Origin of the sequence: Paenibacillus sp. RC84 (assembly GCF_041260495.1) — a bacterium.
Taxonomy (GTDB): domain Bacteria; phylum Bacillota; class Bacilli; order Paenibacillales; family NBRC-103111; genus Paenibacillus_F.
In genome coordinates this window covers 173,015-288,357 of sequence record NZ_JBGBYL010000006.1, presented here as the reverse complement: position 1 = coordinate 288,357, position 115,343 = coordinate 173,015, and the positions used below count along the sequence as shown (strand labels likewise).

At 54.8% G+C, this 115,343-nt stretch carries 100 protein-coding genes and 2 pseudogenes (1 of these 102 cut by a window edge); 29 read left to right on the top strand and 73 right to left on the bottom strand.

All coding sequences use genetic code 11. The features are described from left to right. The 10 genes from ABH899_RS15975 to ABH899_RS15930 form a co-directional block, all read right to left on the bottom strand. Window positions 1–149: the beginning of a threonine/serine exporter family protein gene (locus ABH899_RS15975; RefSeq protein WP_369997994.1), read on the bottom strand. 613 nt of this gene lie to the left of the window's left edge; only the first 149 of its 762 coding nucleotides appear in the window; the start codon lies at window positions 147–149; its stop codon lies beyond the left edge, outside the window. A 55-nt stretch (window positions 150–204) separates the two neighbouring features. Then, complete coding sequence (rluF, locus tag ABH899_RS15970) at window positions 205–894, bottom strand: 23S rRNA pseudouridine(2604) synthase RluF (protein WP_369997991.1); 690 nt, start codon at window positions 892–894, stop codon at window positions 205–207. A 233-nt stretch (window positions 895–1,127) separates the two neighbouring features. Further along, window positions 1,128–1,430, bottom strand: a complete 303-nt coding sequence (locus tag ABH899_RS15965; protein ID WP_016423692.1) for a hypothetical protein — start codon at window positions 1,428–1,430, stop codon at window positions 1,128–1,130. 346 nt (window positions 1,431–1,776) lie between these two features. Next, window positions 1,777–2,673 (bottom strand): diacylglycerol/lipid kinase family protein, encoded by an 897-nt coding sequence (locus ABH899_RS15960; RefSeq protein WP_369997987.1) that lies wholly within the window; start codon window positions 2,671–2,673, stop codon window positions 1,777–1,779. Between the two features lie 125 nt (window positions 2,674–2,798). Beyond that, window positions 2,799–3,668 (bottom strand): DMT family transporter, encoded by an 870-nt coding sequence (locus ABH899_RS15955; protein WP_369997984.1) that lies wholly within the window; start codon window positions 3,666–3,668, stop codon window positions 2,799–2,801. A gap of 169 nt (window positions 3,669–3,837) precedes the next feature. After that, on the bottom strand, window positions 3,838–4,578 hold the full coding sequence (locus ABH899_RS15950) for an ABC transporter permease (RefSeq protein ID WP_009676005.1): 741 nt from the start codon (window positions 4,576–4,578) through the stop codon (window positions 3,838–3,840). Window position 4,579: 1 nt separating this feature from the next. Beyond that, window positions 4,580–5,293, bottom strand: coding sequence for an ABC transporter permease (locus ABH899_RS15945; protein WP_369997980.1), 714 nt, complete (start codon window positions 5,291–5,293; stop codon window positions 4,580–4,582). Next, entirely contained in the window at window positions 5,290–6,204 is a 915-nt protein-coding gene (locus tag ABH899_RS15940; RefSeq protein ID WP_009675873.1) for an ABC transporter ATP-binding protein, read from the bottom strand. Before ABH899_RS15940 ends, ABH899_RS15945 begins: the two co-directional genes overlap by 4 nt. A 76-nt stretch (window positions 6,205–6,280) precedes the next feature. Further along, the gene (locus tag ABH899_RS15935) at window positions 6,281–7,642 is read right to left on the bottom strand and encodes a HAMP domain-containing sensor histidine kinase (RefSeq protein ID WP_369997976.1); all 1,362 of its coding nucleotides are present in this window, start codon (window positions 7,640–7,642) and stop codon (window positions 6,281–6,283) included. Next, complete coding sequence (locus ABH899_RS15930; protein WP_009675837.1) at window positions 7,639–8,316, bottom strand: response regulator transcription factor; 678 nt, start codon at window positions 8,314–8,316, stop codon at window positions 7,639–7,641. The genes ABH899_RS15935 and ABH899_RS15930 overlap by 4 nt, the downstream gene beginning before the upstream one ends. A gap of 226 nt (window positions 8,317–8,542) precedes the next feature. On the opposite strand from ABH899_RS15930, the gene ABH899_RS15925 reads away from it, so the two are divergent. After that, complete coding sequence (locus ABH899_RS15925) at window positions 8,543–9,454, top strand: serine/threonine protein kinase (protein WP_369997973.1); 912 nt, start codon at window positions 8,543–8,545, stop codon at window positions 9,452–9,454. A 3-nt stretch (window positions 9,455–9,457) separates the two neighbouring features. Here ABH899_RS15925 and ABH899_RS15920 read toward each other — a convergent pair whose 3' ends face one another. From ABH899_RS15920 to ABH899_RS15910, 3 genes are all read right to left on the bottom strand, one after another. After that, window positions 9,458–9,637 carry a hypothetical protein gene (locus ABH899_RS15920; protein ID WP_369997970.1) on the bottom strand — a complete coding sequence of 60 codons (180 nt, stop codon included), beginning with the start codon at window positions 9,635–9,637 and terminating at the stop codon, window positions 9,458–9,460. A gap of 214 nt (window positions 9,638–9,851) precedes the next feature. Then, window positions 9,852–12,245, bottom strand: coding sequence for a TPM domain-containing protein (locus ABH899_RS15915; RefSeq protein ID WP_369997967.1), 2,394 nt, complete (start codon window positions 12,243–12,245; stop codon window positions 9,852–9,854). A 102-nt stretch (window positions 12,246–12,347) separates the two neighbouring features. Further along, window positions 12,348–13,220, bottom strand: coding sequence for a LysR family transcriptional regulator (locus tag ABH899_RS15910; RefSeq protein ID WP_369997964.1), 873 nt, complete (start codon window positions 13,218–13,220; stop codon window positions 12,348–12,350). Window positions 13,221–13,317: 97 nt separating this feature from the next. Between ABH899_RS15910 and ABH899_RS15905 the strand changes: the two genes are divergently transcribed. Then, complete coding sequence (locus ABH899_RS15905; protein ID WP_369997961.1) at window positions 13,318–14,268, top strand: DMT family transporter; 951 nt, start codon at window positions 13,318–13,320, stop codon at window positions 14,266–14,268. A 101-nt stretch (window positions 14,269–14,369) separates the two neighbouring features. On the opposite strand, the gene ABH899_RS15900 is transcribed toward ABH899_RS15905, so the two are convergent. Continuing rightward, window positions 14,370–19,382: a glycosyl hydrolase family 18 protein gene (locus ABH899_RS15900; protein WP_369997958.1), complete on the bottom strand. Its 5,013-nt coding sequence runs from the start codon at window positions 19,380–19,382 to the stop codon at window positions 14,370–14,372. Between the two features lie 541 nt (window positions 19,383–19,923). Beyond that, window positions 19,924–23,997, bottom strand: coding sequence for a bifunctional 2',3'-cyclic-nucleotide 2'-phosphodiesterase/3'-nucleotidase (locus ABH899_RS15895; protein ID WP_369997955.1), 4,074 nt, complete (start codon window positions 23,995–23,997; stop codon window positions 19,924–19,926). Between the two features lie 292 nt (window positions 23,998–24,289). Here ABH899_RS15895 and ABH899_RS15890 point away from each other — a divergent pair, with 292 nt between their 5' ends. Next, entirely contained in the window at window positions 24,290–25,750 is a 1,461-nt protein-coding gene (locus ABH899_RS15890; protein WP_218230562.1) for an alpha-amylase, read from the top strand. Window positions 25,751–25,908: 158 nt separating this feature from the next. Here the strand turns inward: ABH899_RS15890 and ABH899_RS15885 are convergent, their stop codons facing one another. From ABH899_RS15885 to ABH899_RS15840, 10 genes are all read right to left on the bottom strand, one after another. Beyond that, the gene (locus ABH899_RS15885; protein ID WP_369998250.1) at window positions 25,909–26,238 is read right to left on the bottom strand and encodes a histidine phosphatase family protein; all 330 of its coding nucleotides are present in this window, start codon (window positions 26,236–26,238) and stop codon (window positions 25,909–25,911) included. 35 nt (window positions 26,239–26,273) lie between these two features. Then, window positions 26,274–26,360, bottom strand: a complete 87-nt coding sequence (locus tag ABH899_RS15880; RefSeq protein WP_369998248.1) for a histidine phosphatase family protein — start codon at window positions 26,358–26,360, stop codon at window positions 26,274–26,276. Window positions 26,361–26,625: 265 nt separating this feature from the next. After that, complete coding sequence (locus tag ABH899_RS15875) at window positions 26,626–27,009, bottom strand: ArsR/SmtB family transcription factor (RefSeq protein ID WP_369997951.1); 384 nt, start codon at window positions 27,007–27,009, stop codon at window positions 26,626–26,628. Between the two features lies 1 nt (window position 27,010). Next, window positions 27,011–27,433 (bottom strand): SRPBCC family protein, encoded by a 423-nt coding sequence (locus ABH899_RS15870; protein ID WP_369997948.1) that lies wholly within the window; start codon window positions 27,431–27,433, stop codon window positions 27,011–27,013. Window positions 27,434–27,459: 26 nt separating this feature from the next. Beyond that, entirely contained in the window at window positions 27,460–27,846 is a 387-nt protein-coding gene (locus ABH899_RS15865; protein WP_369997945.1) for a hypothetical protein, read from the bottom strand. 118 nt (window positions 27,847–27,964) lie between these two features. Further along, window positions 27,965–28,456, bottom strand: coding sequence for a GyrI-like domain-containing protein (locus tag ABH899_RS15860; protein WP_369997942.1), 492 nt, complete (start codon window positions 28,454–28,456; stop codon window positions 27,965–27,967). A gap of 66 nt (window positions 28,457–28,522) precedes the next feature. Beyond that, window positions 28,523–29,461 (bottom strand): helix-turn-helix transcriptional regulator, encoded by a 939-nt coding sequence (locus ABH899_RS15855; protein WP_369997939.1) that lies wholly within the window; start codon window positions 29,459–29,461, stop codon window positions 28,523–28,525. A gap of 296 nt (window positions 29,462–29,757) precedes the next feature. Beyond that, window positions 29,758–30,315, bottom strand: coding sequence for a 6-phospho-3-hexuloisomerase (hxlB, locus tag ABH899_RS15850; protein WP_369997936.1), 558 nt, complete (start codon window positions 30,313–30,315; stop codon window positions 29,758–29,760). A gap of 6 nt (window positions 30,316–30,321) precedes the next feature. Continuing rightward, window positions 30,322–30,954 carry a 3-hexulose-6-phosphate synthase gene (gene hxlA, locus ABH899_RS15845; protein ID WP_009675963.1) on the bottom strand — a complete coding sequence of 211 codons (633 nt, stop codon included), beginning with the start codon at window positions 30,952–30,954 and terminating at the stop codon, window positions 30,322–30,324. Window positions 30,955–31,250: 296 nt separating this feature from the next. Further along, a complete protein-coding gene (locus ABH899_RS15840) occupies window positions 31,251–31,613 on the bottom strand; it encodes a winged helix-turn-helix transcriptional regulator (protein ID WP_369997932.1) in 363 nt (120 codons plus the stop codon). 299 nt (window positions 31,614–31,912) lie between these two features. Between ABH899_RS15840 and ABH899_RS15835 the strand changes: the two genes are divergently transcribed. From ABH899_RS15835 to ABH899_RS15825, 3 genes are all read left to right on the top strand, one after another. Continuing rightward, window positions 31,913–32,944: an LLM class flavin-dependent oxidoreductase gene (locus ABH899_RS15835; RefSeq protein ID WP_369997930.1), complete on the top strand. Its 1,032-nt coding sequence runs from the start codon at window positions 31,913–31,915 to the stop codon at window positions 32,942–32,944. A 287-nt stretch (window positions 32,945–33,231) separates the two neighbouring features. Further along, window positions 33,232–34,437 (top strand): cytochrome P450, encoded by a 1,206-nt coding sequence (locus ABH899_RS15830; RefSeq protein WP_369997927.1) that lies wholly within the window; start codon window positions 33,232–33,234, stop codon window positions 34,435–34,437. A 665-nt stretch (window positions 34,438–35,102) separates the two neighbouring features. Then, a complete protein-coding gene (locus ABH899_RS15825) occupies window positions 35,103–35,948 on the top strand; it encodes an alpha/beta fold hydrolase (RefSeq protein WP_369997924.1) in 846 nt (281 codons plus the stop codon). A 159-nt stretch (window positions 35,949–36,107) separates the two neighbouring features. On the opposite strand, the gene ABH899_RS15820 is transcribed toward ABH899_RS15825, so the two are convergent. The 4 genes from ABH899_RS15820 to ABH899_RS15805 all read right to left on the bottom strand — a co-directional run bounded on the left by ABH899_RS15820 (window position 36,108) and on the right by ABH899_RS15805 (window position 39,616). Further along, window positions 36,108–37,607: a DUF4179 domain-containing protein gene (locus ABH899_RS15820; RefSeq protein ID WP_369997922.1), complete on the bottom strand. Its 1,500-nt coding sequence runs from the start codon at window positions 37,605–37,607 to the stop codon at window positions 36,108–36,110. Continuing rightward, the gene (locus ABH899_RS15815; RefSeq protein WP_009675827.1) at window positions 37,604–38,173 is read right to left on the bottom strand and encodes an RNA polymerase sigma factor; all 570 of its coding nucleotides are present in this window, start codon (window positions 38,171–38,173) and stop codon (window positions 37,604–37,606) included. Before ABH899_RS15815 ends, ABH899_RS15820 begins: the two co-directional genes overlap by 4 nt. A 67-nt stretch (window positions 38,174–38,240) precedes the next feature. Then, window positions 38,241–39,119, bottom strand: coding sequence for a polysaccharide deacetylase family protein (locus tag ABH899_RS15810; protein ID WP_218230571.1), 879 nt, complete (start codon window positions 39,117–39,119; stop codon window positions 38,241–38,243). 257 nt (window positions 39,120–39,376) lie between these two features. Then, window positions 39,377–39,616: a MarR family winged helix-turn-helix transcriptional regulator gene (locus tag ABH899_RS15805; protein WP_369997920.1), complete on the bottom strand. Its 240-nt coding sequence runs from the start codon at window positions 39,614–39,616 to the stop codon at window positions 39,377–39,379. A gap of 388 nt (window positions 39,617–40,004) precedes the next feature. Here ABH899_RS15805 and gdhA point away from each other — a divergent pair, with 388 nt between their 5' ends. Beyond that, entirely contained in the window at window positions 40,005–41,387 is a 1,383-nt protein-coding gene (gene gdhA, locus ABH899_RS15800) for an NADP-specific glutamate dehydrogenase (RefSeq protein ID WP_369997917.1), read from the top strand. Window positions 41,388–41,527: 140 nt separating this feature from the next. Here gdhA and ABH899_RS15795 read toward each other — a convergent pair whose 3' ends face one another. Beyond that, window positions 41,528–41,821, bottom strand: a complete 294-nt coding sequence (locus ABH899_RS15795) for a hypothetical protein (RefSeq protein WP_369997914.1) — start codon at window positions 41,819–41,821, stop codon at window positions 41,528–41,530. Between the two features lie 216 nt (window positions 41,822–42,037). Continuing rightward, entirely contained in the window at window positions 42,038–43,402 is a 1,365-nt protein-coding gene (locus tag ABH899_RS15790) for an extracellular solute-binding protein (RefSeq protein ID WP_369997911.1), read from the bottom strand. Window positions 43,403–44,108: 706 nt separating this feature from the next. On the opposite strand from ABH899_RS15790, the gene ABH899_RS15785 reads away from it, so the two are divergent. Beyond that, window positions 44,109–45,920 (top strand): methyl-accepting chemotaxis protein, encoded by a 1,812-nt coding sequence (locus tag ABH899_RS15785; protein ID WP_369997908.1) that lies wholly within the window; start codon window positions 44,109–44,111, stop codon window positions 45,918–45,920. A gap of 157 nt (window positions 45,921–46,077) precedes the next feature. Here the strand turns inward: ABH899_RS15785 and ABH899_RS15780 are convergent, their stop codons facing one another. The 4 genes from ABH899_RS15780 to ABH899_RS15765 all read right to left on the bottom strand — a co-directional run bounded on the left by ABH899_RS15780 (window position 46,078) and on the right by ABH899_RS15765 (window position 49,283). After that, window positions 46,078–46,578, bottom strand: a complete 501-nt coding sequence (locus ABH899_RS15780) for a hypothetical protein (RefSeq protein WP_009675870.1) — start codon at window positions 46,576–46,578, stop codon at window positions 46,078–46,080. Between the two features lie 161 nt (window positions 46,579–46,739). Then, a complete protein-coding gene (locus ABH899_RS15775; RefSeq protein ID WP_009675958.1) occupies window positions 46,740–47,408 on the bottom strand; it encodes an MgtC/SapB family protein in 669 nt (222 codons plus the stop codon). A gap of 103 nt (window positions 47,409–47,511) precedes the next feature. Further along, window positions 47,512–48,819 (bottom strand): uracil/xanthine transporter, encoded by a 1,308-nt coding sequence (locus ABH899_RS15770; protein WP_218230578.1) that lies wholly within the window; start codon window positions 48,817–48,819, stop codon window positions 47,512–47,514. A gap of 2 nt (window positions 48,820–48,821) precedes the next feature. Continuing rightward, window positions 48,822–49,283 carry a nucleoside deaminase gene (locus ABH899_RS15765; protein WP_218230579.1) on the bottom strand — a complete coding sequence of 154 codons (462 nt, stop codon included), beginning with the start codon at window positions 49,281–49,283 and terminating at the stop codon, window positions 48,822–48,824. A gap of 132 nt (window positions 49,284–49,415) precedes the next feature. Between ABH899_RS15765 and ABH899_RS15760 the strand changes: the two genes are divergently transcribed. Then, on the top strand, window positions 49,416–50,294 hold the full coding sequence (locus ABH899_RS15760) for a LysR family transcriptional regulator (protein ID WP_369997902.1): 879 nt from the start codon (window positions 49,416–49,418) through the stop codon (window positions 50,292–50,294). 1 nt (window position 50,295) lies between these two features. Here the strand turns inward: ABH899_RS15760 and ABH899_RS15755 are convergent, their stop codons facing one another. The 9 genes from ABH899_RS15755 to ABH899_RS15715 all read right to left on the bottom strand — a co-directional run bounded on the left by ABH899_RS15755 (window position 50,296) and on the right by ABH899_RS15715 (window position 59,015). Further along, entirely contained in the window at window positions 50,296–51,045 is a 750-nt protein-coding gene (locus tag ABH899_RS15755; RefSeq protein ID WP_369997899.1) for a uracil-DNA glycosylase family protein, read from the bottom strand. 330 nt (window positions 51,046–51,375) lie between these two features. Further along, window positions 51,376–51,891, bottom strand: a complete 516-nt coding sequence (locus ABH899_RS15750) for a hypothetical protein (RefSeq protein WP_009675954.1) — start codon at window positions 51,889–51,891, stop codon at window positions 51,376–51,378. Between the two features lie 84 nt (window positions 51,892–51,975). Continuing rightward, on the bottom strand, window positions 51,976–52,968 hold the full coding sequence (locus ABH899_RS15745) for an ABC transporter ATP-binding protein (RefSeq protein WP_369998245.1): 993 nt from the start codon (window positions 52,966–52,968) through the stop codon (window positions 51,976–51,978). 92 nt (window positions 52,969–53,060) lie between these two features. Further along, window positions 53,061–54,092 (bottom strand): ABC transporter ATP-binding protein, encoded by a 1,032-nt coding sequence (locus tag ABH899_RS15740; RefSeq protein WP_369997895.1) that lies wholly within the window; start codon window positions 54,090–54,092, stop codon window positions 53,061–53,063. A 25-nt stretch (window positions 54,093–54,117) separates the two neighbouring features. Beyond that, window positions 54,118–54,963, bottom strand: a complete 846-nt coding sequence (locus ABH899_RS15735) for an ABC transporter permease (RefSeq protein WP_369997892.1) — start codon at window positions 54,961–54,963, stop codon at window positions 54,118–54,120. Window positions 54,964–54,969: 6 nt separating this feature from the next. Further along, the gene (locus tag ABH899_RS15730) at window positions 54,970–55,920 is read right to left on the bottom strand and encodes an ABC transporter permease (RefSeq protein WP_369997889.1); all 951 of its coding nucleotides are present in this window, start codon (window positions 55,918–55,920) and stop codon (window positions 54,970–54,972) included. 58 nt (window positions 55,921–55,978) lie between these two features. Next, window positions 55,979–57,556 (bottom strand): ABC transporter substrate-binding protein, encoded by a 1,578-nt coding sequence (locus tag ABH899_RS15725; protein WP_369997886.1) that lies wholly within the window; start codon window positions 57,554–57,556, stop codon window positions 55,979–55,981. Between the two features lie 242 nt (window positions 57,557–57,798). After that, the gene (locus ABH899_RS15720; protein WP_218230582.1) at window positions 57,799–58,251 is read right to left on the bottom strand and encodes a MarR family winged helix-turn-helix transcriptional regulator; all 453 of its coding nucleotides are present in this window, start codon (window positions 58,249–58,251) and stop codon (window positions 57,799–57,801) included. A gap of 110 nt (window positions 58,252–58,361) precedes the next feature. Beyond that, on the bottom strand, window positions 58,362–59,015 hold the full coding sequence (locus tag ABH899_RS15715) for an RNA polymerase sigma factor (protein WP_369997883.1): 654 nt from the start codon (window positions 59,013–59,015) through the stop codon (window positions 58,362–58,364). 384 nt (window positions 59,016–59,399) lie between these two features. Between ABH899_RS15715 and ABH899_RS15710 the strand changes: the two genes are divergently transcribed. Both ABH899_RS15710 and ABH899_RS15705 read left to right on the top strand, forming a co-directional pair. Further along, window positions 59,400–60,968: a PucR family transcriptional regulator gene (locus ABH899_RS15710; protein WP_369997880.1), complete on the top strand. Its 1,569-nt coding sequence runs from the start codon at window positions 59,400–59,402 to the stop codon at window positions 60,966–60,968. A 15-nt stretch (window positions 60,969–60,983) separates the two neighbouring features. Next, on the top strand, window positions 60,984–61,757 hold the full coding sequence (locus tag ABH899_RS15705) for an SDR family oxidoreductase (RefSeq protein ID WP_369997878.1): 774 nt from the start codon (window positions 60,984–60,986) through the stop codon (window positions 61,755–61,757). 120 nt (window positions 61,758–61,877) lie between these two features. Here the strand turns inward: ABH899_RS15705 and ABH899_RS15700 are convergent, their stop codons facing one another. After that, entirely contained in the window at window positions 61,878–63,641 is a 1,764-nt protein-coding gene (locus ABH899_RS15700) for a methyl-accepting chemotaxis protein (protein ID WP_369997875.1), read from the bottom strand. Between the two features lie 258 nt (window positions 63,642–63,899). Here ABH899_RS15700 and ABH899_RS15695 point away from each other — a divergent pair, with 258 nt between their 5' ends. The 6 genes from ABH899_RS15695 (at window position 63,900) to ABH899_RS15670 (ending at window position 69,456) form a co-directional block, all read left to right on the top strand. Next, window positions 63,900–65,054, top strand: a complete 1,155-nt coding sequence (locus ABH899_RS15695; protein ID WP_369997872.1) for a YhgE/Pip domain-containing protein — start codon at window positions 63,900–63,902, stop codon at window positions 65,052–65,054. Window positions 65,055–65,139: 85 nt separating this feature from the next. Beyond that, window positions 65,140–65,670, top strand: coding sequence for a PadR family transcriptional regulator (locus ABH899_RS15690; protein WP_256124118.1), 531 nt, complete (start codon window positions 65,140–65,142; stop codon window positions 65,668–65,670). Between the two features lie 196 nt (window positions 65,671–65,866). After that, on the top strand, window positions 65,867–67,081 hold the full coding sequence (yedE, locus tag ABH899_RS15685; RefSeq protein ID WP_369997868.1) for a selenium metabolism membrane protein YedE/FdhT: 1,215 nt from the start codon (window positions 65,867–65,869) through the stop codon (window positions 67,079–67,081). Further along, window positions 67,071–67,298: a sulfurtransferase-like selenium metabolism protein YedF gene (gene yedF, locus ABH899_RS15680; protein ID WP_009675875.1), complete on the top strand. Its 228-nt coding sequence runs from the start codon at window positions 67,071–67,073 to the stop codon at window positions 67,296–67,298. Before yedE ends, yedF begins: the two co-directional genes overlap by 11 nt. A gap of 162 nt (window positions 67,299–67,460) precedes the next feature. Beyond that, a complete protein-coding gene (locus ABH899_RS15675) occupies window positions 67,461–68,861 on the top strand; it encodes a DUF5050 domain-containing protein (RefSeq protein WP_369997863.1) in 1,401 nt (466 codons plus the stop codon). A 136-nt stretch (window positions 68,862–68,997) separates the two neighbouring features. Continuing rightward, a complete protein-coding gene (locus ABH899_RS15670) occupies window positions 68,998–69,456 on the top strand; it encodes a hypothetical protein (protein WP_369997860.1) in 459 nt (152 codons plus the stop codon). A gap of 137 nt (window positions 69,457–69,593) precedes the next feature. On the opposite strand, the gene ABH899_RS15665 is transcribed toward ABH899_RS15670, so the two are convergent. From ABH899_RS15665 to ABH899_RS15655, 3 genes are all read right to left on the bottom strand, one after another. After that, a complete protein-coding gene (locus tag ABH899_RS15665; RefSeq protein ID WP_369997858.1) occupies window positions 69,594–70,613 on the bottom strand; it encodes an NADP-dependent oxidoreductase in 1,020 nt (339 codons plus the stop codon). Between the two features lie 167 nt (window positions 70,614–70,780). Next, on the bottom strand, window positions 70,781–71,074 hold the full coding sequence (locus tag ABH899_RS15660; RefSeq protein WP_369997855.1) for an ArsR/SmtB family transcription factor: 294 nt from the start codon (window positions 71,072–71,074) through the stop codon (window positions 70,781–70,783). Between the two features lie 31 nt (window positions 71,075–71,105). Beyond that, the gene (locus ABH899_RS15655; RefSeq protein ID WP_369997852.1) at window positions 71,106–71,507 is read right to left on the bottom strand and encodes a winged helix-turn-helix transcriptional regulator; all 402 of its coding nucleotides are present in this window, start codon (window positions 71,505–71,507) and stop codon (window positions 71,106–71,108) included. A gap of 198 nt (window positions 71,508–71,705) precedes the next feature. On the opposite strand from ABH899_RS15655, the gene ABH899_RS15650 reads away from it, so the two are divergent. Continuing rightward, the gene (locus ABH899_RS15650; RefSeq protein WP_369997850.1) at window positions 71,706–72,908 is read left to right on the top strand and encodes an MFS transporter; all 1,203 of its coding nucleotides are present in this window, start codon (window positions 71,706–71,708) and stop codon (window positions 72,906–72,908) included. A gap of 118 nt (window positions 72,909–73,026) precedes the next feature. Here ABH899_RS15650 and ABH899_RS15645 read toward each other — a convergent pair whose 3' ends face one another. The 9 genes from ABH899_RS15645 to ABH899_RS15605 all read right to left on the bottom strand — a co-directional run bounded on the left by ABH899_RS15645 (window position 73,027) and on the right by ABH899_RS15605 (window position 85,571). After that, on the bottom strand, window positions 73,027–73,881 hold the full coding sequence (locus ABH899_RS15645; RefSeq protein ID WP_369997847.1) for a diguanylate cyclase domain-containing protein: 855 nt from the start codon (window positions 73,879–73,881) through the stop codon (window positions 73,027–73,029). Next, window positions 73,871–75,961 (bottom strand): cellulose biosynthesis cyclic di-GMP-binding regulatory protein BcsB, encoded by a 2,091-nt coding sequence (locus ABH899_RS15640; protein WP_369997844.1) that lies wholly within the window; start codon window positions 75,959–75,961, stop codon window positions 73,871–73,873. The genes ABH899_RS15645 and ABH899_RS15640 overlap by 11 nt, the downstream gene beginning before the upstream one ends. Window positions 75,962–76,007: 46 nt before the next feature. Beyond that, entirely contained in the window at window positions 76,008–77,261 is a 1,254-nt protein-coding gene (locus ABH899_RS15635) for a glycosyltransferase family 2 protein (RefSeq protein ID WP_218230594.1), read from the bottom strand. A 10-nt stretch (window positions 77,262–77,271) separates the two neighbouring features. After that, window positions 77,272–78,822 (bottom strand): hypothetical protein, encoded by a 1,551-nt coding sequence (locus ABH899_RS15630; RefSeq protein WP_369997841.1) that lies wholly within the window; start codon window positions 78,820–78,822, stop codon window positions 77,272–77,274. Then, window positions 78,800–80,362, bottom strand: coding sequence for a glycan biosynthesis hexose transferase WsfD (wsfD, locus tag ABH899_RS15625; protein ID WP_369997838.1), 1,563 nt, complete (start codon window positions 80,360–80,362; stop codon window positions 78,800–78,802). The genes ABH899_RS15630 and wsfD overlap by 23 nt, the downstream gene beginning before the upstream one ends. A gap of 24 nt (window positions 80,363–80,386) precedes the next feature. Then, window positions 80,387–81,517, bottom strand: coding sequence for a hypothetical protein (locus ABH899_RS15620; RefSeq protein ID WP_369997835.1), 1,131 nt, complete (start codon window positions 81,515–81,517; stop codon window positions 80,387–80,389). Between the two features lie 270 nt (window positions 81,518–81,787). Continuing rightward, window positions 81,788–83,698, bottom strand: coding sequence for a family 20 glycosylhydrolase (locus ABH899_RS15615; RefSeq protein ID WP_369997832.1), 1,911 nt, complete (start codon window positions 83,696–83,698; stop codon window positions 81,788–81,790). Between the two features lie 318 nt (window positions 83,699–84,016). Beyond that, a complete protein-coding gene (locus ABH899_RS15610; RefSeq protein WP_369997829.1) occupies window positions 84,017–85,081 on the bottom strand; it encodes an anti sigma factor C-terminal domain-containing protein in 1,065 nt (354 codons plus the stop codon). Then, on the bottom strand, window positions 85,059–85,571 hold the full coding sequence (locus ABH899_RS15605) for an RNA polymerase sigma factor (RefSeq protein WP_369997826.1): 513 nt from the start codon (window positions 85,569–85,571) through the stop codon (window positions 85,059–85,061). The genes ABH899_RS15610 and ABH899_RS15605 overlap by 23 nt, the downstream gene beginning before the upstream one ends. Before the next feature lie 231 nt (window positions 85,572–85,802). Here ABH899_RS15605 and ABH899_RS15600 point away from each other — a divergent pair, with 231 nt between their 5' ends. The 3 genes from ABH899_RS15600 (at window position 85,803) to ABH899_RS15590 (ending at window position 89,024) form a co-directional block, all read left to right on the top strand. Next, the gene (locus ABH899_RS15600; RefSeq protein ID WP_369997823.1) at window positions 85,803–86,480 is read left to right on the top strand and encodes a response regulator transcription factor; all 678 of its coding nucleotides are present in this window, start codon (window positions 85,803–85,805) and stop codon (window positions 86,478–86,480) included. Beyond that, complete coding sequence (locus ABH899_RS15595; RefSeq protein WP_369997820.1) at window positions 86,470–87,969, top strand: sensor histidine kinase; 1,500 nt, start codon at window positions 86,470–86,472, stop codon at window positions 87,967–87,969. The genes ABH899_RS15600 and ABH899_RS15595 overlap by 11 nt, the downstream gene beginning before the upstream one ends. 296 nt (window positions 87,970–88,265) lie before the next feature. After that, window positions 88,266–89,024 carry a hypothetical protein gene (locus ABH899_RS15590; RefSeq protein ID WP_369997817.1) on the top strand — a complete coding sequence of 253 codons (759 nt, stop codon included), beginning with the start codon at window positions 88,266–88,268 and terminating at the stop codon, window positions 89,022–89,024. 191 nt (window positions 89,025–89,215) lie between these two features. Here the strand turns inward: ABH899_RS15590 and ABH899_RS15585 are convergent, their stop codons facing one another. After that, window positions 89,216–92,818, bottom strand: coding sequence for a polysaccharide lyase family 8 super-sandwich domain-containing protein (locus ABH899_RS15585; RefSeq protein ID WP_369997815.1), 3,603 nt, complete (start codon window positions 92,816–92,818; stop codon window positions 89,216–89,218). 312 nt (window positions 92,819–93,130) lie between these two features. On the opposite strand from ABH899_RS15585, the gene ABH899_RS15580 reads away from it, so the two are divergent. The 3 genes from ABH899_RS15580 (at window position 93,131) to ABH899_RS15570 (ending at window position 96,316) form a co-directional block, all read left to right on the top strand. Beyond that, window positions 93,131–94,618, top strand: coding sequence for a peptide MFS transporter (locus tag ABH899_RS15580; RefSeq protein WP_009675956.1), 1,488 nt, complete (start codon window positions 93,131–93,133; stop codon window positions 94,616–94,618). A 245-nt stretch (window positions 94,619–94,863) separates the two neighbouring features. Next, the gene (locus ABH899_RS15575) at window positions 94,864–95,133 is read left to right on the top strand and encodes an ArsR/SmtB family transcription factor (RefSeq protein ID WP_369997811.1); all 270 of its coding nucleotides are present in this window, start codon (window positions 94,864–94,866) and stop codon (window positions 95,131–95,133) included. 67 nt (window positions 95,134–95,200) lie between these two features. Further along, the gene (locus tag ABH899_RS15570) at window positions 95,201–96,316 is read left to right on the top strand and encodes an alkene reductase (protein WP_369997808.1); all 1,116 of its coding nucleotides are present in this window, start codon (window positions 95,201–95,203) and stop codon (window positions 96,314–96,316) included. Between the two features lie 211 nt (window positions 96,317–96,527). Here ABH899_RS15570 and ABH899_RS15565 read toward each other — a convergent pair whose 3' ends face one another. From ABH899_RS15565 to ABH899_RS15535, 7 genes and pseudogenes are all read right to left on the bottom strand, one after another. Continuing rightward, window positions 96,528–97,346: an SDR family NAD(P)-dependent oxidoreductase gene (locus ABH899_RS15565; protein WP_369997806.1), complete on the bottom strand. Its 819-nt coding sequence runs from the start codon at window positions 97,344–97,346 to the stop codon at window positions 96,528–96,530. A gap of 22 nt (window positions 97,347–97,368) precedes the next feature. Further along, window positions 97,369–97,800: a MarR family winged helix-turn-helix transcriptional regulator gene (locus ABH899_RS15560; protein ID WP_009675904.1), complete on the bottom strand. Its 432-nt coding sequence runs from the start codon at window positions 97,798–97,800 to the stop codon at window positions 97,369–97,371. 74 nt (window positions 97,801–97,874) lie between these two features. After that, window positions 97,875–98,016 (bottom strand): annotated as a pseudogene (locus ABH899_RS15555) (SDR family oxidoreductase); the annotation flags it as partial. Further along, entirely contained in the window at window positions 97,998–98,270 is a 273-nt protein-coding gene (locus ABH899_RS15550; protein WP_369997802.1) for a hypothetical protein, read from the bottom strand. The gene ABH899_RS15550 and the pseudogene ABH899_RS15555, both read right to left, overlap by 19 nt. Window positions 98,271–98,330: 60 nt before the next feature. Then, window positions 98,331–99,761 carry an alanine/glycine:cation symporter family protein gene (locus ABH899_RS15545; protein WP_009675983.1) on the bottom strand — a complete coding sequence of 477 codons (1,431 nt, stop codon included), beginning with the start codon at window positions 99,759–99,761 and terminating at the stop codon, window positions 98,331–98,333. A gap of 152 nt (window positions 99,762–99,913) precedes the next feature. Then, window positions 99,914–100,042 (bottom strand): hypothetical protein, encoded by a 129-nt coding sequence (locus ABH899_RS15540; protein ID WP_369997799.1) that lies wholly within the window; start codon window positions 100,040–100,042, stop codon window positions 99,914–99,916. A gap of 125 nt (window positions 100,043–100,167) precedes the next feature. Next, window positions 100,168–101,061, bottom strand: a complete 894-nt coding sequence (locus tag ABH899_RS15535) for a putative RNA methyltransferase (RefSeq protein ID WP_369997796.1) — start codon at window positions 101,059–101,061, stop codon at window positions 100,168–100,170. A gap of 244 nt (window positions 101,062–101,305) precedes the next feature. Here ABH899_RS15535 and ABH899_RS15530 point away from each other — a divergent pair, with 244 nt between their 5' ends. Both ABH899_RS15530 and ABH899_RS15525 read left to right on the top strand, forming a co-directional pair. Further along, the gene (locus ABH899_RS15530; protein WP_369997792.1) at window positions 101,306–101,770 is read left to right on the top strand and encodes a MarR family winged helix-turn-helix transcriptional regulator; all 465 of its coding nucleotides are present in this window, start codon (window positions 101,306–101,308) and stop codon (window positions 101,768–101,770) included. Window positions 101,771–101,854: 84 nt separating this feature from the next. Next, window positions 101,855–103,309, top strand: a complete 1,455-nt coding sequence (locus ABH899_RS15525) for an MFS transporter (RefSeq protein WP_369997789.1) — start codon at window positions 101,855–101,857, stop codon at window positions 103,307–103,309. Between the two features lie 10 nt (window positions 103,310–103,319). Here ABH899_RS15525 and ABH899_RS15520 read toward each other — a convergent pair whose 3' ends face one another. After that, on the bottom strand, window positions 103,320–104,855 hold the full coding sequence (locus ABH899_RS15520; protein WP_369997786.1) for an alpha/beta fold hydrolase: 1,536 nt from the start codon (window positions 104,853–104,855) through the stop codon (window positions 103,320–103,322). A 260-nt stretch (window positions 104,856–105,115) separates the two neighbouring features. Between ABH899_RS15520 and ABH899_RS15515 the strand changes: the two genes are divergently transcribed. After that, entirely contained in the window at window positions 105,116–106,570 is a 1,455-nt protein-coding gene (locus ABH899_RS15515; protein ID WP_369997783.1) for a C39 family peptidase, read from the top strand. Between the two features lie 47 nt (window positions 106,571–106,617). Continuing rightward, window positions 106,618–108,018, top strand: a complete 1,401-nt coding sequence (locus tag ABH899_RS15510; protein ID WP_369997780.1) for a M14 family metallopeptidase — start codon at window positions 106,618–106,620, stop codon at window positions 108,016–108,018. A 64-nt stretch (window positions 108,019–108,082) separates the two neighbouring features. On the opposite strand, the gene ABH899_RS15505 is transcribed toward ABH899_RS15510, so the two are convergent. From ABH899_RS15505 to ABH899_RS15485, 5 genes are all read right to left on the bottom strand, one after another. Next, window positions 108,083–108,646, bottom strand: a complete 564-nt coding sequence (locus tag ABH899_RS15505; protein ID WP_369997777.1) for a DUF1003 domain-containing protein — start codon at window positions 108,644–108,646, stop codon at window positions 108,083–108,085. A gap of 494 nt (window positions 108,647–109,140) precedes the next feature. Further along, the gene (locus ABH899_RS15500; protein WP_009675831.1) at window positions 109,141–110,202 is read right to left on the bottom strand and encodes an LLM class flavin-dependent oxidoreductase; all 1,062 of its coding nucleotides are present in this window, start codon (window positions 110,200–110,202) and stop codon (window positions 109,141–109,143) included. Between the two features lie 54 nt (window positions 110,203–110,256). Further along, a complete protein-coding gene (locus ABH899_RS15495; protein WP_369997774.1) occupies window positions 110,257–110,763 on the bottom strand; it encodes a GNAT family N-acetyltransferase in 507 nt (168 codons plus the stop codon). Between the two features lie 168 nt (window positions 110,764–110,931). After that, window positions 110,932–111,273: a zinc ribbon domain-containing protein YjdM gene (locus tag ABH899_RS15490; RefSeq protein WP_042231519.1), complete on the bottom strand. Its 342-nt coding sequence runs from the start codon at window positions 111,271–111,273 to the stop codon at window positions 110,932–110,934. A gap of 411 nt (window positions 111,274–111,684) precedes the next feature. Beyond that, window positions 111,685–113,085 (bottom strand): metallophosphoesterase, encoded by a 1,401-nt coding sequence (locus tag ABH899_RS15485; protein WP_369997769.1) that lies wholly within the window; start codon window positions 113,083–113,085, stop codon window positions 111,685–111,687. 198 nt (window positions 113,086–113,283) lie between these two features. Here ABH899_RS15485 and ABH899_RS15480 point away from each other — a divergent pair, with 198 nt between their 5' ends. Beyond that, window positions 113,284–114,420: a GIY-YIG nuclease family protein gene (locus ABH899_RS15480; RefSeq protein ID WP_369997767.1), complete on the top strand. Its 1,137-nt coding sequence runs from the start codon at window positions 113,284–113,286 to the stop codon at window positions 114,418–114,420. Window positions 114,421–114,532: 112 nt separating this feature from the next. On the opposite strand, the gene ABH899_RS15475 is transcribed toward ABH899_RS15480, so the two are convergent. Together ABH899_RS15475 and ABH899_RS15470 are read right to left on the bottom strand one after the other, a co-directional pair. Then, the gene (locus ABH899_RS15475; RefSeq protein WP_036739680.1) at window positions 114,533–114,937 is read right to left on the bottom strand and encodes a hypothetical protein; all 405 of its coding nucleotides are present in this window, start codon (window positions 114,935–114,937) and stop codon (window positions 114,533–114,535) included. 93 nt (window positions 114,938–115,030) lie between these two features. Next, window positions 115,031–115,297, bottom strand: a pseudogene (locus ABH899_RS15470) (IS1595 family transposase); the annotation flags it as partial. Window positions 115,298–115,343: the final 46 nt, after the last annotated feature.

Here is a 115,343-nt window from a genome sequence, read left to right as displayed (position 1 = left end):
GTATGATGAAGGCCGTAAGAGGCCGCGATGCGGGTCATCGTATCTTCCACCCGATACGTTTCCGCTCCGTTCTGGAGCATGATTTTTCCCGCCAGCAGGCACACATCTACGATTTTATAAGTCTGACCGGGACTGGACGCCTGTTCCATCGCGCACCTCTTCCTGTGGATGTAGATAAGATGCTTGCCTGCACTGCCGCCATTCTCAATCCAACAGCTCCGTCAGCCGGGTAAACTCGCTTTCGCTCAGGTCTCTCCATTTTCCTTTGGGGAGTCCGTCCAGCTTGATATTCATGATGCGCACCCGCTGCAGCCGGTGCACCTGATACCCGAATGCCTGGCACATACGCCGGATTTGCCGGTTCAGCCCCTGCGTCAGGATGATGCGGAAGGTATGGTCGTTGATGCGGGTCACCTTGCACGGTTTCGTCTTCGTCCCCAGAATGCGGACGCCCGTGGACATGCCTTGCACAAAGGAGTTCGTGATCGGCTGATTCACGGTGACGATATATTCTTTCTCGTGGTTATTTTCCGCGCGCAAAATTTTATTGACGATATCCCCGTCATTGGTCATGAGGATAAGGCCCTCCGAGTCTTTATCGAGCCGGCCGATCGGGAAGATTCTCTCCGGATGCCGCACGAAATCGACGATATTGCCCGGAATGTGGCGCTCCGTCGTGCACGTGATGCCAACCGGTTTATTCAACGCTATATAGACGGACTTCTTCTTGGTCCCCAGCGGCTTGCCGTCGATTCTCACATCATCCCCCGGCTCGGCCGTACTGCCCAGCTCTGCCGGAGCCCCGTTAATGGTCACACGTCCGGCTTGTACAAGCTCGTCCGCTTTTCGTCGGGAGCAAATGCCCGTTTCGCTAATGAATTTATTGATCCGCATGAAGCTGCTATCCCCTTCTTTTGCCTGTTAGGTTGTGAGTCCCCACCGATTTATATGCCTGTATTGTACCATAATCGGATGCAATTCGCGCCGCCGCTCTGTCACAAAAACGGCCCCTTCCCCAACTTGAAGGCATCACAACCAAACGGAGGATGAGAAAGAGGCGCGTTTTGGGCCGGGGAGAAGCTCGCGGCAACGGAAAAGCACGGAACTTCAAGGAATAGCGAGCTAAACTAAGGCTCCCGGAACCCGGCTAAAACCATCATCAGCAGGGCCGCAATCAAAGCCGCGGCAATCAGAAAGACGCTCCCCATTCCGGCAAATTTCAGAAAGCCTCGCTCCTCTTTCAGCATGCCTGCATAACCCAGCACAAGGCTTGCGCCGAGCGAACCGATGGCGGTATAAAAAAGCAGCCGAATGCCCGCCGACTCGCCTCCGGCAGGATTTTCCGAGATCAGGTAGCTCCCGACAAGCATCAGAACGCCCAGACTGCTTAACAGCGTAGAACCGGTTCCGAACTTTTTTTTCGATTCCATGGCAGCCTCCGTAATCATGAGATTTCTTCCTTATACTCCATTCATACGAAGCGGGTCAAAGAAGTTTCCGGATTCGGGTTGAAAAATGGAGAAACGCCCGTCTCTTTTGAGGAGATCCGGGCGTTTTTATCTGCCAAATAAGAGCTTGCGTACAATTCAATAACGCGGGAACCGAGAGAGAATGCCTGGTAAGCAGCGGTTCGATCTCAGCGGCATTCACTCTACAATTTCATGCACCGATTATTCATACTGCGCTGCAGGGCTCCCGGTGCGTGGTACGGCGTTGCGCAGCGGTGGTCGCACACAGTAAGACGGCAGTCTGTTTACTGGCAGCTGCCGCTTGTTTTCACGGCTGTTCTTCCCCCACGAGAAAAGTCAGTTTTTTCCCCTGAACCGAGATACTCGCCGGAGTCTGCATATAAATTTCCCCGTCCATGTCCGCCTGCATAGGCTGATCCGTGGTCAGCTTTAAGGAAGTGGTGCGGATGAACTCGAAGCTGCTCTTCTCGGAATCCCATTCATCAAAATTTTTGATCTTGAACAGTTCCTTCAGCAGCGGCAGCCCGGCCTCGCGGATAATTGCCACATCCAGGACGCCGTCATACAGAGCATCGGGCGCCAGGGGCAGCGGCCTCGTACCGAGAAACCGGCCGTTGGCGACGAATAACATCACCGCTTCGCCGTCTGTACGCCCGCTGTCGTGCTCCATGGTAAAGCGGAACGGATCTGCGGACGTTACCGTCTGGAGCGTGCTGATAAAATAACTCAGCTTGCCGATCGTCCCTTTCAGCTGCGGATTGATATTGACCGAGGCGTCGGTAATGAGGCCGATACCGAAGAAGTTCGAGAAGTACCGGTCGTTCGCCCGTCCGATATCTACCGGCTGTGTCTTCCCCCGCATAAGAGCCTCCGCGGCCCGATCCAGCTCCTGGGGAATATAGAGCGCCCGGGAGAAATCGTTGCATGTCCCGCCGGGAAGAATACCGACAACGGGCGGATCGGCCAGCGGTGCCAGCCCGTTCACGCATTCATGGACGGTCCCGTCCCCGCCCAACACGAGGAGGAGATCCGTCTCTTCCCCACGTTCCCGGCAGATCCGCTCCGCATCTCCGGGCTCCTTCGTCTGCACCAGCGTGAGCTCTCCAATTCCCGCCGCAAGGGGGCCGATGACCGCTCCCAGCCTGCTGCCCGTTTCCGCCTGACCGGCGCTGCCGTTATGAATCAGAATCGCTTTTCCGAACATGCTCCCCGCCTCCTTCGCTTACGCCAATTTCCATCTCTAGCCTGTACTTACCCCGATCCAGAAATCCGGACCACCTTTTCTAAAAAAAGGAATCCAGGTTCGCGATCCCGTTTGCTCCTACCCCGCTATCCGGCCGCACGCTCTTCCTTACGGGCCGGCCTTTTAGAATTGACGAACCAGATGCCGATCAGCACGAAGACGATGCCCGTCACAGTGCCCGCCCTCAAAGTCTCACCCAGGAAAAGAACGCCCGACAGAACGCCGATGACCGGTACCAGCAGCAGAGAAACGGAAGCTTTGCCCGCCTCGGCGCGCGATAAAATATGGAACCACAGGACGAACGCGAACGCGGAAGCGACAATCCCGGCAAAGCCGACATAAACCGCGGGCATAAGTCCCCAATGGCTCTCTCCGTGTTCAAAAACAGCCGAATACAGAAACAGCCCCGCCGCTCCCGCTACCATCTGCCAGGTCGTAAACTGGAGATTGTCGCAGTGGGCCAGCTTGCGCTTGATGATCACGTTGGAGACGGCCCAGGCAAGCCCTGACGACAAAGCCAGCAGCATGGCCCAGAAGCTTCCTCCGAGACGCACATCCAAAGCGAAGAACATCCCGATGATTCCCGCGATCAGCCCGATCGTTTTGCGGGTCGTAAGCTTTTCGCCCGGAATGAGAAAGTGCGCCATCAGCGTCAGCCAGAGCGGCATACTGTACGTCAGCACGGAGGTAAGCCCGGCGCTTATATCCTCCAGCGAAATCTGGATCGCCAGATTGAAATAGGCCGTCTGGAGAATTCCGCACAGGATAAACCATTTCAAATCTTTCCGTGACGGAAGCGGAACCTTCTTGAACAGACAGAACAGCAGCAGAGCGGCCGCCCCCACCCCGAAGCGGTACCCGGCGAACAACACCGGAGGAAATACGCCGTTAGCGAGCTTCATGATAACCCAGTTGTAACCCCAAATGAGGCATAAAAGTCCGATTAACCCGTTCAACTGCCAACACCTCTTTAATCGAATCACACCTTGCGGAGCTTTTCCGAAAAATTTCGCCCCGTGCACCTCCGCCTTTCCTTAACGAAAAAAAAGAGAAGATGCACCTTTCAGGCACCTTCTCTCATTCTATCATTTATCCAGAAAATTGGGAGAAATCCGTAAAATCTCATCAAATTTCTTTTCTTTGAAAATAACCCAGACCGGAGAGGAAGAAAACGACGAAGCCTCCCAGAATGACATAGATCAGCGTTTCGAAAGAAACATGAAGCCCTCCCAAGCTGGTTTCGCTTGCCGGAAGCATGGCCAGGAACGGCTGCGCCCACGGATAAAACGGACCGTACGTCTCGGAATTGGCTACCAGAATGTTCGGCAGCGTGAAGATAACGTTGAGCGCGAGCGGAGCCGCAAAGCTCACCCAGGCGATGGATACCCAGAGCTGCAGAGCCGCCAGCGGCAAGGTAGCGAGCCAGCCTCCGAAGACGGGCCACAGCAGCTGACTCCAAGGGATGCTTGCTCCGAGCCCCTTGATGAAGCCCGCTCCGATCAAGCCGCCGAGGAACAGCAGCTGAGTGACGGCGAGCAGCCCGGTGACGAGCAGGAACTTGGCGATGAACAGGTGGGAGCGCGACACCGGCAGGGCAAGCACCTGCTTCCAGCCCCCGCCCGTATGCTCGTAGCGGCACACGTACGCCGCGAACACGCCGGTCAGCAGCGGGAGGAACAACATCGCATGAATGAGGGCCATCGTGCTCAGCAGAAGCGTCCATGCGATCAAGGGTTCATTCGCCGGCACCGGCAGGGCCAGACCGGTCGCAAAAGCGAGCAGCGGGGAGATGAAAATCAGCAGCCAGATGTTCGTTTTGCGCAGCTTCAGCCATTCGGCACCCAGTATGTTAAAGAAAGCGGCCATCTCAGTTCACATCCTGTCTGGTAAAGTGAGTCAGCCCGATCAGGAACACGACGATACCCGTGCCGATTCCAAGCCATACGTTAAGCTCGGGCCGTCCGGCCTCGTTCACGAGCAGCGGCCATTTCCACAGGAACCAGTCCGGCAGCCGGATGGAAAAGAGGCTCAGCACGGTTCCCAAAATTCCGGCCGTCAGCGGAATGGCCTGATTTCGGACCGCTACGGACAACCACAGCTGAACGGACAGGATCGGGATTCCGGCGAGAAGCGGGAACAGGCTGATGCGAATGACGTGCATAACGGGAACGTTCATTCCGAAGCCGAGCAGGAGGCCGAGAATTACGGATCCGGCCGCCAGCAAGAGGCACGACACGAGCAGCAGGATGAATACGAGCAGCAGCTTCGACGTGAAGACGCTGAAGCGGGAAACCGGCAGGGCCAGCAGCTGCTTCCAGGAATTCTTCTGATGCTCGTAGCCCGCGATCATCGACGTCAGCAGCGTCATGCCGAGCAGCAGGGCCGGGGCCGCGAGAAACTGGATGTTTGAGAGCAGCGCGTACCAGAGATCATTCGCGTACTGCTTGGTCAGATAGTCGTAACGCAGGCCGAAGTTGACGGCCTGGAGGCCGACGACGCCTACGGGACCCAGCAGCACGAGGAACCAGGCAAGCGTCCGGCGGATTTTCAAGAAATCCGCCGCCAGTACTCTGCCGATCATAAGCTGTCTCCCTCCCCTACCAGGTCCAGGAAGAAATCTTCCAGCGATTTCTTCTTCTCTTCCACCCGGTAGACGGAGTGCCCCGCCTGGACCAGGCCGGTTACAACCTGCGCGATCTTCTCATCGGGAGCTTCCTCCAGAAGAAGCGAAGACTCGTCGGCCACCGCGAAGCAGCCGGCCGAGGCGGCGGTACGCAGCGCCTGCTGCGGCGCGTCCACCGCAATGCGGATCTGGCCGCCCGCCTTTCTGCGCAGACTCTCGATCGTGTCTTCGAAGATCATCGAGCCGCCGCGGATAATGCCGACGCGGCTGGCCATCTGATCCACCTCGCTCAGCAGGTGGCTCGATACCAGAACCGTCACGCCGTACTGCTGCGGCATGCTTTTGATCAGCTCCCGGATCTCCAGGATGCCGGACGGGTCGAGCCCGTTGGTAGGCTCGTCGAGCACGAGCAGCTCCGGGCTGCCCAGCAACGCGGCGGCGATGCCCAGACGCTGCTTCATGCCGAGCGAGTAGCCCTTCACCGGGCGCTTCGCTTCCTTCGTCAGGCGGACAATCGCCAGCACTTCGTCGATCCGCTGTTTCGGCACGTCGAGAATGCGGCGGATAGCCTCCAGATTTTCGTAAGCGGTCAGATGACCGTAGTAGGAAGGGTACTCCACCAAAGAGCCGACCTTGCGCAGAATCGCCAGCTTTTCCTTGCGCAGATCTTTGCCGAACAGCTGCACCGTCCCTTTCGTCGGGCGGATCAAGCCTAGCAGCATCCGTATGGTTGTCGTTTTCCCGGCGCCGTTGGGCCCCAGAAAGCCGTAAATATCTCCTTTGCGAATTTGGAGATTCACGTTGTCCACGGCAGATCTCAGTTTGTATTGTTTGGACAACCCGAAGGTTTGAATAATCATTTCGTTCATGGAAAATCACCTCGCCCCTTATGTTAAAGAGCGAAGGTTAATCCCAGGGTGCGGCTTGTTTAAGATTCGTTTAAAATCACCGGTCGCGCGGGAACAAATAGATGGCCGTTCCTTCCGGCGAGCTGACGACATCCCAGCCCAGATGCATTTCTTTCACCATCAGCGCGACGATCGTGAGACCGATCCCCGCCCCCTTCTCCGCCGACGGAGCCTTCATGCCAGGGCCTTTGTCCTCGATCACGAGAGCGGTCCCGTCTTCCCTTTCCTCGGTGCGGAGGCCGATATATCCGCCGGACTTGGCGTGGCGAAGCACATTCTGGAACAGGTTGTCCAGAATCCGGTTCATCCACTGGGGATCGGCTTTCCAGTAGACGGGATGCTCCGGCACACCGACGTCCATAACCATGCCCTCCTCCTCGAATACGGGGTACCAGGCGGCGGCGGACGCCCGGACGAGCCGGGCCACGTCGATCTCGGTCCGCTGGAGCGGGTACTTTCCGGCGGAAAGCAGCGTATACGACAGCAGGTTGTCGATGAGCCGGTTAAGATCGTCGGACTTCGTCTCGATCAGAGCCAGCGAAGACTTGCCTGACGCGGAGATCGGCTCCTTCTGCAGCGAGTAGGCGTGGCTGCGGATAATCGTCAGCGGCGTGCGCAGATCGTGAGACAGGTTCGCGATCAGCTGCTTTCGGAGCCCTTCCTCTTTGCGTTCCCGCTGGCGGCTCGTCGTCAACTCCTCGATCATCCGGTTGAAGGCCAGCTCCAGTTGTCCGATTTCGTCCTTCTTGCTGACGGCTATCGGATGGGGGATGTCCCGGCCATCCGGCAGTCCCATCGCCTCCTCCAGATGAACGAGACGCTTGCGGATGCGGTAGAAAAACAGCCACGACGTGAACAGGAACAAGCCGAAGGCCAGCAGAACAATGCCGATGACATACCGGTCGCTGTAGATAGGCCGTTCCTCCTTCATCAGCACCCGCGGAATCTGCATCACCATAAACCCCTGAGACGCGTCTTCTCCCACGAAAGCGACCGTTGTATAAGGATCGCCGTCATAGCTTTTTTTCATAAAAGCGATCGTATCGGCCGCTTCCCATACGGTAGGAAGGTCCGGCCGTTCAGGCAGGGTTAAGCGCGTTTTCCCGCTGCCGTCGACCCAGAACAGATCCGCCTTCGGATATTTCTCCTTCAGTTCCCGTATCCGCTTGTCGATTCCCTCATCTCCGGCGCCCTGCAGCTTCTTAGCCTCCCCGTGCCAGAACTTCTCGATGTCATTTCCCCTCGCATAGGGATTGGTCTTCCGGTTCTCTTCCTGGGTCTTGAACGAATGCGGCAAATAATACAGAACAGCGGCCATCGGAAAAATAACCGGCCAAATCAGCATCGCGAACACCACGATGCACAAATATTTTACGAGCAGCGAGTGACGCCACTTCATGCTCTCACCCGGTAACCGATGCCGCGGATCGTCTCCACGATTTCGGGCTGGCTGGGGTCGCGCTCGATCTTTTCGCGGAGATAGCGGATATGAACCATCAGCGTTTTGTCCCCGTCGATGTAAGGGTCTCCCCAGACCCCTTCGTACAGCTGCTCTTTTGTAAGAATCTGATTCGGATGACGTAGGAAATACATGAAAATCTGAAATTGTTTCCCTGTCAAAATAATTTCTTCTCCGGTCCGCGTGTCCACGATCCGGTTCTCCTCCATATTCACCTGCAAATGATGCAGCGTGAGCTCCGCCTGCGCCAGTTTACCCGTACGCCGCAGCAGCACTTCGACACGGGCCGCCAGCTCATCCGGATGAAACGGCTTCGTCACGTAATCGTCCGCGAATTGCAGACCCTGCAATTTATCGTCGATGGAGGTCCGCGCGGAGAGCATCAGAACGGGCGTATCCGGGTAATTCTTTTTCATCCGCTGCCCGATCGAAAAGCCGTCCAGACCCGGGAGCATCACGTCCAGGATGACCAGGTCGCTTTTCTCCCAGAATTCCGCCGCCTTCTCTCCGGATTTCAGCCAATTCACTTCGTAGCCCCGTTCGATCAAGTGGCTGTTGACCCATTTGCCGATTTCGGGATCGTCCTCAATGTACAAAATTTGTTTAACGGCCATGATACTAACTCCTTCCAGTCTCGCTACCGTTACTTTACAAAGACATTCGCCGGATTGTCAAAAGGGGACCGTTACTTCAAACCGCTTTTTAACGTATAACATGCTTATGAATATGCGGAGGGGACCGGTAGATAGGAAAATGCCGCACCCTGCCTGGTGATCGTTACTCTGCCTGTCTTGATTCTGATCTGCGGCCATTAAACCGGCCGGAAAAGGAGGCCTTGCCATGAGGATGCCCAAGCGTTTCAAACACCTGTACACCTATCTGCATAAATGCTTTGGCAAAAGCCTCCGGTCTATACGCGGCTTGCCTTTTCGAAAGGGTGCGGTGATAGCGGGTACTTATAAAATCGTGGAAAAACTCGGAGCCGGCAGCTTCGGCGTCGCCTATCTGGCGCTGAAAACGGATAACGGACAGCAGGTGGTGCTGAAAAGGGTATCGCCCGTAAGAGGCGGCAAAAAGCGGGCGGAATACATCTTCGGGCAGGAAACCGCCATGCTCCGGCAGCTGCGGCATCCGGATATTCCGGCATTCTACGAGGCTTTCCGATGGAGGGGCGAGTTCTGCTTTGCGATGGAGTATGTACGTGGAAGCTCGCTCGATGTGCTGCTTTTCCGTGAAGAGAGAGCCTTCTCCGAGAAGGAATCCCTGCTTGTGGTCCGTCGGCTGTTGGAGCTTGTCGGGATGCTTCACGGACAGGGAGTCGTCCACCGGGACATTTCGATTGCCAACGTGCTTTTGGATGGGGACACGGTGAAGCTGATCGACTTCGGGCTCGCCCGGGCCCTAAGTACCGGCGGCAACGCTTCGGACAGCCCTGCCGAAGAGCATCTCCCCCGCCGGGACGCGGATGTGGACGACGACGATTCGTCGGAGAAAAAAATCCGGCGGGCCGTTCATGTGATCAGCGATTTTTACGCGGCCGGTCATCTGCTCTTATTTTTGCTGTACAGCACCTATTCTACGGAAGACGAAAGCGCGGCCAAAGGCGCCGGACTGAGCTGGGAAAAGGAGCTGCTTCTGCATCCCGGAACGAAAAAACTGCTCCGCCGGTTGCTTTTGACGGAACAGCCTTATGAACGAGCGAGCGAGATACAAAACGATATCGATGGAATTCTGGCGGAACTTGAAGGTTGAGGGTCAACTGCTGTAGGAGCTGGAAGAGCGTTTTTTCTTGTAGTGATTGTGACCGTAGTGATTGTGGCCGTTGTAGTTCTTGTGGGAATGTCTGCGGAAATCGTCACTGCTGCTGTGGGGGCGGTAGTGGGAACCTTTGTGCTTGTCGGCACCAAGAAGTTTAGTCAGCAATTTTTTTAGCATGGCCATACCTCCTTTTGGGTGTACTATACGGCGAAGGCAAGAATAACGTTTCAGATTGGGCAGAAAATCTCCCCGGATCAGTTCTTACCCGAAAAGTCAGGGATAGCAACTTCCCCCCCTTCGTTAGCATGCAAAAAAAGAAGGAGGAATCTGGTCCCTCCTTCTTTTCGTTCATTTCCGCAACCGGTCCGCGCTTACCGTGCCGAGCGGCACCTTACCACTTGGACGATCCCGAGGATCGTCCTCCGGAAGAGCCGCCGCCCCAGCTGGAGCTGCCGGAGGAACGCCCTCCGCTTCCGCCCCAGCTCGAGCCCCCCGAGGAGTTGCCGCCGCCCCCGGGCCCGCCGGGGCCTCTGCGGCGAAGCTGCTCCTCATGCATCCGGCGCTGATAGTCCCGGTCCATCTGCTCCAGCAGCTGCTGGCCGGACGAGATGCGCTGCATCGCTTCCGCGAAAAGCCCCCGGGCGATAAGCCGCCGGCTTTCCTCCATCAGCGTCTCGTAGCCGGAGGAATAGGGCGACAGGCTTATGCTGCCGCCGTACCGGGCATGCCGGCTCCGGTACTCTCCTTCGAGCTGCCTGATCGTGCGCAGCGTCTCTTCTTTCTCCCGCAGCAGCTGCTGCACACGCTCCGCGGCCTGCCCGGCCTGGACGGCCAGCCCCCGCCGGCGCTCTTCCAGCAGGTCCACGTCGAGCACCGGTGCCTGCGCCAGCTGCTCCAGCTGGGCCAGCCTGCTTTCGCCGTCGCCGATCATCGCGGACAGCTCCGGTGATTCCACCTGCAGCTCCCCGAAAGCGGAAGCCGCCTGCCGCAGCCGGCTTCGTTCTTCGTCCAGCGCATTCCGGACGGTCCGGACCCGCGCGTCCAAGCTGTCGTGATACCCGAGAATCCGCGTGCGGAGCTCGCGGATTTCGGTCATCAGCGCTTGGGCCTCCGTACCGGCCTCCCGGGCCGAACGGTACTCCTGGACGTCCGGAGCGAGTCCCGACCGGATCTCCGTCAGCCGCCGGCCAAGCTCTTCGCGCGCCCGCGTCATGCGGGTGTAGTCGGCCTGCTGCTCCCGCCGGTGCGCTTCCGCGTAATCGCGGGCGATTTTAAGAGATTCCTCCGGGTAGGCACGGTCGAATGAGCCAAGGTCACCCGTCAGCTCCTCGACCTCATGAGCCGTCTTCCGCGCAGACTCCCGGTCGGCGATCATCGCCTCCACCAGGCTGCGGGCGGCTCCCATGCCTTCCTCTATGGCGGCCGCGCTCCGGCCGCCCTCTTCGGTATCGCCCGCTTTCAGCAGCGTACCCAGCCGAGCGGATTCATCCCTTGCCTGCTCAAGCAAAGCGTATGGATCGCCATCGGTAAGCAGCAGGCTTTCCCGCCGCGCTTTTTCCCTGAGTTCTTGTTCCAATGCTTGGATCTCCGGTAAAAATCCGGGCTGCCGCGCCTCCAGCGCTTCGAAGTCCTTAACCGACTTCTTGATGAAATCCAGCTCCTTCAGAGCGGCTTCGACCGACGTTTCGGCCTGTATAAAATCGAATTCATCCAGCTCGTCGGCCTTGGCATAAGCTGTCTTGGCCTGTTCCGCATGCTTCCTCAGGGCAGTCAGCGGGTAACCTGTCCGGCGGGCAAGCGCTTCGACAACTTCCTCCGCTTCGGCGATGCCGGTCTTGGCCCGGTTCACGGATTTTCTGACTTCCGTGGATTGCTTTTCGATCTCCGCGAGCTGCGTCCTGTACGGCTCCAGCTTTTTGACAAATTCCTGCACGGATTGGAGAAGGCTTCTCGTCTCGGCCTCTCCCTTGGCGTTAAGGAGGAAAGGAATTTTCTGAGCCGCCAGGCGTCCCCTCAGCTCTTCGGCTTCTCCCTGCAGCCGCACTACCGCATTCTCCAGCTCGGCGGCTTTTTGTTTTGTTTCCCCTTGCAAAAATTGTTTCTCCAGGTCCTGAAAAACTTCCGAAAACAGCATTCCGTTCAACACCGGCTGCGTCCCGTCGAGCAGCTGTTTCGCTTCCGCCAGCCGTTTCCGGGCCGCGGCCCTTCTTTTGTACTGCCAGAAAGCCCAAATTCCCGCTCCAATCACGGCGAGCCCCAGCACAACCGGAATAATCGAGGCCATGCTGCCCGAGGAGTCGCCGGCTCCCGATGCTCCCGCTCCGGCAAGCGAGTTCACGTAACCGCTGACCGCCAGAATACCTTCTCCAATCTTGCCTTCTCCGGCAGCAGGCACAAACTTAAGATCGACAATCCCCTTCGCATCCTTCGCCTTGCTTCGCGAAACGGCCGCGGACAGCTGCTCGTTCTCATAAACCAGATGGACAAAATTCGGCTGAGTCGTGATGACCAGCATCAGCTGATTCCGGTTCAGCCCCCATTGATCGTAAGCTTCATTCGCGAGGCGCTCTCCCTCGCTTTCGGTTAAGCCTTTGGCGGTAAGCACAAACAATTCGTAATCTTTGTTCTTCAGTCCGCTTTCCACCTGACGGGCCTGGGTTTGCGTAAGCAAACCGACGGGATCGGTAACGATTCCGTTATTCCGGGGCACCGCCGCGGCAAACACAGCCGTACAGGTAAGAAATGTCAGGAGTAGGGCGAGCCCTATCACACGGATTCTCTTCATTTTGTTCCCCTTTCGCTCCAATGACCTTTTACATGCTCTTTACCCGAAAATACCGGTTTCGCTTCTTTTCCGTTTTAAACGCCTCTGACGTCAATCTTCCCTTCATTCCCGGGGAAAAAGCTCTCTGGCCGTTTGAATAAATAAATGTACCGCCAGCGATGCTTCTTTCAAAGAAGGCACGGCTACGGATATATCCCGGCAGACGCGAGGCTCCAGGTCGAGCGTAACGAGCCCCGGAGGCAGGGCGGATAAGGACAAGCGGGACAAGATAGCGAGTCCCAGCCCTTCTCGGATCATATTCAGCACCGTCGCGACGTTAGACGCCGCAAAAGCCAACCGGAGATCCGCGCCCGACTTCTGAAACAAATCGATAATCGGGGCTTCGTACCCTCCTCTGCACAAAATCATCGGCTCTCCGCTCAAATCGGAGATTGTAAGAGAACTTCGGCCCCCCAGCGCGTGGTTCTCCGGAAGAACAGCCACCATCTTGTCTCTAAAAAGAGGAACGATCTCCATATCCGCATCGGGAAAAATAACGAGGCCCACGTCGATAAACCGCGTCGACAGCCACTCCTTCACTTCGGCAATCGTGCCTTCATGAAGCACCAGCTGGAGATTCGGATATTTCTGCTTGAACGTGCTCATGATCTTCGGCAAAAAATGAGCCGCGGCCGTAGGAAACGCGCCGATGCGGACGGTTCCGACCTCCAGCCCTTTCTCCGCCGCGATTTCCTGCTCAATGTTCTCGACGCGCTGCAAAATCTCGCGCATTTGGATGAGTACCCTTTTCCCGATATGCGTCAGGGTAATGCCGTTCTTCCGGTCCCGGATCATCAAATGGATGCCGAGATCAGCCTCAAGACTGGAGATGGCGTGGCTCACGGCAGGCTGCGTCATGTTGAGCTCCAAGCCCGCTTTGGTGAAGCTTCCCGTCTCCGCTATCTTCACAAAAACCTGAAATTGAGTAATGGTCATAACCTTTCACTTATGCTCCTCATAAAAATTATTCATTTTATTTATCTTATAGCCCATCGTATCATAAGAAAGCAGTTCTAACCAAGGAGTGATTTATATGGAACGTTCTTCCCGTAAACGAACGGCTTTCCTGCTCGCGTTTCTGGTCTTGATGTGGGGAATCAACTGGCCCCTGACCAAGCACGCGCTCATTTATACACCGCCCCTGCTATTCGCGGGTATTCGTACATTGATCGGCGGCTTCCTGCTGCTGTTCGTCGCCATTCCGAGATACAAGAAGCTCAACTTCAAGCAAACGTGGCACATTTATTTGATTTCCGCCGTGCTGAACATCATTTTGTTCTACGGATTGCAGACTGTCGGGCTCGGTTACCTGCCTTCGGGGCTGTTCTCCGCTATCGTTTTCTTCCAGCCGGTGCTGCTTGGGATCCTCTCCTGGCTGTGGTTGGGCGAATCCATGTACGGGCTAAAAATGTTCGGCCTGCTCCTCGGTTTCGCCGGGGTAGCGACCATTACTTCGGCCGGACTGAGCGGGCATATCTCCTTTACCGGCATTCTGCTGGCGCTCGGATCTGCGGTAAGCTGGGCTTTCGGTACCGTTTTTATGAAAAAAACAGGCGACCGCGTCGACTCCATCTGGATGGTCACGCTGCAGCTGCTGATGGGCGGAGTCGTCCTGACGGGCACAGGCCTCTCCACAGAAAGCGTCTCAGACATCGCATGGACCGGCCCTTTCATCTTCAGCCTGCTCTTCATTTCGGTATTCGTCATTGCGATGGGGTGGCTGGCTTTCTTCACGCTGGTCGGTTCGGGCGAAGCGAGTAAAGTCGCCTCGTTCACCTTCCTGATTCCGCTGATCTCCATTACCGTCAGCGCTATTTTCATGAATGAAGCGATTACGATCAACCTGCTGGCAGGACTGATCCTCATCGTGGTCAGCATCGTACTCGTGAACGTGCCGCCCCGGTCTTTCCTTGCCGCCAAAGCAAAAAAGTCCAAAGATATCCCCCCTTGCGCAAGTCTGGGTCAGGCAAGGGATTTTAAATAACGGTTCGGAAACAAGAAAAACCGGCGGAGGGCTGAGCCTCCGCCGGTTTCTTTTTTTGATATACGCCTATCCGTTAATCCTGCATGCCTTGCGAGCCGCGATTATTTAACGGGAATTACGTTGATCAGCGCGTCGAGAAGTGCGCCCGATTTATCCATGCTGTATTCCCAGAACATCGCTCCGCCCAATCCCTGATCCTGTACAAACTGGGCTTTCGCCTTTATGGATTCAGGATCGTCGTAGGAAAGCCATGTGCTGCCGTTAAAGAGGTACGGTGCCTTGGCAGCATCGTCCCAGTAACGCACGTAGCCGTTAGCCGCGTTATATTTCTCCAAAATTTCGTTATACGTCGGAGTATTGCCGCTGCCTGTTGCAGCCTGTCCCAGACCGTTGTTGGCAGTCGACTGCACATCGGTCCAGATATGGCTGTAGAAAGCGATACCGACGACGATTTTGTTAGCCGGCACTTTCGCGTCTATGAACCGTTTAACCACGGTTTCCATGCTGAGTCCCGGTCCGTAAACGTTCGTGTGATGCTCCGTCTTCTGAACCCATCCACCAGAGTAATCATAGGTCATGATGTTGAAATTATCCAGGTACTTGGAAATTTCAGCGGCTTCGAGAGCTTTCAGATGACTTGGTCCGGCGCCTGCCGCCATGGACAATTCATAATACTTGTTGTCGGCAAGCCCCAGCTGATTCAGTTTGTCCCGGAGCATTTGCAGGAACAGGGTATAGTTATGCTTATCTTCCGGTCTTGCTTTCATTACGCCGTCCGCGCTGATCGTCGGATATTCCCAGTCGATATCCACGCCGTCCAGCTTGTACTTCTTGATGTAGTCGATAATGCTGTTCGAGAAAGTATCTCGGGCTTCATTGGTCAGAACCGCATCCGAGAAGCCGTCCGCTCCCCAGCCGCCTACGGCAAACAGCACTTTAAGGTTCGGATTCTGTGCTTTCAGGCTGTGAATGTATTGGTAGTTCTGGTCGTCCTTTTGCTCCGGACGCGTGATGATTTTGTTGTCTTTCACAAGCGTAAAGGAGTAGTTCAGGTGCGTCAGTTTGTTGGCGTAAACCGAATTCGTGACGGACCAGTCTTCCCAGCCGGCGATATAAGCGATGACTTTCTTTCTAGGGTCTACTTTGAACTTCACGGTCGTAGAAGCCGTTTTGCCGCTTTTGCCGTGAACAGCCGTGACAACCAGGGTATAGTCGCCTGCTTCCGTAATCCCTGTTCCTTTGATGTATTCCTCTCCGTTCAGCGTAGCGACACCCACCGTACCCGGGGCATCCGTCCAGTTCGGCAGTACGCCTGTCGTGTAGGTCTGTCCGTCCGTTACGTTGGCAATCTGCGGTGCGGCAGGCACGGAAGTCGTGTCCGGCGTGTAAGGGTTGCCTTTCAGACCGTTAACGAGCGCATCCAGCAGGGCGCCCGTTTCGTCCTGGCTGTACTCCCAGAACATAGCGCCGCCGAGCTTCTCTTTCAGCGTATAAGCCGCTTTCTCAGCCATGGACTCAGGATCGTCGAACGAGATGAAGATTCCTGTCTGAGCGTTATACAGGTATGGAGCTTTAGAATCCTGATCCCAATAACGGGTATATCCGTTGGCTTCGCTGTAAGTCGCGAGAGTTACGCTGTAGGTCGGGGTTGCGCCTGTGCCTACGGCCTTTTGTCCGAGTCCGTTGTTGGCGGAGGATTCCACGTTCGTCCACAAGTGGCTGTAGAACGCGGCGCCGATGACGATTTTGTTTGCAGGTACACCGTTCTTCTTATAAAGCTGCACGGATTGATCGACACTGTTGTTGCCGGATCCGTAAAGATTGGTGTGGTGCTCCGTTTTCGGAACCCATCCGCCTGACAAATCATAGGTCATCAGGTTCATATTATCCAGCAGCGGAGTAATTTTATTGATTTCAACGCCCTTCAGATAACCGCTTCCCGCACCGACCGCGATGGTCAGCTCGTAATAGCGGTTGGTCTCAAGACCCAGCGCGTTCAGCTTATCGCGCATTAATTGCAGCAGGGAAGTAAAGTTCTGTTTATCCTCCGGCCGTGCCTTCATTACGCCGTCGGCGCTTTGCGTCGGATATTCCCAGTCCAGATCGACGCCGTCCAGGTTGTATTTCTTTACATAGTCGATGATGCTGTCGGTAAATGTTTGACGGGAAGCTTCTGTTAATGCCGCGTCCGAGAAACCGTCCGCCCCCCATCCCCCTACGGAGATAAGAGTTTTAAGATCGGCGTTCTGAGCTTTCAGACTATGCAGATACGCGTAATTCGCATCATCGTTCTGCACTTCGATCGGCACGATCTTGTTGTCTTTGACATGCGTAAACGCATAGTTGATGTGCGTCAGTTTGGATGCGTCCACCGGTTTCGCTTCGGACCAGTTTTTCCAGCCGCCCACGTAAGCGATCACCTTCGTTTGCGGTTCAACTTTGAACTTCACGGTCGTGGAAGCCGTTTTGCCGCTTTTGCCGTGAGCTGCGGTAACGACGAGCGTGTACTCGCCCGCTTCCGTAATTCCGGTTCCCTTGGTGTAGGCGGCTCCGTTCAGCGTAGCGCCGCTTGCGGTACCCGCCGCATCCTTCCAATTAGGCAGTACGCCTGTCTTGTAAGTTTGTCCTTCACTTACGCCTGTAACTGCAGGTGCCGCCGGAACCGTTGTCGTATCAGGGTTCAGTGTCTTTCCTTGAACACCTTTCACCAGTGCGTCCAGCAAAGCTCCCGTCTGATCTTGGCTGTATTCCCAGAACATCGCACCGCCGAGTTTCTGGTTCAGCACATAGCCCCCTTTTTCGTGGAGGGATTGCGGGTCGTCATAAGAAAGAAATACTTTCGTTTGTTCGTTATACAAGTAAGGTGCGTTGGCCTCACTATCCCAATAGCGCTTGTAGCCGCTAGCTTCGTTATAATTCGAGATGATTTCATTATAGGTCGGTGTTGCGCCGTTACCAACCGCCTTTTGACCCACGATCTTACCGCCTGCCGCTTCCACATCTGTCCACAGGTGACTGTAGAAGGCTCCGCCGATGACGATTTTGCTTGCAGGAACTTTATTGGCCAGATACAGCTTAACGGATGAATCTACGCTCAAATCACCGGCATACAAGTTCGTATGGTGAGCGGTTTTGGTGTCCCATCCGCCGTGGAAATCATAGGTCATCAAATTAATATTGTCGAGCAGCGGGGTAATCTTCTCGATTTCAACCCCGTCGAGGTATTTTTGCGTAGCGCCGACAGCAATCGTCAGCTCATAATATTTACCGTCCTGGCTTCCCAGAGCATTCAGCTTCTCACGAATCGTTTGCAGCATCAGCGTGAAATTCTGTTTATCCTCCGGCCGCGCCTTCATAACACCGTCAGCGCTTTGTGTTGGATACTCCCAATCCAGGTCGACCCCGTCCAGCTTGTACTTCTTGACGTACTCGATGATGCTGTCCGCAAATGTGTTGCGCGCGCTTTCCGTTAATGCCGCATCCGAGAAACCGTCCGCTCCCCAGCCGCCGACGGAAGGAAGAATTTTCAGCTTCGGATTGTCTTTCTTCAAGCTTTGCAGATAGGCATAGTTGGCATCGTCGTTCTGTGCCGGCAGGGAGACGATTTTATTGTCTTTCACATGCGTGAACGCATAGTTGATGTGCGTCAGCTTGGCCGCGTCGATCGGGTTGGAGGCCGACCAGTTTTTCCAGCCGGGCACATACGCGATGACTTTCTTGGCCGTTTCCGTGGAACCGCCGCCGGAGCTGCCGCCAGAACCGCCCCAGCCGCCGCCGATCGGCAATCCGATTATGATGGAGCCTTTCTGCGGGCCATCCACTTTGACGGGAGCTTTCTCGAAGGAGGAGCCTTTTCCGCCTTCGTTTACCGTCACGCTTTCGACCGAGCCGTAGCCAGTAATTTTGGCCAGGGCATTCAGCACGAGAGACACAATGCTGGCGTCATTGCTAACGGCCAGTGTCGTGTCGCTTCCGTCCACGATTACTTTGCCGATGGAGCCTTTGGAAATCTCGATTTTGATGCCGGAAGCCAGCACGTGAAGGGAATTAAATGACCCGATCAGCTGTACCGAAGAACCGGCAGGCAGTACTTTCACGAGAATCACATCGATAAAGCCGGCTCCGGTAAGGGAACTTTCCTCCAATTTAGTGGAAGATTGGACATACGTTTCTTGGACGGAAGTGTTTCCTTGGGCCACGAGACGGACCACACCGGTTTCCTTATGGACAATAACCTTGAACAGAACCGTATCTACGAGGTGGATGGAATTTTCTCCGCCGCCGTTGACCGTAACGGTTCCCGCTACTTTCACGTTCTTCAAGGTGACATCCCCGTTTCCGATGCCTTTGCCCAGAAGGAGATTGCCTTGAATGAAAGTGTTTTGCAGGGTAACGCCCGAAACATTTACGGCAACGTCCCCGTTAATCGTTTCGATTCCCGATGCAGGTCCGAACGTGCCGGCCTTGTCATAGGAAACGGTTTGCAGCGATGGTGCGCGGCCCAGCAGAACGACCGTCTCTGCGCGGGTCAGCTTGCCTGCGGGGCGGAAGGAGTCATCTTCGTAGCCTTCGATCACTCCCTTGGCCACCATAGCGCTTACCGCGCCTCTGCTCCAATCGGCAATCGACGCCGCGTCTTTAATTTTGTAAAGCGCGTCTTCGGAAGAAGTGTCCAGTTTGAGCAGCTTGGCGAGCATGACCGCCGATTCCTGTCTGCTCACCGGCTGGTCCGGACGGATGCTTCCGTCGCTGTAGCCGTCCACATACCCGGCTGCCACCGCTTTGCTGATTTGTTCATACTGCCACTGCTCCGCCGTAACATCCGTGAATTGGATCGGAGCGGAAGCCGTTAATTTATAGTACCGGTTAATAAGCGCCATAAGCTCTGCGCGCGTAATGGCGTTGTCCGGCTGAAGAGAACCGTCCGAGTAGCCCTGAATCAGGCCTTTATCGTGCCATTCGCCAAGCTCTTTCTCTGCCCAATGCCCCTTGATATCGGCCGGTTGGGCGCTTGCTTGTCCCGAAACAACAGTCAGATAAGTTGAAAAGACCATGCTTGTACATAAAAGTAAAACAAGCCATCTCCAAACAAAAGATTGCTTAAGCGCTTTCATACTACACCCCGATTTCATCAAATTTATACAATGCCATTCCAAAGAGGAATCCTTCTCACCTCCAGTGCGTTCTCTTCGCAGGCACTGCTTCTAAATTCAGCCGCTTGGCTTGAACTTAAAACAAACGCGTGAAGCCTTATAAAGCTCATCAGAAAACTTGGTAAACGGTTACATAAAGCCGATGAAAGACAAATATGTGCTACTGCACGGAGACAGGAATGGACCTAACGACGTGAAATGAGTGCTTCATGAATCGTGAATTATGAATGACGACAAGCCGAAAGTGGGGGAAAACTGAGGGTAAAATTGTGGAAGTTATTATGTAAGTTACTAATAATTATAATGGTTTTACAAAAGGTTAACAGGGATGTTTTTATCCACTGGAAGGGGATAATTCTCTATCTAGCTATTAAATTCACTGATTTTTTATACATATTAACGATAATAAAAATGCCTAATTAGTAAACAAAAACCGCCGAGGGAAAAAATCCCCCGGCGGCTCTTCCGGATAGCTTAACGCAAGGATGCGAACGCCGTCCGATTACTTCGTAATTCCGTTGTAGATCACTTGCGCCGCTTCCGCGCGTGTCGCTTTCGCACGCGGTGCGAATACGCCATCGGCACGGCCGGTCATCAGGCCCTTCTCGGCCGCTGTTTCCACAGCCGTTTTGGCCCAAGCGCTGATTTCCCCGCCATCCGTAAAGATAGCTTTAGGCGTACCTGTAGTGCCTTGAAGCTGCGCGTACATGCGGGTAATCATAACCGCCATCTCTTCACGCGTAATCTTCTGATCCGGCGCGAAGGTATCTGCGGAGTTGCCTTCCACGATGCCCTTCTCGGATGCGGCGGCAACGGCTTCCGCATACCAGCTTCCGGCCGAAACGTCCTTGAACGCGGACGGCTTGGAAGAAACGAGCTTCATTTGCTTCACGATCATGTTCACGAACTGGGCGCGGGTTACATCCTGCTCCGGCTCGAAACGGTTGTCGGCTATGCCGTCAATGATTTGCTTGCCGGAAAGCTCCTGGATGACTTTATAAGCCCAGTGCGCCTGCGGAACATCCGCGAACGACTTCAGGTTCACGATACGGCCGTCGAGAGACGCCGTGATTTTGCCGCCTTTGAACGTTTTCGTGATGTAGTTGTAGAACACATCGAGATCGATCAGGCCGGCTTGAGAGTTTTTGCCTTCAACCAGCACTTTATAGTTGTCTCCGCCCGCAGCCATGAAGTTATTCACGGTTACGGTGTACTCGGCGGCATCCTCAATCGGAGTGCCGTCCGCCTTCGTCAGCTTCACGATGCGCTCGGCTGCCGGCTTGCTAAAGTCGGCCGTGTACTTCAGACCGGAAATTTGCAGCGTTTTGGTATCTGCGGAACCGTCCGATTTCTTGCCCCACTGCTGCTGCAGAAGCGTTTTGACCTGTGCGCCTGTCAGCGTCATTTTAACCAGCGTATTGCCGAACGGCTGAATTTTAGCGAGATCGGAGAATTTGATATCTCCTTTAGGCAGGTCGGCACGGATACCGCCCGGATTCATGAAAGCGAAGTCCGTGTTCATGCCGTCACGCATAGCGTCCGCAATCAGGTTGCCCAGCGGAGCTTCTTCGTTGTAGGCGTTGTTTCGGGAAATCACGGAGTCCGTCGTTCCGACAGGCTGCTTCAGAACCGGATATTTGTCCAGATATTTGTTGATCAGAGCGATCGTATCCGCGTCAGGTGTTACGCCTTCCTGTTTCACGTCTACGATTTCCGCCGTTTTCTTCACGATATCGCCGGTAGCCGGATCGATTTCGAGGTCAACGTCGGCAAAAGCGGTACCGTAGGAATACGCTTGAACGATCAGCTTGTTGTCTACGACCGTATTGACTTTGGCATGGTTGTCACCGGCGAAAATAACGTCGACTTCATCGTCGATCGCGTTAGCCAGATCAATCGCCTCGCCGGAAGCCACGTTGTCTTTCACGCTTGCCGGATCGTGCGCCAGAACGACGATAGCTTTTACGCCTTTGGCTTTCAGCTCTTGTACGGCTTTGTTGACGACAGGAGCCTGCTCAACGAATTTAACGCCTTTCAGGCCGTCCGGAGATACTTTGGACGGAGTGGAGTTGGTCGCCACGCCGATAAATCCGATTTTCTGGCCGCCTACTTCTTTGATGACATAAGAAGGCAGAATGTTCTCGCCCGTTTTCTCGTCCACCACGTTGGCGTTCACGTACGGGAAGTTCAATTTATCGAAGGTCACGTCTTTGTTCTTCGTATCGGTACCGCCGTTGATTTGAGCGAGCATAGCGCCTACGCCCTGGTCAAACTCGTGGTTGCCCAGCGTACCTACGTCGAACTTCATCATGTTCATGAATTCCAGGGTTGGTTTGTCGCGCTCCATCGAGGAAACCGGTGCGGTCGCGCCTACGGAATCACCTGCATGAACAAGCAGCGTGTTCGGGTTCGTTTTCTTTCTTTCTTTCAAGTAAGTCGCCAGGTAAGGGGCGCTGCCCACTTTGCCGGACGCGGTTTCAGTCGTCGTATCGAGCTGACCGTGGAAATCGTTGATGCCCAGCAGCTGGACTTTTACGTTCTTGTTGTCCGGTTGAGGCTGGCCTTTTCCGCTCAGGTCGATGGAGTAGACGCTGAAGCCTTTGTCCGTCGTTGCGCCCGTGCTCTTGATATGCGGGTTCTCCGGCAGATACGTAACCGCGCTCGGGGAGCTGGTGAACGTGACTTTCACATTGCCGGCAACCGGTGCGATGGACCAGTTTTTGTCCGCAGCCGGGTTGATCGTTTTCTGTTCGGAAATGTAATCCATCAGAGCCTGACGGTTCTCGTCGGCGGAATCTACGATCAGCTCCGCGTTCTTGAGGCCAGGGAAGTTGCCGCCGCCGCTTGCGCGGTAGTTGTTCGTGACCACGATGAACTCCTGGTTCGGGTCGATCGGCTTGCCGTTGAACTGGAGATTCACGATCCGGCTGGAGGAAGCGTCGTTAACGGCTCCGTCCACTTTATATTTCGCCGGTTTGGTTACGTCCACCTGGTAAGTCACTCCGTCGATCACGTCGAAGTTAAACACCTGGAAGGAGGAGTTCAGCAACTGCTGCTCGTCCGTTTTGGCCGGGTCGATCTGGTTGAACATGCCCGCGGACATTTCCAGCCATTCTTTCACGCCGGAGCCTTTGATTTTGACGGCTTTCAGCGTGTTGTCGTACAGATAGAGATCGCTCGCGCTCTTGATCGCGATAGGACCTTTGGCGATATCCGTGTACTCCGACGGGCCGTTGCGTCCCGCTTTGAACGGAGCGCCTACGGAGAGAATCGGAAGATTTTTATACTGCGGCAGAGTCGTCGAAATATACTTGCTCACATATTCTTTCTGAGCGTTCGTTACGATTTGAACCGAAGGGTCGTCCTGCACAAGCGCGAAATAGCTGTGAATCGGAGCGGTCGTTTCGCCGATCGGCTGGTTCGCGTATTTTTTCGTGCCTTCGTGCTCGGCCGCAACCGCTTGTACGATAGCCGGATCGGTATCCACAAGCGCTTTTTTCGTCGTGCTGTCATAGATATAACGAGTCGAGGACTGGGAGTTGGAAACTTTCCACTTGCCGCCCTCCTGCACGAGCTTCAGGTCGATCAGACCCAGGTTCGAACCGCCGTAGCCGGATTGCACGGCCGCAACGCCGTTGATCGTGCCTTTCGCGTTATCTACGCCGGCAACCGGGTTTCCGTTCGCGTCTTTAAACAGCGCGTCAAGCTTCTTCACGTCAGGTGTAGGGAACACCTTATGAGAGTGCGAGAACGTAATCGCGTCGATTCCGGGCACCTTGCTTAGAGGCAGAACCGCGTTCTCGGCGAGCTGATCATTCGCCGCGGCCGTGCCGTCAAAACCGGAGTGCGCCATCGCGATCACGATGTCCGCGCCTTTGGCTCTCATTTCAGGCACGAATTTCTTGGCGGTCGCGACGATATCTTTGGCCACGACTTTGCCGGTAAGGTTCACTTTGTCCCACTCCATGATTTGCGGAGTTACAAGTCCGATGACGCCGACTTTGATTTTCTGGTCGTTGCCGTTCTCGTCTTTGAACGTCTTGTCCATAATCAGATAAGGCGTGAATTTGTTGACATCGTTGTCCGGGTTGTTGTCTTTGTCGTCTATGTAGACGTTGGCATTAATATAAGGGAATTTGGCCCCTTTGATCGATTTGTCTAGAAAATCAAGGCCGTAATTGAATTCATGATTGCCGAAGGTAGCCACGTCGTAATCCAGAAGATTCATAGCTTTGTAGACAGGATGGATGGCACCGGGGTCTTTGAGCTGGTTAATCTGGGCTATGTATGTTCCAAGCGGAGTCCCTTGGATCAAGTCTCCGTTGTCGACCAGGAAAGTGTTAGGGTTTTCTTTACGCGCTTCTTTGATCAGCGTAGCGGTTTTGGCCAAACCTACGCTTGCCGCGGCAGCGTCTTTGTAATAATCGTAGTCTACAAGATTTGTATGCAAATCCGTCGTTTCCATGATACGAAGATTAACGGTTGGGGAAGCGGATGTTTGCGCTTGCACAATGCCTCCTAAAGACTGGGATGAAATGATGCCGAATGCTAGGGAAGCGGTCGCGAGCTGCTTCATTCTTTTGAACTTCCTGGATCCCATTACGAGAATTCCACCTTCCTGTAAATAGTTACTTACCGATTTTAGCAGGTTCGGAATTAACCGTGTGTAAAATATTTAATAATTTTATTGAAAACGCTTAAAATGATTCTTAAGTCCTGTATTTAACCGACGGTCAATCCCGACAACAGCCTATTTAAACCATGCAGGTTTAGACAGGACGTCCACTTGGGTAACCATTCCTTAGACCAAAAGAGATGAGAGCGACCGTTTACTACAAAAGGCCCATAGTCGATTAGGAGGAAAAGGAATGACAAGGAATCATACGATGATGCAGTTTTTCGAGTGGCACGTCCCCGCGGACGGCTCCCACTGGAAACGGCTTAAGGAGCTGGCTCCCGAGCTGAAAAAGAAAGGGTTCGACTCCGTCTGGATTCCCCCGGTTACCAAAGGACAGTCCGACCAGGATACGGGCTACGGCGTGTACGACCTGTACGATCTGGGCGAATTCGACCAGAAAGGAACGGTCCGGACCAAGTACGGAACGAAGGAAGAACTGCTGGAAGCCATCAAAGCGTGTCAGGACAACGAGATTTGCGTATACGTGGATCTCGTGATGAATCATAAAGCGGGTGCGGACGAGAAAGAACTGTTCAAGGTGGTCCAAGTGAACGACCAGAACCGCAACGAGGTGATTTCCGAGCCTTTCGATATCGAAGGCTGGACGAAATTCACTTTTCCGGGACGGGGCGACAAATACTCCGCTTTCAAATGGGATTTCGGGCATTTTAACGGCACCGATTACGATGCCAAGGAAGATAAAACCGGCATTTTCCGCATCCTTGGGGAGAATAAGAGCTGGAACGACAACGTGGACGACGAATTCGGCAACTACGACTATCTCATGTTCGCCAACATCGACTACAGCCATCCCGGCGTGAGAAAAGAGATGATCACCTGGGGCAAATGGCTCGTCGACACTTTGCAGTGTGACGGATACCGGCTGGATGCCATCAAGCATATCAACCACGATTTCATCCGGGAATTCGCAAGCGAAATGATCAAGGAACGCGGGGAAAACTTCTACATCGTGGGAGAGTTCTGGAACCCCGAGGTGGCGGCCTGCCGTGAATTTCTCGATAAAGTCGATTACAAAATCGACCTGTTCGACGTCGCCCTCCATTACAAGCTCCATGCCGCCTCGCAGGCCGGCAAAGATTTTGACCTTACGACCGTGTTCGAGGACACGCTCGTTCAGACCCATCCGCTGCACGCCGTCACCTTCGTGGATAATCACGACTCCCAGCCGAACGAATCGCTGGAATCGTGGATCGAAGACTGGTTCAAGCAGAGCGCGTACGCCCTTGTCCTGCTCCGCAAGGACGGGTACCCGTGTGTCTTCTACGGGGATTACTTCGGCATAGGCGGAGAGGAGCCGGCGGAGGGCAAGGCGGCGGCCATCGATCCGCTGCTCTATGCCCGCCAGCGCAAAGCCTACGGCGAGCAGGAGGACTACTTCGATCATCCGAACACGATCGGCTGGGTCCGCCGCGGCGATGCCGAGATCGAGCGCTCCGGCTGTGCGGTCGTCATCTCCAACGGCGAGGACGGCGAGAAGCGCATGTTCGTCGGCGAAGAACGGGCCGGCCAGGTGTGGCTCGATATGACGGGCACGCGGGAAGATGAAATCACCATCGGTGAGGACGGCTTTGCCGACTTCCCGGTGAACGGGGGAAGCGTATCGGTCTGGGCGCAGCCGGACGAGGGCTGATGCGATGCGCGGGCACCGGACGAAAAAAGATTTATAAATTAAAGGACATACCGGATTAGTCTTCTAATCCGGTATGTCCTTTGTTGTTCAACTCACGCATCCGATTCAAAATTCATCGTATTCGCAACAAAATCTTTTAATATGAATTATTGGCCAATTTAAAGAAAGTGTTTTAAATTTTGATAGGTTCCTCTTATGATTCTTCCTGTTAGTCCGTGTGATACAGCGATTACTTTCTTTTTGTCCCGTATACTGTCTAACCATTCTGAACCTCTATTCACAACTGAATCATAACTTTCCCCATCCGGAGAATGGAAATACCAATTGTAATTATTAGCGTTTTCAATAAGTTCCGGCCACGACGATTTAATTTCTTGTGTGGTTAAACCCGCCCAAGAACCTACCGATACCTCTTTTAATCGGCTGTCAGTAGTGACTTTACTCAGATCATATCCTACTATTCGGCATATAATTTCTGTACTTTGCAAAGTTTTGCCCAATGGACTCGAAATAATTTCCCCTTCTATGGTGAATCAAGCTCTCCCTGGTATCTCCCTTGTGAATTTAAAACGGTTTCCCCATGTCTAATTAAATAAATGGTTTGCTCCAAATTGCTGATCCCCCAAACAAAAAAATTAATAGTTCTGTAGGATTTAAGCTCTTCCTCCTGCTAATTCGACATGTTTCCCGTGGAACATTTTGCCGTCGTTCCTTCAGAGCTGCCTTTAACCGGTCAGGGTCATGGCGCTGAACGGCCCTGGCGATGCCGTCGCTTCGGGCCATCCGGCTGCCGGGCCAAAAAAATCCCGTGCCCCTCGGTACAAAGAGGGACACGGGATTCACCGTCCGCCGCGTGGGCGGGCAAGCATGGACGGCTAAGGCCGGCTTCCCGGCTCCGCCGCCTTGAGCCCGGAAGGCTCTCCACCGCTTTCGCCGGGTTCGTCCGCTTCCACGAGGTGCTTGAGCACGGAGAGCCGGTTCTCCCAGAACCGCTCGTAGTACGCCAGCCACCGCTTCAGCTCCAGCAAAGGCTCCGGCTGAAGCCGGTACCGCTTCTCGCGGCCGACTTTCCGCTCCTGTACAAGGCCCGCATCGGCCAGAATGCGCAGATGCTTCGAAACGGCCGTCCGGCTCATCGGAAAGTGGCCGCTGATCGCGTTGACGGGCATCTCCTGCCCGGCAAGCAGACTCAGGACCTTGCGGCGGGTCGGGTCCGCAATGGCCTGAAATACGTCCTGATTCGGTTCGGCCGCGCCCATATCAGGCCTCGACTTGCTTGCGGAGCGCCTCGACCAGACCTACCCAGCCGCCGGACATCCGCTCGCGGACTTCCGCATGAGACTGTCCGAATTCGGTCACCTTGTCCGGGTCCCATCCCGCGTGAATCAGGGTGAATTCGGTTTTGCCGTCCAGGTCGGCCAGCTCGAACGTCAGCGTCCAGTCTTTGCCCCACCGGAAGGAAAGCCGGTTCGGCGGGTCCAGCTCGGTCACCTTGCAGGGAGACTTCCCGAAAGGCCCCGCTTCAAGGTGGAATTCGTATCCGAGTTCAGGCTGAAAATCATTGGGCATAAACCATGCGGCAATTCCTTTGGACGTCGCCACGGCGTTCCATACCTTCTGAATCGGGGCGTTGAAAAGCTGAGTCTGGCGGATATCCGGCAGAGTATTCGGCGTGTTAGTCATCTATAGTTCCTCCTGTATGCAGGTGCTTATTTTTTGGATTTTACCAAATCCGAACGGCGAAAACGCAAAGCCGACCACTTGTCGTCGACGGCCACATTGCTGACGGGCCGGTATTCCGTGTTATTTTGTACCTTCGCGGCTAAAGTATCCCGGTTAATGTCCGTCTTGACCTTGGAGCTCTGCTTGGGGTAAGTGATCCAGAAAACGGCGTCCTCCCGGAGCATGGGGATCACCTTCGGTACCCATTCGTCCACCTCCTGCCCGTGATTCACAAACAGCTGGAGAAATGCAGCCTTATCCTCCTCCCGGTCGGCAGCCTCCGTTTCGATGCCGAGACGGTACCCTTCAGGCGCATTCAGGACGAGGGCCGGTCCTTCTTTATAACGAAGTTTTTTGAGCAATTCTTCTGACATGGATGGATTCCCTCCGTTAATTTAGGAAACGTTTTGGTTACCTATTAGATTATAGGAAACCTTACGGTTGCATGTCAAGGTAAAGAAAAACGCCGGCTGGTGCGCCGGCGTCTCCGTTTTATCGGATGGCGATATAAACCTGGACGACACAGTTCTCGGGGTCAAACCCGCGTCCGTCGTACACCTCGAAGTCTCCCGTGTAAGTCCGCTGTTCCGCAGCGTTTTGGAAATACGCCCAGATTTCGTGCCAAAGCTGCGGCACCACGTCTTTCACCGGGCCTTTGCGCGTTTCGAAAATCATGTATCGGGCTGCGGGAACATCCGCAAACTGAAGACCGGAAAATGCGCTGCCGGTCGTTTCTTCACTGATTTCATGTCCAAGCAGCGCCGTATATTCTCCCGACGCGTCGCTTTCGTAATCCGTGTACAATCCGTAAATCAGATGAGGGTTCTCAATGCCCGGCCTGGACGCAATATCGCTGCCGAAAAACTGCTGCCAGAGCTGCGGCAGCTTTCCTTCCGGTCCCGCCTCCGCGGCGTTCGTGGTTCGGACACTCACGCCCGCCAGTCGGAAGGATGGTTTGTTTGCAAAAACGGATTTCATATTCATAGGTTCATTCTCCTCTTTTCCCTGTTTAAGAGCAGTGTAGCCGGGAAAAGTGGACAGCTGTATGTCCTAGTTCTCGTAGCGGAGCAAAATTTTGCGGGCCCGCTCCCGAATTTCGCCGGCCAGGCTGGACGGATGCTCGATCTTGAGGCTATCACCGAAGCTCAGCAGCATCCCGTAAAACCACTCGTCCAGCGCAAAAACCCCTTGGACGCACAGGCTTCCGTCCGGCAGCAGGCTCACCAGACCGGGTGGAAAAGCGTCTCCCACGCGGTGCCGCACCTCCGGACGAAAGTGCAGCGTCATCTCCACTTCCTTGTGAGCCAGCCACTGCCGGTTCCAGCCGTATCCCTCCAAAGGAGGAACTTCACGAGGCTCCGAAGCCTGGGAAAGGACGGTCAAATCCACGATCCGGGAGAGCCGGAAGACGCGGAACTCTTTTCTCATCGTGCAGTAAGCGTGCAGGTACCAGACGGAACCCTTCAGGATCAGGGCGGCGGGTTCAACGACTCTTTCGGTCTCGGTCCCGTTCGTGTTGACATAGGCGATAGCCGCCCGCCGGCTTTCCTCAATCGCATGCTTCAAGAGAGAGACTTTGTTTTTCGCCGCCTCCCCCTGCCCCCACGGATGAAAATCGAAAACGATCTCGTCCTTGCGCCGCTCCCAGTCCGCGGTATCCGTCCGTAAAAGCAGTCCCTGCACCTTTTCCGCCAGATTAGCGTAGGTCTGATCGTCGAGAGCCGTGCTTACGCCTTTGACGGCCGCAAGCAGGGACGAAATCTCTTTGAGGGAGACGAGCTGCCTGGCCAGCGTATACGGCTCCATAATTTCAAATCCGCCGGACACGCCCTGGTGGGCGACAACCGGAATTCCCGCCCGGCTGAGCGTCTCCATGTCGCGGTAGATCGTTTTCGTCGTCACTTCGAACCGTTCGGCCAGCTCCTTGGCGCTTATCCGCCCCCGGTTGAGCAACAGCACCGTCATCGCAAGCAATCGGTCTATCTTCACTAAGGTCATCCTTTCCGGAATTGCGCCGTACTCTGCCCCATTCTATTTGTTGTGCTTATAAGAGGGCTATACAGTCATTGTATTCTACAATGCCGGAGAAGGAAAAGACGCTGCGCTTACGTGTAAGACGGCGTTCTCGTCAGCCGGAGAATAGGGCGCCCGGCAAGAACTGCCTCCGGCCGACAGCCCCCCTCCCAGACAAGCAAAAAAAAGCCGCTGCGCTTCCCGGAGGGAAACGCAACGGCTTTCCGTTTTGAAGTTTAGCCGCTTCAGGAGCAGGCCCGCTCCGCTTCAGCCTATTCCAGATTGGCATGACGCCCGAACATCGTCTCGGACGTATACCCCTTCTTCTCCATCAGCCGGAGAATAATCGCATCGCAGAACAGCAGCAGCGTCTGCTCGAAAAGGGAACCCATCGGCTGAATCGTCGGATACGGGTTGTCCGACTTGTCTTTCGGCGAGCCCGGGAGCTTAACCGCGATATCCGACAACCGGCCGAGAGCCGATTCCGGAAAAATCGTGATGGCGGCGACGGAAGCGCCCAGATTTTTCGCTTTCTCCGCCATCGAGACGAGGCTCTTCGTCTCACCTGAACCCGAGCCGACGATGAACACATCGTCCTTGGTCAGATTCGGCGTGACGGTTTCGCCGACGACGTATGCATCGAAACCGAGGTGCATCATGCGCATGGCAAAAGCTTTCATCATCAATCCGGAGCGGCCCGCTCCGGCTACGAAAATTTTGCCGGCATTCAGAATGGCATCCGCCAGTTCCTCCGCTTCGCGGCTCGCGACAGCTTCGGCTGTGCGGTGCAGCTCCTCCCGGATCTCCGCCAGATATTGAGTCGTCTGCATAAGAGGTTACCCCTGCTTGATCAGCTGCTGCATTTCGGCCGCGGCCGCTTTACGGTCGTCCTGTCCGGTAATGCCCCCGCCTACGATAACGAGATCCGGCTGCGCCTTAATCACTTCCGGCAGTGTGCTGAGCTTGATGCCGCCGGCGATTGCCGTTTTTGCCCGCTTAACGGCCCGTTTGATCGTTTGAAGATCTTCGAACGAATTTTTACCGACAGCCTGCAGATCATATCCGGTATGAACGCAGATGTAATCGACACCAAACGCATCGACTTCTTTCGCGCGTTCTTCCAGGTTTTTTACGCTGATCATATCGACCAGAACTTTTTTGTTCTGCTTTCTTGCTTCCTCAACGGCCCCTTTGATGCTCATATCTTCCGCCGCGCCCAGAATCGTAATGATGTCGGCGCCCGCTTCGGATGCTTTCATGACCTCATAGCCCGCCGCGTCCATGATTTTGAGATCGGCAAGAACTTTCAGATTAGGGAAAGCCTGCTTCATTTCCTTGACGGCTCTTAAACCTTCATTGATGATGACCGGTGTTCCGATCTCAACGATATCGATGTAAGGTTCCAACTCTTTAACCAGCTCAATCCCTTCCGGGATGTTTACGAGATCCAGCGCCAATTGCAATTCCATGTATGATTACCTCCTAAGATGTCAGTTATAATTTGTTGATTGCCATGCGTTTATTCTAGATCCTTGGCAGCAGAAAAGAAAGTACGCACTATTAGGGAACGTAGTCACCAAAAGGATACTAATGAGCAGTAAAACCCGCCATGATTCGTTTCCGCGCAACGCAAAAAAGCCCCTCCGAAGAGGAGCCGTCCGCCCGTCAATAGGCTGATCCGCCGTATAAATCGTTCGGGACAGTTGAAAAATCGGATTTCCGGCGCTCGTTCCAGCCCGGCTTCGGGGCCCAAACCGAATAAGAGTCAAGGCTCGGTCGCTTCTGTAAGCGGCGGCCCGGCCGGAGCCGAGTGCATCTTCTTCTGATGATTCGCTCCCCACTCCGACATCACGTTCAATACTTCCTTGATGGTCAGCCCGTAGGGTGTGAGTGAATACTCCACTTTGGGCGGAACCTGTTTGTACACCTTGCGGTGAATAATCTCGTCCTGCTCAAGCTCACGCAGCTGCTGGGTAAGCATTTTCTGGGTAATGTCCGGCATTTCCCGCTTCAACTCTCCGAAACGGTGTGTGCCTTCCGTCAAATGGCAGAGAATGACCGGCTTCCATTTGCCCCCGACTACTTTCAGCGTTAATTCCACAGACTGTTTAAAAAGCTGATCTCCCATTGGCCTGGCTCCTTTAGTATCCTTAAAGTACCTATATCACTTAAAAGTAGGTACTTGCATCGGGTTATATGCTCTTTCATAATAACAGGTACAGTCGGTTTATTGTTTAACCATTTCATTTTCTCCATCCCAATCCCGTTCCCGAGGCTCCGATCCGGAAACCGGGCAGCAGAAATAGATGACTTTCGCAAAAACCGGACATCAACGTTAACCCCTACCTTGGACAAAAGGCGGGGTTTCCTTATCCGGCCCGATAAGATCACTCGTTCCGACACCATTTAAACAGGAGGCTGATTCCGATGGCTGACACCAATCAACCGGCAAAAAGCATCACCCGTATCCCGCTCTCCATTCTGGATCTGGCTCCGGTCGTCCTCGGGGCAACACCGGCGGATTCGTTAAAAAATACACTCGACCTTGCCCAGCACGCCGAACAGTGGGGGTATCACCGCTACTGGCTGGCCGAGCACCACAATATGCCGGGCATCGCAAGCTCGGCGACCTCGATCGTGATCGGCCACGTCGCCGGCGGCACGAAGAAAATCCGCGTCGGTTCGGGCGGCATCATGCTGCCGAACCACGCGCCGCTGATCATCGCCGAGCAGTTCGGCACGCTGGAGTCGCTCTATCCGGGCCGCATCGACATGGGCCTCGGACGGGCGCCCGGCTCCGACCAGTTGACGGCCCGGGCTTTGCGCCGCGGTCCCGAGAGCGACGGCCAGCACTTCCCGCAGCAGCTCGAAGAGCTGCGGGGCTATTTGAACCCCGGACCCGGCGCTTCCCCGGGTCGTGTAAGAGCCGTGCCCGGCGAAGGGCTGAACATCCCGGTCTGGCTACTCGGTTCCAGCGGCTTTAGCGCGCAGCTGGCCGGCCAGCTCGGCCTTCCGTTCGCCTTCGCCAGCCACTTCGCGCCGGATTACCTGATCGCGGCGCTGGAGCTGTACCGCAGCTCCTTCCGCCCGTCCGAGGCGCTGAAGGAGCCTTATGTCATGATCGGCGTCAACGTCTTCGCCGCCGATTCCGAGGAGGAGGCGCGCAGGCTGGCGACCTCCCACGAGCAGCAGTTCCTGAAGCTCATCCGCGGACAGACCGGCCTGCTCAATCCGCCGGTGGACAACATGGATGAGCTGTGGAGCCCGCACGAGAAAGCCATCGTCCGGAAGCAGCTCAGCATCACGGCCGCCGGAACGAAAGAAACCGTGCGGGAGAGACTCGACTACCTGCTGTCGGAGACGCAGGCGGACGAGCTCATCGTCACCTCGCAGATCTACGATCACGGGGCGCGTCTGCGCTCCTATGAGCTTCTGGCCGAGGCGGCCGGGGAACAATAAACCGGCCATCCCCCGCTTTGTGCGCCGCACAGACACCGACTAGCGCACCCGATTGGCACTTTTTCGGGCCGCCGGTCAAACAAAACCCGCCGCTTGCGGCGTTACGCTGCTGCACTCACCCAAACCGCTGTGCCCTTTCCGGGCCGGCGGTTTTTTTTCACGTGGAACAAGGATAATCCGCTTGTCTCTCTCATATTAATTAACATTTGTTTCCTTTTAACCAAAAAAGGGTAAAAATGCAGATGGCCTGTACACCATACTTTCATTCTTATGAGGGAGGCTTTTTTATGGCGGTTAAAGAACAGCTGTTCATTCATGAAATTACCGGTTTTAGAACGAAGGACGAGTTCTGGAATCCCTACCCCTGGTACAAGAAGATGCGTGAAGAATCGCCGGTATTTTACGACGAGCGGCAGGATACGTGGAATGTGTTTCTTTATGACCATGCCAAGCAAGTTCTGAGCGACTACAAACTTTTTCCCAGCAAAAGAGACCGGAGCCTGATTCCGGTTCCCCTTAGCGACAATAAGGTGAATCTGATTTTTTCCGATCCGCCGGATCACCGCAAACGCAGAGGGCTTCTCTCCAAAGCCTTTACTCCACACAGTCTGGAAGACTGGAAACCGCGGATTCAGAACATCGTGAACGAGCTTGTGACCAACGTGGCGGAGAAGAGATCGGTCGATCTTGTTAAAGAGCTGGCTGTTCCTCTGCCCGTCACGGTCATCGCCGACCTGCTGGGAGTGCCTTCGAAAGATTGGCGGCAGATTAAAAACTGGTCGGACATTTTGTTCATGCCTCACGATTTTCAGCATATCGAGGAGATGCAGGCCGCCAAAGCCCGTGCCAGCAGAGAGTTCGTCGAATATCTGCTTCCCATTGTCGGGCAAAAACGCACGCAGCTCCAAGACGATATCATCTCGGATCTGATTCTCGCGGAATACGAAGGGGCCTTTTTCACGGATGCCGAGGTTGCTCAAACCGCCATGGGCCTGCTCGGCGCCGGGAACGAAACCACGACCACGCTGCTGACGAACATGTTCTACAGCCTGGTCAAAGACCAGCCCGGTGCTTACAGGCAGCTGCGCGAAGATCGCAGTCTCGTGCCGCAGGCGGTTGAAGAAACGCTGCGCTATCGGTTTGCGGCTTCTCTGGACCGGAGAATCGGGGAAGACACGGACGTGTTCGGTCCGAAGATGAAGAAAGACCAGCTGATCATCGCCTGGGTTTCATCCGCCAACCGGGACGAGAACCGGTTTCCGGACGGCGAGTCGTTCGACGTGCGGCGTAAGGACATCAAGCACCTTACGTTCGGCAGCGGCCAGCATTTCTGCCTGGGAGCTCCGCTTGCAAGGATGGAAGCGGTGAAGGCGCTGGAGACATTCGTGGAACGGTTCTCGGATTACTCGATACCGGACGGCTTCCGGCCGCAGGACCATTTGGCTCCGAACAACCATAATCTGGTTTCGCTGCCCGTCGTTGTCGAAGAGTAAGCAGCCGGAGGGACGGCGACTTGTCCGGCTTGCGTAAATGACGGGAGCGATAGGCACCTTACAGCTTTTCAGCTTTGTATTCCGCCCGCCCTTCTTGTCCGCCCGGTGTGCCGCTCTTATTGATCTCGCCCTGAATTTCTGGTAAAATATGCTTACCTTATAAAGAACGGAGGGTTATGTGTGGGAACAGTTAATTTCGATCGACTTTACGCAGCTAACTAAATAGCGCTTAAAGGCCCTGCCCTGTGCAGGGTGATCGGGATTGGTCTGCCTGCTTCATAACCCCAATTAGCCATAGGCTAAAGAGGGCGGGACTTCTCCGCCCTCTTTTTCTATGCCCTCCGCCTAATGCAAACCCGTTATGGCTTGCATTAGGCACCCTTCGATGCTCCGGTGACGGAACGGCTTATCCGCCGCATGTTTCGTGCCCTCGCATCGTTCGTTCGCTGAACGCTTTCACTGCAAGACCCGCTTCTGCCCCCGCGATTTTTGACCGGGTGGAGCGGGAGCGTCCTGCGGCGTGACAAGCTGTTCGTTCTATAGCGAGGGGGAATTTACGCATACACGTGCATGGACATGCGGGGCACTCGCGTTCCTTTCCGGTCACCCGAACACAGGCAGCGCCTGTGTTTTTATTTTTTTATATGAATCGGAGGGTGTATAACATGAGTGAACGAATGATACGCGTCAAAGATGTTGAATTGTGCACGGAAAGTTTCGGCAATCCCGCACACCCGGCAGTCCTGCTCATTATGGGGGCAACGGCTTCCATGCTCTGGTGGGAAGAGGATTTCTGCAGGCTGCTGGCCGAGAAAGGCTTCTTCGTGATCCGCTACGATAACCGCGACACCGGGCGCTCCGCAAGCTATGAACCCGGCCAGCCCGGGTATACGTTCGAGGACATGGCGGACGATGCCATCGCCGTTCTGGACGCCTACCAGGTGGAAAAAGCCCATTTCGCGGGAATGTCCATGGGAGGCATGCTCATCCAGATCATTGCCCTCAGGCATCCTCATCGCGTGCAGGGCATCTCGCTTCTGAGCACGATGTATTTCGGTCCGGGATGGGAAGAACTGCCCCCGATGGAAGCGAAAGTGGAAGCTTTCTTCAATTCCATGGGAGAGATGGACGGGTCCGATCCGCAAACGCTCCTTCGGAACGCCGTTGACAAATGGCGCATCCTTGCCGGATCCAAGCATCCGTTTGACGGAGAAAGGGTAACCGCCCTGGCCGAGAGAGACATTGCGAGAGCCCTTAACTACGCGAGCTCTTTCAATCACAGCTATGTGACAGGCGGAGAAGCCTATCTGGGCCGGAGTGCCGAGATCCAGGCGCCCACCCTTGTGATTCACGGGACAGAAGACCCCATCATCCCTTACGGACACGGGAAAGCGCTGCGCGACTCCATTCCGGGCGCGGAGCTGCTAACGCTCCAGGGTACCGGGCACGAGCTTCCGCGAGCCGACTGGCCTGCCATTATCGGCGGTATCGCCAAGTATGCCGCTTTGTAGCATTTAACGCCAAAAAAGCCTTCGGAGCCGCTTCTCCAAGCGGTTCCGAAGGCTTTCTTTTGCAATGCGGTCTCCTAGACGCGGGAACACGGTTCGTCCCACCGGCACCTCGGCTCCTTCTCACCGCTGGCGCATCGCATCTCTGCGGAGAACCCGCTCTTACGGCTGCAAGTCGATCGGCAGATCCTGATTCACGATCACTTCCGCGTTGGAGCGGACAAGCGAGAGCCCGTAGCTGTCTTTTTTCTCCGCCAGCAGGTACACGTTGAACGAGGAGCTTTGCTCGTTGTCCTCCAATTTTCCGTAGCCGGGAATACCCAAGCCTTCGCGGATAGACTCCTCCTGCCGCATAAACTCGTCATACTCATCAACCGACTTCTCCGGTTTTTCCCCGATAAAGCGGGTTTCCTTTTCCAACTTTTTGTCCAGTGTGCCTTTTCTGACTTTCAGCTGAAGGTAGCCCTCTTTGTGGTACTCCGCACCCTCTATGACGATGTCCTGATTTTTGAAAGTGACTGTTTTCGGGAACTTCTCGTTCATGGAAAGCTTAAACGTCGCTTCGGGCTTGTGTTCCGTCACGGTGACTTTGCCGATGTGCAGAACCAATTTCCGCACGTCCTTGTCGAAGAAAACCGAGGTGGAGAAAGGAAGCTGCAGGTAGCCGTCCTTCAGCACAAGTCCCGGACCGGAGGGATCGTAAGGGTACACTCTGCCCTTATCGTCTTTGAGGTAAGGCGCTCCCTCTTCATCCTCCCTCGGGAAATCGTATCCCCAGCCTTCACGGCCTTTAAGAATAACATTCATGGTGGTCGGCTGAATGGTGAGTTTATCCACTTTCAGCTCCTTCCAATCCCTATCTTTCACGGCTGCGGCTATTTCCGGCCGGAACACTTTGTTGTGCAAAATTTTACTGGAATCGAAGGGAACGCCGATTTTCCCGATTTCGTCTATATCCGTTTTACGGAGCGCCGGGTCGGACGTATGTTTTTGCACAGTGAATTGAAGCTCCCTGCCGTAATCAAGAAGCCCTCCTGCCGAATCTTCCCCAGGCGAAAGCTGAAACTTGTACGTCTCCTGCCGAACCGGCTTGTTTCCTTCCGTCGTAACGGATGCGGATGTCCTCGAACCTCCGGCAGGCAAATCGCGGGGAGTTACCCAAATATCCATGTTCCGGTCTTCGTCGGATACATCGAACTCATCGGTGCGGACGAACACTTTGTAGATCAGCTCTTCTTCCGTCAAATAAATATCGCCGATCGTAATCGTCGTGCCTCCGAACTGCTTCGTCACGGGCTCGATAGGCGAATAGCCGTTGTCGATCGCGTTCTGGACGCCGTCCTTCTTCCGCACATCCGTCAGCCAGTCCACCGCGATCTGGAAACCGGGTACTCCTTTGACGAAGGAAGCGAACGCGGGGGACATTTTCACGCCGAAGGAGAAAACAAGCACCAGCACCGCAGCCGCGGCGCTTCCCGCAGCGACACGCCGGTATCGGCGGGGCCTTACGGAAGGAGCCTGCCCGGGGGCGGGGGTGTGCTCCAGCTCCCCGGCGTCGAATTTTTCCGGCAGCTCGCCCGCAAACTGATAGAGCGATTCGGGCACGGCGATATTGTCAAACGACTTGTCCAAAGCCTGCTTTAAACCATGATCGCTCTTCATATCATTATCTCCTTTGTTTGCGGTCTCGTAAGATGGAGATCCCGGCTGAGCTTCAAACGGGCATGATAAAGCCTGGATTTCACCGTTCCCGCCTTCAATCCCAGCATTTCGGCGATTTCTTCTATACTCAATTCCTGAAAGTAATACAGCACGATGACCATCCGCTGCTGGAGCTTTAGAGCCAGAACCGCTTCGATCACCCGCTGCGAATTTTCCTTGCGGAGCAAGTCTTCCAGAGGGGATGAACCCTGATCGGGGATCATCAGGTCGTCAATGTCCAGGCTTTGCCTGTAATTTTGTTCTTTCCGGGCGACATCGATCGAGCGGTTGGCTACCACCCGGCTGAACCATCCTTGGAAACGCCGGATCTCCCTGCCGCTCATAATCGTCGAATACGCTTCTATCAATGTATTTTGTACGGCTTCTTCCGCCAGCTGTTTAGAGCCCAGAATGGCTAAAGCGGACCGGTATGACTTCGCGATCAGGGGATTGACCAGGGCGCGGAATGCGTCCTTGTCTCCCTGCCGGATGGCCTCCAGCTGCTGCTGCTCGGTTTCCAGTTCCATGCTGACACTCCTTCCACACTTTCTCTATCTACTGGCGTAAGAAGTCCGGCTGCGGTTCAAAAAAAGCTCAAAAAACTTTTTTCAGCATGCTCCACAAGGCGTCTGCCGTTATATAAGGCTCTCCGGCGTTTATTCGGCGGACAATCTCGCTGCCCGGCTGATTAATCCCGTCCTCAATCGAGAAAAAGAGCTCGATCCCCGCCCGCCGGCCCTCTACAGCGACAGCGTCCGTATAAGCCCCGTAAGGGAAGGCCAGCAGACGGCGGTGCTTGCCCGTTTCGTCATCCAGTCTCTTTTCCAGAAAAGCGATGTCGCTTCGAATCCTTTTCCGATATTCTCCGTCAATCTCGTTACGCTTCTTCTGCTCCAAGAACATCCGGGCGGTGAGCGCCGGGGTCATCAGGTCCGTTTCATCTTCCGGAATTTTCCGGTGAAGATCGTAGGTGTGATTATAGATGCCCATGCCCGCTTCTTTCAGCTCGCGGATCTGATTCCAGTTCAAATGCGGGTCGGCGTTTGGATTAAACAGGTCCGAGGAAATTCCAACGATAAAATTGGAAGCCGTCACGCCGTGTTTTTTCAAAATCGGCAGCGCCTCGGTATAAAAGGATTCGTACCCGTCGTCGAAGGTCAGAACAACGGCATTGGGCGGCAATTTCCCGCCTTCCCGCATAAACTGTACAAACTGTTCCATCGGAACGATATGAAATCCCCGGTCCCTCAGCATCTCCATATGCTCCTCAAATTGCCCGGGAGTTACGGTTGAAGGCAGATCCTTACGGTTACCGGCCGTTTTGCGGATATCATGGTACAGCAGAACGATGGCTTTATTTTCGTAATAAACCGGCCCTGCCGCATTCTCCCGTCCATTCGGGTCCCAACCAAGCGTAAAAATCAGAAGAACCCCGAAAAAAATGCCGCAGGCTGCCAAAACTATATTTTTCATTCCTATGCTAACCTCTCATACTCCGTATTAAGCGCGCTACACTATAGTCGTAAGCGAACGGCTCCGGGTTCAAAACCGATGAATACAGCACAAAAAAAATCCCTCCTGACGGCGCGTATGCAACCTTCCGGTCAGCACCATGTCTTAAGAAGGGACTCATCGGATCTATTCGTTTATCGATCCGGCCGTTTGTTCGCGGGCCGGCAGTTTCTTCCGGCTCTATTATAGCAGGTTTAGCGGTTAGGAAGCCTTTTGAATCACTTCTTTTCCCAGTCCGCGAGAGAATGATTCAGTTTCTCCAATGTTTCTTCCAGCCGGGAAAGCTCCGCTTCGGGCCAGCTCCCCAAAATTTCCGAATAAGCCCCGATGTGCGCTTTACGGACATTTCTGAAAACTTCCCTGCCGCGGGGAGTAATTTCAATCAGGCTTGTCCGGCCGTTCCTCTGGTCGGGAGACCGTCTTTCCGCCGCGGAAGCGAAAAAATCGGCGGCTTCCACTCTTCTCGCAGAGGTGAAAAAATCGGCGCTTCTCGGAGCTTATCAAAATTTGTTCACAATTTTACTCGTGCTCGGCATCATTATGCCGCTGGCCTCCTTCGGTAAGGCACTGACCGGAAAAGGACGCTCGCTTGTCCAAAAAGAACAGGCCTCGAAAGCTCGGCCCGCGCAGAATCCGGCCTCTGTTCCGGCCCTTCCGCAGCCCTCGGCAGAGCATATCCGACGCTAAAATCGTACATTAAACATCCGGCGGTCAATTAAAATTCGGATTTTGCTATCGACCTTTTTTATCGCCCTATAAAGCATTTTTTATGGAAATATGGTTGCTCTCCCATTAAAAACATGTAATAGTATTAGAAAATTACACCTAACAAGGTTGGTGAAGTGAATGGGAGTATCGCTTGGAGGCAAGGCCGTAAACGAAGTGGCGGCAAAAACGTATATTGAAGAAGTTTATCAGACTGTTTTACAGCGTAATTCGAATCAATATGAATTCCAGCAAGCCGTTAAGGAAATCGTGGAATCGCTCGTTCCCGTTTTTGCTAAAAACCCGCATTACATGAAAGCCGGCATTCTCGAAAGACTGGTCGAGCCGGAGAGGCTCGTTTCGTTCCGTGTTCCCTGGGTGGACGACCAAGGCAATGTTCGGGTAAACCGCGGTTTCCGCGTCCAGTTCAACAGCGCCATCGGACCTTACAAAGGCGGACTCCGGTTCCATCCTTCCGTAAACGAGAGCATCATCAAATTTCTCGGCTTCGAGCAAATTTTCAAAAATTCCCTGACCGGTCTGCCGATCGGCGGCGGTAAAGGCGGATCGGATTTCGATCCCAAAGGCAAATCCGACGGGGAAGTCATGCGCTTCACGCAAAGCTTCATGACGGAGCTTTCTAGATATATCGGTCAGGATACGGACGTTCCGGCCGGAGATATCGGTGTCGGAGCCCGCGAAATCGGGTACATGTTCGGACAGTACAAACGGATCCGCGGCGGCTTCGAAGCGGGCGTTCTGACCGGCAAAGGCGTCGGTTACGGCGGCAGCTTGGCCCGTCCGGAAGCGACCGGCTACGGTACCGTCTACTTCGTGCACGAGATGCTGCAGGCCAAGGGCCTGAGCTTTGAGGGAAGCACCGTCGTCGTATCCGGCTCCGGCAACGTGGCGATCTACGCCATGCAGAAAGCCCAGCAGTTCGGCGCGAAAGTGGTGGCCTGCAGCGATTCCGGCGGCTATATCTATGATCCGAACGGAATCAATGTGGAGACGGTCCGCCAGCTGAAGGAAGTCGAAAGAAAACGGATCAGCGAGTATACCCTTCTCCATCCCGGCTCCTTCTATCATGAAGGCTGCGACAAGATCTGGACGATTCCCTGCGATATCGCCCTCCCATGCGCGACGCAGAACGAAATCGACATCACGTCCGCCAAGACTCTTATCGGCAACGGGGTAAAAGCTATCGGGGAAGGCGCGAATATGCCGACGACGCTTGATGCCATCGACGCGTTCTTGCAGGCAGGCGTTCTCTTCGGCCCGGCCAAAGCGGCCAACGCCGGAGGCGTGGCGGTTTCCGCGCTGGAAATGTCGCAGAACAGCATGCGCCAAGCCTGGACGTTCGAAGAAGTGGATGCGAAACTCCATCAGATTATGAAGAACATTTACCAGGCTTCGATTCAGGCGGCCGCCGAGTACGACCACGCGGACAACCTTGTCGTGGGCGCGAATATCGCGGGCTTCAAGAAAGTGGCCGACGCCATGATCGCCCAAGGAATCATTTAATCTTCCATATGCCCGGACATATACACGAAAAGCCTCACCGCCTTTAAGGCCGGTGGGGCTTTTTTTCCTAACAAAACAATCTGGCCGCCCATCCTATCAGCGAGCGCCTTGCAGCCCCAAACCGGCAAAGAGGCCGGAAGCTACCGCTTCAACAGCCACAGCAGTCTTGCCGTCTCCGCGAATAGGTCCACGATCCGGGAACCCGGGTCCCCCCGGGCGGGAAAAGCGCCTCTGCCGGCGACCGCCGCGCCGAAATTGGCCGCCAGAGGGGCTGCAGGGGCTTCTGGCGGCCCGACAACCCCACGCTGCATCTTCCCGGCTGTTCCGCCTGTTTCGGCGGCACTGACGGGCTCCTGCAGGCTCCGGGAGAGCGATCCGTTTTCTTCCGGTTCGCTCTCTGCCTTTTTCACCCCGAATTCTGCAAGGGTTGTCACTCTCGATTCTCCTGTTGGATAAGGCCGGTCGGACCGTTATGCAAAAAGAAACCGCTCTTGCAGGCCAAGGGAACGAAATATCCACCCGTGCCTGAATAAACGATTTCCGGATCTTGTACATGGTTGTGCGCCAATTTCACTCCACTACACCTTAAAAGACTTGCGGGTACGACCTTCCCCTGCGTGTTGCCGGAAATCCGCACGGAGTCGTCCGGCTTACTTGCCGAGACGTTGGATCACCGATTCGGGCTGCTCCAGATTGGACCAGAACAGCTTCAATTCGCTGCGCAGTCTGTCCAGCTCTTCAATCGTGATGTTCAGCTCTTCATAGCCGCCGAACGTCGGAACGATTTCACGGTACATATGGTAACGTGAGGGCCTGTATAACGTCTCCGCCCCTTCCCATTCCGCCGCGGACTTGGAAGCCGGGATGCTGAGCGTATTCCGCCGGACAGACAGCTGCGCGGCCTCCGAACAGAGGAAATCGACCAGCATGCCCGCCGCTTCTTTCTGCCTGGACGCCCGGTTAACGGCAAGCCCCGTCACAAGCAGCAGCGTCTTAGCCCTGCCCGTGTAGGGCAAAGGGGCGAGATCGTACTCGAACGGCAGATCATTTAAATACTTCAATCCGTAGTAGGTCGTCATGATCATCGCCGTCTTCTGCTGGGCGAACAGCTTCTCCGCATCGGCGTCGCCTTCGGACAAGAAGGAGGGAACCGGCCCCTGAGTATGGATGAGATCCCGGAATGTCTTCAGGCTCTCCCACAGCAACGGATCGTCGAACCGGCAGCCGTTTTCCGTGCGCCGGAACTTAAACCCGTTCTGCAGCAGGAAGACCGGAAACCGGTTGGTGGATGCGATATGCGCGTAGAAGCCGGAAATGCCCCGCTCCTCTTTGATCCGCAGAGAAACTTCCGAAAGCCGGTCCCAGGACCAGCTGCTGTCCGGCTCGGGAAGCCGGAGCTGCCGGAACAGCGTTTTGTTGTAGCAGAGGATGACCGGCGAGAACAGCAGAGGCTGGGCAGCCTGATTTCCGCTGCGGGCAAATACGTCCGGCAGAAAAGAATAATGAGCCGGATTCGGCGGCCGGGGCTCGAACAGGTCGAGCGCATCACGGTCCGCCATCTCAAGAAAGTTCCAATTATTGAGGGACATGACATCCAGCCAGCCGCTGCTCAGATAGCCCCGGACCGAATCGGGATAATTCGTATAGGGCAGCGCCGCCGTCTCCACCTGAATATGCGGGTGTTGGAGCTGAAACTGCCGCAAAAGCTCCTGCAGCCCGGTTTCGCTGTCCAGCGAGGGATAGCAGCCGATCCTGACGGTGACGGCGTGCTCCGCGTCCGGCTTAATAATCCGGTTGCCTACCCGGGGAACCTTCTCGATCAGTCCTTCGGACACCAGGATATCCAGCGCCTTGCGGACGGATTTTTTGCTCAGCAGATACTGATCGGCCAAAGCCAGTTCAGAAGGCAGGTAATCGCCCGCAGGCCGGATAGAAGATAAAATCTCTTTGCGAAGGGTTCCGACCATTTCCTCGAACCGGGTTTGAAACGTGATGCGGTCAGGCTTATTGCTCATGGTAAATCTCCTCGTCCCAGAACTGACAGGCATAATTTAACAATAGTATACCATAAGGCCGCTCAAACTTGATCTTTTTGTAGCCCACACGGTTCTCAGTTTCACCTCTTCCGGACAAGCCGTCCCTCTCCCAAGACCTTTCTATAGATACCACACATGATTTTTGCACCTGTATGCCTTAAAAGCTGGACATTTCTTTCAACTGACGAAATTTTTTATGAAATCCTTCTTTTCATATCGAAATTGAGAGGATGGTGTAATTTTTTGTCGAAATACGAAAACAAAATGTAAACTGCATTTTAAAAGATTACATTTCATGTAATGGCCATACATGAGTCTCTTCAAAGGAGCGATGCAAAAAAAAGACCTGACCTTTTACTGCCGAGCCAACCATTAACCCGCAAAAGAGTCGGCCGAGTCGGCTGCCAGCTTGCCGAACGCTCGAAGGAGATCGGTGCCTTCTCCAAGACACAGAATGGGGTCTCCGCAGCCGAGGAACCACTGGTCACGATGAAAGAAGTCGAAGCAGTAGTGAATGCGCTTACAGTCCTATCGCAGAATCTCCAGGAAATCTAGCTGAAATTCAAGTTATGAGCAGCAACGGAATGCTGAAAGTTCCGCTTTCTTTTCAGGTAGCGCCTGCTTGCAATTTTATTTCGCACTATACAGGGAAATTTAAGAGGATATCGTTAAGGGAGGCTCATCTATGAAGAGTTTAAACCGGCTGCGCAGCGTGCAGGGAAAATTGTTTATCATTATAGCCGCGGCTCTGCTGCTGCCCGCGTCTCTGCTCGGTTATCTCACCTACAAACAGACCGAATTCGTCAACTACACGGCAGTAACCGGCAAAAAAAAAGAGTTGGAAAAACTGTCACCCCGATTCGCCAAAATGTTCTCCGAAGCGGAGAAGCTTGTCCTTGAAGCAGCCGCCAAGCCCGAAATGCAGCTCGATAAATATGCCTTCCCTGAACCCAAGCGGACCGATTATCAGAATATGCAGAAAGTAAACGATGTCCGACAAAACGATTTTTACGTGAACTTTTTTCCTACCCTGCTCGATCAGAGCTATTACTTGAGCATGTTCTACTCGACGGTCAAAGGCCAGTCCTATATTTACCCCAAGGTTCCCCTTGAAGTCGATCTCACGAATTTCGATTCGCGGGAGCGCGGCTGGTACAAAGCGGCCATTGCCAACCCCGATAAGGTAAACTGGACCGAACCTTACCTGGACGCCGTGAACACCAGCATCTCGACCATGACGCTGTCCAAAGCCGTCAAGGATGCAAGCGGCAACGTCATCGGCGTCATCGGGCTTGATTTCGGCTTGAACGCCATGGCCGGCGTGATGCGCGACAATATCAAGATCCAGACCATCTGGATTCTCGGCATCACCTTTGTTATCGGCATGACGGGCCTCTACCTGTTTGTACGCCAGTTTGCCGCCCGGATTAAGGCGCTGCGCAGCGGGATGCACAAACTGGAGGCCGGCGACTTCACGCATAAGGTGAAGCTGAAGGGACAAGACGAGATCGCCGATCTCGCCAGAAGCTTCAACGACATGGCCCTTTCCCTGGCCGGGCTGATCCGGCAGGTATCGGTTTCGGCGCACACCGTGACAGAGGTTGCCGGTGAAGTGTTCCAGCAGACGAAGTCGTTCTCCGGCTCTTCGCTGGAAGTCACCCGGTCCGTCGAGGAAATCGCCACCGGGGCGGGCGAGCAGGCGGCCGTAGCCGAGCAGAACAGCCAGATGGTGAACGACATCGACTCGCTGATGCTCCGGCTCCGGGAAGATACCGGAGAGACGGTAGCCATTGCGCAGGATACGGAAGAACTGAGCGCGGCCGGGCTCCGGCAGCTCGATTCTCTGCAGGATCTTGCGGCGGAAGGAACCCGGAAGAACGAGCATACCTACGCCATCGTTCACGCGCTTAAAACGAAGTCCGAGGAAATCGGCCATATCATCCGGATTATCCGGGAGATCGCTTCGCAAACCAACCTGCTTGCGCTGAATGCCTCCATCGAGGCTGCCCGGGCCGGCGAACACGGCTCAGGCTTTGCGGTGGTCGCCCACGAGGTGAAGAAGCTGGCCCAGCAGTCGGAGCAGTCCGCCGACATTATCAATTCCATCGTCATGGACATTCAGCAGGAAATCGGCAGCACGCTCTCTTCTTTCTCCCAATATAACGAGCTGATGAGCCAGCAGAATCAGTCCCTGGAATATACGAAGGTTGCTTTTGCGGGCATCTCGGACGCGGTCGAAAGAACCACTTCCCGGATACAAGTGATGTCCCGGAGCATCGATAAGATTACGGCGATAAAGGACGGCATGCTGAATTCCATCTCCAACCTTTCCGCGATCAGCCAGCAGACTGCGGCCGGAACCGAGGAGGTTGCCGCCACGATGGAAGAGCAGCGGACGACCGTCGTCGCCCTGACCGACATGTCCGATCAGCTTAAAGCGACGGCCCAGCATCTAATCGGCGAGACCAAGAGATTCAAGCTGGAGCCGGACAGCTAACCGGAGCCATCCCGCTTTATGTAACCGGATAAAGCCCGTTCATCCGTCCAGCAAGCCCGTTTGCGCCCGGAATAGGGGGCTGATCCGGAAACAAATCACCCCTGTGCCGAAGCGCAAACGCTCCGTACAGGGGTGATTTGTTTTTACCGAAGGCCTCTCAATAGTAAGTAACCTCGCTCCGGGTCCCGAGCGGAATCATTTCATAGAGGTAGCGCTGAACCCTCTCTTTGACCGCATCGGTGACGGGAATCGAAGCCCGGGCCACAAAATGGACGGTGCCCGTGACGGAGTCGTACCGGCTGAACGTAAAGCGGATGCTCATCGTGAACAAATCGTTCAGCGCCGCCGCAATGCGGTACTGGTTGGATTCCCGGGCTACCGCCGCTTTCCAGATCCTCTCCGGCAGTTCCTGGATGCGGGCCTGGGGAATACTGTCCGTCTTGAGCTGGTCGTAAGGTTTTACTTTAAAACAAACATGAGGAAGCAAATAACTCGAAGCGAATTCTTTCAGATTGGCCATATCTTCGGCGGTCAGAAGCAGTTCTTCGTTCCACGCGTAGATGACCGCCGTATTTTTACCGTCTGTATGAACACGGACATATCTCAAATGAGGATAGCGCTGCTGAATCAACTGCTCGGCTAATAATCGGGTCCCCACCAGCCTCACCTCGGCGAAAAAGTTTGGATATCCACTCTGCGAACGGTTGCAAAACTTTCCGGTGTTTCTGCTCCGGTTATACAGTATATGCAGTGCGGGCTTTCCGCGTTCAAGCGAAATACCGCCCTCCATGAAGGAGGACGGTATTCGGTAATGCGTTCTTACTGAACTTCGATGGTAAGAAGGCCCGGAACCTCGCGAGTCAGGCTCAGCAGTTCCTCCATGCGGTACGATTCGGGCAGCCTTACGGTGATCTCCAGAACTATTTCGTCCGTTTCCTTGGTTGCATTGTCCATCGTGAAGCTGAGCACCTTGATGCCCCTGCCTCGGATGGCCGCCAGCATGTTCTCCAAAGCATCCGGCTCGTTGGCCAGACGCATAAACAAGTGTTCACTTTTCGGAGCCGCAAGCCAGTTGAACCGGCCGTGCAGCACCTTCTGCGCAGCCAGGATCAGCAGCGTGACGCCGATTCCGAGCCCGTACATGCCAGAACCGACGGCCATCCCCACCCCGGCCGTAGCCCAGATGCCGGCAGCGGTCGTAAGCCCCTTCACCGTCTGCTTCTGCATGAAGATCATGCCGGCACCCAGGAAGCCGACTCCGCTGACCACCTGCGCAGCCACACGGGAAGGGTCTAGCCCGAGATTGGGCCAGTCCAGTTGGTCTTGGAAGCCGTATTTGGAAATCGTCATCATAAGCGCCGCACCCACGGCCACAACAAAATGAGTCCGGATCCCCGCTTCCTTGGAACGGCTTTTCCGCTCGTAGCCGATAAGCGCTCCGCATATCCCGGCGACAAGCACCCTCAACAAGTAATCGAATTGAACCATATTCTCACTCCCTGCCGTGTCTTTCAACTATAAGACCGCCCTGTCCGGTTTGTTATCTATTACCCGATTGCGGCCGTTTGATCTCCAGCTTATGCAGGATCTTTTAATCGTAACCCTTTTCCTTCGCGATATCCAGCTTTGTCCAGTTTACGCAAGTTTCCAGGAACAGAGACATCAAGATCCCCACCACCAGACCGTTGCCCGCGAGCGGACGGATATAAACGGGCAGCGCCGAGAATACAACGGAGGGCGTGTTCATGATGCTGACACCGAGCAGAATAGGCAAGGCCAGCCGGTAAATGGTTTTGGAATTGAATCTTGTTCCCTCCACCGAACGGACGGCCGTACCGAACATTTGCAGATAAGCGACGAAAAGAACCGCGCTCCCGACACTGACCGGCAGACCGGAAAACCATCCTCCGAGAGGCGGAATAAGCCCCAGCACGAGAAAAAGCCCGCCGCCGATAGCGAGAGCCTGGCGGTGCAGGATCTTCATGCTCTCCAGCAGCCCCATCGAAGAGGTGAAGGTGCCGAACGGGATCAGGCCGAATACCGGCGTCAACAAGGTCATCAGACCGGTGATCAGGAACGAGCGGCGGTATTGGCTCTCCGTGGCGGCTTCGCCGTACAGCTTTTCGGCGGCTTTTAAAGACGTCACCGTGTTGGACATGTTGATGAAACCGACGATGAAAGAAGCCGCCATGATCCCGGCATCCACCCGGAGACTCCCCCATGGAAAAAGCCCTTGTACGGCCGCAGCGTGGTCCGGCATACTGCCGGGAGCCGGGAAGCTGAGCCCGTAAGCGGCCCAGCCCAGCAGAATGCCGAAGAGCATGGCAAAGTTGCTCACCCATCCGCGCCCCTTCAAATAAAGCACCGCGACAAATAGCGCGATCAGCACCGACAGAAGGGCTACCGGCGGATTCATCCGCCCGTCCTCCCCGACGCCGAGCATGCCTGTGAAGAAGCTGGCCATAAGCTGGGCGGACAGAAGGAACAGAGAGACGCTGATGACGACCGGGTTAAAGAGCCTGCGCATAATACGCGCGAATCCGAGCAGCCCGAGGACGGCCATCATCAGGCCGGACAGGAGATACCCGGCGGCAAGTCCCCCGCCGACCGCCTTCATATCCGCGCCGCTTGCGACGGCCGATGTGGCGATGCTGAGCGTGAAGCCCCACCAGACGCCGGCCGGACCGTCCATCAGGGCGAACCGGTGGCCCCAGTACGCTTGGAGCATGCAGGCGGCACCGGTCAGCACAAAAGACACCTGCAGGGAGAAGGCGATCTGACCTGGCGGCAGTTGGAAGACGTGCCCCAGTGTGAGCGGTACCACAATCGTGTTCATCAGAATGAAAAACATCCATTGGAGACCCGCCAGACCGATCTTAGGCGTTAATGTCACTCGCATGTTCAGGCCTGGTTTTCTTTCCAGACCGCGTAGGGATGATCCGGACAATCCGGCTCCACCCGGACAAGCTGGACGACTCTTTTCTCGGGAGCAAGCGCCAGCTGATCGTAAACGAATTTCGTACTCATTCCGATTCGCGAAGCTTCCTCTTCCGTATACGCATAATACACGGCCTTGAATTTGGCCCAGTAGACGGCGGACAGGCACATCGGGCAGGGCTCGCCGCTGGCATACAGCTCACAGTCGGATAAATCCGGCTGCCGGAGCACACGGCTCGCTTCCCGTATGGCCTGGATTTCGGCATGTGCGGTAGGATCGTGCGTTTCCAGCACATCGTTCACGCCTTCGGCGATAATCCGGCCGTCTTTTACAATAACGGCCCCGAACGGCTTGCCCTTTTTTTCACGGGTATTCGTGCATGCAAGCTCTACGGCCCGCTTTATAAAAACATCAGTAGAATCCATCGGATAGTTCCCTCTTTCCATGATTCGGATTTAACGCGGCATTTCCATGGTATCATGATGGGAAGTATATAAATAATATCAATAAAATTTGTTTCCTATATGATTTTCATATGGAAAAAGGAGACGATTGGGTTGGATCTGAAACAACTTCATTATTTCAAAGCCATCGCGGAAGAAGGACAGATTACGGCCGCCGCCAAAAAACTTCATATCGCCCAGCCTCCGCTCAGCCAGCAGCTGAAAGCGATGGAAGAAACGCTCGGCGCCGCTTTATTCCGCAGAGAGGGCCGAAGAATGCTGCTCACCGAAGAAGGCCGGACCTTGTACAAACATGCGGTCAAAATCATCTCTTCCATGGAAGAAGCGCAAGAAGAGATTCATGCCGTCCGGAGCGGCTGGTCGGGCAAGCTCTGCATCGGGGTCAATACACTGTCCGACGATCTGCTCCCCCGTATATTGGGCGAATTCAGGCAGAACTATCCCCGGTTTACGTTCAAAATCCATCAGAACGAATCGTCGCTCCTCTGCCGGCTGCTCAAAGAACAGGCCATCGATTTGGCCATTGTTCGCATGCCGCTTCCCCTGCCGCTGCAGGATTTTACGGTGCATTATGTGCGTTCGGAGCGTTACTGCTTCGTAACGGCGGCCGACGACATACGGGCGCAGAGCCCCATCACGTTCGAGCAGATCCGCGAGTATCCGCTGATTATTCCGAGTACGGAGGGGCTGGGGCTTCATCATATGATCCACGAAGAATTCGCGAAAAGGCGGCTCGAACCCGACATCGTGTGCGAATGTTCCGACATGTCCACCCTGCTCCAGCTCGTTTCTTCGGGACTCGGAGCCGGAATCGTGCCGGAAACCGTGCCGAAGCTGCATCCGGGCCCGCTCCTTCGGTATATTCCCCTCGAAGGCGACATCCTTCCGGCGCAATCGGCCTTGATCGGCCTGAGGGACGGGTGGCTTTCGCGGGCGTCCCGGTCGTTTATCGACGTTTACCGGAACTGGTAATCTACGCGCGTCCGAACTTCTCCTCCAGCCGCCGCTTCATGGCTTCCCGGTGTTCGGCGAACTGCTTGCGGCGGTGACCGTTCGCCCCGGAAGGATGCGGAAACCCGTGCAGAATGCCGCACTCCCCGAGCAATCCTTCCTCTTCCATCCGCTGCAGCAGGCCTTCTACCGTCTTGCCAAGCGGAATAATCAGCGCCCCCGGCTGCCGCTCCAATTCTTCCTTCGTGAAGGCGACGGCCGTTCCCCGCAGAAATTCATTGGACAGAAGAGGCGGCTGCGCGCCCGTGTAGTTTTTTCCCTGTACGAAAACGGGGTACCGCAGCAGCGAAGTCGTATGCAGCACGGAGCCGATGCCTTGCGTGAACAGCTCCTCACTCGAAGCCAATCCCAGATAGCGGTGCAGCTCAAGCCCGTCCAGCATCGAAATCAGGTTGCGCCGCATGCCTCCCGAGAACCTTGCTGCTTCCTTCGCCTTTCTGACAATTTCGTCGTCCGGCAGTCCTTGGAGCAGACCGGCCCTTGCCGTTTCGAAGGCCGTTTTCATTTGGGTCCAGCCCGGCGTAATCCCCACGATCACGACTTGGGCGGCCGGGCGGACAAATTCGTTGTGAGGCGCGTAATACATGGCCAGCCGGCCGCTTCTCTTCATCAGAAAGTCGTCCGTGAGCAGGTCTTCTTTGGTAAGCGGACGGTCCGCCGGTAGTGAAAGAATAGCGGGCTTGTACGTATGGAACTCGCTTGTGGGCAGCATGTCAGGCTGGCCTCCTTTCTATTGGGGGTGAACCGAATGTTACGCGATCCCCCTTTTCGGTGATTCGGACTTTACGTGATCCACCCTTTACGGTGAATCGGCCCGATCGGCCCGTTACGTTATTTCGGCTTTACGCACGGTTTGCTACGGGTATTGCTAGTTTATGCCAAGGAGAACCTGTGACTCTAAGAGGGATAGGTTCAAGCCGCTTGTTTCGGATAAGCAATGTAACGCTTCTGCCTTCTCCGTATGCTTTACTCTTTTGCGCCCGCTCGTATCAATAAAAGGCCGGAACCGCATAAAGCACGGATTCCAGCCTTTACTTGTGTGTCAGTCCCTCTCAAGCAAAAATTTAAGAAGAAGTGAATAAGTGCCGTTTTGTCCCGGTGCGGAGAGTGCCGGAGCATCCCCACTCGCCGATGCCTGGTCCGCCTGCCCTTCCGCCTGTAGCGGCACCTCCCGCAGGAGCCAGTTTGAAGCCAGAGAACCGCGGAGCAGCTCCGCCTCGTCCACCGTCAGCGAGAGTCCGTCGATCCGGCCTACGGACGCGGTGAAATCCGTTTCGGCTTCCCGGCCGAGCCGTTCTTTGAGCCACGCATGGAGCCCGCCGAGGGTATTGAATTTCATCCGGTAGCCGTTTCGGATGCCTTCGGCAATCTGTTCTCCGTGCGCCTCCCCGTAAACGAAAAAATCTTCGTAATCAGAATCGCTGCCGGATACTTCCTGTAAAGGTTTTACATCTCCGGACGCCGCACTGGCCAGAAGCACCTCGTCGGAAAGGCCTAACCGGCGCACACGCTCCAGTAATACAGCCGTTTTTTGTGAAAATCTTGCCTCTTTCTCCATAAGAAACACCTCTATTCGTAAGCTGTCGCTGTTTGTGCCTGCCGCATCATCGTCTATTCTTATCTCAGTTTATAGAAAGCTCCGCTACTCATGCAAGTGGCAGGCCGCGTAATGCCCGGGGGCGATCTCCCGCAGCTCCGGCTCCTGCACCGCGCAGCGGCCTATCGCAAACGGACAGCGGGAGCGGAATTTGCATCCCGTTATCGACTCCAGCGGACTCGGCAGGTCCCCCTGAAGAATACGGCCGCCTGCCGGCGCGGCCTTCGGATCGGGAACCGGTATCGCGGAGAGCAGCGCCTCCGTATAAGGATGGGCCGGGCTCGTGTACAGTTCCTCGCTCGGGGCGACCTCCACCAGCTTGCCCAGGTACATCACGCCGATGCGGGTGGAAATATGCCGCACCATCGATAGATCATGGGCGATGAACAAGTAGGTCAGCCCGAACTCATCCTGAAGCTCTTCCAGCATATTGACCACCTGTGCCTGCACCGACACGTCAAGCGCCGAAATCGGCTCATCGCACAGCACAAATTCCGGGCTGGCCGCCAGCGATCTGGCGATGCTGATCCGCTGCCGCTGGCCTCCGCTGAATTCGTGAGGGTAGCGGTCGGCATGCTCGCTCTTCAGGCCGACCTTGGCCAGCAGCTCAAGCACACGCTCACGCCGCTCCGCGCGTGAAAAGGCGCTGTGTATCTCCAGCGGCTCGGAAATCAGCTGGAGGACGTTCATCCCCGGATTCAGCGAGGAATACGGGTCCTGGAAAATGGCCTGCATCCGCTTCCGGTAAGGCTTTAGCTCCTTCTCGGTCATAGCGGCCATATCGCGGCCGTCGTAGCGGATCTCGCCGGAAGTGACGTCGTGCAGCCGGATGATGCAGCGGCCTGTCGTGGACTTGCCGCAGCCGGATTCTCCGACAAGTCCGAACGTTTCGCCGCGGTGAATGCGGAAGCTGACGTCGTCGACCGCTCTCAGTTCCCGGGTGGTACGCCCGAACAAAGATCGGGACGCCGGGAAATATTTCTTGAGCCCCCGGACGTCGATCAGCACGTCCCGGTTTTTGTCCGGGGCACCGGGCACCTCATCCTTCACTGCCGCTCCGGCCGAGCCCGGGTCCGGGCCCTTCAACGCAGCAAGACTCGCATCAGGGGCCGTTGTATCGCGCTCTTGGTTCACGAGTCTCCCTCCTTTCGCTTCGTGTCGGCCGCCTGCGGCACGCTCCCGCTATCGCGGCTGCCGGGCATTTCCGCCAGCCAGCACAGCGATCGGTGTCCCGGCTGTGCTTCGTAGTAAGGCGGGAGCCGCAGGCACTTCTCCATCGCATGGGGACAGCGCTCCATGAACGGGCAGCCCGGGGGCGGATCGAGCAGATTCGGCGGCGTGCCCTCGATAGGCACGAGCTTCTCCCGGGAACCGCCGCCCGTCTTCGGGATGGACCGCAGCAAACCCTGCGTGTACGGATGCCGCGGAGTCTCGAAAATGGCTTCCACAGGCCCCTCTTCCATCACGAGCCCGCCGTACATGACAACGACCCGGGTGCAGACCTGCGCGACCACGCCCAGATCGTGAGTAATGAGCAGAACGGACGTCCCTGTCGTATCGCACAGGTTCTTCATTAAATCCAGAATCTGAGCCTGGATTGTGACGTCCAGCGCAGTGGTCGGCTCATCGGCGATCAGCAGCTCGGGCCGGCAGGAGATCGCCATCGCGATCATCACACGCTGCCGCATCCCCCCGCTGAATTCGTGCGGGTACTGGTCGATTCTCTTCTCCGGCGACGGAATGCCGACCTCCCGGAGCAGTTCTATCGCCCGTAGGCGGGCCGCCTTGCGGCCTAGCTTCTGATGCCGGCGGATTACTTCGATGAGCTGAGCCCCGACTTTGACAACGGGATTGAGCGAGGTCATCGGGTCCTGGAAAATCATCGCCACCCGGTTGCCGCGGAGCTTCCTCAGCTCTTCTTCCGGCAGCCGCAGCGTATCCGTCCCCTGAAGCGTCACCTCGCCGCCGACGATCTTGCCCGGGGGCTGAATCAGACGGATCAGGGACTTGGCCGCCACGCTTTTGCCGCTTCCCGATTCGCCTACAATGCCGACCATCTCGCCTTTCTCTACCGTAAAGCTCACGCCCCGGACTGACTGCACCTCGCCTTCCCGGGTGAAGAACGAGGTTTTTAAATCACGAACCGATAATAAGGAAGCCATTCATCTCCACTCCGTTGCTGAAAAATTAGCGCCGGTTCACCTTCGGTTCGAACGCCGAACGGAACACATCACCCAGGTAATTGAAGCTAAGAACTGTCGTCAGAATGAATAAACCGGGAAACAAGGCCAGATAGGGGTTTTCGCCCAAATAGCCCTTGGCGTTGTTTAGCATGCTGCCCCAGGAGGCATACGGCGGTCTTACGCCGAGCCCGAGAAAGCTCAAAGCGGACTCCATCATAATCGTACCCGCTATCGAAATCGTGGCGGCCACGATAATGGTCGGGACAATACTCGGAATAATATGCCGGGCGATAATCCGGAAGGTGCTCTGCCCGGACACACGGGCATACAGCACATATTCCCTTTCCTTGACGGAAATGGTTTCCGCACGCACAATCCGGGAGATGTACATCCAGCTGAGCAGGCCGATAATCAGAATAATGGTCAGAATACTCGGTTTTAAATAGGCGTTCAAAATAAGCATCAGGAAAAAGGACGGTATGGACAGCAGAATATCGACGCCGCGCATAATCAAACTGTCCGTTTTGCCGCCGAAATACCCGCTGATCGTACCTACGGCCGTCCCGATAATGACGGACAAGATCATCGCCAGGAAGCCTACGCTGAGCGAAACCCGGCCGCCGTACAAGGCCCGCGCGAAATAATCGCGGCCGTTGTCATCCGTCCCGAACCAATGCTCGGCACTCGGAGGCTGCAAACGCTCCGTCAGATGAATGGCATTGGGGTCGTACGGAACGGCGAAAGCGAATACCGCCGCCAGCGCGTACAGCGCGAGCAGGATCAGCGCCGCGAGGCCCGACTTCTGCCGGAGCAGCTGCGCCTTAAGCAGGCGCCATCTCATGGAGTTCATTCGTCCTCACCTCATCGTTTTTATTCGGGGATCTACCAGGCCGTACAGCACGTCGGCCAGCAAATTACCGAAAATGAGCAGGAAAGACGACATCATCGTCATGCCCATAATGAGCGGGTAATCCAGACCGAAGACCGCGTTGATGCCGAGCGAGCCCATGCCGGGCCATGAGAAAATACTTTCCACAATAAAAGCGCCGGTGATAATCTCCGCAAAGGACAAGCCGAACAGCGTGATCACGGGCAGCAGCACATTCCTCAGAATATGGCGGAAAAGTACCGTACGTCTGGTCGAGCCGTAGGCGTACTGGATCTGGACGTAATCCTCCTCCAGCTGGCTGATCGTACTCGACCGGATATAGCGCATAAACACGGAGACATGCGTGATGCACAGGACCAGACAAGGCATGATGCCGTGCTTGATGACATCCCAGGCGGATTGGACACCGATCGTCCGCATCCCCATACTCGGAAGCCAGTGCAGCTTAACGGTGAAGACATAGATCAGAATCAGCGCGAACCATAGTCCCGGCAGGGATATGCCGATGTACGACAGAAGGCTGAGCACACGGTCCGCCAGCTTGTTTTTATACACGGCCGAGATCAGTCCCAGCACAACCGCGACAAGCAGCGAGAGCAGGAATGCGGAGCCCATCAGCCCGATTGTTGCGGGAAGGCGTTCCACGATCAGGGTCAGCACGGGCCTGTGATTGTTCAGCGAGTACCCAAAATTGCCCGCCAGCACATTTTTCAGCCAGAGCAAGTACTGAATATAGAGGGGCTGATCAAGCCCCATGTTCTGCCGGATCCGTTCCACATCTTCCGGGCTCATATTCGGCGTTACAAAAGAAAGAACGGGATCTCCGGGCGCCAGCCGGATCAGCGCGAACGAGACAATCGAAATAAAGAGCAGGATAGGTATCAACTGCAGGATGCGGTGCAGCACGTATTTTCCCAAAAGAAATTCCTCCGTCAATGACGCCTGGTTGTCGTCGATTCCGTCCGGACTACCGGCTTCATTTCATGTAGATTTTCGAGTAATCGTCAAACAGCACAACCTGTTTCGGCACAGCCTCTTCGAGACCCCCGAATCTCGCGTCTACCGCCACGATCGACTTGCCGTAAGCGATCGGATACGTCGTGACTTCCTCGGCGGAAAGCTCTTGGATCGACTGGTAGAGCTTCGCGCGTTTGGCGGGATCCGTCTCCACGGCGGCTTTCGTCCACAGCGCGTCGAAGTCGCTGTTTTTGTAGTGCGAATAATTGTACGATCCGCTGCTGAGATAGAGCGGTTTGTAGGCATCGGGTTCGAAGCCCATACTGTAGCCGCCGAAGGACATATCGTATTCCTTGTTGTCTTTGTTCAGGGCTTTCTTGCCGAGCGCCGCTCCATCCAGGGGAATCAGCTCTACGGTGACGCCGATGGCTTTCAGCTTCTGCTGCAAGTAAAGCGACATGTTCTCCTCCGCCTTGCTGCCGTTGAAGTACGCGAAGCGGATTTTCAGTCCTTCAGCCCCGGCCGCTTTAAGCAGTTCCTTCGCTTTTTCAGGGTTGTATTCGTACCCCTTCAGATCTTTCTGCTGGTACAAAGTATCCGGCGAAAAAATGGAAGAAGCCGGCTCCGCAAACTCTTGTGACGAAAAGCCTGTCGTAATCAGTTCCTTCTTATCGAGGCCGTGCACGATAGCCTGGCGGACTTCCTTCTTATTCATAATTTCGATGTTCGTATTGAACACCATCGTCGTGACTCCGCCCGAAGGGAACGTAATGACGTTCGCCTGCCCGGTGCCCTTCACTTTGTTGTAATCCTGGGGCTCGATCAGCATCATATTGATTTCCCCGTTTTGGAGGGCAAGTACTGCCGCGCTGCTGTCCTTGGCCACGCGGTAAGTGATGCTGTCCAGCTTCGCTTTCCCGGCAAAATAAGAGTCGGACCGTTCCAGCGTCACATATTCTCCCGGACGGTACTCCTTGAATTTGAAAGGCCCGGAGCCGACCGGCTGGTTGTTCTTAGAACTTTTCTCCAGATCGCTTTCTCCGGCAAAAATATGCTTCGGAACGGGGATCAGTTGTACCAGCGCACCCTCGAATGCGGCCGTTGTCTGCGGAAGCGTGAACTCCACTGTCAGGTCGTCGATTTTCTTCGCCTGGATAGGCTTGCCGTCCAGCACGAACAGGCTGCGGAAATAGCTGTGCTGCTTTTCGTCCAGCACCTGCTCGAAGGAGAACACGACGTCGTCGGCCGTCAGCTTCTGCCCGTCATGCCACGTCAGGCCGCTGCGCAGCTTCAGCACGTATGACTTGAGGTCCGCGGACGGCGTCAGGCTCTCCGCAAGCACGAACGTTTTCTTGCCGTCATTGATGCTGAAAAGCGGCGCAAACAGCGACTTGCCGATCGTAAGGGACATGCGGTCCCCGGCGTAGAGCGGATTGAATGTTTTCGGATCGTCCTTGATCGCCACGATAAGGCTGCCGCCGGTTTTCGAAGCGGTCGAGCTCTCCGCCCCTTCCGGGCTTCCCGTTCCGCTGCACGCGCTTGCCGACAGAAGAATGACGGACATGAGGACAGCGGTTAAACTTTTGGACCATTTCATAAAAATCCCTCCTGATAAAGAATGAAATCCCGGAATTCCGGCGAACTTTTTGTTTACATCTAAACCCATCTGTTTAGTCGGATAAACGATAGCGGAACACCCGGCCTAGGTTACTCGAGCAGGTCGCCATCGTCTTCGATGTCTTCCTTGGCCTTCATGACGCTTGCCGAGCCATTGCCCCAATCCGCAACCCATGCCGCATCTTTGATGTCCACCGGGACATCTTCGGAAGCTTGGACATCTTATTTCATCTTTTCTTTCAAAACGTTATCCAGCAGCCGTTCCAGCAGGGAAAGTCCACGGACGATAGCTTCAAGCTCCTCCTGCGACGAGTTTTTAACGAAAAGCTCCTGAAACTCATGCACGTTGGCGATAATATCCTTCATCTTGTCCTCCGCTTCCGGGGACAGTTGAATCTTCACCACACGCTGATCTTCCTTCGTCCTGAAGCGCTCGATCAGGTTCATATTCTCCAACCGCGAACAAATGGCCGAAACATTGCTGTCGACCATATTGAGCGCCGACCCGATATCGCTGACCCGCATGGCCCCTTCCTTATCGAGAAGAAGCAAAATGTTGATCGACGGAGCCGTAAGATTATGCGGAGAATAGTGCTGGTTGACGATTTTAGTGTGTTTCGTATCGATCACCCGCAGCAGCTCGCCCACCTTGACGCAATAATCGGTAAGTTTCATGGCATTCCTTTCCTGCATTTATTTATTACGATAAATATTATAACGATAAGTATATGGCGTCAATGCTTTTTCTTTGGAATCGGGAAATATCTTTTTGAAAATAATCCACCTCAGCCGGAACGGCAAAAAGCCGTCCTTTCCCAAGGACGGTTTTCACACGGGGACCCGCTCAGTGCACCCACTTCTCCGAATGATAAGCTTTCATGAAACTCAACAGCTTTTCCAGTACGGCAATGCCTTTCGTTTCCTCCTCCTTCGCTTTCAGCAGTAAAGTCACGGCACGTCCGGACGGCGGACGGATCCGGCAAGCTGGAGAAAGGCCGCTCCCGGCCGGAGGGCCCGCCCCGGCGCAACTTCAACAGCGCCTGATTGCGCACGATCCGGCGCAGCCAGGGGCCGAACTTGCCCGCATCGGCGAGCGTGCCCAAGTGCAGGAAAGCGCGGATAAGCGCGTCCTGCACGACATCCTCTGCGAGAGAGCGGTCTTCCACGAGGCGGTTGGCAAGTCCAAGCACCTTCGCCCTGTGCCTGCGGACAAGCTCGTTGAACGCCTCACGGTCACCCCGGCGGGCACGGTCAATCAGCTCGTGCTCTTCCGGCGCCTCCGGTTCCGGCCGTCCTTGATCCGGTACCGGCGTCATCTCCGATTGCCGGACATACAAGCCCGGTACGGCGTATGCGGGGGACATCCCCCGAATCTCCCCCTTATCCGCCTGTCCGGTTCCCCTTTTGCTTCCCCCGTGTTCCGTTATCTCCATGTCCATGTCCTTCTCCTATTCCCGCTCGCCGGAGCACTTCTTCCTTTCCTTTATACAGACACCACGGCTTTATAAAATCTATCTGGTTTCCGAAGCTTTTTATGAAATTACGTTCGCTGCTAACAACCCGAATCCCTTCCGTTCCGCATCGCCGCCGGATGGCGAAGCAAGAAGCGAGCTTCCGGCGCATACACCCTCATAGGCCAGCATACAGAAAAAACGTTTTTTCCTTTGTGCCGCCGCCCAAACACCCCGGACTTTTTTTAGTTTGCGGCCCATACGAAGCGCGAAAAGCCTCTGGTATAGTTAATCGCAAGAGGGCGGGCTTCTTGCCTGCATTCCGGGAGATTGTGGTACGATCAAGCCATGATCTATCTGTGAGGTGAGTCGATGACGACGTCTTTTACGGTTAAAAATCTGCTCGATATGCCGCTCTTCCGGGGGGCCGAGGTTTTGGCGGGGGCACAAGGGCTGTCCAACGAAATTTTTTATGTAGACTGCATGGAAACGCCGGATCTCACAGGCTGGCTGCGGCCCAATGAGCTCATCCTGACCACGGGCTACTCCTTCCGGTTCGAGCCGTCCATGCTGTGCAGGCTTCTCGATGAAATGCACCGGGTCGGAGGCTCTGCCGTCGGCATCAAAACGAAGCGATATTTGCAGGAAGTGCATCCCGAAGCGATCGAGCTGAGCAACCGCTACGGCATTCCGCTGTTCGATATTCCGCTGGACGTGCCTTTCATGGACATGACGCGCTCCATTATGGACCAGATTTTGCAGCGGCAGGCTTATCTGCTTAAAGAAGCCCATGAAGTAAACCAGCAGTTCACCGGCATGGTTCTGAACCGCAAATTTTCGGAGCTCGTGATTCTTATCGGGAAGCTGCTGCGCTGTGAAGTGGCCATTCTCAACCGGGAAGGCGAAGTGGAGAGCAGCACAGCGGACTATAACGCGGCAGCCGGTGTGGAAAACCGTCCCGTATTTACCGGGAACCGGATATTCGGAACGCTGTCGCTTACGCGGAAGTTGGAAGACGGGGACCATTTCGAAAAAATGTGCCTGGATCATGCCGTGATGGCTCTCGCCATCGAATTTACGATCCGGCAGGCCCAGCAGCTTCACCGGTCGCGGGAGCAGGAGCTTTTTGCGGCGGAGCTTCTCTCGGGCGGGGTTTCCCGCCAGGAAGACCTGCTCCGGCACAGGGCCAAGCACCTGGGCATCCCTTACGGCGGCTTCGTTTACGTCATGGCGCTCCGGGCCTCCTGTCCCGCGGATACGGATTCCGAGACGGTTAAGACCCTCCACTCCCGCCTGGCCGAAGAAGTGAACCGCGACAGCGGCGGGCATAGACGGCTGGCCGTCGAGATCAACGACCGCCTGCTCCTTATCTGCGCGGCAGACCGGCCGGAGACCGGGAAGCAGCTGGAAACCGCCCGCAAGTACAAGGCGGAGCTGGAGGCCAGAGCTTCCCGGATCGTTGGGGCGGACGCAGCCGCCATGATCGTCCGGTGCGGCATCGGCGCTGTCCGCGGCCAATACGCGGACCTGCACGCGAGCTGCCTGGAAGCCCGGCAGGCGCTGGCTTTCGGAGAGCAGGCGGCGGATCAGCCGGAAGTGCTCCATTTCCATGACAGGCTGGTAGAGCATCTGCTCATGGACGTGGCCGGCCACCCGCTCCTGGAACAGCTTCACGGAGAGCTCATACAGCCGCTGCTGGATTACGACGGCGAAGCCGGGACGGAGCTGCTGCCGACGCTCGAAGCTTACCTGAAGTCGGGCAGCACGAAACAGGTGGCCGAAGAGCTGTTCATCCACCGCAATTCCGTCTTGTACCGGCTGGAGAGAATCCGGGAGCTGCTGCGGACGGATATCCATGATCCGGACATCCGGTTCCGGTTGGATCTGGCGATCCGCTACGGACAATCCCGGAAAATCAAGCGCGTTTGCCCTCAGCTTTAACTACGAAACGAGGAGATGGATGCGATGTCAACGTTAAAAGACCAGCGTGTCGTGATTATCGGAGGAAGCTCCGGAATCGGGCTTGCGGCAGCCCGGCAGGCTGTCGGGCAGGGAGCGGAAGTGATTATCGCGGGACGTTCCGCGGAAAGGCTGCAACAGGCCGAAGAAGCGCTCAAGCTTCCAGCGCGCGGTGTGTCGTCGCATAAGGATATTCAACCGGCCGGGCGTGTACGGACCTTCCGGCTGAACAACCGGAACGAAGACGAGCTGCAAACGTTCTTCGACCGGGTCGGAGCTTTCGATCATCTGTTCACCCCGGGCGCTTCTTATGTGCGGGGACCGATCACCTCGGACGCGGAGACCGCGCACAGCTGCTTCGAGGGAAAATTTTGGCCGCAGTATAACGCCGTCAAATATGCGGTGCCTTATCTGTCCCGCAGCGGCTCCGTCGTGCTGATGTCAGGGGCTTTCAGCCAGCGGCCGCTTGGCGACGGGGCTTCCTATGCCGCCTGCAACGGAGCCATCGAAAGCCTCGGCAAAGCGCTTGCGGTCGAGCTGGCTCCCGTACGCGTCAACGTGGTCTCACCGGGCACAATTGTGACCCATTTCAATTGGGAGGGCGCCTCTCGGGAGAAACGGGAGGAGTCGTACAACGCGTACAACGACATGTGCCTGCTCGGCCGAACCGGAAACGCGGACGAAGTGGCGCACACGGTCGTGTACTTGATGACGAACGGCTACACGACCGGAAGCACTCTTTTCCCGGACGGCGGGTACATCTTACGCTGATGCCGTGAACGATGGGCTGCCGCTCCTCCCTTGTTTCTGCCGGTACGCCAAAAAGCCGCCGGCCGCGGAGATTTCCTCCGAGGCTGACGGCTGTTCTTATTGCGGGCAGGCCTGAACGCTTTAGGAAGCCGCTGCGGCCTGCTCCCCGTGTCCTCGGTAATGAACGTTCGGCTGGCTTGCCGCCCCCGGTTCATCGCCCTCGAATTTGAATTTCTGAATTTCGTCCTGCAGCTCCTTCGCCATGTGGCTGAGCGCGTCGGAAGACGCGGAAATCTCCTCCATGGAAGCGAGCTGCTCCTCACAGACAGCCGCTACGCTCTGGGAATGGCCGGAAATATCCCCGGACAAGCCGGCAAGCTGTTCTTCCGCCTTAAGTAGCTGTTCCGTAGCGGCCGACAATTCTTCGGTTGCGGCCGAGACTTCCTGCACCTGACCGGTTACGGTCCCGATCGCCCGGTAAATGCCGTTGAACGCTTCCCCGGTGCGGTTCATGACACGCGTTCCGGCCTCCACCTCGGCAGATCCCCTGTTCATGGCGGTTACCGATTGGGCAACCGTCTGCACCATCTGCTGAATCCCCTTCGCGATTTGCTCCGAAGCTTCCCTTGTCTGCTCCGCCAGCTTCTTCACTTCTCCCGCCACGACAGCGAAACCTTTGCCGTGTTCTCCTGCCCTCGCGGCCTCGATGCTCGCATTAAGCGACAGGAGATTCGTCTGCTGGGCGATATCTTTGATGAAGGCCGTGATCTTCTCAATGTTTTTGGACTGTTCGCCCAGGTCATGAATAACCGCGGCGGATTCTTCTATCGTGGTCCGGATCTGTTTCATCTGGACGACGGTTTCCCCGAGAAGCTTTCTTCCCTCTTCCGCCTGAAGCGCCGCATGTTCCGATGACTCTACCGTGATCGAAGCCGACTCGGCAATGCGCTGGATACTCTGAGCGCTTTCTTCGATCGCCTGTTTGTTTTCACGGAGCTGGTTCACCTGCCGGTCGGCCGTCCCGGAAATATCCTGCATCGATTCGGCCACCTGCTGCGCGCCCGTGACCGCCTGTTCGGAGCCGTCCGACAGCTCCTTGGAAGCGGCAGCCACTTCAACGGCGTTCCGGTTGATTTTGGCGAGCAGCGCCGTCAGGTTCGCTTTCATCTCATTAAAAGCCCCCGCCAGTTGGCCGATCTCATCTTTCTGCTTGAGCCGCACATCGTCGCCCGTCAAATCGCCTTCCGCGATCCGCTTGGCCGCCTGGGCCACTAGCGTTACAGGGCGTGCGATCATCCGGGTGATCAGATAGGCGAGAACGACGCCTGCGACAAGCGCCGCAAGAACCGTGGCCCATAGAAGCGTCTTGATGTCACTTACCTTCTGTGAAGTCTCCTGCACGGACTGGTTCAGCTGCGACTGCTGAAATTCTTCCAGCTCCGCGGCCGTATCCGCCAGTTGGCGGGCCATGGGCACGCACTTTTCTTCTACCAGCCGGGTGTAGTTCTTGATATCTTCCACCTTTTTGTATGCCGCTATTTCGTCCACGATGCCCGCATACTGTTCTTCCAGGCTGCTTAAACGGGCGGCCAGTTCTTTCGACTTGTCCTGATGTATGTTAGCCTGCAGCTTGCTCAAATCCGCTTTAAACGTCTGTCTGTCCTGCTCGTAACTTTTAAAATGTTCTTCATTGCCCGTCAGGAGATAACCCCGCACGTTTTTGGTTTCTTCGGCCGCGGTTGTTCCCAAGTCCTTGATAATCAGAATTTTCTCTACCCGGTCGTTAATGAGACTCTGATAAACCTTGTTCACCGAAGTAAGTTGGTATAAACCAATGGCCCCAACTACGAAGGTCAGCAGCAATACCGCTGCAAAGCTGAGCGCAAGCTTTTGTTTGAACTTCATAAGATTCCTCATTTTTATGTAGTATTTAGGTCTTAACTCCTATTAAACCTGAAATCGAGGTTTTAAAACATGGGGATTTCGACTTTTTTTGATAAATTTTTCATAAATTTTGAGTCTTCTGACTTAGTTTCACGATTAGAATCCGTTCATCATTTATTCATTTGACAAGTCGGACTGCCAAGCGTAGAATTACAAAAATAAATTACTCTAATTAGAGTACTTTGATTAGAATATATATTTCTCTAGGAGTGAGAGCACGTGAACGGATTTTTAAATTTTATGAAAAGCAAAGCCGTGATCGGCGGGTTAACGATGATCCTGTTTTACCAGGTCGCGTTTATCGCCATTTTTATGTCCGGATACAGCGCGATTCCCAAGAATATCGACGAGCTTAAGATCGCGATCGTCAACGAAGATACGCAGGCCGGCAAGGAAATCGCCGCCAGCTTGCAGAAAGAGCTGCCCTTCCAAGTCACTACGGGCGCTTCTTTGGAGCAGGCCCGGGAAGAGCTGAACGACCGTGACGTTCATATGGTCATCCATATCCCCGCGGACTTTACGGAGAAGCTTTCCCAACAGAACGAGAAAGCTCCGATGGATTTTATGATCAACCAGTCTAACCCGGCGACGGTTACCAGTACGATGCAGTCGGTCGTTACGCAAATTACCGGCAGTCTGAACCAGCAGTTCGCCGTACAAAACACCCAGGGCATTTTGCAAAAACTGAACATGCCGGAAGAGCAGGCCAAGCAGCTCGCGGCCCAGATCCCTACTAAGCTAGCGCCCAACATGATCAATATCAATAAAGTGCCGGCGGGGATGCATAACCAGATGGCGCCTTTCTTCCTGGCGATGGTCAGTTATGTGGGAGCCATGGTTTTCTCCATGATGGTTACGGGCGCAACCCGGGCCTATACCCCTATCCTCGGCCGTGCCAAGGCTTTCTGGTACGCACAGGGAGTAAACGCGCTTGTCGCCTTCTTCTCTCCGCTGATCGGGCTGACGATTTACTTCCTGGTTCAGGGCGGTTACGAAGCGAGCGTCTTCTTTCAGGTATGGCTCGTTCATGCGCTGGAGCTGTTCGCGGCGATCGAATTTATGTCTATTTTCTGCTACCTGCTCAAAGACGCCGCGATTTTCGCAAACCTGACGCTTATGCTGTTCCAGACCATCAGCAGCGGCGCCGTCATGACGCAGGACATGATGCCGGCTCTGTTCAGATGGATAAGCCACATCTCCATCATGTACTACACCGTACAAACCGATTTCAGCCTGCTCTTCGGCGGAGGCAAGATCGGGGAAAATCTTCTCGGTCTCGCGGGTATGGCCATTGCGTCGCTTGTGGTCGGACAGTTGGCCTATCTGTTCGTTTCTCCCGGATTCAAGAAAAAAGCGCTGACGGATGCTTCTTGAGCCCTCTTCGTGTACAATAAGAAGGCTTGGGGGTCCGATGGACCCCCGGTTTTTCAACATGATGGTTCAAAGGGGAGACTTTCCGATGTCACTGCAGATTTTTATTCTGGGAATCTTATGCGAAGGCAATCACCACCCTTACGATATAAAGAAAATGTTCAAGAAGAACAACATAGAGGACGTTCACAAGATCAACGACGGAACCCTTTATTACAATTTTGACGTCCTGTTAAAAAAGGGCTATATCGAAAAACGCGAAGTTATCCGCGAGGACAACCGCCCCGAAAAAACGACCTACGGAATTACACCGAAAGGCCGCGAGTTTCTGGAGCAGGAAATCTACGCGAGCTTCCGGAATTTCACCGGAGTCGAATCGCTCTATTCGTCTACCCTTTTTCTGCAGCATGCCGATAAGAACAAGCTTATTTTTCTGATCGAGGAAGTTATAGACAAGATGAGAAACCGAAGCGAGCAGCAGAATCAGGATTGGGAGTCCTTCAAGGACAAAACGCCGCCGAGCGTTCATCTCATTCAGGACTATATCCATAACCGGATGAAGCTGGAGTCGGAATGGCTTGTGAAGCTGCTTGATTTCGTTAAAAACGGAAGCCTCTAACAGGTTCCCCTCGTGGAACGGATAAAGTCACAATTCGGATCAGGTGCAAAAGAAAACTTTTGCCCTGATTTTTTGTTTTGTCTGGAATTTTTTATAAAGCGGGTTCCCCCATTGTTCCGGATGTTGTAGTAGAATGGGTTGAGTAGAATGAACAATGGATAAGATTGACTACTTAGAGTAAGGGGCTAGAAGAAGTATGCAGGGGACCATCAAGAAAATTTTCACTCACTACTGGAGTCCTTATATCGCCATGGGTTTGGCCGGCGTCTTAAGCGCTCTGTACTTCGGCATCACGAAAACCGTCTGGGCGGTAACCGGGGAATTCACCCGTCTGGGCGGGCACATTCTCCAGCTCTTCGGCGTGGATGTGTCGGACTGGGCTTATTTCAAACTGGTCGGCATGAACGGGACGACGCTGACCCGCACCGACGGATGGATTGTCTGGGGGATGTTTATCGGCGCCCTCGTTATGATTCTGCTCAGCAACAATTTTAAGATCCGCATTCCGAAGCAAAAACGCCGGCTTGTGCAGGGGTTCGCCGGAGGGATTATCGCCGGATTCGGCGCAAGACTGGCCCTGGGGTGCAACCTGGCCGCCTTCTTCACGGGCGTACCGCAATTCTCGCTGCACTCCTGGATCTTCATCGCGGCTACCGCGATCGGCACTTATTTCGGCGTGAAGGTCGTGAACACGGCCTGGTGGAAAGGCAAGCCCGTGCTGAGCAAGGGCAATACGGCCGCTTCTCCTTCAGCCGTGAAGAAACGGATCGTACAGCCCTACGTGGGGGCAGGGATTGCCCTCGCTTACGCGGCGCTGATCGTTTATTTCTTCGCCTCGGGCAAAACCATGCTGGGCGCCGCCGCGATTTTCGGCGCAGCCTTCGGCATTCTGATCGAGCGCGGGCAGATCTGCTTCACCTCGGCGTTCCGGGATCTCTGGATCAGCGGCCGCGCCGCCATGACCAAGGCCATTACCGCAGGCATGGCGATAAGCTCCGTGGCCACGCTGATCATCATCCTCGTGTACGGGCTGGAGCCCATCACCAAAATCGCCGCACCCAGCACACTGGTCGGCGGAATTTTGTTCGGCCTCGGCATCGTGCTTGCGGGGGGCTGCGAAACCGGCATGATGTACCGGCTGATGGAAGGCCAGGTCGTCTTTCTGCCGGTCTTTATCGGCAACATTATCGGAGCGACCGCACTCGCTTACGCTTGGGATCATCTCGGCGTCTTCAACCTGCTCGCCAAGAGCGGATCGAAGATTAACCTTATCCCGCTGATGGGCCCTTACGGCGCCCTGTTCGCTACGCTCGCGCTGCTGGCCGCCGGATTTGCCGTGGCGGCTTATTGGCAGAAAAACTACCGGTTCGGAACCGGATTCAAGAAAGGGGACACGACTCATGTCCGTTGATTACACACTCGATATCAGGGGCGAATCCTGCCCATATCCCGTCATTTATACGCTGGAAACCCTTCGCGATATGAAAAAAGGGCAGCTCCTGCAGGTGATCGCAGACTGCCCGGCCGCCTTCCGCAACGTACCGGAAGAAGTGGTGAAGCACGGCTATACGATGGCCCAGGAGCCCGTTAGAGACGGCCAGGAATTTACGCTGTATATCCGGGCCTAGAGAAAGGTCTGCAAGAATTGTCCTTATCATCCGATATAGGAACTATCTTCTTTGGAAAGGTCGGTTGCATCCAGAATGAACGTATTCTTCTCTTCAGGCTTACATACCAGGAACAGCAAGAACGATAATTCTTCACGCTTCAAAAGTAAAACAGGCTGGCTCTTGCGCCTTGTTCCCGCGCTGATCGGACTCTCTCTGTTCGACTTCTCCGCAGGGATCTCCTCCGCATCCGCATCACCGGGGCAGGATGTGTCGGTCGTCGTCAACGGCGCCGAACTGTTTCCCGATTCCCGCGCCTATATTCAAGCGGAATCCGGCTTGACTTACGTCCCGCTGAGGTCGCTGTCGGAGGCGTTTGGCACCGAAGTCGAATGGTCCCAATCGACGAAGACCGCAACCGTGCGCAAAGGCGCCACCCTTATCGACCTGACGGTCGGGAGCACTCTGGCGCACATTGACGGGCGGGAGGCCGCATTGGAGTCCTCCGCGGAGCAAGAAAACGGCCGGGTCATGGTGCCTGTCCGTTTCATTGCCGAGGCACTCGGCATTGCGATCGCTTGGAATGCCGATACACATACGGTAACCCTGGGCGATACGCCGGCACCTGCCTCCGTGTTTGCTCCGGGGGAAGGAAACGACGTTCAGAACATTCTGAATCAAGCATTCGTCACCCAATCGAACGGGTGGGTGTATTATCAGAATGTGGGCGATGAAAGCAAGCTGTACCGGATGAAAGAAGACGGGTCCGAGTCCGTAAAAATCTCGGACGACCCCGCCGCTCAGATCCAAGTGACCGGGGGCTGGGTGTACTATCGGCTTCTTACTCAGGGGGAACGGACCGACGCGGGAGAAGTGTACCGGATTCGGCCCGACGGCAGCGAACGCACGAAGCTCAGCAAAGAAAAAGCCGGACAAGTCTATGTAACCGGGGACTGGATTTACTATAACGTTACCGCGGGTTTCGGCTCAGGCCCTCTTTTCAAAATGAAGCTTGACGGAAGCGGCAAACAAGAGCTTTCGCAAAAAGACGAGGACGTCATGGATTTCGTCCCTTATCAAGGACGCATCTATTACAAGCGGAGCACCGGAGGTCTTTATTCCCTGGACCTTGACGGCCGAAACCGTAAAACCTACACCAAGGAATTCGTCCATGAACTGCGCGCGGCCAACGGCTTTATCTACTACCATAAGGACGCTAACCAGCTTCTGAAAATGTCCATACAGACCGGCGAGGAATCTGTGGCTGTGGATAACGTGCCCTTGAGCCGTTATTATGTAGGACCCGACTATCTCGTTTTGGAAAAGGCGCTGAGCTTCCTTGACCGGAAAGTCTATCTGACCGATCTGCAGGGCGGCGGGGAAAAGCTCCGGATAGACAACACTCTTGTTCAGCTAAATGTTATCGGAGATTGGATCTATTTCATGACTTATGAAACAAAGAGTTCCGAAACGCACCGTTACGCAGATATGGTTTTTTCTCTCGGCCGTGTTAAGAAAGACGGCTCGCAGCGTGAAATCATCACGTCCAAAACGAGCAATCCGTTCCCTAACGAGCGGCTGTAACAAACGAAAAAACCTCTCAAACACAAAATTTAAATAAAAAAATAGCAAAATTAACAAATTTTGTAACCTTCTCCCTTCTCAACTTGTCTACTTTATTGGAACTTAAAGTTCCTAAATTAGGGTTGGAGGAGATCATATGCTAAAAAGATACGCAAAAAATTTGTTGGCCTTAGGTGTTGTTGCTTCAGCATTACTGGTAGGATCTCAATCTGCTTTTGCAAGTGACGGAGTGGGAGACACCCGGGAAACCGCAATTGCTATTTCCCCTAATTCAGCTGCCGTGCAAACTATTTCCGACAGTACGGATGTTGATTATTTCAAATGGACCAACGACACGGGAAAAACAATAAGCAGCGCTTCCTTTCATCTTTACAGCCCTTCCAACAATAATTACGATCTGTATTTTATTCACGTTCTGGCTCCATATAATAACTTCGAGTCCACGACAACAGCCAGCGACCACGGTAACGGAGTGGAAGACAGTATCTCCTTCAGCCCGATCTACCCCGGGGACACCGTCTATTTCAAAATTTACGGACACGACTCCTCCCAATACGGCAGTGCTCCTTATACGGTCTCTTTCTTCACCTATTAAGCCAAAACGCAAAAACCCTCCGAACCTGCAAATGCGGGACCGGAGGGTTTTTCTTTATCCGTTTACGCTAAGCCTTGCGCTTCAAAATACTTTTCTTGTGCGAAAACGTATCGAGGCTGCGCGGCCGCCGATCTCGGTTACTCTCCGTCCGCCTCGCTTACTTTTACAAGCATTTTTCCCAGATTGGTTCCTTTAAAAAGCTCCAGGAACGCTTTAGGAACGTTGTTGAAGCCTTCCACAATCGTTTCTTCGTACTTCAGCTTGCCTTCGGACAGCCACTTGCCCAGATCAGCTCCGGCTTCATGAAAACGGGCGGCGTAGTCGCTCAGAACAAAGCCCTGGATCAGAGAGCGGGTCTTGATCAGCTGAGGCTGAATCCGGGGACCCAGGTCGCCGTCCGTGCTGTTGTAGGAGGAGATGGCGCCGCAAAGCGGGATGCGCGCGTGGTCGTTCAGCTGTTTCATCACGGCGTCCGAAATTCGTCCGCCCACGTTATCGTAGTAAACGTCGACTCCGTCGGGACAAGCTTTTGCGATCGCTTCATCCAGGTTATCCGCCGTTTTATAGTTAACCGCGGCATCGAAGCCGAGCTCCTTCTCCAAGTACGCGGTTTTCTCGTCCGAGCCCGCGATACCGACGACGCGCGCTCCTTTCAGCTTCGCGATCTGCCCGACCATCATGCCCACGGCTCCGGCCGCGCCGGACACGACGACAGTCTCGCCTTCTTTCGGCTTGCCGATATCCAGCAGACCGAAGTAGGCCGTCATACCCGTTAGTCCGAGTACGCTCAAATAAGCGGACAGCGGGGCGAGGTTTTCGTCCACTTTGCGGACGGAGGAAGCGTCTACCGTATTGTTCAGCTGCCAGCCCAGCATCCCCAGCACTTTGTCCCCGGTTTCGAACTGCTCCGAACGGGACGATACGACCTCTCCGACAATCCCGCCGCTAATCGGCTCATTCAGCTTGTAAGGCGGCACATAAGATTTGGAGTCGTTCATTCTGCCTCTCATATACGGGTCCACGGACAAGTACAGCGAACGCACGACAACCTGGCCCTCGGCAGGATCGGATACGGGAACTTCCCTGAATTCGAAATGATCAACGGTCGGCATCCCCTCGGGACGCGAACGGAGTACGATTTGTTTATTCATCGGCACATGAATTCACTCATTTCTCGTTAGTTTTATTGAACAATGGTTAATAAAAAATAAGACTATCGCACAAACTAGCTGCACCATATCGGCCGTGACCTGCTTTTTACCCGATTTTGATAGTTTTAAAACTTTAAAACTATTGGGCCAAAAAATACAGGCTTCCCGACAATTTATAAACTGTCCAAGAAACCCGGCAAAAACTGATGAAACACGTCTCTCCGCAGTTCGCTCGTTTTATTCTGGCCGCTGCGGATCACTTTTATGAGGCCGGCTTCGTACAAAATCTTCAGATGATACGATACGTTCGATTTGTCCATGCCTACGGACTCGCCAATTTCCCCGCACGTATTGCTGCGTTCATGACGATGAAGATACCGGATCATTTCGATTCGCTTCACTTCGGCCAACGCCTTAAAAATCTTGACCCGCCGCTCGTCTTCCACAGTTAATTGTTCGATAGTCATAGAACTATTTTAGACTTCCTCCTATGTTATGTCAACTTGCCGGCGACTCTTCTTCCTTATCAAAGCTTTTCTCGTTTAAAAAGCTGTCTTCCAGGACGGTTGACTTGTCCCCGTATACTTTAATGATGTGTTTCTCGCCCCAGGCACATAGAGAATCGAGGATTTTTTGCAGCCCCCACCCGTATTCGCTAAGCTCGTAATCCACACGAGGCGGAATTTCCTGATGGATCGTTCTTTTGATAACTCCGTCTTCCTCCAGCTCTCGAAGCTGCTGGGTGAGCATTTTTTGCGTAATCGCCGGCATAAGGCGCTTCAGCTCACTGGTGCGCTTTTTCCCGTGCGTCAAATGGCAAAGGATCACACACTTCCATTTTCCCCCGATTATCTCCAAAGTCGCTTCGACCGGTATGTTGTATTTCTTCTTTGTCGTCATGTTACGGACCTCCCTTTATAGGTTCCTCAAAGATACTACGGTACTCCGAGGTACCTATAGTACTTAAAAGTACGTTCTTTTCATGCGAGACTCTATCCCCCATAATAGCATTCACCGGCCGGTATGCACCATACCGCTCGTTCAAATAACAGACTTCCAATTATACCCGGAATTCTGAACCGATAGGAGAGGGGAACCATGATTGCCGATTCACATAAAAGCACGCTCGCTCTATTGGCCCTGGCCATTAGCGCATTTGCCATAGGCACCACCGAGTTTATCAGCGTAGGGCTGCTGCCTCTGATTGCGGAGGACTTGCAGACCTCCTTGACGACAGCGGGACTTACCGTCTCCATGTATGCGCTCGGAGTCACGCTCGGCGCCCCGATCCTGACGTCCCTGACCTCCACGATGACGCGGAAAACGCTGCTTCTGTGGATTATGGTCGTCTTCATCATCGGCAACAGCCTGGCGGCCGGCGCGACGACCATAGGCGTCCTGCTCGCCGCCCGCATTGTCTCTTCGCTGGCCCACGGGGTTTTCATGTCTATCGGCTCGACGATTGCAGCCGATCTCGTCCCCCAACACCGCCGCGCCAGCGCGATTTCCATCATGTTCACGGGGCTGACCGTGGCGACCATTACCGGCGTGCCGATCGGCACCTTCATCGGCCAGCAGTGGGGATGGCGGCTCGCTTTTGCGGCCATCGTCGTTGTGGGCGTCGTCGCCTTCATCGCGAACAGCGTGCTCATCCCTTCCACACTGCCGAAGGGAGTCCGCACCACGTTCCGCGATCAGCTGAAGCTCGTGACGAACGGCAGGCTGCTCCTGATGTTCGTCATTACGGCGCTGGGCTACGGCGGCACCTTCGTAGTGTTCACGTTCCTGTCTCCGCTGCTTCATACCGTCACCGGCTTCGCGGAGAATACCGTCACCCTGCTGCTCCTCGTTTACGGAGTCGCCATTGCCGTAGGCAACGTGATCGGCGGCAAAGCCGCGAACCGCAAGCCTCTGCCTGCCCTGCTTGTCATGTTCCTCCTGCAGGCGGTTGTCCTGTTCGCGCTTGCTTTCACGGCCCCGTACAAGACAGCCGGACTGATCACCGTCATTCTGATGGGGCTGTTCGCCTTTATGAGCGTAGCCGGGCTTCAGGTCTTCGTGCTGACGCTCGCCAAACGCTATGTTCCCGCAGCGGTTGATGTCGCATCCGCGATCAATATCGCGGCGTTCAATGCCGGGATCGCCATCGGCGCTTACCTGGGCGGGATCATCACCGAACGGATGGGCTTGATCCATACCACCTGGGTGGGCGGCATCATGGTCGTGGCCGCCGTTGTTCTGACCGGCTGGAGCTTGCTGCTTGAAGGCAGGAATGCTCTTCGGGAAAATGCTTTGAGTTAAATACTTCTCCACTCCAGGCTCCAGGCGATTAGAGTCAATCTCTCCCCGAAGCCCGGCCTCTATACAAAAACACGGCACGCTGAGTCGTTCAGCGTGCCGTGTTTTTATTATCAATCCCCTAAACGTCATACTCCAGCTGTTTCTTCGCCTGGACGATAAAGTCGATCGGCGAGTCGATCTTGTCCGCCTGATACTGGACCGCGCCCATTTTCAAACTGAGGTCGACCTTGTATTTTTGGGCAAAATCCCGGGTGTTGAACTCTTCCAGGCTCTGCTTGATCCGTTCCATTACGACTTTGACCCCGTCACGGTCCGTGAACAGCAGCAGCCCCCATGTGGCGTCTTCCTTGTCCAGCAAGTACAGGGCATCGTTGGTCCGGATGCTGGCCTGGCTGATTTTGGAGACGTCGATAATGGCTTCCGCAAGCTGTTCATCACCGATAAGCGGTCGGATTTCGTTCCAGTATTTCACCTTGATGACGAGCAGCGTCAGCGGAATGTTATACCGGGTCGAGATCCCCGCGAACACACTCGCATCCTTCCGGAACGCGATGCTGTTCTTGAGGTCCGTCCGCTCGTCCAGCGTCGCCAGCCGCGCCTTCTGCTTCTGCAGATCGTCGTTCTCGGCCTGGAGCTGCCTTGTCGCCGTCGTAAAGAGCCAGATAACCACCGTCAGGACCGGCGTCATGATCAGCCAGAAGTAAGTCGATACGCCGATGGTCTCTCCGCGGGTTACGGTCTCATACAGAATGTAGGTCCCGTACCCGAAAATGAACACGATGTTCAGGATGAGCCCGGCTGTAACCGTGGTGAAGTAAGTGACTACCACAAAGAAGAAAGCGAGATTGAGGAAAATCAGATTTTCCACGTACCTGTTCGGGTCCCCGGCAGTGAAAGCGACGCAAACGTTGCACAGCACCAGCAGCGCCAGAAAAGCGATATCGGATAGAAGCGAACTACGATTAACTTTCATCGCGGCCACCTCTCTTCTTCAAGTGTTTGCGGATCAGCAGAATCAGCGAGAGAACCGCAAGAGCGGCGACCAGCACGAAAGCGACCAGGAAGCCGAGAACGTCGCCGCGCTGCAGCACGTCCTTCACCAGGGACTGGTCTCCCTCGCCCGCTTCTTTCTTGAAGCGGTAGGCGCTGACGCTGCCGTCCTTATCGGTGATGACGCCGTCGCCGTATACTTTCCACTTGGCGTTCTCGTTAGCGATCAGCTTGGAAGCCAGGTAATAGTTTTCGGCACGGGCCCCCGTTACGGCCAGAAAACCGTTGCCCGCCTGGAAAGGCGACGCAAGAAGCTGGAGCGTTCCCAGCCGCTTTCCGTACTCGGTTTCTATGCTAATTTTTTCGTTGGACAGAATGCCTTCGCCCTTGGGATCGTACTTGAAGTATAGATTCTTGTTGTTTTCCTGAATGAGCTTGTTGTCGATAAAGGTCCCGATGGCGATAATGTTGGAATCTTTCAGCTGGTCCGAGCCTGCCGTATCCTTGTAAAAACGAACGTCCCCCGTGTTGCCGCTGGCATATTGGCCCAGCAGGTTGAATACATTCGAGACGGAACGGTACGTGTAGTCATCCTTCGCCTCGGGAAGTACGACCGCTACGCGGTTGTACACTCCGTCACGCAGGAACGGATACGGATAGTTGTTGAACAGCATATCCGTCCGGTCCTTGGTTTTGAAATTGATCATGGAATCCTTCGTAAGGAAGGCCCATGGCGTCTGATTGCCGTTCTGCGTACAGGCGGCACTGACCATCTGCAGGTCAAAAGCGGCCGTCACGGAGAAGTTGCCGGATACCGCCGCGTTGGACGGAATCGCGAAAACCGCTTTGTCTCCGTTCGCCATTTCTTTCGTCAGCTTTTTGCTGCCGATCGGAATTCCGTTAATGGAGACCGTTACCAGGGAACGGTTAAAGTCGAGATTCTGGGCATACCGGAAATCGAGCGTGATCTGCCCGGCATCCGCGATGGACCGATTCGTCGGCAGAGATACGAAATAAGTCTTCTCCTGATGGCCCGGCCCTCTCACTTCGTCACCCGTCTCGGTAAACGTCACCTGGGTGCTGTAAGCAACGGGAGGAGTCGCTACATCGGTGCTCTCCTCGACGACCTTCAGGTCGCTGTCCATCTGCTCCATCAGGGACGGATTGGCGACGAAGCGGCCGGCCTGAACGAGCAGCTTCGGATTCTGGGAGGTCACGACCAGCGTCGGCTGCGTGTCCTTGTTCACCAGTTGGACGACGGCCTTCGTGTTGTAATCCTGCTTGCTCAGCAGCCCCTTGATTCCTTCCGGAAGCCGGTCATACAGCCCGACGAGGACAACCGCCTGCTTGTCCCCCAGCACATCGGCCCGGTAAGGCAGCAGCGGAATATCCTTGTCCGCGTTTTTCTTGGCCTTGGCGAAGCCGGAGAGCGCGTATACGGCCGTCTCCAGCTCGGCGGGATCGCTGTTATCCGGTACCGTCAGGACGCTCTGTCCGGCGCCGACCGTATCCAGTCCCGCGAAACGGTGACTGAAATCGTTGATGGCCGCTTTCAACTCGGCGTTCGTGTAGGCCACATCGATGCTCGATGTCGTAAACAGACTGAGCCAGTGATCGGGCGCATCGTCCGGCGCGCACACCTCGTTATCGACCGTACGGATGTAGCCGGTTATCTCCAGCATGTTGCTGCCCTTCTTGAGCCATTCTTTCGGCACGGATACCGACAACCGCTGGCGCCCGTTATCGGCGGCCACAGGGCGGAAGGAATGGAACGCGTGGCCGTTTACGGATAAAGTGACACTGGATATCAGTTCTTTAGCCAGCTGCGTGGCCTGATAGTCCAGATTGATTTTGACAGTTTCCACATTCCAGTAATCCATCAGTTCAAAATATTTCTGCTTGGAGCTTACGGCACCCGACAAGGATGCTTCGCTTTCGGTGAACGCAGTCTGATAAGTGCGCGCTTCCCCATTCGCGGGAGCAGCCGCGGCGCCCTGGCCGAACTGGGCCGCGAATATCGATAAGAGGCAGATGAACAGCAGCCATTTTTTCATAGTCATCATGAAATTCTCCTGTACTCGATTTTTCGTTGAAATCTTCCTAAGCGCCTTAATAGCGTTCGGTTTTATACCATTTTACTTCCCGGCCGAAAAGTTGATCCTTGAAATAGTTATAAAGGCCGTAAGCGGCGACCGCCATCCACATCTGGCAATAGGATACGTACATGAGCATGATGATCCAGACATTGGAGAGGTTCATCTCACCTTTTTCGGTAGTTAACGTAACATAAGTGCCTACTACAAAGAGCGTGACCGCCAGCAGCCATAAAAACGTACTGAAGCTTGCGATGGTCGTATGTACATAACCCAGCGCATTGAGCACAAGCAGAACGTCGGAGGTCACGAGCGCCGTCACCAGGAGGAAATAGATCGACAGCAGGTAGAGGATATCGAACCGGATCCTCTTCGCTTCGGGGTGAAAGAGCAGCTTGCAGTTCTTCACGATCACGTAAATGTTGCCCTTGGCCCAGCGGGTCCGCTGTTTGAACCACACCTTGACGGTCTGTGGCTCCTGTTCCCAAGTGACGGCCTTCGGCTGGAACTTGATCCGGTAGCCCATCATGTAGATCCGGAAGCTGATCTCGGTATCCTCGGCGATCGCCTTCACATCCCAGCCCCCGATGCTCTCCACGATATGCCGCCGCATAATAAAGTTGGTGCCGGGTATGGTGCACAGCTTGAACAGCTTCCACCTGCCGGCTTGCGCCATCCACTGGAACGACAGCGTCTCGATGTTGATGAAGCGCGTAAGCAGATTCACGTCCCGGTTGCGGGTGCGGAACTTGCCGATGACGGCCCCGAGGGAAGCGTCGTTCGTGATTTCCGCCACCAGGTACCGCAGCGCTTTTCTTTCCGGCGTGTTGTCGGCGTCGTAAATGGCGATCAGCTCGCCCTTGCTCTGCGCGAATCCCAGGTTGAGCGCGTTGGATTTTCCTTTGCCTCCCGTTACGGAATCGGTATTGATAATGATGAGATTGCGCCGGGGATTCCTCGCCTGGATGCCTGCCAGCAATTCCGCGCTGTTGTCCGAGGAATTGTCGTTGATCACGATAATTTCATACCGGTCTTGGGGGTAATCGAACGCCAGCAGCGCTTCCACCGTCTGGCTGATCACTTTGCCCTCGTTGTGAGCGGGGACCATGATCGTGACGAAAGGCTCTTCTCCCGCCGGAATGTCCGGCATAGGCTCTCTCTCGGTTTGCACGTAATAGAAGTAGCCCGCGATAATGAGCAGAACGTTAACAAGAAGAAGGGACCAGATGCACAAGACCGCTATCACCATCAGGTAGTCTGAGATAGTCATGGAGAGCTCCTTATTTCAAATATTTTTTGCGGTACAGACGATATCCGACCACGATCAAACCTCCGAAGACAACCAGGGACACCATAATAATGATGATAAAAATGCGGTTCTGAACGCTGAATGCCCCTGCCAGGCTCTGCTGCTGTTTCTTCTCGTATTCATAATCGGCGCTGATTTTTTGGGGTGTGTATTCCGTATTGACCGGATTGCCGTTGATCGTAACGGTTCCGCGGGACGAAGCGACTACGGTATCTCCCGCCTTCACCTCATGGCTTCCGGATTTATAATCCGCGAACGGGATCCCGGAGGTCCCCAGCATTCCGACAGCCTCTTCCATCTCTTCTTTGCTCCCGAAAAAGTCGTAAACGACGGCGGTATCCATCGGGAAGGCGGGTACCGACCGGTCCGCGGCGCCGAACTGCCGCAGAAAACTCATCGGCATACTGTACGGAGCGGACGCGAAAGGCTTCGACGTATCGGACGGATCGATGTACAGCGTCTTTACGTCCGGGAAAAGAACCGCGGAGTCGAAGAAGCCGAGACCCGACTTCGCGTACTCCTTGTCGTACGCCCAGTACATCTCCGTGCCGACGCCGAGCGGAGCCACCCCGTCCTTCGCCAGAACGGAGATAAACCCGTTCATCTTCTCCCGCAGGGTGCCGCCCTCCCGGCTCACTCCGTCCAGGACGACCGGAGCGTTGACCAGAATGCTTCCGTTGCGGGTCTGCACGTATTTCAGCGCTTCCGCATACCGCTGCATAGCCGGGTAGTCGGTGTTGCCGAATACGGGCCGGATGCTGATCGTAAAGGGAATTCCCGCTCCGTACAGCCTGTCCGCCGTCTCCTCCAGCAGATCCAGATCGGAGAAGGGATATATTTCTTTGAGGACCACATAGGCATGACCGTCCTCCTCTATACCTAGCCACTTCTTCAACACGGAGGCCATGGCAAGCTCGCTCAAATTCCCTTTCTGAAAATAAGGGACATACGCCGTTCCGCCCGCCTCGGCGCTAAAGGGCGCCTTGCGCCCGCTTCCGCTGAGCGTAATCGTGCCATACGTGCTTCCGCCCGTCTGCGTCAGCACCTCGATATCGCGGACCGGGATGTTCGCCTGCGTCCGCTTGTCCGCGGCGATCTCGGCGGTGTCGCGGCTGATTTTTTCCGTTGCGGCGGAAAGCTTGTCGCGCGTTTGGGCCGGCAGTTGATACCCCACATGAAGGTAAGCTCCCGGATATGCGGACAAATCGTCGAGATACGCCTGGTTGCTTATCCGGAGATCCCCGTCGTTGACGACGGTAATGACATTGGCGTAAGCCTGCATCGTCCCCTGCTTGTACCGGTCGATACTCGACAGGGTAACCTGCGTACGGTAGGAGGCCAGCAGCTGCTGGAGTACCGTCACATTACCCTCGCGCGGCGTCCCTTTGGCCAGGCTGTCGTAGAGCAGCAGCACCTTGACGGGCTCGGACCCGGCAGCGGACGCGTGAGGCAACGGAATCAGCAGCAGAACAAGCAGGAGCAGAAGCGGCAGGCTGATTTTATAGGCTTGGATGCTGCGCAAGCGCGTTCCCACCTTTCCCGGTTCCGGTGCGGATCTTATCCGCTTCATCCGGCGCGTAATCGTGATTACGCATCAGCCGGCGGCTTAAAATATCCGATACCGCCATAAAGGTGACGAGATCGAACGCGACCGTGAACAGAAATTCGTGCTTCGCGAGATCCGCGTCCCCCGCCCCGATGATCGAGACGAGAATCCCCGCCAAGCCGATAAAAATCATCGTGACGATCAGAATCAGGCGCTGGGCGAGACGGGGATCGCGGGCGCGGAAAGCGGCGAGAAACGAAGGCATGTACAGACCCACGAGCACGACAATCCAGATCACGATGAATCCGTATGTCTTCGGCGACAATCCTTTCTTCATCACACTGTAGCCGGAGAAGAAACCCGCATGCGTCCCGAACGGTTTTCCGGCGGAGGCTTCATAGTTCCCCATCGCGTTAGGCCGGATCGTAAAAGCGTCCTTGGCCGCGACATTCAGCATGGAACTCAGCTTGTCCGGGTGAGTGACATAGTAAGTCAGGATGGAAACGAATCCGTAGCGGCTGTAAAAATCTTTTTCCAGCATGGGTGAATTCACGTCTACGGTAGCGTAAGGTTCGTAAAAAATGCTGCCTTTCAGGATCGCGTACTGCTTATCGATCTCGAACGATTTCAGCGTATCCTCGGGATTCGCGGACTGCATCAGAACCCCGCGCGTCATGGCGTGATACTGGTTGATGTTCACGAATTCCTTGGAAATCATGGCGTAAGTCGCCACCCCCGATACGAACAGCAGCACCAGCGATCCCGCCGTTAGCAGCCGGAAGAGCTTCTCTTTGCGGACCCACAGGAGAACCACGGCCATGCAGGCGACGATAATGCCGACCGGGGCGTTCTGCTGCTTGGACGTCGTCAGGATAAGCGTGCTTATTACGAACAGTGCCAGCACCGCGTAATCGTTGTATCTTTTGCGGTACAAAAGCAGCCAGGACGCGAAGACGAACAACATCATCACGTACACGATGCTTTCGCCAAAGAAGGAACTGAAGTAGGCGGTGTACCCCGTGTCTCCGAACATAAAAATGGCCAGGAGCGCGATGAGATAGCCTTGTTTCCTGGCTATTTTCCAGGTCAGAGCTTCCACCAGCAAATACACGGCAGCCGTCAGCAGCAGCGTAAAGAGCAGCGCCTGAAAGCGGATGTCGAATACAACCGAGCTGAACAGAAGCTGGTTTAGCAGGAGCGCCGCTTTAATGAAGAGCGATTGGGATGACACTATAGTCGTGCCGTTTTCGTTAAAGTACTGGTAAATGCCGTACTGCTTGACGAAATAGCCGAAGCGCTGGCTGTCGTAATCCGGCAGATTGAAGTAAAGGCCCTCACTGTAGATGCTGCGGAAAAAGTCCCCGTTATCGGCTACTCCGATATAAGGAGGAACAAACAAGGCGAAGCCGGTGATCAGCAGAACACCCAAAGCGGCCAGCAGAGCCGGGGAAACATAACGTCCCGCCAGCATAAAACCTAGACGGAGCCGCTCTTTGATGGATTTTTCCGTCGTCATCCGGATCACCTTCCTTTGTGTAAGTTAGTAGGTATAAGCCAGCAGAGCCATGAGATTATCGAAGGAATACGCCTGGCCGGATGCGGCATCGCCGAAGCCTCCGTTAAGCGGGCTGCCTTCGTCTTTCACCTGATAGGCGTTCATTCTCTGAATGCTGTCCTGATAGAGCGATGCATCGCCGATCTCCGAGCCGATCATCGCCGCAATCGCGTAGATTGCCGTAGATTGCACCTGAGTGGCGGGCGTGCCTTCTTTCGTATAGCGGCCGTACAGGGTCCCCGCTTTTACATGTTCCTTGATGTAACGGATACTCGCCGGGTTCGGTTCACCCGCTTCCGCCAAATGCAGCACCGTGAGCAGGGATTCCACCATATTGATCCCCTCTGAGGTGTAGGCGTTCTTCTCGTAATCGAACCGTGTCTCGTAAAAAGGGAACGCGTCCGACAAATAACCTTTTGCGATAAGGCTTTTCATATTATCCAAAAGCGCTTGCTTGGAAGCATCGGGCACAGGCAGCATGCCGAGCGTCCGCAGGTCGATATAGCAAAGCGTCACGAACTTGTTCGTGATCCCGTACGTTTCATCGTAAAAGTCGTAAAGCCTGCCGTCCTTCACGTTCGTTTCGTAGAACCGCTTGCCGTATTTTTCCGCTTCCTTGGCGTAAGCCGGTTCGTCGAAGGCTTTGGCCGCCTCGGCCAGAGCCCGAATCACCCGCAGATCGTCCACCGCCGCGTTGAGCGGGTATTTCTTCTGCTGTTTGGGGCTGTACCGGTAGCTGAAGCCCTGCTTCAGGTCAAACGTCTGTCTGGCAAGCGCCCAGTGCTGAGCGAATTCTTCTTTTCGCTTGGATCGTGCGTCTTCCCTCATTTGAAGCGAGGCGGATTCGCTGAGCACTTCGCGGCCCGTAGCCGCCTCCTTGGCTTCATCCGTTTCTTTGAGGTTCGTAAACACGCCGAATGGACCCGTCATGCGGGTCTTTATAAAAGCATACAACGCCTGCCGTTCATTCTGCACGTTGATGATTTTTCCATTCTGCCCGGCCGGTTCCCCGGAAGGTGCCGGCATCGGAGAAGCGTCTTCTGTTTTCCGGTTGACGATCAGGAACAGAATCAGACACAGAACGACACCGAGCATGATCACGGTTCCTTTCTTCAAGCCGTCACTTCCTTTATTCCGAATCTCATTAAATCACCGTTATCTATGTTTAAGCTTAAAGCCGCTTTCCCTGCCAAAATATTCTACTTTCTTATACTGCCACAAAGTCACAAATCAAAGCAATGCCCGTTCCATTAAATTTGACATAAGGCGACATTAAGAAAAGCCGCAAACGCGGACTCCCGCAAAAAAAAAGAAGACCCCTCTCCTGACGAGGACGGGTCTTCCGTTATTTCCTTACATCTTGGCGATTCCAGATTCCGGCTTGGCTTAGAACGGATTCATGACGTGGAAAAAGACGTTTGGCGACGCCATCCGGTAGTAGAAGCTGCACCAGCCGACGCCTTTGTTCGTGAACCGGTTCGACGTGCTGTACAGCAGGCGCTCCTGCTCCAGCTCCTCGATCCGGCCGATCCGGCCTTCCGCGTAGTCCAGCAACCGCACGGACGCCGTATCCAGACGGCTCAGCACCCCGCCGTACCGGATGTCGATGATTTCCCATCCGAACGGCTTGAACATGCTCAGCCACTGGCTCCTGTGGGCCGCCCGCAAGGCGCGTACCGCTTCCGCAATCTCCGGAAGCACGTCTTCCGCGATACGCTTCAGCGTGCTTTTATCGCCCGCATCATAAGCGCGCTTCAGCTCGATGCCGATCTCGCTCTTGCGCTTCAGCACGCCGGCCAGCTTCTCCGGCACGTCGAAGATGTAGTCGAGCGCCGCGGCCGGGTCGCGCCTGCTGCGGATGTCCTGCTCCACCTTCGCGTAGTGGGCGGCCATCTCCAGCCCTTCGATCTGCTTGTCGAACAAGCCGAGCAGCACGTCCTGGTACAGCAGGAACTTCGACGGATTGCTCTGTTTGCGGTTGTCCGGCTCCGAACCCGGCGTTTCGTCCAGGTACTTCATCTGGAGATAGGCGTCCGCCTCAAGGCCGGTGCAGAATTTCACACGCTCGGCGAGCACGGCCCAGTCCGGGGAGCCCTCCGTATACGCGTGCTCCGCGTAAAACTGCAGACCGAGCAGCGCGATGTACGGGTTGCTCTCCATCCCGTCGTCGCCCCACATGGTCGCATAGGCTTCGCGAATGCCGTGCTTCTTGTTCACCCGCAGCGCGGCGTCGGTCGCCTTCAGCGACAAGCCGTAGTTCACGCCGAACGTATTGAACACCCAAACGCCGCCTGCGTATACGAGATTACAGCCGAGCGGAGCGTGCTGGGCAATCTGGCTTTCGTAGTCTGCTTCTTCGGTATGCACGTAATCCCAATATACCAGGTCGACGTCTTTGGGAATACGGGCGGCCATCTCGGCCGGAATTTGCGTGTCTTTGTTGTAATGCTCGCTGCCCGTGCCGGAAGCCAGCTTGAGGAACATATCGCTCCACATCATCGCTTTCAGCCCGCGGCGGCGCGTTATTTCCAGCACCTTATCCAGGTGCGTGACCATAATGTCAAAACGGCTCGTAAACCCGTTCTTGTCCAAATATTTGCCGCGGCCCAGCTCTTCCGCCTCGTCCATGCCGATGTGGATTTTACGGCTGCGGAACGGCGCGCTGGCCGCTTCGATCATCTTCTCGACGAGCTCGTCCGTTTTGTCGTAGCCGACAAGCAGGGCGCCCTTCGTGTCTTTGTATTCCTTGACGGGCTCCCACTTCAGGAACTCTTCCAGATGGGCAAGCGTCTGGATGCTAGGGAACGCTTCGATACCGAATTGATCCGCGTAATCGTCGATCTCTTTCAGCTCCGCTTGCGTGTAGCGCCCGCGCATATATCCGAAATAAGGCTGTCCTTCGATCTCATACGTGTCCTCAAGATACAGCATGACCGTATTCATGCCCATCAGCGCCATTTTGCGAATCATGAATTTAAAGCTTTCGAGCGTCAGTACTCCGTTGCGGGACAAGTCGAACATAGGCCCGACAACGTCCAGATGCTGCTTCTCCCGAATGCTGAACGACTCTCCGGTGCGTCCGTGCTGTACAAGAAGACCGAGCGCGCGGTAAAACTGATGCTTTTGTCCGTAACGGATGTAAGCCGATCCCGGCTCCAGGCCCACTTCCAAATCGCCGGAAGACGGCCCGACGGCAACTTTCAACCCGTCTTCCGCTTCCGTGACGGAAAGCTCCTGCAGCAATACCTGAAGACCCGGTTGCAGACCTGTCAAATCTCCTTCGAAACGCAATTTCATTAGCGGTTTCCTCCCCAATTGTTTTCCTGTTCCCGGCATGGCCGGTCTCTCTTTTTGTATGGGCATAAAGACCGAATCTTACGATGACTGAAAGCTCTTTACACCGTTTCATCGAGTCAGCAGCTTCATGAACTCCGGAAAAAGCGTGGAACCGTTTTTTTACCCAGATACTACGTTCTACAAGCCGCCGCATTGTCCTTCTCCAGCCGTATTCAAATAATTGATTAGGTTAAAAGAAAATGTTTTCAAGGCGGCACAAAAACATCCCGGCTCGGGAGTGCCGGAATATTTCGGCCTGCAGCTTGCTAGTATCGGCATCTAGTATTTATCGGTTACCACACCAAGAGAAGACGCTTTAATATAGGACCGGTTCCGAAGAAGCTTTAAAGTTTCCGGCTCTCCCGTCACCACAACCCCCAAAATATGGATATCGTCCTTGCTCAGTATTTTGTCCGGACCGGCCATTATATCGTAATCGGACTGCATTCTGGCTTTCTTTAAGGCCGGAATAAAAAATTGTTCAGGGTCGGGGAGCTGCTCCCCGTAATGATTAACCGCATGGAAGCCGATCGCGTTATCTTCGTAAATAGGAGACGGGAAGTTCTCAGTAACAACGTCCTCTCCATTTTTCCCCTTCTCTGTGTACCGCTGATAACTATTCGCTTTTCTAGCCTCTTCCTTCTGGGAATTTGCCCAATACCAGACAGGATTAGGCCCTGCAGACATCATCGTTCGGACTTCGTCCAAGGAATAAGATTTATCAAACGAGAGCGCCATCTCCACATATTTGTCCTTCCCTATCTGATCCAGAAGCTTGAGGTCATCCTTATAATGATTGTTGTAATCCACAAAAGGATCGTAAAATTCCATTTGTTTTACTCCCGCATGATTATACCTGGGCAGATAATCTTCTTGCTCTTGAGTCATTGCAGTGTACTCTAACGAGTTGCCTCCTCCCGAAGAAAATTTTTGTCCCGCTATTTCTCCCGACGTATCGTCGGGCGTCTGCATACCGTACATATAACGCCAAGTTCCGGTATACACCCTTTTGCCGTTTACGTATTTGAAGGTATAGAATTCCATTTCCCCGTTAAATATTCCATTCTGCCATCTGAATGAATCCATAAACTGATTTGCCCCTTTGACCAGATACCGTGCTTTTAATTGGTCAAGCAGCTTTCGGCCGTTCCTGTCGACCTGCTCTTTAGCATACGGGACGACAAAAAATACCGTAGAAACCAATAGGACAAGAGCTGTACAAAAACTGACGAGAACGGTTCTCAGCAAGGTCCGTTTTTTTGCTTTCCTTAAAGTCTGTTTAAACCCTTCACTTAATCGTTTTTCAACCGAAGTCTCGTTTTCATCTTTCTCCGTCGTATTCATGGTTCAGCTCCCATCTTGCTTTAAATTGATTTCTGGCTCTATACATGTAGGTTCTTACCTGGTGCTCGGATAAAAACAAAAGCTCGGAAATCTCCCGGTACGTCAGTTCCATTCCATATTTCATAACGAGGAGAGTTCGGTGCGTCTCTTTGAGGGAATCTAATATGCTTATAATTTCCTGCCGGTGTTCATTCCGCAGAATATGCTGCTCCACCTTCTCCTCTCCTGCCAAACATTCGGTAAACTGCTGTGCAGCAAAGGTCATATGCCGCTTATTTTTGGTATGCAACGTATAGTAACTGTTAACGGACACGCGGTATAACCAAGCCGTCATCTGCTCTTCCGGAATAGAATCGATATAGGTGAAAGCTTTGAGCACCGTATCTTGCAAAATGTCTTCCGCATCCTCCTTTCCTGCGCCCATTTTCATTAAAATCTTTAAAATCACTCTTCCTTTGACGTAAAACATCCGTACCAGTTCATCTTCCATAGTTCACCTGCCCTACCAGAAAAACCAATTGAATTTGCACTTATTAAACTATCGAAATGAAGAAAAGTATACAAATCGCAAAAATATTTAGCGGACCATCTGCCATCTTTCTGACACAATAGATCTTTAAACTGAGGGTTTAGAGAGCAGGAAGCGCCGTATAGTTATTACCAGGGCATCCGCCTTCTCCCGCTGATATACTAACGGTGATAGAAAGGAAGCGGACCGACTATGAAAAAAGTGCTGATTATCGAAGATGAAGCGCCGATTGCCCGCATTTTGCAGGCTTATCTGGAGCGTGAACCCTATAGCGTAAAATGGAATCCCGGAGACGGCGGCATGCGGGACTTGTTCCTGACCTGGAAGCCTGACCTGGTTCTCCTGGATTTGATGCTGCCCGACCTCGACGGACTGGACGTCCTGAAACAGATCCGGCAGCACGGAAGCTGTCCGGTCATTATCCTGACGGCCCGCGGTTCCGTACCGGACCGGCTTCAAGGGCTCCAGCAGGGAGCGGACGATTACATCCCCAAGCCGTTCGATCCCGACGAGGTGATCGCCCGGGTGCAGGCGGTGCTCCGACGCTCCGCCTATATGGCGGACAGCCGGACTGTCCGGCTGGGCAGCTTGGTCGTCGATTTTACGGCGTGCACGGTTCATTTGCATGACAAGCTGCTGCCGCTGTATCCGCGCGACTGGAGCCTGCTCGCCTTTCTGATCAAGCATCCCAACCAATGCTTCAGCCGCGAGCAGCTGCTCGACCGGGTGTGGGGCATGGACTACGAAGGAGGCGACCGCGCCGTGGACACGACGATCAAACGGCTTCGTCAGTGCCTACAGGACTGGCCTCCTTCCGAAGGGGAAATTCTTACCATACGGGGATTGGGGTACTCGCTGCATGTTCACTAAACCGCAAACACAACCGCAAACGATGCCCATGCTGCGTTTCTGGACCTGGCGCTATGCGCTGATTCTGTTTATCACCCTGCTCATCGTCAGTCTTATTGCGGGCGTCTGGATCACAAGCAATGCGAACCGGCAAAGTTACGAGGTGCTCCAGGCCAGAGCGGAGCAGCTCGCCGATTCCTACGCCCGGGTGATGACGCTTTATCAATTAAGCTCCCCTGCTCAGACTCAGGGAAGCATTCGCACCGAAGTGCGCGCGAACCCGGCCGTCAAAGTCTCCCCCTCCACCACTTCCGTTAATGTCATCAGCCCGATTGAAGTGGCACGGCCTCTGGGCGATGAAATGATGCAGATCGTTAACAGGCAGGGTAACCTCGATACGTACAGCAGCAGCGGTGCCCAGTACGACAACGCGGAACGCCCCGGCGGATACGCTGCGGTGCTGAAAGGGCAGACCGACCGCGAAAGCTTCTCCCTGAACGACCGGACTTGGCTGCGGGTAGGCGTGCCGCTAATGGATCGCGGCAGTGTAATAGGCGCTCTGTATCTGAGCACGCCCACACCCGACAATGCGGAACAGACCCGGCAGACTTACGTGATCGCCGTTCTGATTACGCTGGGTCTTGCGCTGGGCGGCTGGACCGCCATTTACCTGCTGCTCCGCAAGCTCACGAGGCCGCTCCGGCAGCTAGCCAATGCCGCTCTGCAGGTAGCCGACGGGCACTATGCTCCTGTCCTGCCGGTCGCCCCCATGAAAGAAAGAGAGCTTATGCAGCTATTTACTTCCTTTAACGAAATGACCTCCCGGCTCCGGCAGCTGGAACAGATGAGGACCGATCTCCTCGCCGGAGTGTCGCATGAGCTGCGCACTCCGCTCACTTCCATCCGCGGGATGGTCCAGGCCGTCCACGGCAAGGTGGTCACCGGAGGCGAAGCGAACGAATTTCTGGAGATCTCTCTCGAAGAAACTAAGCGGATGCAGAAAATGATCGACGATATGCTGGAGTTCTCGTCTCTGGAAGCGGGAGCTGTCCACTCCGAGAGGACAACGGTGGATCTCTCCCGGCTCGTGACCCATCTTACGCAGCAGCTAAGCTCCCTGCCCGTCTGCGCCAATGTTCGCGTCGAGACGGTCCTCCCTGCGCAGACAATCCGGCTGCTTGCGGATCAGGGGCAGCTTAAACAAATGCTCATGAATTTGATTATGAACAGTACGGCGGCGGGCTCAACCTCGATCACCGTGCACGCCTATCCCCTCGGTTCCATGATTCACGTGGATGTAAAAGACAACGGCAGCGGAATCAGGGAATCCGAAGTGCCGCATATTTTCGAGAGATATTACCGGGGCGACAGCCGGAGGAAGAAGAAGCAGGGGCTCGGTCTGGGCCTCCCCCTCAGCAGGCTGCTCGCCCAGGCCAACGGCGGGGAGCTGGCCCTTCAGGAGACATCGCCCAAAGGAACGGTTTTCAAGCTAACCCTGCCTGCCGTCTGATCCACCTTCTCATACCCGTCCCGACCAAGCCGTTCCGCTTCCCGAAGCCGGAACGGCTTTTTTCCTTGGAAGCTTTGGAAGCTTAGTAAGTTTTGGAAGTTGGGAACTCTTGAAGCCCTGAGGCTCCGGCCCATTTCCGGACGTTCTCTTCGTTGCCGCAATCTTTCTCCGCTGCCATATTCCCAACACAATGGGCCTGTATAGTCTTACCTGTAGCCGGCCCCGACAGTCGACATTCACAGATAGAGAGCCGGTCAATCCGATCGCGATGCGATCCAAACTCGGGAGGAATCACTATGAAAAAGAAGTTGGCAATGGGAACGATGGCTTTGGCGGTTTTTGCAATGGCGGGCTCTGCTTATGCGGCGCAGCCTGAGGCTTCTACCCCTGCATTCACGAAAGCGACCACTTCGATCTCCACAGTAAAGGGCGGCACAGCTGTCTTCAAGGAGGTTAAATTACCTCAGGGCGTCAGCTTCGAGGAATTTGCCAAAAAGCAAGGCCTGACCGCCGAACAGCTCATCGAAAAATTGAAAAAGGACGGCACGCTTGACCATTTGGCCGAAGCAAAGGGACAAACCGTTGAAGAGGCCGCCGAGTTTTTAAAGAAAAACGGACTATTCGCCGCAAGCCGTGACGCTCTGGCCATCAGCACTTTTTCCCCTGCGGAGCAGGGAGACGGAAAAACGGACGGCACTGCAAGGAACACCATCAAAGCCGTGCTTTTAGAAAAAAACGTGATGAACGGCAACGGCCAAACAGCCGAGACCGTAGAGGATATCACGCTCCCTCCAAGCTTGAGCTTCGAGGAATTCGCCAAGGCGCAAGGCTTGACCGTCGACGAACTGATCGCCCAATTGAAAGAGGACGGAACTCTGGATGTCATCGCCAAGGCAAACGGACAATCTGTCGAAGAAGCCATCGAATTTGTGAAAAAGAACGGATTGTTTGCGGCCGCCGAGAAGGCTTCCCTCTTCAGCACGATCATCTCGTCAGTGGACGGCGGTACAGTGGTTAGAGGGGCTGTCCAAGAAATTAAGCTCGATTCCAAGTAACCGGTGCAGTCCTCGGGACCGTAAGGGCACGCCGCAATCGTTTCAACATTCTTGTGTGCTCAAATGACTAGAAGAAACGGCAGACCCCTAAAATAAAAAGCTGCCCCGATAGGTCCGATGACCACGGGGCAGCTCTTCTTTTATTCAAAAGAGAGACCTGAACGGTATACATAGAAGTCTGGTTTCTATGGCTATGGAGCCGTGATTTTCAAAACAGGCCGGCTGGCGGCGGCCGCATTTTCCTTGCTCGCATAGCTGACGTACGTGTCGGAGCCGTTGGTGAGAGAACGGATTTCAACGGCAATCCTCTTGTCCCCGGAGGCCAGGGCACGCCGCACCGCCTCCGAAACGTCGATCATGACGGGGCTCCCGGCGGCAGGCACTTTCCATTCGGCCAGAGGCAGACCCGGCACAGGTTTGGTGCTCCATGTCAGCGTATTCTCGTCCCACTGCGCGGAAACGAGTCTCGCCTGATGGGTGACGGCCTTAGCCGGTGCATCAATAGGTGTCAGGACAATCGCTGCGCGACCGGCCGTTCCCGTATAAGACGAAAGGTCAAACTGCACGAGCGCGCTGCGGTTGTAGCTCACCGCTTCGTTCTTCACTTCCATGAAGCCGGCGGTTCCGTAGTTCGTGCCGGCATAGCTTCCGTCCCGTACGGTCGCGTCTCCTTTGGACGAAAGCAGGGTGGCGGCGGCGTTCGAAAACTTCGCGTGAAACGTTCTGCCGTAAGTACCGCTCACGTCCACCGAAAGCTTCAGCGTCGGGCTGTACTGGGTAACCTGAATCCCCGGATCCAGGAAGACCGCGCCGCTGTAGCTCCGGTTGATTTCGACCTGGATCTTGCCGCTGTTCTGCTGGGTCGGGTCTGACACGGAGACGTCCAGTCCGTCGGCGCTTTCTTTGACCAGAACAGAGGCCTTTTTATCCACGGTCAGGAAATCGGCTCCGTCCGCCTTGACCGTCTTCATGCCGTCCTGCCAGAAATTCGCGGCGACCAGGTTTAAGGTCTTCTCTTTAACCGCCTGCGCCGCCGTCGTGTTTTCCAGAATAGCAATGTCCGGATTGGCGGCATAGCTCTGTACCTGCGCCCGGCCGCGATTCGGCAGTGTGACATAGCCGTAGGAAGCATTAGACGGATTAACGCCGTGGTCCAGCCAAAGTGCCAGGTAATCGGCGCTTTTTATTTCCTTGTAGCCGCTCAAGACCAGCTTGGGGCGGTAGCTCGAATTCGGATTCTCGCGGCTTGCGTAGGCAACCGTTCCGTCCGGATCCGCAGGCGACGAGGCATAGATGCGCAGGGAGAACACCTTCTGGTTGTTCGCCAGGGCGTTCTGCAGCGGCTGGGACACGTCGATCGTGACGGGAGTTCCCGCCTGCATGCCCGACCACTGCCGGACCGGACTAAGCGGATTCGAAGACGGTTTGTTCGTCCAGAGCAGGCCGGTTTCCGTCCAGGAGTTGTCGGGAACCCATTCCGCCGTATGCTGGACCGCTTTAGCCGTAGGTCCGATCACAGTAGGGACAAGCGTAACTTTCGCGCTGTCGAACTGGACCTGCCCGGGCACGAAATTCGTTAAATCGAATTTCAGATACGTTTCTCTGGCGTAGCCGTTGGCGTCGTTTTTGACAACTAGCGTCGGCTCTGCGCCATGATTCCCTTCATTGGAACGGACGTAGGAATCTTCCGTCCCCATCACGTTGTACACGTCTGGGGTCGCTTCGTTAATCTCGTTCCAGGAGCCGGTTCTAGTTTCACGGGAAGCCTTCAAGGCGGCTGATCCCGGGAAGTAGTATCCTACGCTGGACGATTCCCCGTCCGTGTTGCCCTTCAGATACGCCCAGTTCGTTCCGGGCAGGGCCGCCGACCAGCCGGAAGCCGCAGGCTGGGCCGTTCCGTTCACGGTAAACTCGTTGCCGCCGGTGATCCGGCGGTTCTCCACGATCGTCTCCACCTTACGGGGAGAGCCGTCCCAGCCGCTGCCGGTCTGGCCGGAATTCGTGATGCCCGCTCCGAGCGATACGATCTCGTCATCGAACATGAACCACGATTTCTTCGCCGTCAGATTGGACGGAGTCAGAATGGCTCCTCCGCTTCCGATATCGCCCGGCGATTTCAGGTCCATTCCGGCGGCGCCGTAAGTTCCCAGCAGCTCCGCTCCGCCCGCCCACCGGTTCGGGCTCAGGTAGCTCGTCCAGTTGCTGCTGTTCGTGCGCTTCTGCGTATCGACGGTGGTCCCCGGGAGCCGGTACCGGTTTACCGTCGGCCAGAAGTTGTCGTACTGGCCGCTGTCGGCGTTGTACAGGTAAGTCATCCCGTCCCCGGTATACCAGCCCTGTACGTTGTTTTTATTGCCGGATTCGTATTTATCGACCCGGTTGGACGACAGGCTGAGCCCGAAGCCGAAGCCCGGGCGCAGGTGCACGGCTCGGTCCTGGTTCGCGTAGATCGAGGTTCCCGTCTTCTCTCCTCTGGACGGAACCGCCGAATTCACAATCTGCTTGAGCTGCAAATACTGGTACATCGAGGAAGAGTCCAGAATCTGATTGGAGGTATCCTTGCTTAACCAGTATTTCAACATGCCCTGAATGGCCTGTTTCGGGTTATCCGGGTACTTCTCCCCCATCTGTTCATTCGTGGACGGAGCCGTGAGCAGAAGGTAACCTATGGAGGCGATGAGGCCTTTGCCGGTCAAGACCGGTCCGGTGTCCGCATTTCCCAGTGCAGGCCCGAAGGCAATGTTCCTTCCCCGCACCATATCCATCACATTGCCGTCATAAATAAACGGCTCCACGGAATCGAACACCCACTTGTAAGCGTTCCATTTGCCGGCATCAGTCACGTCCCACTGGGTACCTTCCAGCGCGTAAAGCAGGATTCCGATATCGTTGAGCAGGGCGGTTCCGTAACCGCCGATGTAAGGCATAGCCGCATGCTGGATAAAGGAACCGTCCTGGTAAAAGCCGTCGCGGGCCGGCGTGTTCGGAGCTGAAGCCGGATTCACGTACGCAAAGACGCTGCCGAGCGCGTCCCTCGCGTTCGTTATTTTCGCGGCATCCTTCACCAGAATCCCCCGGTATGCGACCGAAATGGCCTGGTCGAGCAGATTGGCTCCGGTCATAACCGGACTTCCGCTCACCGTTCTTGCCGCCGAGTCAGGAATAAACCGGTTCACCGCACTCATATAATTCGTTAGCTGGGCAGCGGTTAAATCGTCCCGCATCAGGATGCCGATCTTGGTCAGCGCCTGGGGCACGCCGATCTGCCAGTGGTACCAGTTGCCGTAAGGAGCCACGGTCGTGTTGTACTTCTGCGCATAAAGCCAGTCGAGAGCGCTCAGCACGTCATTTTTCAGAGCCGGATTTCCGTAAAAGGAAGAACCCGGGGTGTAGTAAACCGTAATCATGGAAAGCAGGCGGTTGTACGAATTGGTGATGTCGCCCGATTTTGTATAACTGTCCGTGCTGGTAAAAGGGAGGTCGACCCACAAATAAGTCCGGTCCGCACCGCGGTTCAGGATATCCCAAACTCCTTTACCGCTGGAACAGGGAGCCGAAGCCGCCGCACACGAAGAAACGGCGCTGTCCATTTTGGCGAGCTTGCTGCGGAGCACGGGGTCCGAAACGGGAAGGGAGTATTGATCGTCCCCCAGAATCAAATGCAGCAGCTTCAAGCGCATGCCGTCATAAGGGTCCTCCGCCCGGGCCTGGCGCGCCCCTGCGCCGAGCAGCGTGAATACAAGGGAAAAACAGAGGATCACGGCAAGATAAGATGTTTTTGTCCAACGGTACATGGGCATACCTCCACCATTTTATCAAAACTTAATGAAAGCGTTATCTTTTCCATCATACGGGATTATACATCCTTACACGTGCAAGATTTTTACTTTTATCGGTCTAATTTTTACTTCCATAATTTACATTTTTGACTTGAATAGCATTTTTCTAGTAATCTGATAGAGTACCCTCTTGCACCCATCACGTCATTATAAGCATTCTTTGCCCTCCGAGATTGTAACTTATGACACCTGGGTATTATATCTTGTGGGAAAAACTTACTTGGCTCCGCCCAAAAAGAGAATCGTTTAAACAGGGGAGATTGGTATATGCCGGCTATCGACAAGCAAAAAATCGTAGAAAGTGTACCCCAAAAGGGGTTTTTCGGACATCCCAAGGGACTGTTCACCTTATTTTTTACCGAGTTTTGGGAGCGGTTTTCCTATTACGGAATGAAAGCCATCCTTGTTTTCTACATGTATTACGAAGTGACCCGCGGCGGTCTCGGCTTCCCGGAAGGAACCGCACTGGCCATTGTGTCCATTTACGGTTCCCTCGTGTATATGTCGGGGATTATAGGAGGCTGGCTCGCCGACCGGCTGCTCGGGACTTCACGGGCCGTGTTCTACGGCGGGATTCTGATCATGTTCGGGCATCTCGTGCTGGCCGTGCCGGGGAACGTCGCTCTCTTCTTCGTCTCGATGGTGCTGATCGTGCTCGGCACCGGGCTGCTCAAGCCTAACGTATCCAGTGTCGTAGGTGAAATCTACAGCGAACAGGATACCCGCCGCGATTCCGGCTTCAGTATTTTCTATATGGGAATTAATCTCGGCGGCTTCCTCTCTCCGCTTATCGTGGGAACGGTGGGAATGAAGAACTTCCACCTCGGATTCGGCCTGGCGGCTATCGGGATGTTCCTCGGGCTGGTCTTGTTCGTTCTGACCAAGAAAAAGAACCTCGGGCTTGCCGGAACCATTGTGGCCAACCCGATGTCGCCGGCCGAGAAGAAGAAAGTCTTCACGATTATGGGAATCGGAATCGTCGTCGTGGCCATCCTGGTTGCCATCGCCATCCCGGCGGGCCTGCTGACCTTCTCCACGTTTATCAAGCTGATCGGGGTGCTCGGTCTTCTGATTCCGACGATTTACTTCATCGTTATGTACAGAAGCCCCAAAACTACTGCCGTAGAACGCTCGCGGCTCGTGGCTTATATCCCGCTGTTTATCGCGTCGATCATGTTCTGGGCCATTCAGGAGCAGGGCTCCACGATTCTGGCCAACTACGCGGATAAACGGACCCAGCTGGACTTCATGGGCCTGAACATTTCGCCGGCCTGGTTCCAGTCGCTCAACCCGCTGTTCATTATCGTATTCGCGCCTGTCTTCGCGTGGCTGTGGATGCGGCTCGGCGACCGCCAGCCGACGATTCCGAAGAAGTTCTCGCTCGGCCTGCTGTTCGCCGGCTTGTCCTTCCTCGTCATCCTGCTGCCGGCCTATTTCGGCGGTGACGCTCTGGTGAATCCGCTGTGGCTGGTGCTCAGCTACTTCATCGTCGTAGTCGGCGAACTGTGCTTGTCGCCGGTCGGCCTGTCCGCTACGACGAAGCTTGCGCCTGCGGCCTTTACGGCTCAGACGATGAGCCTGTGGTTCCTGTCCAACGCGGCGGCCCAGGCGATCAACGCGCAGATCGTCAAGTTCTATACGCCCGAGACGGAGATGCTTTATTTCGGCGTCATCGGCGGAGCCGCCATTGTGCTCAGCCTGCTGCTCTACGTGCTGTCTCCGAAAATTCAAGGCTACATGAAGGGTGTAAAATAAGATTTTGCGGCAAACCTCCGGTCCAAACCGGAGGTTTTTTATTTTTTCGGAGATGATAAGCGCCATTCCGGAACCCTCTCCAAACTCACTTTATCCCGCCGCATTAACCGCAATCGTTTAACCAACTTTTCCTGCAATCTTCCATTTACCAGTACCGAAGAACTATTTACATTTAATTCCTATTATATTACGCTATTTCCAGAAATACTAAAATACAACGATTTCCTGAAAGCGGGTTTTACGCAGTGACCGATGATTGTGCGGTTAAAGTCTACAAAGCTCTCGGTGAAATCACGCGTCTGCAGATCGTCAAGACGCTGGTTAAGCGGCGCGAGCTCGCGTGTCAGGAGATGGCCGCGCAGTTAAGGATCACGGCCGCCTCCACATTGACGCATCACTTGAAACCGCTGCTCGAATGCGGCGTGATTGCCGTCCGTAAGGAGGGAACGTTCCGTTACTACCACGTACAGAGGCACGTTCTTGAACGATACGCGCCTTATCTGCTCCACGAGTAAACCGTTTTACTTTCTATTTCGGTATTTGCAAAAATATAAAATTATCAAAAAACGGAGGAGAGTTACGATGGCTGAAGACAAAGAAATCTTTGAAGCAACCGGCATAAGCACTTGGGGGAAATTGCAGGACGGTCCGGAGAGCAAGCTGTTCGAACCGGCGAAAATCGGAGCCTGGAGCCTTCAAACCCGCACGGCCATGGCTCCGATGACCCGCTGTTTCGCGGATGACAAGACAGGCGTCGTCGGAGACGACGTGGCGCGGTATTACCGGAAACGGGCGGCGGACGGAGTCGGTCTGATCATTTCCGAAGGCATTGTGGTCAGCCCCCGCGGCAAAGGGAATCCCGGGGTACCCGGCCTCTACACCCGGGAGCAGATCGAAGGGTGGAGGAAAGTAACCGAGGGCGTACATGCGGAGGGCGGCACGATTATCGCCCAGATTTGGCACGTGGGCCGCTTGTCTCATCATGAGCTTGCCGGCGATTTGCCGCCGCAGGCCCCGTCCGCCATTCGGGCGGAAGGAAATGTAGCCCGGCTGCGCAAGCCTTATGACACTCCCGAAGAGATGACCCTCACGGACATTCAAGAGCTGGTAGGCCAATTCGCACAGGCGGCCCGAAACGCGATTGAAGCCGGCTTCGATGGCGTCGAAATCCACGGTGCGCACGGATATCTCATCGACCAGTTCAATTCGGATGCAAGCAACCGCCGGACAGACCGGTACGGCGGCGACCTTGCGCAGCGATTAACGCTGACGAAAGAAGTGCTGAAGGCGGTTATCGACGCGATCGGTTCGGACAGAACGCTGATCCGCTTTTCCGCCCTCAAAGTCGATGACCCGAATTATATGTGGCCGGATCCGGACAGCGCCATCCGTACCTTCACGGAGGCGTTCCGGGAAGCGGGCGCGACCATGATCCATCCTTCCACCATGCAGTTCACCCGGGTACTTGCGGACGGAAAGACGATGCACCAGCTCGTACGCAAATATTGGGACGGCGTTATCGTCGGAGTCGGAACGCTGGACTCCCAAACGGCGGAGCAGGCTTTAGCCGAGGGAACGATTGATCTGGCCGCTTTCGGCCGTCCCCTCCTTTCCAATCCGGACTTTATTCACCGCTTGAAGAACGGGGAACCGCTGGAGGAATACGACGCGAAGCAGCATCTTGGTGTTCTGGTTTAACCAAAGGAGCAACTTTAGGTAAGAGATCGCATTTTATCTATTATTTAATTAAAGATTCTTTAGTTTTCCAAAGAAAAAAAGCTGACGCCGCTAATTCAACAGTGTCAGCTTTTTTCTTTTTTACTCAGCGCCAACGCATTACATCAACACGCTCAGCCCCGCTAAAACGGCACCGGCCGCATGGCCCCGGCACGATGCCGTCTGCGGCCGCTTAAGACTGAGGCGCTCCTGCGACCTGGGCCATAAACGCTTTAAAATCCGGAACGGTCGGATTCGCCAAATAGTGCCCGCCCTCTACCTGGATCGTCTGGCCGGTGATAAACTTCGACTCGTCCGAGGCCAGGAACAGCACGGTGTAGCCGATATCGTCCGCTTCACCGTGGTACGGCAGGGCATTGTACTTGGCGAAAATGTCCAGCACCGGCTGCGGCATGTTGTTCTTCGCGGCAGGCGTCAAAATCAGACCCGGCGCGACTCCGTTGCAGCGGATGTTGTCCTTGCCGTACTGGGTCGCGATATACCGGGTCAGATTCACTACGGCCGCCTTGGAGGCTCCGTACGCCGAACGTACGGCATCCGAGGCGAAAGCCGCCATCGAGGCCGTATTGATGATCGAGCCGCCCCCGGCTTTGATCATATGCGGAATCGCGAACCGGCTGCCCAGCAGGACGCTTTTTGTATTCACGTTCATAAGCCGGTCCCACTCTTCGAGATCCATGTTTACGACATCGACGTCTTTTTTTAAATTGGTCAGGCCCACGTTGTTAAAAAGAACGTTCAGAGCCCCGTACTGTTCGACTGTAAAATCAACGGCATCGCGGATCGACTGTTCGTTGGAAGCATCCAGGAAGACGCCTGCCGCTTCGCCGCCCTCGCTCTTGATCTTCTCGGCCGCTTCTCTCGCGCCTTCGGCGTTAAAATCACCGATGACGACTTTAGCCCCTTCTCGCGCAAGCAGTGCTGCCGCGGATAGACCAATGCCGGATGCCCCGCCTGTCACTAAAGCCACTTTACCTTGTACTCTTCCCATCTTGTTGACCCCCTGTAGTTAGTTATTCTTGCTCCTTGATGTTCTTAAGCAGCTTCTCGTAAATGGATAGGAACTGTTGAATCTCTTCCTCGTTCAGCACTTGGAACAACTCGATTCGGAGTTCCTTGCCTTTCTGCTGAGCTTCCCGGAGGACGGTAATTCCCTGGTCCGTAATCGCCAGGAACACGTTGCGCCGGTCGTTCTCGTTATAGCGCCGCTCCGCGAGTCCCAGCTTTGTGAGCCTGCCCGCAATGTTGGTCATGGCTCCTGGCGTGTATCCCAGCTTGCTTGCCAGCACGCTCTGCTTCTGAGGGCCGTTCTGCTTGAGCTCGGACAGAGTGATAATGGGAGAAATCCCAATGTTCGGCTCAAAAGATTTGGTCCAGCGGATGATCGCTTCGTTCGTGAACAGCTCGACTGTATGAATCAGCTTGAAAATATCGTTTTTATCCAAAGTAGCCTCCTTGATAGAGGGTAGTCATACAAGCAGGGCTGCTTCATCGGGTCAAGTTAGGATGGCTTCGCCGATTATCTCAGCTTCGTCGCCCCACCGTCAACCATGATGGTCTGTCCCGTAATATAAGCCGAATCTTCGCTGGCCACGAATACGGCCACACGGCCAATAGTCGTTTTCAAGCTCGCCGAGTCTTCTCATCGGGATTTCGGACAGCCGCCACGCGGGAAATCGCCCGGATCGCTTCTCTGATTGGCATCGCGAGCCATACCTTTGCCGATTCCGGAAGCTCCGCCTGTTATTATGGCGATTTTGCTTTGTAATTTTTCAGACAAGATAATATTCATCTCCCATGCATATATTTTAACATCTAATAATTTATTAGTAAATAGTATCTCGTTAAATAACCTCGCGAACGAAACAGTCAATGGGGCGGCGCACCTTTTTAACGCAAAAAAGACGCCGGGCATAAATGCCAGACGCCTTACTAGGATGCTTGGATTAACAGGACTGGAGCCTGTCGGACGCTTTTACGGACGCGCTTGATCCGAACCGGACGCAGCCGGGGCCGATTCCCAGCATTCGATCTCTTCCAGACCGGGTACGCGGTCTTTCGTGAAGACCGGATCTTTGCCCGCTTTTTTCTGTTTCACATAGTCGTTTAATACCGCAAAAGCGATTTTGGATAGCCAGGTGATCGCAATCAGATTGACCACGACCATCAGGCCCATAAACAAGTCGGCCAGATCCCAGACGACCTGGACCTTGGCGACGGAGCCGAAAATAACCATGGCCAAAACCGCGATCCGGTAAAGCCGGACCCAAGCTTTATTGGAATGGAGGAATTCGATGTTCGTTTCCCCGTAGTAATAGTTGCCCAGCAGTGTGCTGAACGCGAAAAGAAACACCATGATCGCGAGGAAGCCGGACGCCCACGACCCGATATGGACGCTCAAGGCGGCCTGCGTAAGCTCGATGCCGTTGAGGCTCGGATCGGTGTACGCTCCGGAAAGCAGCACGATAAAAGCCGTGCTCGTACAGATGATCAGCGTATCGGTCAACACGCCGAAAGACTGGATCAGCCCCTGCTTCGCCGGATGGGACGTCGTTGCCGTCGCCGCGGCGTTCGGCGCGCTTCCCATCCCCGCTTCGTTGGAGAACAGGCCGCGCTTCACTCCCTGGAGCAGCGCGGCTCCGAGCGAGCCGCCCGCTATCTGCTCGATACCGAAGGCGTTTTTCACGATCAAAGCGAGGACTTCGGGCATTTTCGTTATATTCATCAGCACCACGAACACGGCGACCCCGATATACAGGACCGCCAGCACAATAACGATGTACTCGGACATTTTTGCAATCCGTTTGACACCGCCGAAAATAATCGCTCCGAGAATCAGCGTCATAATGATGCCGACTGTCAGACGGTCCGTGCCGAAGGAATTTTCGAACGCGATCGTAATCGTATTGGACTGGACCGCATTAAACACCAGACCGAAAGAAATCGTAATCAGGACGGCGAACAACGCTCCCATCCAGCGCTTCTTCAACCCCGTCTGCATATAATAAGCCGGTCCTCCGCGGAAACCGTTCTTATCCTTGATTTTGTAAACCTGCGCCAGCGTGCTTTCGACGAAGCTGGAAGCCGAGCCGATAAGCGCGATGACCCACATCCAGAATACCGCGCCGGGACCCCCCAAAGCGACAGCGATGGCCACCCCGGTAATGTTCCCGGTTCCTACGCGGGCCGCCATACTGATGCAGAACGCTTGGAAAGGCGAAATATTGTCGCCGGAGCCGCTTTTGGACTCGAACAGCACCCGCAGCATTTCCCGGATCATGCGAAACTGCATAAATTTCGATCGGTACGTAAAATAAAGACCGATGCCGATCAACAGGACAATCAACAATTTGGACCACAGAAGGTCGTTCAACAGATTAATCATACCTTGTAAAAAATCAATCATGGAGTACCTCGCTTGTCGGTTATTTTTTGCACAGATATGATAAAAAACTTTTTAAGTATATCAAGTTTTCGCCCGTGGAGGTAGGCTCTTAGGGTCGGTTTCAGATATTGGAAATTAGCGGCTGCATGGACACAAGTGTAGGTACAAAGGCGTTATTTGCTTGAACGTGTATCCGAATCATTGCATACCTGCCGAGGCGAGTAGACGTTCGTCTTCGCTTCCGCCGATTCGGCGGCCAGAAATAGCGTAAACAGCAGCCAGGTCAACACCATTTTTCTCATAAAAACCTCCGGTTTCCGAATGTGATTGGGGTGTCCGTAGTATTCCCTTCTCTGCAAAAAAAAGCAGCCCTGCCAGATCGCAGAGCCGCTTGGATTTTACCGGATTCCGGCGGAATTAATCCGGGTTATAAAGGTTTGCCCCAGAGAACGGTTACGTCCACCGTGACTTCATCTATCGCCATGGCCGAAGCTTCCCGCAGCCGTTCATCCCGGGCTCCCCAGGCTAAAGGCGTCATGCTCAGCAGAGGCTCCAGCAGTTCGGGGCCAAATCGCCAGGAATACCGGAGGCGCCGGCTGTCCAGTATCCTGAAGCGTTCCCGGAACCGTTCAACGGCGGGACCGCTCGCGAAAAACTCCCGGACCGTGCCGGCGTATAACATTTGACGGATTTCACGCAGATAGTTTTCTTCCGGGACGACCTTGATCAGCAGCCCGTCTTCGTCCAGCAGTCTGCGGAACTCCGCATAATTGGAAGGCGACAGGACGTTCAGAATCACGTCGAATCCGGCCGTCTTAAACGGCGCGTTCGCAAGATCTGCGGCGCACCACAGCGCACCCGCATCTCCTTTGGACGCCAGCCGGACCCCCTCCTTCGCCAAATCCATGCCGACCGCCAATAAATCGGCGCCCGTCCGGCCGCTCAGCCGCTTTCTTATGCCGGATAAAAGCGAGCCCTCCCCGCAGCCGGCATCCAATAGCCGGATTTTACGGTGCCGTTTATCCGGTAACACGGCCTCCGTTATCCGTTCGCCGATATAATCGCGTACCGGATCGAAAAGCCCGTTTTCGTTGACGGTTTTCCGGGCCGCAAAAAGATTTTTGCCGTATTTGGTCTTAACGGCTTGCGGCAGCAGATGCAGGTATCCTTCTCTCGCGAGATCGAAATTGTGCCCCACGCCGCAGCGCAGGCTTTTTCCCTCCAGTATCGTCATCTGCCCGCCGCAGACCGGACAACTGAATATCGTTTCATGGGCCGCCAAGAGCTGAGCAGCCTCGTTTCTGTTTCTATGAGTGGACATGCCAAAAACACCCCGTTCATTCGAATAGTTGAATGAAAAAGGCACAGATAAACAAACCCTGAACCGTTCGCAAAAAAACGGGAGAGTTTGGCTTAGCTGTACCTTTCATTAACGATAGCGAATGAATTGGATGATCATGGTCCGCAGTTCTCCTTGCCGGTTATATGGAAGAAGCGTAAGCCCTTCTCACCCATTATAGCAGATTAGCTTTGACAGCAGATGGTTTAGGAACTATACTAATTTTATGGAAAAGAATAGAACTTCTCAGACTAACAACAGAACGGGCGACAATAGCGGCGGCCGCAGCCTCGGCCGTCTGATCCTGCAGCTCCGCCGGCTTGAACGGCGGCCGCAGACTTTCGGAAGCGCAGGCCCGCTCACTCCCAGTGAAATCCACACGATCGAGGCGATCGGAACCGAGGGCGGCATTCTTATGAGCGAACTGGCCGGGAGGCTGGAAATCACAAAAGGAGCGGTGACTCAGCTTATTGTGCGTCTGGAGGCCAAGGACCTGGTGGCGCGTTCACCGCATCCGGAAGATTCCCGGGGAACGCTGATTTCGCTTACCGGTAAAGGGAAGGACGCGCAGGCGGCCCACGAAGAAGTGCATCGCGCCTTCTACAATCAGCTCCAGGAGCAGCTGACCGAGCAGGAAATCGAAGTATTCGATACCTGTATCGAGAAATTGATCACTTTTTTAAAAAAATAAAAATTTAAAGAATCTTCAGGACGGAGCATTATTTTTTTGTCCAATTAGTTTAGTAACTATACCAATTATCGGAGGTGACCGATTGTGCAAACAGCAGGATCACGGACAAAGGAACTGCGTCCTTCGCTCATGGTAACGGCTATTTGCCTAGGCGCTTTTATTTCGCATTTTACGGCCGGGATCGTGAATGTCTCTCTGCCTCAATTCGCCGCTATCTTCGGCACTACGCTCGGTACAGCCCAGTGGATCACAACCGGATATCTGCTCGTTATCGCCTCTTTGCTGCCTGTCATGGGCAAGCTTGGAGACCGCTACGGCTTCCGCCTCATCCATAACCTAGGGTATATCCTGTTCGGCATCAGCTCAGTACTGGTGGCCTTCTCCCCCAACATCGGGTCGCTGCTCGGCTTCAGAATCGTGCAGGCGGTCGGCGCGGCCATGTTTCAGGCGACCAATATGGCCCTGATCACCCTTCACCTGCCCAAGCAAAACAGGGGGCGTGCGCTGGGCACGGTCAATACCGCCGTCGCTCTCGGCGCCATGAGCGGACCTATCGCAGGCGGAGTCGTTGCGGAGTGGCTCAATTGGCACTGGCTGTTCCTGATCCACGTGCCCGTGGCAGCCCTCGCTACCCTGCTGGCCTTCCGCTTCATTCCGCCCGCTCCCGCTATGGACAAGCAGCCATCCGCTCCTTTCGATACCATGGGAGGCTTGATGTTCATGGCGATCATCAGCTCTGTCATTTGGACGATATCCGGCGGCTCCTCACGGGGATGGCTGTCTCCGGTAACGGCGGCCGTGCTGGCTTCGGCGGCGCTCCTGCTGGCCGTCTTCCTGATATGGGAGCGGAGGCAGGCGAATCCGTTTATCCCCGTACGGGCTTTCCGGATTCCCGCGCTGTCCGCCGGCCTGATCATCAGCTGCGTGGCATTCGTGCTCGCCAACAGCTTTCTGGTGACTCTCCCGTTCTACTTGTCCGGCGTATCCGGGATGTCCCCGTCAGCCGCCGGAGCAATCATGACGGCCTATCCGATTCTCCTCGCCGTTACCGGTCCGTTCGCGGGTCATTTATCCGACCGCTTCGGTTCGGGTTTGCTCGTCCTTCTCGGACTGCTTGCCATGTGCGGCGGTGCGGCTGTTTTCTCCCTCGGCCTCGGTGTGCTGCCTATGGCGGGATTGGTTGCCCTTCTGGCACTGGTCGGCCTGGGCATGGGCCTGATTACTTCGCCGAACAACAGCACCATTCTCCATCATGCGCCAAAAGAGCACGTAGGTTCTATAGGCGGCATGATCGCGTTAACCCGCAACCTGGGTATGGTCATCGGAGCGGCTTTGGGGCTCGGAGTCGTCCAAGGGGCGGCTCAGTCCGCTTCTTCGGAACCGGACCGGCTTCTCGGCGCGTTGAGTTCGGTTTTTGAAATCAACGTCTGGCTGTGCGCGGGCGCCATAGTCCTGCTGGGCCTCAGCTTTTATCTGGAAAAGCGCCGCCGCGTCCAGCCTGATCCGGTGCGGAGCGCTCAACCGAAAACGCACCCCTAGAACCGGCTTTTTACCCGTTCTTCCGTCTGCGCTCCTCTGCTGCTTCTGCTTTTCCCCGTCTCCCGTTCACCGCCGCACCCTCCCTGTATTCAGGTTCCCGATCAAAGAGGAACCTTGCCGCCATTTGCCGGTATGCCTCCGCACGCTGGCGGCTGCCGCGCAGCTCCTCTTTCTCCGCCATCCAGGAGGCCAGGTCGGCAACCTCCATCTCCAGCCAATTCTTCTTCTCGACAAACCACTCATCGTACAGACCCGGCATCAACGGGTCCGGCAGCCTGGCGAGCAGGCGGCCGGCCGGTTCATACCGGCGATTTTCGTCGATAGTGCGGATCTCTTCCAGTTCCTTTAAAAAGTCCAGCAAATCGCAGCGCAGGAAACACAGCAGTCTGACATATTCCCGATCGACGGAAACAATGGAAGATCCTCCTTCGAAACTTTGCAGCATATTTTTGAAATGATTCAGATAGACCTTGAGATTCCGCAGAGCCGCTTTGCCGGAAATTTGCGGGAACAGAGCGTCGCACAGCTCCTCCCGCGTTGCAGTCGGATGGAAGATCATGTACACCAGCAGACTCTTCGCATAGCGCCGGTTCCACCCGTCCACCATTTCCCTTCCATTCAAAAAGACCCGGAAAGACCCGAGCAGGTCGATCTTAAGCACCTGTGCAAGCGCCGCCTGCTTCTCTCCTTCGTCCAGGAAAAGCTGAAGCGTATCCCGCAGTTCCCTGACGAGCGGCTCATCCGCTAAAGGCCGGCTGTCTTTTCGATGCAAAAACTGTTCGATCCACAGCGCCGTCGTACCCGGCTGTTCCACAAAGGGCATATTCGCCGCACCGGGCACGATCAGAAAGGACGCGCTGGGCAGAACCCCGACCGCCAGCGAAGCCGCCGTTACATAAATAGGATCGTACTCTCCCGCCAGAACGAGGGTAGGGTGGGCGATGAATTTTAATTCCTTCCAGCCGTCTCCTTCCATAAAAAGCTCCATAAAGCCGACATACACATCCGGATTCATCCGCCGGTAAGCCTCCCTGACTACCTGAAATGCGGAGGTATGAACAGGGAGCGAAGTTTTAAAGGCAGCCAGTTCAGCCGCTAAACCATCTATCCCCTCTTTTATCAGCCGTTTACGCTCCGATATCTTTCTGCGGATAAGATCCGCCGGTATTTTAACAGGAAGTGAAATCAGCACAAGACGATCCACGCATTCAGGATAGGAACGGCAGAACTGGACCGCTGCGCTTGCCCCTATCCCATGTCCTACGAGATGAACTGACGCAATTTCAAGCGCTTTCAAAATTCTTCGCAAATCGGCGGTCACAAAGTCCCAGTCTAAGCTGTTTTCCTCTAACTCCGTGTTGAACCCATGTCCCGGAAGGTCATAAAGCACAATGCGGTAATGAGCGGCGAAATAAGGAACCAGCCCGTTCCATATCGTCCTGTCCAAGCCGAGCCCATGCAGGAAAACGAGGGTCTGGCCGTTCCCTTCTTCCGGCGGATATTTGTTGTCATGAACGGTTACCCCGTCTTCAACATGCATCTGCATCTTATTCCCCCCAAACGCATAACGCAGGTCTTTTTTCCTATTTTAAAGGCTGCGCATCCTTCCAGGCAACAGAATTTTCCGGTTTTTGTCGAATATTTCCGGTTTTTTGTAACCTTGCTGTAACCCTCACTTTGTTACCATGAAGGGAGTTTTTGTGCCTTTATTCATGCTGTTTACGAGTGGAATACCTGTACTTCATGAGAATTATCAGGCGCTAAGCGCTGTAAACCCAAGCATTTCAACGAAAAAGGACGACTGCGATGAGAAAACATACCCGCCTCCGAAAAGGCAGCAAGCGCATTGAATGGGTCCTGCTCTTATCGGTTTCCGTGCAGGTCTTATTGCCTATTCAACCGCTTTTTGCCGCCAAAAGTGAAAAAGAAATCGTGCTGAGAATAGACAGCAGCCTGGCCTCCATAGACCGGGAGCTTGTTCCGATCAGTCCGGAGGACGCCACAGCCGTGCCGTTTCTGGAGCAGGACACGACTTTCGTCCCCCTCCGCTTCGTATCGGAAGCGCTGGGCGCCAAGGTGGAGTGGGAACAGGCGACACAGACGGTGACGATGGCCACCTACGACCGCCAGATCATGTTCGCCGTAGGCAGCAGGCAAATAACCGTCAACGGGAAGGATCATCCGCTTTCCGTTCATTCCATTCTGCGGAACAACGTGACGTTCGTGCCGCTGCGCAGCATCGCCGAATCTCTCGGCAGCCATGTCGACTATGAAGACGGATTCATCCGGATCTCCGGCAGACGGACGCCCGCATCAAGCTCCGGCCCGGTCCCGGATGCTCCTATCGACAAGAATACCGCGTTGAAGGAGGGCATGTCTTACCGGGTTTATCAGCATGCCAACTTCCTGGACGGTTTCGCTACCCGGCAGGAAGCCGTATCCTTTGCGAAGCAGTATGCGAACGCAACCGTCAAAAATCGTAAGGATGCCGTCGTATGGGACAGTTTCCCTCCTTACCGGGTCTACCAGAGCGATAAGTTTCTGGCCTACTATGACAGCTATGCCGATGCGATCAGCCACGCCAAGAAATATGCAAACAGCTTCGTCGCCTATAAAACGGCCGCGAAGCCCGTCTGGACATTCGGCGGTCCTTCCAAGCAGCCCGTTTATATCAACGTCCCGCTTATCCGTCAACTTCCGGAGCTGCCCCGCGGCTGCGAAGTGACGGCGCTCGCTTCGCTGCTCCAGTTCGCCGGGGTGCCGGTTGATAAAATGACGCTGGCGGCTGAAATCCGCAAGGACCCGACTCCCTACAGCGAGAAAAACGGCGTCATTTCCTTCGGAAACCCGCACCGCGGATTCGTCGGTGACATGTACTCGTTTAACAATCCCGGCTTCGGGGTTTATCACGGTCCGGTATACGAGCTGGCGGAACACTACTTGCCCGAGCGGGTTGTCGACCTTACCGGCACGGAGTTCGAAGATGTTTTGCATTTCGTGGGAACGGGCACTCCGGTATGGATCATTTCCAACGTAACGTTCCGTAAGCTGGAACCTTATCACTTCCAGACGTGGATGACTCCGGACGGGCCGATCTGGCTGACGAAGAAGGAACATTCCGTCGTTATAGTCGGATACGATGAAGATTACATTTACATCCGCGACCCGCATAACAAAACAGGACGCGTGGCCAAACAGCCTTTTAAAGAAGCTTGGGAACAAATGGGCCGGCAGGCCATCAGCCTGCTCCCCGAAGTCTGATCGTTGCTTTTTAACACCTCACTCTATCCAAAGGGAAGTGCCGTGCCATGCCTAACAAAATACGGGGAATGCTGCTAGTTGTCTTTGCCCTTGTTCCGTTCCTATTCGCAGCAGCCGCCCATGCGGCGGAAACGACGGATATCGTAAACCCCAATCAGACGTATACTTATGAACAAATGACAGAAGATATCCGGCAGCTTGCCAAGTCTTATCCCGAACTTATCGAATATAAATCCATCGGCAAAACGCGCTACGGACGCGATATCTGGGCCGTCCGGCTTGGAACGGGCGACGCTAAGGTGCTGGTCAACGCTTCGCATCATGCCAGGGAATGGATGACCACCAACCTGGTCATGAACATGATCGACCAATACGCCCAGCTTTATGTCCGCAACGGGGCTATGAATGGCCGGGCTCTTCAATCCGTTCTGAACAACACGTCCATCTGGTTCGTGCCCATGGTCAACCCCGACGGCGTCACGCTCCAGCAGAAGGGCGTATCCGCTTTTCCGAGCGAAGCCCGGGCAGGCCTTCTCGCCATGAACGAGAAGAGCTCCGACTTCTCGCGGTGGAAGGCAAATGCCGAGGGCATTGACCTGAACCGCCAATATCCGGCGGAATGGAAATCTATCCGCAACGATTCCGGCCGGCCGTACTATAAGAATTTCAAAGGGGACGAGCCGCTCCAGACCGCGGAAACGAAAGCAATGGTCGCCTTCACCAAAGAAGTCGATCCGGATATGGAGCTGTCTTACCACTCCTCCGGAAGCATCCTGTACTGGAATTTCCATACCCTGGACAAAAATTTGGAAAGAGACCGTAAAATCATGTCCCAGGTTGCCGCCATGACCGGGTATACACCGGTAAAACCGGAGTCCAACCCGTCAGGCGGAGGCTTTACCGACTGGTTTATCCAATCCCTCGGCCGTCCCGGATTGACACCCGAAATCGGCAGATATGCCGGGGAAGGAAGCCTGCCCCTGTCGGAATTCCCGCGCATTTGGAACGAAAACAGGGATTTGGGCTTGTTTGTCGCCCAGCAAGGATTCGAGCTTTGGAAGGAACGGATTCCCGTCGAGTACAAAACCTTCGATCTTATTCTGACGGAGCCCCTTCCCCTTTATTCGGAAGCGGACAGCCGGAATAAAGCCGGCGCTTCCCTGACGGCGCAGCCGTTAAAAGCGGACGCGCGTCTCGGCAACTGGTTTCGCGTCAATACCTGGCTCGGCAAATCGTGGGTTCATGTGAACAAGCCCTTGCTGGGGAAGATCGAAGTCAAAGAATCGAAGATCGAATTGACCGAAGACACCCGCATGTACCGTGAACCCCGTCAATCTTCCGGCATTCTGTCGGAGCTTTCCCCCCAGACGGTAACGGCTTTTGAGCAGATGGAGGACTGGTACCACATCCGTACGTGGTTAGGGGATGCCTGGGTTCAGGTCAAATAGAGGCTGGAGAGAGTAAGCAGGAAGACGCAGCAAGGAGCCGCTGACAGCGGCTCCTTGCTTGCGGTTATTCTACGCCATCCCCGTTATCTTTCTGCGAGGCAAGGGCGGTCAGAAGTTGTTTGACTTCGATCAGCTCGTTTTCAATCCGGTGCAGGTGGCTCTGCATGGCGTCGATTTCCTGCTCCGCTTTATAATTGATGGCAAAATCAATGACGGATTCATGCTTGTCTCTTGCGGCCTGCCGGTTCTGACTCATCATAATGACCGGGGCTTGAAAAGCGGCAACAAAGGATAAGCATAAATTCAGTAAAATATACGGAGCCTGGTCAAAATGCAAAGGCGTAAACGGAAGCGTGTTCCAGGTAATCCAAACCGCCAGAAATAGAGCGAAATAAATGATAAATTTCCAGCTGCCGCCGAAGAACGCGATCCGGTCCGCAATGCGGTCCGACCATCTCGTCTTCTTGACATACTCCTCATCTAAATGAGAAAGAATGCTCTTTTCGTAATGATCCACCAGCCGATCGATCCGTTTGGTGCTTTCCCGGTTAAGTTCGATATCGAACCCTTGAATTTTCGAAGCGTCTTCAGGCTCTTTTTTCCATTGAAAATAAGGCTTCTTCTCCATGCCTCCAACCTCCTCACAAATGCGAGAAAGTCACATGAAAACCTATGTTTGGGAAGAGTCGAATACCCGAGGCAGCCAAATCTTCATCGCACGAGGTCTGGACATGACTTCCTCCATGCTACTATCCGGTTCCGGTTCTACCGACTTCCAACTGCCCATAAAAGTGTTCAACCCCTTTTTCCATAAGTTTCCACACTAGTATCATACTCCCGCTCGACTCCCCTGTATATAGGCGTTCGTCCCGGCTTCGTTACACGAAACCGTCCCTAAAGCGTATTGTTAGGCGAGAAGCGGCTGGTAAAGGCGAATGCAGCCCAAGCATCCCGGCTAGTTGTCGGATGCCGAACAAAAAAAGGCCCGTCTTAGCTTCTATAACCAGCTAACCGGGCCTTTTCTATTCCAATTAGAGCTTTGCGACCGGCAGCCAAACAGGATTGCAGGTCTGTCCTATGCAGAAGCAGTCTTCTTACGCTAGCATACAGCCGTGCGGACGGCTAAGCTCTCTCTGCGCCTTCCGCTTCCCATGCGGCAACTTCCTCGCGTACCCGCGGCGCCACTTCGGTCCCCAGCAGCTCGATGGCTCGCATGACTTCGTCATGAGGCATCGTGCCGACCGGCACGTGCAGCAGAAACCGGGTGATGCCTACGTTCTTGCGGAGATGAACGATCTTGCGCGCGACCGTGTCCGGGTCCCCAACGTACAGGGCTCCGTTAAAGCTCCGCGCGGAATCGAAGCTGGATCGGTCGTAAGGCCCCCAGCCCCGCTCCCGTCCCAGCACGTTCATGACGGCCTGCGTGGACGGGAAGAACTTGTCGGCCGCAAGCTCCGTAGTCTCGGCGATGAAGCCGTGCGAATGCGAGGCGACCGGCAGCTTCGAGGCGTCATGCCCTGCGTGGGCGGCCGCTTTCTTGTACAGCTGCACGAGCGGCGCGAACTGCACCGGGCTGCCCCCGATGATGGCCAGAACAAGCGGCAGGCCAAGCAGTCCCGCGCGTACCACGGATTCCTGGTTGCCTCCGCTGCCGATCCAGACCGGCAGGGGATTCTGAACCGGACGCGGATACACGCCCAGGTTGTCGATAGCGGGCCGGTGGCCGCCCTGCCAGGTCACCTGCTCGGACGCCCGGATCTTCAGAAGCAGTTCCAACTTCTCGTCGAACAGCTCGTTGTAATGGTCCAGATCGTAGCCGAACAGCGGGAATGACTCGATGAAAGAGCCCCGGCCCGCCATGATTTCCGCGCGGCCGCCCGATATGCCGTCGAGCGTGGCGAAATCCTGGAACACGCGCACAGGGTCCGCCGAAGAGAGCACCGTGACCGCGCTGGTCAGCCGGATACGGCTCGTCTGCGGCGCGGCCGCGGCGAGTACGATGGCGGGAGAAGACGCCGCATAATCCTTGCGGTGATGCTCCCCTACCCCGTACACGTCCAGCCCCACCCGATCGGCGAGTACGATCTCTTCCACAACCTCACGCAGCCTTTGCGCGTGGCTGATCACCTCGCCGGTATGAACGTCCGGCGTCGTTTCCACAAACGTGCTTATCCCTATCTCCATTTTGCAGCCTCCTGATTAAAATGGTCTTGACGAAGTTGACTTTGGTAGCTCGGGTCAGGCCTGTTTATAGACCTCGGCCATCAATAGTTTTTTGTACGGCTGGAATGCTTCTTCGCTTATCGGATCGGGATAACTCATGATTTGCAGAGCAAGCTCCGGCTGCCCTTCCCTGAGGGGCGGCTGAAAGTAGTCGAAGGCGTTCAAATGAAAGCCGAGGCGCTCGTAAAACTCGATTCTCCGCTTGGAATCCGTATCGTTCGCGGGCTCTACCTCCAGTACGACGGGAGTCGAAGAATCGCTCGTATAAGCCGTCATCAACTTTTTGCCTATTCCTCCGCCCCGCTGTTTCGGATTGACCGCAATATGTTCCACGAAACGAAACGCTTTGAATTCCCAGACCCCCATAAAAGCCAGGATTTCCCCGTCCTCGTTCCGGCTGACGTTAAGCCGGTAAGCGGGATGAGCGAGCAGCGCCCGCTGCCCTTCGCAAGTCCTTATTTCCGTATCGGGAAAAGAGGCCTCCATTAATTCAAATACTTCATCAAACTGCTCCTTGTTCATACGTATCCTTCCTTTCGATATGTCCCTTGTATCTTAAAATTAAGATTTTTTCTATAGTTACCGAGCCTCGCTTGTCCCAACGGAGGCCTGCCCATACGACGATGCAAAAATAAAGCCCTCCAAGTCAGAGGGCTTCCTGATACAGGTTCGTTTTTATTCTATCCCGCATTAAATTTTCTTGACGAACTCCGACTTTAATTTCATGGCTCCAAAGCCGTCGATTTTACAATCGATATCATGGTCTCCGTCAACAAGACGGATGTTCTTTACCTTGGTGCCTATTTTCAGAACAGAAGAGCTTCCTTTAACCTTCAAATCTTTGATGACGGATACGGAATCGCCATCCTTTAAGATGTTGCCGTTGGCGTCTTTGACGACCTTTTCTTCTTCCCCGTTCCCGGGTTCGGCATCTACATTCCATTCATGGGCACATTCCGGGCAAACCAGAAGGTTCCCATCCTCATAAGTATATTCGGAATTGCATGCCGGACAGTTTGGCAAATTCGACATAGGTTCGTGTTCTCCATTCGCTGGTCGGTACCTTCTATCCTTATATTCTGCCACACTCTCATCGTCCTGACAAACCATTCCACGGTTCGCCCGCCTCAAAGTGATCCAAGGGAAGCCGGGGAGCCGCTAATTTTTTGAAGCAGAGCAAAATAACCGCTGTATAAACGGCCCTCTCATTTCGATCCTTTAACCGATTCAAGGGATAGCGGCGGCCGTTACCCGGAAGGAACAAGCGTCTTCGGGAATAAAGCGCGATAAAGAAAAAGCCCCGTTCGAATCGGATTCGACGGGGCGTTATCGCTACTTCCAGTCTCTATTTTACGACATCCTGCCGTTAACATGGTCTGCTGCGCTCTTCCGGCGCCTGCCAGGCTAACACGGCCTCCCCTGCCGAATCGGACTAAGCTTCGCTTACCGGACCGGACTCGGTTTCGTATCCGATTTGGCGATGCCGAACTGGTCGTACAGAGCGGTCGCGCCCGTTTCCGTGGTCGTATAGACCTGGAACGTGATTTTATCGTTCGCCACGGTAACGCCCGTAAACATTTCCTTGCCCGGCTGGCCGTATTTAAACGCATAAGGGAACGGCCCGGACTTCGGCGTGTACCTTTTGTCTCCGGCGGCGTTGCTGACCAGATAAAGGGTTCCCTTCGGATTAATCAGGTTACCGTCTTTGTCCACCGCCGTGTCCTTCTGCGGCACGTTATTGTACATCGGATAGGTGCGCGTATACGTATGATCGTGACCGCTCAGCACGACGTCAACGCCGATTTCATCGAACAGAGCCGCAAGCTTCTTGCGGAAGAAGAGAACATCGCTGTCGGAGGAATGATTCGCTACGGAATAAGGCGACTTGTGGAACAAGACGATCTTCCACTTCTTGTCCGTCTTGGCCGCTTCCGCTCTCAGCCACTCTTCCTGCTTCCGGTACACGGCGTCGGTTCCTTTCGCCTCGTTGTACTCGGTATTGATGACCAGGAAACGGGCTGAGCCATAATCGAAGGCGTACACCGACCCGTCCGGTTTCGCTCCCGTATTGGAGGTGTTCGGCAGGTTGAAGTGGTACCAGAAGTTGTTGTTGGACTTGCTCTCATGGTTGCCGAGCGCTGGCACGAGAGGCGTCTTCTTCAGAATGGCCTGCGGTTTGCCCAGCAGCCAAAACCATTGATTCTCAATGTCCCCGTTGTCTACCAGATCCCCGGTGACGGTGATAAAACGGGACGCGGGAAACTTCTTGACCGCTTCCTCCAGCGTGTGGTTCCAGGTCGCGTACTCCCGCTCGGTCGTACCCTGCGGGTCCGTCGTATAGAGGAACGTGAACGCTCCGCCGCTCTGTTCCTCGGTCTTGAACGTGCCGGTCTCGCTCCAGTTCCCCTCTTGGCCGTCTCCGGCCCTGTACGTGTACTCGGTGCCCGGTTTCAGACCCGTCGCCGTAACCTTATGATCGGCGTAAGCGGTCTTCTTGCCCGCACTCTTGTCCGAGCTCGACTGATAAACCTGGATCGGCGCGGAGCTCCCCTCGAAGGAGATGACGCCGCTCGACGGCCAGACGCCGCCGGTAGCGAGAGACGATTCCGCCACCTGCAGCTTCGTGCCGGTAACGGCGGGATCGGTGTACCACGCGAAGCCCTGCGAGGTTTTGGCATCCCCGTTGAACGTCAGCGCCAAAGCCGTTGGAGCCTTGGAGCCTGCCGCGGCTACTGCGGAGCTTCCTAGGGCTCCGGCGCCCGCTCCCGGCAAAACGACGGACACCGCCATGAAAACAGCCATCGGCACGACGAGCCACTTGGACTTGCTGAATTTGTACATCATACACACCCCTTCAAACAAGAATGAAATCACTTCATCCTAACAAAGAAATGTTTGGTAAATATTAACAGTTTATTTGGGGCAGATTAATTTTCTTTCCCCTGTAGCTTAAAGATCGCTCTCCCGTGTCCGCCTCGCTTTCTGTCCATACAGCCTTTTGATATAATGACAGGGCCGAGCAAGAGCAATGGAGGAATCTCTATGAATCTCGCGGAAAAAGTAAAAGCCCTTCCCTTAACTCCCGGCGTCTACCTGATGAAAGACCGTCTGGGCCATATTATATATGTGGGCAAAGCCAAATCTCTCAAAAAAAGAGTCCAAACCTATTTTCAGCAGTCAAAAGCCCATTCTCCCAAAGTCAAACGACTCATAAGCAATATCCGCGATTTTGAGATCCGTTTGACCGATACGGAATTCGAGGCCTTCATGCTGGAGTGCCGGTTAATCAAGCAGTTGAAGCCTCTGTATAATAAAAAAATGAAGAATCCGCTGGCGTATACGTATCTCGTCATTCGCTGCAGCCGTGAAGGCCGCCGTCGGATCGATATTACGAATGACCCCGCCGGACAGGAGGGGGACCTCTTTTTCGGGCCCTATACGAGCAGAAGCACGGTGGAAAAAGCCGTCCAGGGGCTCCAGGAAAGCTATCGGATCCTCTGCAGCAGTCCTTATGCCAAGCAATCGCCCTGCCTCAATCATTCTCTCGGCTTGTGTCTGGGAATGTGTACCGGCAGCGAAGACGCTCTAAGCGCCTACAACTCCGTGCTCGATAAAATCATCACTTCCCTGAGCGGGAACCATCCGGCTGTACTGGAAGACCTCGAACAAGGGATGACAGAAGCGGCGGAGAAGCATAATTTCGAAGCCGCAGCCAAATACCGGGACCTGATGAAAACCCTCGGTTCCCTGATCCACAAAGAGAAAGTGATCGGATTCGCCGAAGAGGGCCGGAACATCGTCATTCTGGAACCCGTTAACGGCCGTGAGGCTAAACTCATCCTCGTTAAAGGGAACGGGATTGTGCGGGATACCAAAGTGGAGGCTCCGGACACGAACCGGAGCGGGCCGGCAGCGCCGTATACGCTCCACAGGCGGATACGCTCCGCCATTCTGGATACCTTCCGCCCGGAAGAACCGCTGTCCCCCCGCCCCAAAATCAGTCGGCACGATATTGACGAAGCGCAGATTCTGTACAGTTTTCTGCAAGGAAGCGCCCGCAGCTATCTGATCGTTCCCGAGCATTGGCTGATTCCCGGGCATGAAGATGAGCTTGGAGAAGCGGTTGAAGGGTTGATTGCGGGGTATGTACGCGCACAAAGTGGCGCCGAGGACCTTTAAGGAAGGCCTTAAAAATAAGCTGTGTTTAATCTTAATGTTGATTTAGAACCAAATAAAAGCGGCCCATTGAATGAAAGGGCGGATAATTTAAGTATCGGTTCAAACATCTAAATTACATGCCAATAAACATATTTCTGCTGAAAGGAGCCCAGTTTTCTCCTCTAAACCCAGTCATGCCTTCTAAGTTAACAAAACAAGGGAGTACAGTATACATTATACCAGACATAGCATTTACCCTAAATGCCATGACGTATCTCATCATGGAATTGTCAGCAGGTGTTATCATTGCCATATCGGGGCGTATTGCATTCTCTGCTGTTAGTGCATCCTTCATTCCTACGCTCGCGATACCAACAGGACTCATATTACTTCTAATCCAATAATTCGAAACATTTGTTGCTGACGCTAAATCAGTTCGCTTATCATATGTCAATAAAATTTGATTCGAAGCACTTTGTCTTGCCTCCAAAAGAATTGGATGAGGAATCATCTGTCGCTCTGTATGAAAACTTAACATTTTTTGACCTCCACATTTTGATAAATTAGTCAAATGACCAATTTCATTTTATGAAGGGTTACTTGTTTCAATTCATAATAAATAGTCAATAAGTCATTCCACTATGCCGCCCTTTCGGCAAGCAAAAGACGTACGCTGAAGCTTGGTATTTGTCGCCTTTACAGTAAACAAGCAAGACGTGATAAGCATATTTTTCTTGTTCGAAGTAGTGTTCTCATGCTCGTTGCTGTCTAAATAACGAAACCAAGCCAGATGATGTTGCAAATACTTGGTTGCGACACCGTTAAAGCGGTCAATCCATCTTTTTAGGCGGCTGTGATAGCTGTTGACGTTTTGAATGTGGTAAACGCCCTTCACACGTTACCCGCCAGGGTATTCCGCAATCCCGCATCGTGCATTTCGAGGG

Bases quoted from the DNA above. Each gene is read 5' to 3' on its own strand.
- ABH899_RS15835 (WP_369997930.1), top strand. From the start codon at position 31,913: ATGGCTGACACCAATCAACCGGCAAAAAGCATCACCCGTATCCCGCTC.
- ABH899_RS15905 (WP_369997961.1), top strand. From the start codon at position 13,318: ATGGAACGTTCTTCCCGTAAACGAACGGCTTTCCTGCTCGCGTTTCTG.
- ABH899_RS15495 (WP_369997774.1), bottom strand. From the start codon at position 110,763: ATGAACAAGGAGCAGTTTGATGAAGTATTTGAATTAATGGAGGCCTCT.
- ABH899_RS15565 (WP_369997806.1), bottom strand. From the start codon at position 97,346: ATGGGAAGAGTACAAGGTAAAGTGGCTTTAGTGACAGGCGGGGCATCC.
- ABH899_RS15915 (WP_369997967.1), bottom strand. From the start codon at position 12,245: ATGAAGAGAATCCGTGTGATAGGGCTCGCCCTACTCCTGACATTTCTT.
- ABH899_RS15515 (WP_369997783.1), top strand. From the start codon at position 105,116: ATGAGAAAACATACCCGCCTCCGAAAAGGCAGCAAGCGCATTGAATGG.
- gdhA (WP_369997917.1), top strand. From the start codon at position 40,005: ATGGGAGTATCGCTTGGAGGCAAGGCCGTAAACGAAGTGGCGGCAAAA.
- ABH899_RS15640 (WP_369997844.1), bottom strand. From the start codon at position 75,961: ATGATGACTATGAAAAAATGGCTGCTGTTCATCTGCCTCTTATCGATA.
- ABH899_RS15585 (WP_369997815.1), bottom strand. From the start codon at position 92,818: ATGTACCGTTGGACAAAAACATCTTATCTTGCCGTGATCCTCTGTTTT.
- ABH899_RS15740 (WP_369997895.1), bottom strand. From the start codon at position 54,092: ATGGCTTCCTTATTATCGGTTCGTGATTTAAAAACCTCGTTCTTCACC.
- ABH899_RS15700 (WP_369997875.1), bottom strand. From the start codon at position 63,641: ATGAAGTTCAAACAAAAGCTTGCGCTCAGCTTTGCAGCGGTATTGCTG.
- ABH899_RS15660 (WP_369997855.1), bottom strand. From the start codon at position 71,074: ATGACTATCGAACAATTAACTGTGGAAGACGAGCGGCGGGTCAAGATT.
- ABH899_RS15830 (WP_369997927.1), top strand. From the start codon at position 33,232: ATGGCGGTTAAAGAACAGCTGTTCATTCATGAAATTACCGGTTTTAGA.
- ABH899_RS15645 (WP_369997847.1), bottom strand. From the start codon at position 73,881: ATGAAAGTTAATCGTAGTTCGCTTCTATCCGATATCGCTTTTCTGGCG.
- ABH899_RS15750 (WP_009675954.1), bottom strand. From the start codon at position 51,891: ATGGAGAAAGAGGCAAGATTTTCACAAAAAACGGCTGTATTACTGGAG.
- ABH899_RS15810 (WP_218230571.1), bottom strand. From the start codon at position 39,119: ATGAAAAATATAGTTTTGGCAGCCTGCGGCATTTTTTTCGGGGTTCTT.
- yedF (WP_009675875.1), top strand. From the start codon at position 67,071: ATGTCCGTTGATTACACACTCGATATCAGGGGCGAATCCTGCCCATAT.
- ABH899_RS15595 (WP_369997820.1), top strand. From the start codon at position 86,470: ATGTTCACTAAACCGCAAACACAACCGCAAACGATGCCCATGCTGCGT.
- ABH899_RS15910 (WP_369997964.1), bottom strand. From the start codon at position 13,220: ATGACCATTACTCAATTTCAGGTTTTTGTGAAGATAGCGGAGACGGGA.
- ABH899_RS15825 (WP_369997924.1), top strand. From the start codon at position 35,103: ATGAGTGAACGAATGATACGCGTCAAAGATGTTGAATTGTGCACGGAA.
- ABH899_RS15545 (WP_009675983.1), bottom strand. From the start codon at position 99,761: ATGATTGATTTTTTACAAGGTATGATTAATCTGTTGAACGACCTTCTG.
- ABH899_RS15870 (WP_369997948.1), bottom strand. From the start codon at position 27,433: ATGACTAACACGCCGAATACTCTGCCGGATATCCGCCAGACTCAGCTT.
- ABH899_RS15875 (WP_369997951.1), bottom strand. From the start codon at position 27,009: ATGGGCGCGGCCGAACCGAATCAGGACGTATTTCAGGCCATTGCGGAC.
- ABH899_RS15945 (WP_369997980.1), bottom strand. From the start codon at position 5,293: ATGATCGGCAGAGTACTGGCGGCGGATTTCTTGAAAATCCGCCGGACG.
- ABH899_RS15820 (WP_369997922.1), bottom strand. From the start codon at position 37,607: ATGAAGAGCGATCATGGTTTAAAGCAGGCTTTGGACAAGTCGTTTGAC.
- ABH899_RS15605 (WP_369997826.1), bottom strand. From the start codon at position 85,571: ATGGAAGATGAACTGGTACGGATGTTTTACGTCAAAGGAAGAGTGATT.
- ABH899_RS15635 (WP_218230594.1), bottom strand. From the start codon at position 77,261: ATGACTATCTCAGACTACCTGATGGTGATAGCGGTCTTGTGCATCTGG.
- ABH899_RS15650 (WP_369997850.1), top strand. From the start codon at position 71,706: ATGATTGCCGATTCACATAAAAGCACGCTCGCTCTATTGGCCCTGGCC.
- ABH899_RS15900 (WP_369997958.1), bottom strand. From the start codon at position 19,382: ATGAAAGCGCTTAAGCAATCTTTTGTTTGGAGATGGCTTGTTTTACTT.
- ABH899_RS15705 (WP_369997878.1), top strand. From the start codon at position 60,984: ATGGATGCGATGTCAACGTTAAAAGACCAGCGTGTCGTGATTATCGGA.
- ABH899_RS15490 (WP_042231519.1), bottom strand. From the start codon at position 111,273: ATGTCGAATTTGCCAAACTGTCCGGCATGCAATTCCGAATATACTTAT.
- ABH899_RS15965 (WP_016423692.1), bottom strand. From the start codon at position 1,430: ATGGAATCGAAAAAAAAGTTCGGAACCGGTTCTACGCTGTTAAGCAGT.
- ABH899_RS15785 (WP_369997908.1), top strand. From the start codon at position 44,109: ATGAAGAGTTTAAACCGGCTGCGCAGCGTGCAGGGAAAATTGTTTATC.
- ABH899_RS15865 (WP_369997945.1), bottom strand. From the start codon at position 27,846: ATGTCAGAAGAATTGCTCAAAAAACTTCGTTATAAAGAAGGACCGGCC.
- ABH899_RS15690 (WP_256124118.1), top strand. From the start codon at position 65,140: ATGTCACTGCAGATTTTTATTCTGGGAATCTTATGCGAAGGCAATCAC.
- ABH899_RS15580 (WP_009675956.1), top strand. From the start codon at position 93,131: ATGCCGGCTATCGACAAGCAAAAAATCGTAGAAAGTGTACCCCAAAAG.
- ABH899_RS15890 (WP_218230562.1), top strand. From the start codon at position 24,290: ATGACAAGGAATCATACGATGATGCAGTTTTTCGAGTGGCACGTCCCC.
- ABH899_RS15960 (WP_369997987.1), bottom strand. From the start codon at position 2,673: ATGTTCGGAAAAGCGATTCTGATTCATAACGGCAGCGCCGGTCAGGCG.
- ABH899_RS15715 (WP_369997883.1), bottom strand. From the start codon at position 59,015: ATGGACATGGAGATAACGGAACACGGGGGAAGCAAAAGGGGAACCGGA.
- ABH899_RS15920 (WP_369997970.1), bottom strand. From the start codon at position 9,637: ATGCTAAAAAAATTGCTGACTAAACTTCTTGGTGCCGACAAGCACAAA.
- ABH899_RS15475 (WP_036739680.1), bottom strand. From the start codon at position 114,937: ATGTTAAGTTTTCATACAGAGCGACAGATGATTCCTCATCCAATTCTT.
- ABH899_RS15790 (WP_369997911.1), bottom strand. From the start codon at position 43,402: ATGAGCAATAAGCCTGACCGCATCACGTTTCAAACCCGGTTCGAGGAA.
- ABH899_RS15710 (WP_369997880.1), top strand. From the start codon at position 59,400: ATGACGACGTCTTTTACGGTTAAAAATCTGCTCGATATGCCGCTCTTC.
- yedE (WP_369997868.1), top strand. From the start codon at position 65,867: ATGCAGGGGACCATCAAGAAAATTTTCACTCACTACTGGAGTCCTTAT.
- ABH899_RS15940 (WP_009675873.1), bottom strand. From the start codon at position 6,204: ATGAACGAAATGATTATTCAAACCTTCGGGTTGTCCAAACAATACAAA.
- ABH899_RS15725 (WP_369997886.1), bottom strand. From the start codon at position 57,556: ATGAAATGGTCCAAAAGTTTAACCGCTGTCCTCATGTCCGTCATTCTT.
- ABH899_RS15610 (WP_369997829.1), bottom strand. From the start codon at position 85,081: ATGAATACGACGGAGAAAGATGAAAACGAGACTTCGGTTGAAAAACGA.
- ABH899_RS15590 (WP_369997817.1), top strand. From the start codon at position 88,266: ATGAAAAAGAAGTTGGCAATGGGAACGATGGCTTTGGCGGTTTTTGCA.
- ABH899_RS15500 (WP_009675831.1), bottom strand. From the start codon at position 110,202: ATGGAGATAGGGATAAGCACGTTTGTGGAAACGACGCCGGACGTTCAT.
- ABH899_RS15815 (WP_009675827.1), bottom strand. From the start codon at position 38,173: ATGGAACTGGAAACCGAGCAGCAGCAGCTGGAGGCCATCCGGCAGGGA.
- ABH899_RS15770 (WP_218230578.1), bottom strand. From the start codon at position 48,819: ATGCGAGTGACATTAACGCCTAAGATCGGTCTGGCGGGTCTCCAATGG.
- ABH899_RS15540 (WP_369997799.1), bottom strand. From the start codon at position 100,042: ATGAGAAAAATGGTGTTGACCTGGCTGCTGTTTACGCTATTTCTGGCC.
- ABH899_RS15670 (WP_369997860.1), top strand. From the start codon at position 68,998: ATGCTAAAAAGATACGCAAAAAATTTGTTGGCCTTAGGTGTTGTTGCT.
- hxlA (WP_009675963.1), bottom strand. From the start codon at position 30,954: ATGGAATTGCAATTGGCGCTGGATCTCGTAAACATCCCGGAAGGGATT.
- ABH899_RS15735 (WP_369997892.1), bottom strand. From the start codon at position 54,963: ATGAACTCCATGAGATGGCGCCTGCTTAAGGCGCAGCTGCTCCGGCAG.
- ABH899_RS15930 (WP_009675837.1), bottom strand. From the start codon at position 8,316: ATGGCCGTTAAACAAATTTTGTACATTGAGGACGATCCCGAAATCGGC.
- ABH899_RS15510 (WP_369997780.1), top strand. From the start codon at position 106,618: ATGCCTAACAAAATACGGGGAATGCTGCTAGTTGTCTTTGCCCTTGTT.
- ABH899_RS15550 (WP_369997802.1), bottom strand. From the start codon at position 98,270: ATGCCCGGCGTCTTTTTTGCGTTAAAAAGGTGCGCCGCCCCATTGACT.
- ABH899_RS15535 (WP_369997796.1), bottom strand. From the start codon at position 101,061: ATGTCCACTCATAGAAACAGAAACGAGGCTGCTCAGCTCTTGGCGGCC.
- ABH899_RS15520 (WP_369997786.1), bottom strand. From the start codon at position 104,855: ATGCAGATGCATGTTGAAGACGGGGTAACCGTTCATGACAACAAATAT.
- wsfD (WP_369997838.1), bottom strand. From the start codon at position 80,362: ATGACGACGGAAAAATCCATCAAAGAGCGGCTCCGTCTAGGTTTTATG.
- ABH899_RS15530 (WP_369997792.1), top strand. From the start codon at position 101,306: ATGGAAAAGAATAGAACTTCTCAGACTAACAACAGAACGGGCGACAAT.
- hxlB (WP_369997936.1), bottom strand. From the start codon at position 30,315: ATGCAGACGACTCAATATCTGGCGGAGATCCGGGAGGAGCTGCACCGC.
- ABH899_RS15600 (WP_369997823.1), top strand. From the start codon at position 85,803: ATGAAAAAAGTGCTGATTATCGAAGATGAAGCGCCGATTGCCCGCATT.
- ABH899_RS15655 (WP_369997852.1), bottom strand. From the start codon at position 71,507: ATGACGACAAAGAAGAAATACAACATACCGGTCGAAGCGACTTTGGAG.
- ABH899_RS15840 (WP_369997932.1), bottom strand. From the start codon at position 31,613: ATGGGAGATCAGCTTTTTAAACAGTCTGTGGAATTAACGCTGAAAGTA.
- ABH899_RS15950 (WP_009676005.1), bottom strand. From the start codon at position 4,578: ATGGCCGCTTTCTTTAACATACTGGGTGCCGAATGGCTGAAGCTGCGC.
- ABH899_RS15570 (WP_369997808.1), top strand. From the start codon at position 95,201: ATGGCTGAAGACAAAGAAATCTTTGAAGCAACCGGCATAAGCACTTGG.
- ABH899_RS15505 (WP_369997777.1), bottom strand. From the start codon at position 108,646: ATGGAGAAGAAGCCTTATTTTCAATGGAAAAAAGAGCCTGAAGACGCT.
- ABH899_RS15765 (WP_218230579.1), bottom strand. From the start codon at position 49,283: ATGGATTCTACTGATGTTTTTATAAAGCGGGCCGTAGAGCTTGCATGC.
- ABH899_RS15775 (WP_009675958.1), bottom strand. From the start codon at position 47,408: ATGGTTCAATTCGATTACTTGTTGAGGGTGCTTGTCGCCGGGATATGC.
- ABH899_RS15925 (WP_369997973.1), top strand. From the start codon at position 8,543: ATGAGGATGCCCAAGCGTTTCAAACACCTGTACACCTATCTGCATAAA.
- ABH899_RS15720 (WP_218230582.1), bottom strand. From the start codon at position 58,251: ATGAAACTTACCGATTATTGCGTCAAGGTGGGCGAGCTGCTGCGGGTG.
- ABH899_RS15480 (WP_369997767.1), top strand. From the start codon at position 113,284: ATGAATCTCGCGGAAAAAGTAAAAGCCCTTCCCTTAACTCCCGGCGTC.
- ABH899_RS15895 (WP_369997955.1), bottom strand. From the start codon at position 23,997: ATGAAGCAGCTCGCGACCGCTTCCCTAGCATTCGGCATCATTTCATCC.
- rluF (WP_369997991.1), bottom strand. From the start codon at position 894: ATGCGGATCAATAAATTCATTAGCGAAACGGGCATTTGCTCCCGACGA.
- ABH899_RS15485 (WP_369997769.1), bottom strand. From the start codon at position 113,085: ATGATGTACAAATTCAGCAAGTCCAAGTGGCTCGTCGTGCCGATGGCT.
- ABH899_RS15615 (WP_369997832.1), bottom strand. From the start codon at position 83,698: ATGAAATTGCGTTTCGAAGGAGATTTGACAGGTCTGCAACCGGGTCTT.
- ABH899_RS15860 (WP_369997942.1), bottom strand. From the start codon at position 28,456: ATGAATATGAAATCCGTTTTTGCAAACAAACCATCCTTCCGACTGGCG.
- ABH899_RS15755 (WP_369997899.1), bottom strand. From the start codon at position 51,045: ATGCTGCCCACAAGCGAGTTCCATACGTACAAGCCCGCTATTCTTTCA.
- ABH899_RS15935 (WP_369997976.1), bottom strand. From the start codon at position 7,642: ATGAAGTGGCGTCACTCGCTGCTCGTAAAATATTTGTGCATCGTGGTG.